Origin of the sequence: Pseudomonas duriflava, from assembly GCF_007830155.1 — a bacterium.
Classification (GTDB): Bacteria; Pseudomonadota; Gammaproteobacteria; order Pseudomonadales; family Pseudomonadaceae; genus Chryseomonas; species Chryseomonas duriflava.
The window spans coordinates 1-84,124 of sequence record NZ_VLKY01000015.1 but is presented as its reverse complement, the minus strand read 5'-3'; the positions used below and the strand labels follow the sequence as shown (position 1 = coordinate 84,124).

Genomic DNA, 84,124 nt, shown 5'->3' with positions numbered 1-84,124 from the left:
TCCACGGCACCACCTGATCCATCTCGATCAGGAAAAGCTCCTTACGCGTCTGCTTGCGTTTAACAGCGTACTCGGCCTCGGCGAAGGTCATCTGCTTCATGGGGATCTCGGCGGGTGAATCCAGCCAGTCTGCCAGAGTCAGGCGACCTTCTTCAGAATTTCCTTAGTGCCTGGATGATGCCCTTTATAGTGCTGTTGACAGACGACGCTATCAAGTTTCAATAAATACCTCCCAAGGCACTGGTTAGTGCACGGGTACGTGCCGCAAACAGGAAGGTTTTTCAGCGAACAACTTTTGATAGGCCAAGGTAAAATAGCTGGAGTGCTCGAAGCCCCACCGAGCGGCGATCTCGCTGATTTTCTGTTGGGGCGAGCGGAGCAGGGCGCGTCGTGCTTCGTTCAGTCGTATCGAGCGCAGGTAATGGACGGGGGTCACGCCTGCTACTGCCTGGAAGCTATATTGCAAGGTTCGCCTGGATACCTTCAGGCGTTGGCACAAATCGCTTACGGTCAGCGGTGTCATGGGGTCGTCCATGAGAAGTTCGTGACTACGGCGTACGATGTACTGACGTGTACTTGGCGTAGGGCGGTAACGGTTATCGCTATCCAACTCTTCCAGCAGGCTGGCTACCGTGTCGATCGCACGTTGTTTGAAGAGGCTTTTCCAGTCTCCCGAGGAATCGTCCCGTTGGGCCATGCTCAATAAGCCCAGCAGTTCGTGTCGAGCAAAAGATAGCTTGGACGGAAATACAAGATGCCGGTCTGCCAGGGCGGAGCGGCAGCGGTTGTACACTTCCTCGCTCAACAAATGAACAAACTCCTGGCAGGGGACGGACAAGCAGATGACGTCCATGTCGGCCGGCGTAACGACATAGAAATCGTCTTGTGCCGGGATCAGGGTGAGGTCGTTGTCAGGAGCATCTTCCGCATAAATGTTCTGCGGCCACGCCAAGCGGAGCAGTACGGTGAAATTATCCTTTGGCAGGCGAATATGCTGCACGACGGACTGGTTCAGGGTCTCCCTAAACAAGCGAAGCCCATCCAGTTCGGTCAGCCATAGTTGGCCTTTGACATTGCCGCAGCTGAGCTGATCGTAACGTTGTTGCCAGTCAGGTAAGAAGCTGGCCTGCTCTATGACATTGCATGAATGAAAGTAATGCTGCATCGCGGTGCATATCGTCATCAATACGTGAATAGGACCGGGCCTGTGCCTGGCTTTTCAGGCATTGAGCAATTTGCATGCCTCGCTGGGCTTCTTGCAGGGAAGGGCTGCCCGGAAAGGGCCGCCCGAGGCGGAAGGAACGTAGCGGAAATCAAAGGAAGGGTCAGCGCCGCCAGCGGTGTGCCTTATCAAGCTGCATTAAAGAAAGGGAGCGTTTCGCTCTGGCAAGGCATGCCTAAGCCTGTAGCGTGAAGTGGAACGTCGAGGCGGTAGATGGGTATGTTCTTGTTGCCAGGCCTCCTCTCGGCCAAGGCTCGCGCATAGCGCAGACTGGATCTGGGAGGAGGCCTAGGGCAGGGCCTTACTGATCGCCGCTCAAACTCAAGGTCGGCGTCTCGTCGAAGAAGTTCCACGGCTTGAGCAGCGCATGCACCCATTCGGTCGGCATGATCGGCCATTCTTCCGCACGCGCGACGTGCGTCGTGCCTGTCGTGAGCCAGACCACATTATCGCTGTTCTGGATGGACTGATCGTCGCCGGTAAACTGGCCCAGGCCGGTATCCGTGTTGGAGCGATTGGGGTATTTGCCTTCTGGATACTTCTCTTCAGGGTTGTAGCGCGTCACCCAGAGCTGCTTGTCCATAAAGCTGAGGCGGTTGTAGAGCCACTCGTCCTTCGCGAAGTTGGCACCCTTGGCAATGGGGTGTGTGCCGCCCGCATAAGGGATCAGCTGGTAGGAAACCGGATTGCCAACCTTGTTCTCTTTGCCAAGGTTAGTCAGCAGCCGAATGGTTGAAGGATCGAATTTCTGTGCGGCCTGCTGCTCGGTATCGATCACGTTTTCTGTCGTCTGCATGGTACTGGTGCGTGGGCCGTTCCGGTCGTTGGCGGCGATGACCGGATCCACTTCCACGAACGAGTTTTTCTCGCCATCCACGTCCAGATCCAGGCGGAAGTTATAGATGTGCTGGTGCGTGGTACCCACAATATTATGGTCCAGCAGAGTGCCATAGCGGGTATCTTCCTTGGCGGTCGCATCATGCATGCTGCGTGACTTCACGCCTTTGACCGCTTCGATCCCTGTCGCGCCGGCGTCGATCCCGATCGTACCGTTCTGCTGGAAGACCCAATCGAAGATGTAATCGTAATTGCCAACGGTACTGATCCAGCGGATGACCAGCTCGCGTCGCTCGGTACTGACGTTGGGCCTGCCCATTTCCTGGTGTTTGTACTCCGGCCCGGCATAGCGCTCGAAGATGGCCATAGCGCGGGGAATGGTCGTTGGGGTACCGGTGTAATCGGCAATGATCGCATCCAGCAGTACCGCATTCTGAGGCGCATCCTTGCCGCGCTCGATAGAGGAGGTCAGCGTGCCCATCCCGTATTCACCGGAGTCCAGATAGGCCTTGAAGTACCAGCCAACATCCGGGTCACCGTAAGGCACGATCATGCCGCCCAGGGAGCCTTCATACATGATCTTGCGTTTGCGGCCCTTGTCGCTGTAAGTGACCGTAGACAGGATCGGCCCTACGCGCGAATCCAGGCGCACATGCAGATCCCAGTTTTGCCAGTGAATGCTGTTGCCCGTAATCGTATAGTTTTTGCCTTCCGGCTCGATGATCTCGAGCGGTTTGACCGCCGCCGCCTTGAGGCCACGTCCTTCGGACGGGGTTGGTTTGAGCGGAACGGGAATCACACCGGCATCTTCGATCCTGAGGATTTTTTTCTGCTCTAGATCGGCAATGGCCACTAGGTTTTCGATTGGGTGCGCCCAGTAATTGCCATCGCCTACGTCCAGGTAGCTCACGATCTTGAGCAGGCGCTTGTCCTGAACCAGGCCATCCTTGCCGTCGAAATAGCCTACCGTCAAGGGCGTCGCCACTACCTTGGATACATCCGTAATACCACGTTTGGCCAGGGCTTCAGCATATTCGGAACTGTTGTGCACGATGTTTTGCACAGAGACAAAGTCGTCCAGCAAGACCATGCCATGGGCGCCTTCGATGGGCGTCCAGGCCAGCAGTCGCTGTGTTTTCAGGTCGACTCGACCTTCGATAACATGCTTGCCATCAAGTACCGTAATATTGGCTTGGCGAGGTGCGTCTACCGGCTTGCCGGTATAGACAAAATTCCAGACCTGAGCTTTCTCCGGCTCATGCAGGGAAACTTCGGTAAAGCGCAGGTTGGGCTTGTAATGGCTGGAGGCCTTGATTACATCCACGGCCGTCTTGATCTCGTCTTCGCTTAGCGGGTTGAGCGGATGCGGGCGCTTTTCTATCTGAAAGGTCTTGTCCAGTCCCGATTGGAACACTTCATTGATGAAGTCCTTGGACATGTAAGCCGTCTGGCCTTTGAAAACTACCGGTGCGTCCAGCTCGAAACGCTTGCCGTTGAGCAGGGCTACCGGGTTGTTTGGCTTGACCTTGACGAAGGCACCGTCCTTGGCAATCACGAACACATCGGCGTAATCGTCCCACTTAACCGTGGCGCCAAAGGCTTCAAGGGTTGATTGCAGCGGCACCATTTCCGCATGTCCGCCATGGGCGCTGGCCTGCGGCAGCCAGCCAAGGCCGGTGATCCCTAGCGATATGGCCAGGGCCAAGGGAGTGAAGACGTTTTTTATGGTTAAGGCGTTGCCTGTTTGCATGGTTCACTGCTCCTATCAAATGAGCCAGGGAAAGTGCTTCCCGCGGATGCTCGGACTGTAGGGCAGGTGTTGAAACAGGCAGTAACACAAATCGGCAATTGATGAGGCGTTAAGTCATACCAAGGCAGCTTTGCCGGGTGGCTGAGATGTCCCGTTTCGCCAGACTAGTACAACTGCAACTAACGCCTCTGTATTCAATCAGGCTTTCTTAGGCTCTCCCGTGTATCTTCTTTGGTTAATCATCCTTAACCAAACCCGTCTGAGGTGATTTTTGATAGGTTTATAAGCGTGGCGTCTGTTTGCTTGTGATGCATAACGGCAATACACAGATCAACCGCACCTATCATCTGTTCGGCTTAGGCTGCGATTTCTGTCCAGATAGCAGAGCAGAAAAGACTTCTCAGGTTCAGGGGGCGATCTTCTGTCATTTGCAGTTACCTGCTTTTCGGTATCCCGCTGCCTGCGCCTCAGCTTCTGAGCTGAAGGACACCTGATTTTTAGCTGCGACCGTGTCGTAGCTTGGGCAGCCTTGCGGAAGGTGATAAGCATGACTGTTTTTGTTACCAATAATGGTACCGGAAGAGACGGAACTGCTCGTAGCCGGAGCTTTAACCGGCATGGAAGAGCGGGCCGGAATCGAACTCACGAGGCCATCACCTACAGGCTTGTAGCCAACGGTCCACTTGCGATCGCCAGTGACAAAGGGATTGTGATGCCCCATAACTGTTGCGATGCGTTTATCACGTTCTTTTTCCCAGGACGTGACGGGATATTGTTTGTCCCAGGCCATGAGTAGTTGCTGCTGCTGACGGGACATGGACAGGTTGTATCGGTCGTACATATAAAAGGTTGTTCGGGCCGTCAGGCCTTTAACCTCATCCCGTGGCTCAGCCGTACGGCTGGCAAAGTCCACCTTGGTTTTGCACTGTCCATATTGCGGTGCAATACCTGTCACCATGCCGTACTGGTAGTTGCTCCGATCACCATTGACTTCGCCTACAGACGGATAAAGGTTATAGAGGTCAGCTTCCATGGCACGAAAGACGGGATCGTCCGCTACGCAGTTCTTGCGCCCGCCGTTCTGCCAGCACTGACGCTGATGACCAAAGATCCACGCTGGCACGATGTGTTCCCACTCGATGCGTTCGGCTCGTTTTTGTTGGGTGCGTGTTTGATAACCACAGGAGGAAAAATCGATCCGACCGCCTGATTTGCCCGCCCAGGTCCAGTGACAGCCGCAATACAGCTCGCCCTGGGCGCTGCTGCTCTGGTCGAAATAGACTTTTTGCTTGGCCATAACCTTGGCCGCAGTAAACGTACTGGGTGGAGCAGCCTGAGCAGCAAAGGGCAGAGACAAAACAAGGGAGAGCAGAGCTTTTTTCATTACAACACGCAGGATAAACGAAACGGGCACGTATTGTAGACGGTACGAGCGAATGCAAGCCCTTGGCTGCCATTCATTTCCGGCGGAGTCAGCAAATCAACAAGAAATAACGTTTTCTTTTGAGTAACACACCTGCCAGAGCAGGTGTGTGTCGAGTACGCTCAGCCTTCTGCTAGATGGCCCGGTACAAGGGTTAGTAATACTTCTTGAGTAACACAGTTTTATTGCTGCGTGATACTTGCACTGTTGGCAAGGCCATTTTGAGTGACACTGGCTTCGTTGTAGATACCGTTCTGCTGAACTGTAGCAACGTCAAGCAGGCCGCGCTGTAAAACCTCAAGGTTGCTGCTGTTTGTACTATCCTGACTGGCGATGACGCTAAGCTCATCACCACGCTGGATAATGCTCATTGTACTTGAGAGACTAAGTGGATCGCTGGACTGAGAGGCATCAATACTATTATTTGAGCCGACGACGTCCGTAAACATTCTAGATACCTGAGCATTGTTCTGGCTCTCCTGCCGGACATGCAAGCTGTTCAAATTACCGTCCTGATAGGCTTCCAGCCGTGACCCGCTACTTTGGTCGATATTGATGCTGTTATCATCGCCGTACTGGAAGATGGTGGTATTTGCCGACAGATTGTCACCGTCACTTGGTTTGAGGACTGCTGCTACGGTATTGCCAGTGCCTTCCTGTCTTGCGCTTATGTATGTGGCAGCAGCTTGCTCTACAGCTATAGTGTTGGCGTTACCGACTTGGATAGCTTTAGCAGTACTCTCTGCTGAAAGACTGCCCTGAAGAGGTACCACCGAGATCATATTGTTATCACCGTATGAAGCTACGTCTACATATTGTATAAAGCCCTGCTGTATAACGGTATGCTCATTGTTATTTCCTACTTGCACGCTCTTGGCATAGTTAGAAATTCCCTCTTGGATCACGCTAGACAGGTTTCCAGTACCTTCCTGACTTATAGAGGCACCATTTACGGCAGTGTAACCGTCAAATCCCGGCTGCTGTTGAACACTAGCGTGGTTCGCCGTACCGCTCTGGTCGATCCTTATGGATTCCTCTCCGAAGCCTGTCTGAATCGCAGTGGCCCGATTATCGGTACCCACCTGAGTCGTATCGATGGTGTCGTATCGCCCGCCTTCCTGACGCTGCAAGGAATAGTTGCCCGACCCGGTCTGAATAAGCGACGACTGCAGACCAGTGCCATTCTGGTACTGCTCTGCAGTATTGTTGTCTGCATGGGTTGCCAGGGAGGTCAACAGCAATGATATTCCTGCCAGAAGTGCTGAATTTTTCATAGAAAACTCCATAAATGCTCAAACAAGAACCGATTTGTTCGACCAAGAGAAGCACCGGCACTCACGCAGCCTGACCTCGCTTTTGTAAACGTCTACCGGTACCGTCATCCAGACATGACGGTACGTTGAAGCATAGTGAGTGTTTTAGAAATCATCCCTGTTCCAAGCAAACTTTTTCTTCAATGACAAGAGCTGATATGCCAGCTCAGAAAAGTATGTTGAGCCTACTGATGTACATAAAAATAATAAGACATTTGTACTTTCCCCTTGCATCCTCTATCAGGCTGAAATAACCGCTCCGTACCGATCACGGGAATCAACATGAAGATTTTCTTTGCGGTATTGCTCGGCATTGCAAGCGGGGGCGCGGGCCTTGCTGGAGCCACGCTAATCTGCGCAGCGCTCGCCTGCACTGCCGTGGCGCTCGCCGTATGGGGAGGCTCTTGCTGTAGGGGTAGATATTTCCATTGAAATAGCAAAACAACGTAACCTTCGAAAACCAGACAGGCAGGTTCCAGACGAGAATACAGAGTGTATAGTCCGCCTATTCAAGCTCTGACAAAGGGCTTAAGGAAGTAATGAAAATTGCGGCCGCCCTGTAGTTGCTGGGGTATACCCCAACGACTACAGTATTTTTAACAGCAGCTATCGGCCAAGAAGCATTCTTGTAATGCCGATCCGACTTGCAGGAACTTGCAACCATCATCGTGGCTCTTTTACTCCTATGAGACATACCTTCTGCTATCTCGCTCATGGGCGCAAAAAATGACCGGTGAAACGCAGCCATCTCAACGCTGGCGTGCGTTTGTGGCTGATACCTTGGCATTACTAGTGTTTTTCACTATTACTGGAATGATCAACGAACGATTCATTGCTGGAATGAGCTGGGATCAAGTACTACATGCACGGCTGCTTGGTGCTCTTCTGATGGTTCCGGTAGCGCGCCCGTATGGCGCTTGGCGTGATTGGCTCATGCAACGTGCAAAGCCCACCCACATGTCAGAATTGATCTGGGACAGCATCGCATTAGTGAGCTTCCAGGTTCCGATTTATGTAGCGATTATCGCTATAAACGGAGCATCAGGAAGTGGCCTTCTATTTGGTGCACTAGGCGCGCTTGTCATGATGCTGGCATTAGGTCGTCCATACGGCGCGTTCTTGAACTGGGTTCGAGGGTTGTTTGGATTACCCCCAGGAGGTGAGCGACCTATGAGTCTTAACAGCTGATACTAAAGTGATGCTCAGCTGCACCTAGCTACGATACTGAGGCGTTCTATTGAGCGTCCAATAAAAACAGCCATCTGCTTACCCAAAATAGTTACTAAAAAGGATAGATAAAGGGAAGGGCAGCAAACGATCTTATTTATATAGCTGTTGACATATATATGAATGGATGCTGCCTAATCAACTAAGGGCGCGCTTTAAACCACATTCCGAACTCCTTAAGTACCTCGACTACTTTTTTTAAACGCTGACCATCTTCAGTCAAGCGATATTCAACCTTGACCGGTACCTCCGGATAAACTGTACGTGACACCAAACCGGCCTCTTCAAGGGCGCGTAAGTCAAGTGTCAGCATACGCTGGGATATATTAGGCATATCTCGACGTAAATCATTAAAGCGTTTCGGACCATCGAGCAAGTACGAGACTAGCAACATCCGCCACCGCCCTCCAAGTAATCTCATCGCTTCTTCAACTGAGCAGCCAGATACATTCTTTTCCATAAGTTTGGAAAATTGGCCTTCGGTGGCTAGCTTTATGAGGCGTATTGAACAGCGGCAGTCAGTTAAGGCTGCGATTGAGTCAGAAACAGCATGTGATGTAAAAAACGTCTCAGTTTGCTCCGCTTAACATTATTAAGCTAACTGATTATATGAGGATGGCTATGCTGACCCTACCCAATACTTCGTTCATTGAGGGAAACGCGGTTAGATGGGGAAATATGGAAGTGGTCTACCTCTGGTTGCAATCCATGGCACGCCTTTCTCATCGCAGGTCTGGCGCAGGATCGTACCGCACTTAGTTGATTATAGGACGGTCTACATCTTTGACTTGGTGGGATATGGGCAGTCCGAAATGCGGGAAGGGCAGGATGTCTCCTTAGCCGTTCAGAATAAGGTTCTCGCTGCTCTTTTCGAGGAATGGAATCTACATCGTCCTGACGTTCTCGCGCATGACTTTGGTGGAGCTACGGCTCTCCGCGCCTACTACCTCAACGGACTTCGTTACGCTTCATTAACTATCTTCGATGCGGTTGCATTGGCCCCATGGGGCTCACCTTTCGTTCAGCACGTGCGGCAGCACGAGGCGGCATTTACTGGAATGCCAGACTACATGCATCGAGCGCTGCTGAAGTCCTATTTACAGACTGCAGCATTCAATCCTTTTTCTGAAGAAACAATGAACATCTATTGCGCGCCGTGGTTAGGCGAGGTGGGCCAGGCCGCGTTCTATAGACAGATTGCGCAGATGGATCAGAAGTACACTGACGAGGTTCAAGGCATTTACAACAAATTAGACTGTCCAGTTACCGTTCTCTGGGGAGCAGAAGACGCATGGATACCGTGCGAGAAAGGTGAAACCCTGGCGTCATTAATATCAAACCGCTCTTGCATTTTTGTACCAAAATCGGGACACCTCATGCAGGAGGATCGGCCTGAAGCTATTGTGGCGGCTATTCTAAAACAAGTATTGAAGTGAGAGGCACAAGAGGAGCGGTTCCAGGAAAGAGATTGAGTGTTGGTAGTAACAGCTAATGGTGTGATAGAAAATGGTCTTTTTATCTCATCCTGCGCTGGAAGTTATTATTAACTGCTTGGTAGTACACGCTATATTCATTAACCAAATAAACGACTTGGGCATGAAAATAAATGCTTGCCTTCGAGGTATTTATAAATTTCTCTAGAAGAGAGCCCCATGGCTCTTAATGACTGTAAGATAGGCAAGCTAGCCCTGGCAACTTTAGTTGTCTAGGGCTGCTCTTGGTTTGGTATCGTGGCTTAAGTCAGTTATTTACTAGCAGCTAACATGCCTGTACTCAGGAATCTTGCTATTACTAAGGCACCTTGGGCGTTACTGTGGCTGGCTTAAGTTTAGAGTTGCTACGGTTGTAAAAACAGAAACTCTCTGACAGCATTTTACGGATGGCTCTATATTGCGGTTTAGCCATGTCGCTGGCCTCCAAGCCGTGCCTTAATGCTTTTTATAAGCAATCTTCGCAAGGGTTTTATGGAAATCATATTAATGCGGCATGGAAAGCCATTACTCAAAAAGCATAGTGTAATTGCTTCGCAAGAAATGGTTCAGTGGGTTAAGGACTACAATTTGTCTGAGATAGGGAATGATGTAGTCCCTCCTGAAACGATAAGTCTTGTCAGTAAAGCTGGTTTGATAGCCACAAGCACATCACCTAGAGCGCTAACCTCCCTAAAAACACTTGGTGTTGTTCCTTTTATAAAGGACTCAGTGTTCTGCGAGGCAGAACTGCCAGTACTAATTTTTCCGCTTTTGCGTTTATCCCCTTTTACGTGGGCTTTCGTTTTTCGCATCCTTTGGCTTTGTGGACATTTCGAAAAATGTAGAGTCATTTAAGGAGGCACAGCAACGTTCGATTCAGGCAGTGGACAAGCTAGTCTCTCTCTCTGAAGAGGCATCTGGTACTGTATTGCTGCTTGGGCATGGAATCATGAATCGTCTGATTGCAAAGCAATTAAAGCGTCGAGGGTGGGAGCAAAACGTAAAGCAAGGCAGTGATTATTGGAGTTATGCCATCTTTGAAAAGCAAAATTACGTTTAGGGATAGTTGGTTGGCGCAAACATCCTTTCTGCTTCAACAACAGCCCTTTTTCAGTAGGCCACTTTTTATAATTTTATGTAGCCATTAGGGTATCCCTAGTGACTACAGACCTAAAGAAACATAATTATTCTATAGGTCTACGGGCTAACTTTAGCGCCTCGCTTTACCATGGCGATGATTAGTTCTAGCAACTCGTTTTTTGCCTCATCGGCAGTAATTTCACCGCTTGTCGCTGCGTTTGAGAGCGCTTCGGCTGAGCCAAGCATCGCTCGTAAGCTGGCAGGACTCAGGTATCCTGCACCTAAGAAGGGTTGAAATAGCTTACGGCACTTGTTCAGGAACAGTGCCTCGTATTCTCGTTTGGTTTTTTCTAGCTCAGGGGAGCTGGCCAAGGCCGCTATCACACCAGGAATTTCCCGGCCTTGGGTCAGTACGCAATCAATATATGAGCTGGCAATTACACTTGCCTTGCTGTGGAGTGTTGGCTCGCTGGCCTCTAGCGCAGCATCCATAAGCATTGTCTGGCGTTTATCGAAATCCTTGTACAGCGCTGCGAGGAGGCCAGAGCGGGTAGAAAAGTGGTCGTAGACTACAGGTTTGGTTACTCCAGATTGTTCGGCCAGTCTTCCAAGCGTCAGCGCTTCTGTACCTTCATCACGTACTAATTGCCATGCTACCTCCAGTAGCTGTCGATACCTTTCATCCCTGGTAAGCCTGCGTCGTGGCTGGTGATCTTCAGGCATAGCGTTCTCAGCACTTGACATTCTTATATACCATTAGTAACTTACTATCAGTAACCTACTAAAAGTATATAAATTTTACGGCATGTTCTCAACCTATCTAGAGAGCTATCACCATGCACATCCTGATAGTTGTTGCTCACCCTGACTCCACATCGCTTACTCATGCTTTTGCCACGCAGGTATCTGAAAGTATTGTAAGAGCTGCTCCTTTATATACCGTTGAGATTGCTGATCTTGCTAAAGAAGGCTTCGACCCCAGGTTTACACTAGATGACCTAGCAGTGCATCGGCGCAAGGGCCAACCACCTAGCGATATTGTTGCAGAGCAGGCCAGGATAGACCGTGCCGATGTGCTTGTACTGGTATATCCCGTCTACTGGTGGTCCATGCCTGCCCTGATGAAGGGATGGATAGATCGAGTATTCGCGAATGGATGGGCATTCGACTTTAGCTTGGAAGGGCCTTTAATCAAAAAGTTAGATCATCTGCGCGTTCATTTGATAGGTGTCGGTGGTGCTGATGAGGCGACCTATGATCGGCATGGCTATGTACAAGCCATGAAGACACCAATAGACCATGGCATCTTTGACTACTGTGGGCGAAAGTAGTGACTTCGCAGCTGCTTTTCGATTCAGAGACAGAGGGTGCCTCTGCTGCTATTGAGGCTGCGAAAAAGCTAGGTAGTAGCTTTCTCGTTGCGACAGAAAAGAAAGAAATGGCCTAGCAGAGTGTTTCGGGGAAAGACCGTCTTGGCATGCTTAACATGAGCTGTTCCCAGGCTAGAGTGTGCTTCCTCGCCTCAGTGTCGAGGAAACTCAAGAGAAAAACAGGTCGTTCCCTTCTGAGACGTACACTCGATCTGCCCGTTGTGTGCTTCAACAATCGAGCGGGTAAGGGCTAGCCCCAGGCCGACGTTGCTGGCGGTGCCTTCGCGGCGTGCGCTGTCTGCCCGATAGAACCGGTCAAAGAGCCTGCTGAGATGTTCAGGCGGAATATCCTGGCCTGGGTTTTCAACGGTCAGGCGTACACTTTTAGCGCTTTCCTCAAGCGACACGACGATGGTCCCGTTCTTGGGGGTATAGCGCAATGCATTAGTTAGCAGGTTTGTCAGAGCGCGTTCCAGCATCAGCGGGTCACCCTGCAGGGTAGCCTGGCCGGATCGCTTCAAATGGACGCCGTGTTCTTCGCTCAATAGCCGATAGTATTCAAAAAGCCGCTCCACCAGCTCATCGAGTCTTACTGGCTCGCGGGCTGGAACGATCAAGCCGTTATCGGCTTTGGCCAGGAACAGCATGTCGTCGATCATACGTGACATGCGTTGCAGCTCTTCCAGGTTCGAGTGCAGGTTATCTTCATATTCATTGAGCGTACGCTTGCGAGACAGCGCCACTTCGGTATGCGTCATGAGGTTACTGACCGGCGTTCTTAACTCATGCGCAATGTCGGCAGAAAAATTGGAAAGCCGCATGAAGGCATCATCGAGCCGGGCGAGCATGGCGTTAAAGGAAAACACCAGTTGTTGCAGCTCCTGTGGAATGGGCTCGGTCGGAATACGCTCCTTGAGTGATTTAGCCGACACGGAGGCGGCAACCTCGGTTACGTGTTGAATCGGCCGTAGTCCCCGCCGCACGACCACCCAACCGAGGAGCGCACTGGCCAGGGCGCTAAAGACGAGACCGGCCCAAAACCAATGCTGTAGCAACTCGAAAAAATGTTCGTGCATGGTGACATTGGCAATCACCATTACTGTCAAAGGGTTGGGGTCGGCGGCCAGCGAGACAGTACGCGTCAGGCCGCGATACAGGGCATCAGTCGTGTGCCAGTCCCACATCGCGGGCGCGGCCGGGGTGGCTTGTGGGGCAGGCACCGGCAAAGGTGCCGGTTCGGCGATCAGCCGCTGGCCTTGGCTATCCTCGATAAGAAGCGTCAGGCCAGGGTTGGTGGCCAGCAGGGTTTTCAATGGCGACTGAAGCCTATCGAGCTGTTCGCGATGACGTATCTGGCCAAGGATGGATTGGGTAGCCTCCAGTTTTTCAACCAGCATCTGCTCATCGAGTGACATAAAGTGCATATGGGTCAGGTGGCTAAACAGCAACCCAGCCACGGTAAGAACGGTCGAGACGGCCGCCATGAACAGCAGGCTCAGGCGTGCAGTAAGCGAGCGTTGTCGGCTCATGTTGTCTCCGGTGCGTCCAGCATATAGCCCATGCCCCGGACCGTATGGATGAGCTTTACCTCGAAGCCATCGTCGATCTTGGCACGCAGCCGCCGCACCGCAACCTCGATGATGTTTGTGTCACTGTCGAAATGAATATTCCAGACCTGCGCTGCGATCAGGGTTTTTGGCAATACTTCGCCCCGGCGGCGTATGAGCAATTCCAGCAAGGCGAATTCCTTGGTGGTCAGGTCGATGCGTTGGCCACCTCGCAAGGCCTTGCGGCTGATCAGGTCGATCTCCAGGTCGGCCAGGGTCAGTACCGTTTGAAGAGGAGCCGCTACTCGTCGACGCAGCAGTGTTCTGACTCGCGCCAGCAGTTCGGAAAAGGCAAAGGGTTTGACGAGGTAGTCATCTGCACCCAGTTCCAGCCCTTTAACGCGATCTTCTACCTGGTCGCGAGCGGTCAGAAAGAGTACAGGCATATCCTTATCGGCTGCCCGCAGAGCGCTCAGCACAGCCCAGCCATCCAGACCAGGCATCATCACATCAAGAATGAGCAGCTCATACGCTCCGCTTAAAGCCTTCTCTAATGCTTCTGTGCCCGACATGACCCGGTCGACTGTAAATCCCGCTTCGCTTAGGCCTTGCTGTAGGTATAAACCTGTCTTCGGTTCGTCTTCGGCGATCAGTAAGTTCATGGCTGCGCTCATGGTCGGAAGGTCCTGGCATTGTGCGGGTCAGGTTCAGCGCTGACCAGAACCTGACAGAAATGTAATCACGCGGCTTCACCGAATATGGCATTTTCAGCGCATGGTTGTGTCCTATAAAGGGCATAGATCGGAGCCGTGCAGCTCCGTCGATTGGACTCAAGACATGCATTCCAGAACTTCAAGGCGTACCTTCGTAAAAGGGGTGGCCGCCGGGGGCGTACTCGGTGGTCTGGGCTTATGGCGTGCGCCTGTCTGGGCCGCGACGCCCACAGGCGTGCCCCAGGCCCTTAGTGGAACTGAATTCGATCTGTTTATTGGCGAAAGCTCCGTCAACCTTACCGGCACGCCGCGTACTGCCATGACCATCAATGGCAGTCTGCCCGGGCCGCTGCTGCGTTGGCGTGAGGGCGATACCGTGACGATTCGGGTTAGAAACCGGCTGGATGAAACAACCTCTATCCACTGGCACGGCATTATTCTGCCTGCCAACATGGATGGCGTGCCGGGAATCAGCTTTCATGGCATCGAACCGGGCGGGATGTATGTTTACTCGTTCAAGCTCAAGCAGAACGGCACCTATTGGTATCACAGCCATTCAGGTTTCCAGGAGCAGGCCGGGGTCTATGGCCCGCTGGTGATTGAAGCGCGCGAGCCAGAGCCATTCACTTATGACCGCGATTACGTGGTGATGCTGACCGACTGGACCGACGAAGACTCGGTACAGGTCATGAAAAAGCTCAAAAAACAGTCGGACTACTACAACTTTCATAAGCGCACTGTGGGTGATTTTATCCATGATGTGAGCGAGAAGGGGTGGTCCGCTACGCTGGCTGACCGGAAGATGTGGGCGGAAATGAAGATGAGCCCCACCGATATCGCAGATGTCAGCGGTTCGACCTATACCTACCTGCTGAACGGTCTGGCGCCAAACGGCAACTGGACGGGCCTGTTCCGGCCAGGCGAGCGTATTCGCCTGCGCTTTATCAACGGCTCGTCCATGAGCTATTTCGATGTTCGTATTCCCGGCCTCAAGATGACTGTTGTGGCCTCGGACGGGCTTTACGTCAAGCCTGTGACGGTCGACGAATTTCGCATTGCCGTGGCAGAAACTTTCGACGTTATCGTTGAGCCTGACCAAGAAGCCTATACGATTTTCGCCCAGTCCATGGATCGCACCGGCTATGCCCGGGGCACCCTGGCGGTACGTGAAGGCCTGACCGCTCCCGTTCCGCCTCTCGATCCCAGGCCGGAGCTGTCGATGAGTGACATGGGTATGGATCACGGCAGTCATGGCGGTCATGCCGGACACGGCAATCCAGAAGGCCAGGGCAGTGACTCGGCCATGATGTCTATGGCGGGTGGTTCTATGTCAGCCATGGGCTCAATGGCGAGCATGGAGGGTGGCCTGATGCAGGGCATGGATCATAGCCAAATGCATACTATGGATCATGCTCAGATGCAGGGCATGGATCATAGCCAAATGCATACTATGGATCATGCTCAGATGCAGAGTATGGATCATGGCCAAATGCACGGCATGCATCACGAAGCCATGGGGCAAGAGGCGGGCACGAGTGAGATGCAGGCTCATCCTGCTTCCGAGCAGGGTAACCCTTTGGTTGATATGCAAACCATGACGCCCACGCCCAAGCTGAGTGATCCTGGACTTGGGTTGCGCGACAACGGCCGGCGTGTACTGACCTATGCGGACCTTAGAAGCACGTTTCCCGACCCGGACGGTCGTACGCCCAGCCGGACGATCGAACTGCACCTGACGGGGCATATGGAAAAATTTGCCTGGTCCTTTGATGGCGTGAAGTTTTCCGATTCGGAGCCTGTGCGGCTGAAATATGGCGAGCGAGTCCGCATTGTATTGGTGAACGACACCATGATGACCCATCCCATTCACTTACACGGCATGTGGAGTGACCTGGAAGACGAAAACGGCCAATTCATGGTGCGCAAGCACACCATCGATATGCCGCCCGGCTCACGGCGCAGTTACCGGGTGACAGCCGATGCGCTGGGACGCTGGGCTTACCACTGTCACCTGCTGTTCCATATGGAAATGGGCATGTTCCGTGAAGTGCGTGTAGAAGAATGAGGAGACTGCCATGACACCCTTACGCGTCACCCCTACCTTGTTCGCGGCTGTGACAGCGATGGGGTTGTACCTGATTCCCGCGGCAGCCGCTGCGGCCGAGGCCGATCCTCATCAAGGGCATGGCTCACATTCCGCTCACGGTACGGATGAACCGCCTATGCAGACCATGGATCAGGCGCATACGCCCCAAGGGCATGAGCATGCTGCTCATGCCGGGCATGGCCAAGAGCCGCATTTGCCTGTCTCGCCATTGACCGATGCTGATCGTTCGGCCGTGTTTCTGGACTCGGATGGCCATACCGTTCATGACAAGACCATCAACTCGTTTATCCTGTTCGATAAGCTGGAATGGCAAGATGCTGAGGAGGGGAGCGCCCTGAGCTGGGACATGGACGGCTGGATTGGTGGCGATATCGACCGGTTATGGCTGCGCTCTGAAGGTGAGCGAACAAACGGAGTAACCGAGGGCGCCGAGATTCAGGCCTTATGGGGGCACGCTTTTAGTCCCTGGTGGGATTTTGTTGGCGGCATTCGGCAAGATTTCAAACCCGGCTCGTCGCAAACCTGGGCTGCATTCGGTATTCAGGGTATGGCGCTTTATGATCTCGAGCTTGAAGCCACGGCGTTTATTGGCGAGAACGGCCAGACGGCAGCACGTCTGGAGGGCGATTATGACATCCTGCTCACGAACCGGTTGATTCTCCAGCCGACGGCTGAGGTCAATCTGTACGGTAAGAACGATTCGGCACGAGGCATCGGCTCGGGGCTGTCCGAGACGGAAGTAGGATTGCGTCTTCGCTATGAGATCCGCCGGGAATTTGCACCGTATATTGGGGTGACCTGGAACCGAACCTACGGTAACACAGCTGATTATGCGCACGAGGAAGGTGAAGATCGCAGCGAGACACGCCTTGTAGCAGGTGTGCGTCTCTGGTTCTAAAGCGAGACCTTTTCTATTACAAAACTGATCCGTAGGAGCCTTGCATGCAATCCTTTCGTACCTTTATAGCGGTGACGGCTATGACCGCCGGCCTTTTCCTGACCGCACTGGCTCAAGCTCACCCCAAGCTTGTATCCTCCCAGCCGGCAGCCGAGGCTTCCGTGGCTGCTCCGGCCACAATCGAGCTGCATTTTTCCGAAAACCTTGTCACTCAATTCTCGGGTGCTCGTTTGATGATGACCGGCATGCAGGGTATGAGCCACGAGCCTATGGCCATTCCAGCCAAGATTTCGGCTGGCAGCGATCCCAAGACCATGCTTATCACGCCCGTTAAGCCGCTCGTACCCGGTACATATCGCGTTGAGTGGCGTGCCGTGTCGTCCGATACGCATCCCATCACGGGCAATTACTCCTTTACCGTGAAGTAAGCAGGCGATGAGCGACTGGGTCACCTTGGCGGTCCGTTTTGCGCTCTATATAGATCTGATGCTGTTGTTCGGCCTACCGCTGTTTGGGTTGTATGCCTTACGCGGTAAGGAGCGAATAAGCGGTGCGATACCTTTTCGCTTACTGTTGACAAGCGCGGCATGGGCTGGCGTCGCTCTGTCACTACTGGCTATGGTGGTCCTGGCCAAGACCATGAGTGGTGTCGATGATGTCTGGGCGCTAGAGCGCTCTGTCTTTGGCATGATCATAACGGGTACAGACGTAGGCCAAGCATGGGTCGTCAGGCTAGGGGCGCTTCTGTTGGCATCGGGAGGGGCTTTATTGATAAAGCACCGGCCTGCAGCAGGGTTAGCCGTAGTATCTGCGCTTGGTGCTGTGGCACTGGCAACCCTGGCCTGGAGCGGGCACGGTGCAATGGATGAGGGGCTGCGCCGGTATGTCCATTTGTCTTGCGACATCGTTCATTTGTGGGCCGCCGGCGCCTGGTTGGGCGCTCTGGCGGCGTTCATCCTGCTGTTGCCGGTTCGCGGTTCAAGCGAGGCCTGGCAGCAACGCCTGCTCAGTCGAACCCTGACAGGCTTTGCCAGGGCAGGAACCCTGGTTGTGGCCTTGCTTATCGTCACGGGCCTTATCAATTATGGATTGACCGTAGGGCCTACTGTGAAAGGCATCTTGGACTCCCAGTACGGGCAATTGCTTCTGCTCAAAATAGCACTGTTCCTTTTGATGCTAACCCTTGCCGCAGGGCATCGTTACCGTCTGGCGCCTCGCCTGGCTCTGGCGATTGAGGCCGGAGGGGCGCCAGCGGCCATCGCTCTACTGCGCCGCAGCCTATGGCTCGAAGCGTTAGCCGCCATAGTGATCCTGGCGCTGGTAGCCTGGTTGGGCACGCTTAGTCCTGAGTTGGGAGCCTAGCCTGTTACTGCTGGTGGGCAAGCGGTCAGGGTTTGATCGTTCCTCTCAAAATTAATTTGCCGTTCGCTACTTGAAGACGTAAGGCATTGGCGGCGCGGCGATTTAAAACAGCTAATGATTGACCGTAATGGAGGCGAGATATTCTGCGGTTTCCCCCTAGTGGGAATAAGCGCTTTATCTGCCCGCTCGGCGTGTGCATGATGCGGATTGTTTATTGTCTGTCACGAGAAGGACTTGCCATGACCACCACTTCAACCGGCGTTACGCCTGCTGGCCTTGACATTGACGCACGTTATTCAGCGGCCAAGAGCATTGCTCAGGAGGCGGCCCGCCTGGGCATGGAGTATTACATTCGCCGGGAAGACCTTGAGGTTATGCATAAGGGCGGTAATCGCCAGGACGTGGTCAGCATCGCCGACAAGAACCTTGAAGACTATATTCGTGCCCAACTGACGGAGCGCTTTCCCGAGGACGGTTTTATTGGCGAGGAGGGCGGCACGGCCGACCTGGGTGCGCGGTGTATCTGGGTAATCGACCCCATCGACGGTACGGCCTGTTTCGTCAATGGCTTGCACAACTGGTGCGTCTCAATTGGCCTGATGATAGAGGGTGAACCCTATCTGGGGGCCATTGCAGATCCCAACCATAATGAACTCTTCCATGCCTGCCTGGGCCGTGGCGCTTTTGTCAACGAAACGCCTCTCAAGGCACACCCCGCTCAGCATGTTCGTGAGGGCGTAACCGGCGTAGGGACTACACACCGGCGCGGTAAGGAAAACTTTATTCCCTTCCTGACCGGGCTCCTGAACGAAGGGGGCATGTTCATGCGCAATGGCTCGGGCGCCCTAATGACAGCTTATGTGGCAGCAGGCCGGCTCATTGGTTATTACGAGAGCCTGATTAATAGTTGGGACTGCCTGGCAGGCCTTGTAATGGTGAAGGAAGCTGGCGGTCGTCATAACGATTTTTTCCGGGGGGAAGGCCTGCTGGAAGGCAACCCCTTGCTGGTTGCTGCACCCGGTGTTTACGAACAGCTTGCAGGTTTGGTCGGTCCGTCGTTAGATAGTGATTAAGCACAGGTCAGCTACACGGATCTGTGTGGACGAGGCGGTAGCGAGTCCTGGTGCCGCCTTCTGTCTTGGGCCGACGATCAGGGCTTGTGCGAAGCGCACAAGGTCATGCGAACCTGACGAGGCTACTTACAGTGAGGATCAGATCATGAGCACTTTGCACTGCACGTATCGCGATCACACCATCACGGCTGAAGTCATGGAGCACCCTGGCAGCCCTATGCCATGGGCTGGCGGATGCCGCATAACCGACCCGAACGGCCAGACTACCCGTCGCTTGCCATTACCGGTCAGCCATGCCTTCATGGCCGAACTGGATCAGGCGCAGCGGGCATCCATTGCTCACGGCAAATGGCTGGTCGATCAATGTCTGGATCAAGGAAGAGCACTTTTCCAGGAAACCAGAGCCGCCTGATGGATTAGTCACTCACGCCAACCGTGGAGGCCGTAGCCGGCCTCCACATCGGCATAACAGGTCATCGTAGATATCACGGTAAGGTCAACGAGACGTCATCGTACTGAGACATAACCCCGCAAGAATTGGCAGAGGTACACATTCCTTCATCTCTTCCTGACAGAGCGAATGACCTCCATGCCCTCACTGACGCGTAGAACCCTGCTTCAGGCCGCTGCCATTGGTTCAACCCTCTCGCTATTACCCGCCTCGATTCAGAAAGCCCTTGCCATTCCGGCCTATAACCGTACGCGCAGCATTCAGGATGTTGAACATGTAGTCATCCTCATGCAGGAAAACCGTTCCTTCGATCATTATTTCGGTACGTTGCCGGGCGTACGCGGATTCAGTGACCGCTTCACCATTCCGTTGCCTGAAGGGCGTTCGGTCTGGGAGCAGCAGGGCGCTGAGCGTCTCGTCTTGCCGTATTACCTGAACAGTCAAACAGGCAATGCCCAACGGGTGAACGGTACGCCTCATTCCTGGCTGGATGAGCAATCCGCCTGGGACAGTGGGCGTATGACGGCCTGGCCAACCTTCAAGACGACCACCTCGATGGGGTATTACCGAGAGAAGGAAGTGCCATTCCAGTTCGCTCTGGCTAATACCTTCACGGTATGTGACGCCTACCATTGCTCCATCCATGCAGGTACTAACCCGAATCGGTTATTTCTCTGGACAGGTACTAATGGCCCTGGCGCAGCGCGCGTCGCGGCTGTTGTGAACGAGTGGGACGGCCCCGGCCCGGCAGAAACAGGGTATGACTGGACAACTTATCCAGAGCGCTTGGAAGCGCAAGGTATTCGCTGGAAGGTTTATCAATACCTTCCAGATAACTTTGGCGATAATTCTCTGGCAGGCTTTAAGCAGTACCGCGCTGCCAGCATCAAAGTAGGTAACCCTGCCCAGCCCACGGAAGACTTCCGAGACTTTGTTGTTTACCGTGAAGCATTGGATGCCATTGCACCCTTATACAAGGGCAACGGCAATACCTTACCCGCGGCGGATAACAGTGACCTCGCCACGATGCTGGCAGGGTTTCGCCAGGACGTTGCCCAAGGCAAGCTGCCTCAGGTTAGTTGGATCGTAGCGCCGGCTACCTACTCGGAGCATCCCGGGCCATCGAGCCCAGTACAGGGTGGATGGTTCACCCAGGAAATCCTGAATGCGCTCACAGACAATCCAGAGGTCTGGAGCAAGACCGTCTTGTTCGTAAATTACGATGAGAATGATGGCTTCTTTGATCACATGCCATCGCCGTCAGCACCCTCGCAGCGTGAAGATGGCAGTTTTGCTGGCAAGTCCACCGTGCCGTTCGAGGATGAGCTGTTCATACATCCGGCACCGAGCGGTAGCCAGGAACAGCCTCTGCCAGACGGCCGTACCTATGGCCCCGGACCGCGTGTGCCGATGCTGGTGATTTCGCCCTGGAGCCGAGGGGGATGGGTCAACTCCCAGGTATTCGACCATACCTCTGTGATTCAATTTTTGGAAAAGCGCTTCCAGATTTCCGAGCCGAATATCACCGCGTGGCGGCGAGCCGTTTGTGGCGATCTGACGTCAGCCTTTAATTTCATCGATCCCAATAACGAGATGCTGCCTAGTCTGCATACCACAACCCGTGAGGAGGCCGACCGGCTGCGTCAGCAGCAGGAGCAGCTGCCGCAGGTTCTGTTGCCTGTCTTAGAGCAGCAGAAGGTTCCGGTGCAGGGCCGCATGGCACGTCCCTCACGTGCGTTGCCTTATCAGTGTGAGGTGACAGCTACTGCCCAGCCCGACCACGCACGCGTGACGCTGACGTTTTCGAATACAGGCCAACAAGGCGCAGTGTTTCATGTTTACGACAGGCTTCATCTCGATGCCATTCCGCGGCGTTACACCGTATCGGCAGGGCAGTCGTTAGATGACGTATGGGTACCGGCGCAGGCAGATGAAGGCTTTTACGATCTTTGGGTCTTGGGACCGAACGGCTTTCACCGATCTTTTCAAGGCTCACTGCAACAAACCCAGCCGGAAGTGCGTCTGGCTTTAACTAACAAGGGCAGAAGCGGCAAGCTGACGTTAGTGCTTGAAAATCAGGCATTGCAGGCTACGACGGTCCACCTAGACCGATGTCCCTATACCCGTCAGGGCCCTTGGGCCTTCCGGCTCGGAGCAGGCGGTCGTCATCAGCATGTAGTTACAACCCATGCGAGTGGCGGGTGGTATGAAATCATTGTACGGGCAGAGAACTGGCAACGTCGGCTGGCAGGACGTATAGAGACAGGGCGTCATAGCATCAGCGATCCGCTGATGGGGTTATAAAGGTGGTCACGCTTTCCGAAAGGCATCCCGCCCGCATAAGCGGGCAGGGTGCTGATAGTCGTGTCACGGTAACTCAGTGTGTCGCGGCATGGATGCCCAGGCTGACTGAGGTATCCTTTTTATCGCGCTTGGCGGCTCGTTTTTCCTGAGCCGATTTAAGAGGTTTTTTCTTGGCGTTCTTTTTTGCGTCCATTCCTTTACTCATGATCTTCACCTGTGGTGTGTCTGATTGAAGGCATCCATGCCAGTAGGGCGAGATACGTTTCGCGCTGAGTGGGCGAAAGAATCAGTGTCTCGTGAAAGTGAGCGCCACCTGCTGATCTTATCTGGCAGTGCAGTCGCTCCGATGACAACAAGCAATCTTCCTCCAAGCCAAATCCAAGCGGCTTTGCAAGCCAACAAGCGTGATGGCATAGGAAGTTTTCTCAGTATGGCACTATTGGTGCCATAACGGCGGATTACTTGCAGAAAGTGATAAAGCTCGGGAAATAAAGAATAGACATAACAACTGTCTGAGTCATTGCTGACGCTAGAGCAGGCCTGATCCAGCGTCAGAGTAACCGATTATTCAGTGCGGTTTTTGAGCAAGTCGCCCAGGCCAGCAAGCCCTTTGAAGGTTGTCTGCGGACCTTTGTCGCTACCCGGTGTAGCCTCAGCAAAATACTGATTATCGGTATAGCGTGAGTGCTCGTTATCGTGGCAATACAGACAGAGCAGCTCCCAGTTGGAACCGTCTTCCGGATTGTTGTCGTGGTTGTGGTCTTTATGGTGAACCGTCAGCTCGCTCAACCGTTTGCCGGAAAACTCCCGCGCACAACGGCCGCACACCCAAGGAAATAGCTTCAAGGCTTTTTCCCGGTAACCTTGCTCGCGCTGGCTGTAGGGGATTTTTGATTTTTCCGTGCCCATTAGGAGTTCTCCGGCAAAAAGGTTCTGGTTGTTTAGCCAGCCAGTCCGACATAGACGTTCTGCACATCATCATGCGCATCGAGAGCTTCCAGGAAGGCTTCGACTTCTTCCATTTCGGCCTCGGTCAAGGTAACTGGGTTCTTGGGCCGGTAGCCCAGGTTGGCGGATTGCACTGTAAAGCCCTGATCCGGTAGCGCTTTGCAGACGGCGTCCATGTCTGTAGCGTCGCTCAGAAAGAGTGTAGCGCCGTCTTCGGCAGGTTCGAAATCCTGAGCACCGGCCTCAATAGCTGCAAGCTCCGGGTCCGCCTCGGCAGACGTAGGCGTCGCCTCAACCATGCCCACATAATCAAAGTCCCAACTGACCGAACCGGACGCACCCAATTGGCCTTTGCGGAACAGCACTCGAATTTCCGCCACGGTGCGGTTCACATTATCGGTCAGGCATTCCACGATTACGGGCACGCGATGCGGCGTGAAGCCTTCATAGGTGGTGCGCTCGTAGTTCACCGCTTCACCCAGGAGACCGGCCCCTTTCTTGATGGCGCGCTCAAGGGTTTCGCGGGGCATGGATGCCTTTTTCGCCTGCTCAACTACCAGGCGCAGGCGCGGGTTCATGTCCGGGTCCGGGCCTGAACGCGCAGCAATCATGATTTCCTTGGACAGTTTGCCGAATGCCTTGCCCTTGGCATTTGCCGCCGCTTCTTTATGTTTGGCTTTCCACTGTGCGCCCATGCGTAATCTCGTGATCGAAAAAGAGAGAGGACAAATTCTAGTCCATACAAGGGCATTGGGCGGAGCGAAATCATGCATGGTCGCGCAGTAGAGAGTCTTAGACAGGTCGTCTCGTTACCAAGCGGCAATAGCTATGGATTTTTCAGCATAATGATTATGGGGCACTAAAGCTGCCCGTGTATGGGCAAGCATGATGGAAGGCCTCAAGAGGTACGAGGCGGCGCAAGACTACCGTGCCGCCTCGCAAGTAGCGGAAAAAGAAAGGAGACGCTTAAGCGCCGCCAATTCCTTCAATGACTTTTCCTGTTCCACCACAGGTGTCACAGGCTTGGCCCGCACGCGTACCGCTGCCATGACAGTCCGGGCAGATATTTTCGCCGGTACTGGGTGTGCCAGGCGGTGCATCGTCACCCGGATTCATCGGAGCAGACGTTTCGTTCTCATGCATAGCGAACCTCCCGCGGACAAGGAAAAGCCGAGCTGTAACAGGTGTCGTCTATACAGGACTATCTAGACCGCGCCAAAATTCCAGACCGGGCATCATTCGCCGCGAATGTACTGCTCCAGTTGCTGAATCAGCCCGTCTTTCTCAGCCAGCGTGTCTTTTACGATGTCCCCAATGGACAACAACCCGACCAGGTTTCCATTCTCGATCACGGGCAAATGGCGCAAGTGCCGGTCAGTCATCAGCGTCATGCATTCCAGTACGCTTTGTGCTGGCGTTACGGTAATGACCTCTGTTGTCATAATCTCGCGCACCTGTGTGCCAATAGAAGAGCGCCCTTGCAATACACCTTTACGCGCATAATCCCGCTCGCTCACGATGCCAGCCAGTTGACCCTCTTCTGTAATCAAAAGGGCACCAACATTCTTGTCTGCCATTACACGCAAGGCATCAAGCACAGTGACATCTGGCGTGATGGTATAAACGTCCTGGGTCCGCTTGGAACGCAAAATATCCGCTACTGTTTTCATATTCTCCCTCGTGTTGTTATTAAGTCATTCAACAGGACGTAAAGGGTAATTCAGCTCAAGTAAAGACGACTAAACAGGTTATTTCATCAATCTGATTGAAAACGTGTTATTGCAATCCGGTCAAGTGCATATCTCCCGCTTTATCTGGGTTTAAGGCGGTCCTTAATCGGGCGATGCCTGGGCGAATACTTCTTCGCCTGTCATTGTTTTTGTCTGGTTGGAGAAGCAGTAAAAGGCAGGTTTTTCCTCGATGAATACTTGCAGGTCGAACGTCCAATCATCGTCCTGCAGCAGCCCGACCGGCACGGCATAAAAGCTGCCATCTTTAAGGCGATAAAACAGATGGCTTCCACAAACCGTGCAAAATCCGCGCTCGGCCCAATCGGATGTGCCATACACCTTTACCGAGGTTAAAGCGAGGCGGCATATCGCTATGCACGACTAGCAGCGGCCCGCCACCCCAGGTGCGGCACATGCGGCAATGACAGGCACTGACGCAACGTTCTTGAAGGCTAATCGTCAACTCAACGGCGCCGCAGAGGCACCGACCCTGTTTTTCGAGGCGAGAAGGCATTTTGGGTTTCCTATCGTTAGAGCCAATCAAGACCTTTCAAGCATAGGCGACTCTGATGAAATGTCGTCGCGAGGCCAGAAGGATCAAAAGGGTCTATCAATCCCTCAATGTGGAATCCATGTCTCAGAAAAACACGGTGTGTATCGTCAACTTGCGCTAAACATAAGTGTTGGGACGACATCACCGTACGAATAAGCCAAACGGAAATACTGTAGCGTGAACGGTTGTTCAGCATAGAGGTGCCGCTTGAAGCGTAATTCTCGAGCCGAGCGACGACGTGTTTCCAGTAGGGCTCGCCCCGCGATGCGGCTTTAGTACCACACCTCAATGCTCAATGACGATGCTGTTAATAATCCTGGGAAATCGATTTTCAACTTCGCTTGGTTACTGAAGTCTCAAGCGGCCCATTTTTGCCTATTACGGCACTCGTAGCGGCCAGCTAGGCACGTGTTTCGGCCTTATTCCAACACTGGCGAGCGTAGCATCTTGAACAGATAGACAGTTGCAGGAAGAAGGTGGAGATTTAATGACTCATGTAAGAAAAAACACAGTCTCTTATGCATTGTTAGTAGCAATTTGTATTTTTCAATTTGGCGTATTCGAGCAAAGCAACACCAATCCAATCGGGATCAGATATACCGGTGAGCTGTATCTGGCGATATGCCTGGGGTTTACAACGTTATTCATGCTCAGCACGCCCGGCTTTCGCAGGAATGATTACAATATTGGCCTGGCTTTTTGTTTTTTCTCGGCGTTTACCTTTGTTCTGCTTCCAGCGCTTTTTGCTGAGTTGTTCTACCGCCAGCCACTCTTTTTTGGCCTTATTGAAGAGCGGCGAGTCTTGTACTGTTTCTCCTTTGTGCTGCTGTTGTATTTCAGTAAGCGGGTATCCGCTGCGCAATTTGAAAGCATCGTTCTGGCGGTAGGGCTGCTATCCGTCATCCTGTCCTGGATGTTCTACTTCAAAATGCTGCCGGATCTGCGCGATGAGGTGCTTGATCTCAGCCGTCCGGGACGAGCCTCTCCCGGTGCTGGAGCCATCATCTTTTCCTATTGCTTTTGTGTGTATTTTGCAGGCAAGGGACGATCGCCTATTAACGGCGCACTCAAGTCCAAGCTGCTGTATGCATTCCTCGCATTCGTCTTCCTGGCCACCATCGTGTTCGTGATGCAGACGCGGCAGGTAATTGTGGTATGTGCCGTATTCACCCTGCTGGTCTTGAAGAGCCAATCCATCAAGCCCATCGTATTTGGTAGCCTGATCCTGTTTCCGCTCATGGCAAATCCGCATCTTCTAGAGGCGTTGGGGCTCAACATCGACTTTTACATGAATTCCGTTGAAGAAGGGCCAACGGATGATGTGCGCGGAAATACCATTACTGCCATCATGAATCATCTGGATGAGTACAACTGGGTGCCTAGCGGCAGCCTTAGCCTTATGTGGAATGGTGGTTTCAGGCAGTATTTCAGCAATTACTTTTTTCTTTCGGATGTCGGTGTAATAGGTACCATCTTCCGTTTTGGCTTTTTGGCGTTTGCCATTATTCCTATCGCCTTGTTCATTCATTACAAGGCGGCTATCAAACTTAACTCGAACCTGGATTTCACCCTGGCCGTTTTCCTGGCTTTTCTAACCATATGGCCTTTGCAGGGTATTTTCGAATATCAGGGAACTACTGCGTTTCTGCTGGTGGTTCAGGCCCTGAAAACGCATCACCAAAGAGTTGTGTCCAGCAGGCTGGAAGAGGCGCCTATGATCGGGAGCAGCCGTTACCGGTACGGGTACGTTAAACCATCCTTAGGCTGACATTTTCCATAAGGCGCTTCTTTCTTCGAAGCGCCTGCGGCTTTGCCTGAGCGGTATGCGTAGGACCAACATCAGAAGCGAGTAAAGGTAACTAGCCGAGGAGTCTTATCACTGAGTGCGTGTTGTCGAAGCCATGCATGAGGCGTAAAATTTTACTGCTCAGGCCGTTCCCCTTCTATAAAAACGCTCTTCACTGTCGTCTAACGCCATGATCGTTAAGATCATCGGCGGCGTTTGCCGTGCAAGAGCTTCGCTAGCATGAATTTCTCATCCGCCTATTTTGTCAGAGGTGTCGTTGCATGCTGGCTGTTGTTTCAAGAGCTGCCTTTCTTATCGACACTATCACTTGAGTAATAGACCTGACTTCATGAACACACCTGTTGATGCTCGACCTTCGAGTTGGCTCAGTGTTATTGCATTGGCCTTCGGCGCTTTTATTTTTAATACCACCGAGTTCGTACCGGTCGCGCTGTTGAGCGACATTGGCAAAAGCTTTGACATGCTGCCGTCCCAGGTGGGGTTGATGCTGACCATCTATGCCTGGGTAGTGGCCCTGATGTCGCTGCCAATGATGCTGGTCACACGTAATATCGAGCGCCGTCGGTTGCTTATCATTGTCTTCATTGTGTTCATTGCTAGCCACATCGTGTCAGGGATGGCCTCGAATTTCACGGTGCTGGTGGTCAGCCGAATCGGTATTGCGTTTGCCCATGCCGTGTTTTGGTCCATTACGGCATCCTTGGCTGTTCGTGTGGCCCCAGAGGGCAAACAGACCCAGGCCCTCAGCCTGCTTGCGACGGGCACCTGTCTTGCCATGGTATTGGGCATTCCGCTGGGGCGTGTACTAGGTGAGACGCTAGGTTGGCGAACTACCTTCATGACTATCGCAGGTCTTGCCGTAATCACGGCGATTTGGCTGGCAAAGGCGCTACCTCTACTGCCTAGTCACAATTCAGGCTCTTTGAGCAGCCTGCCTGTGCTGTTCAAGCGTCCTGCGCTGATATGTATCTACGTGCTGACGGTCGTGGTAGTAACCGCTCACTTTACCGGTTATAGCTACATCGAGCCGTTTGCCCAGCAAGTCGCTCACCTGAGCGGCAACATGACCACCGTCCTGCTGCTCCTATTCGGTGGGGCAGGCGTTATAGGCTCCTTCCTGTTCAGCCGGTACAGCATCGAGTACCCCAATGGATTCCTGATTACAGCTATTGCTTGGCTGACGCTCTGCCTGCTGGTACTGCTGCCTTTCGCGCAGCATGTTTATCTCCTGGGAGGGCTGAGCATTCTGTGGGGCGTCGCCATCATGTGCTTTGGGCTTGCCTTGCAGGCTAAGGTTCTGGCTCTTGCCAAGGATGCAACCGACGTGGCCATGGCCTTATTCTCAGGCATCTACAACATCGGTATTGGGGGCGGGGCCTTGCTAGGCAGTGTGGTCGGCACCCATATAGGCTTGTCTTACATTGGGGTAGTAGGCGGTATATTGGCCTTTGCTGGCTTGGCTTTCTGCTATTTCATGACCCTGCGTTTTGCTCAGGCACTCAAAGCCAATCCGCTTTGATATTCCTTTTTGCTGGGGCTCTATTGAGCCCTGGCAATGCGTTTAGCCAGCTCTAATGCATAACTCATGGCCTGCCCTAAAGGCCCTTAGCGTAACCTTGTGCGCTTTAAATATTGAGGCATATACCCAAATTTCATGAGAAATTCATCACGGAATATGATGTTAGGGTGCCATCGTCCTGAACACGAGGGGAGTCCAAAACCTCAAAGCGTTAACACTTACCACTGCTTTGCTTTTTCACCAGGGCTAATAATAAAGAAGGGTATAAGCATGTACGCACAATCAAAGCGCCTTTTGCTTTTTGCTTTTCTGTTATTAGGCTGTGTTGCCTGCCAGGACAAGAAGCCTGAAAGCCCGGCCGCAGACGCTGTCAGCACCGCTAAGAAAGAAACAAAAGCAAAGAAGACGTTCGAGCAAAAGGGTAAGGCTTCGTATTACTCACAGAAATTTCATGGCAGAGAAACCGCCAGCGGCGAGACGTTTAATAACAACATGCTTGTAGCGGCGCACAAAACGCTTCCGCTCGGCTCCAAGGTGCGCGTCACGAACCTTGAGAACAATAAGCAGGTTGTCGTTCGCATCAACGATCGAGGCCCCTTTGTACGTGGGCGCATCATCGACCTCTCACGCGCCGCTGCCAAGCGAGTCGATCTGGTAGAGGATGGCACAGGCCCGGTGAAGATCGAGCGGATCGACTGACAAATAGAGCAAAGCGATACCTGTTGCACTCTGCTCATTAAGCGTACGCATGGAGAGGTATCCCCTCCATGCAATGCCGCATCCAACATCAGAGCGGCAAGGGCCGATATCGTCAGGCAAATACGAAATACTTACGCACCGTCTCGATCACTTCCCAAGTGCCAGTCATGCCGGGCTCGACCACAAAAATATCGCCGGCCTTAAGATGGATCGGCTCCATTCCGTCTGGCGTGATCACGCAATAACCTTCCTGGAAGTGGCAATACTCCCACTTCACGTATTCAACGCGCCATTTCCCAGGTGTGCAAATCCAAGTCCCCATGATCTTGCTACCGTCTTCGGAGGTATAGGCGTTGAGGTTGACAGTATGTGGATCGCCTTCGATGCGCTCCCACTTGCAGGCATCGACCACGGGCATGGGTTGGGTGTTGCGTAGGACGGTGATAGGTTGATTGGCCATGATGACGCTCCGGTTAGAGGGGGTGCCAATCTTGGTGCCGACCCATCTAGCAAGAATGTCCAGAGCCGACATGGAGGTGTTCGTTTGCGCTACGGCAGCCACTGTCGGAAGGTATGTGACGGTAGCGTACCAGAGCAGGCCATGCGGGTTACGCAGTCTGCCAGTTAGGTAACAGGCGAGGGGCAAGGCTAGGAAGGCCACTAGATTCTTCCGGCTTGCCGAAATACCGATGAGAATGTGGCGAGCAATAAACGCCTGGCATGCCTCCGGCGTTGGGTGCAGGAGATGCAGGATGATATACCGAGGATGTATGGTGCCTGGATCTATAAATCTACCTGCTATTGTTAGGGCCGATATCTAGATCGGGTCGCTTGCATAGAGACGTGACATTGAACAGTACGTACGATTATTACCAACAGCATGCTGCACAGTTTTTCGCTGAAACTGCCGAAGTTGATATGCATGAACTACACATGCAATTTCTCGCCAGAATCCCGGCTGGTGGTTACATACTTGATGCTGGCTGTGGCTCTGGGCGAGATGCCAAAGCCTTTCTTCAGCTGGGTTACCAAGTCTCGGCTTTTGATGCTTCGCCGGCGTTAGCGGACCTTGCCAGCGATTATCTAGGGCAACCGGTACAGGTACTTCGTTTCTCTCAGTTTAGTGAAGTCCACGTTTACGATGGAATCTGGGCTTGCGCCAGCTTATTGCATGTTCCACAGATAAAGATGCCCAAAGTGCTAGCCAGTCTCTGGCGGGGACTGAAACCGGGCGGAACCTTCTACTGTAGTTTCAAACTTGGACGGGGCGAGCGGGAGCAGGGTGGACGACGCTTTACAGATGCTGACGAGGAACAACTACGTGAGTGGCTGGCTACTGTGGACGATGTTGCTGACATCAAGATCTGGCATACCCGCGATCAGCGCCCTGGTCGTGATGAGCAATGGATAAACCTGTTGGCTTGCCGCGCTGAGGCACCTAGGCAGCGCCTAGTAACAGGCGGCCAAGATCATTTTCTGCCGCACTTGCTCGCCGCTATCAATAGTGCAAGAAAGATCGATATGGCCGTTGCGTTCGTCATGACGGGCGGGCTGGATCTGCTGATCGATGACCTGCACGTCAAGCTTCAACCCGCAGGTGAGCACGAGGCGGCGTTTATGCCTGCGCGTGTACGTATCCTTACCAGTGATTACTTCGATGTAACGGATGTGGAGGCCCTGCGTCGATTGATGCTGCTGCAGGACGCTGGTGCCGAAGTGCGCGTTTATGAATGCAAAGGACCGCACAGCTTCCATTTGAAGGCATACCTATTCGTGACGCAGGACGACCCGAATAACGTGCACGGTCAGGCTTTTATTGGCTCTAGCAACATCAGCCGTAAGGCATTACGTAATGGCCTAGAGTGGAACTATCGCATCGACTATCCTGGCGATAATGGATTTCTCGAAGCCTGTGACCGCTTCGAAACGTTATTCGCTGATCCACGTTCTAAGCCGCTAACGCACGCCTGGATTGATGCTTATGAGGCGCGGCGCAAGAAGCCGCCTACTCTAGCGCCCATCGGCGTCGAAGAGGAGATCAAGCCACCTCCTACCCCAACATCAATACAAAATGAGGCGTTGGCCGCGCTCGATAAAACCCGTGCAGAAGGCTATCAGCGCGGATTAGTCGTTCTTGCGACCGGTTTAGGCAAAACCTGGCTTGCTGCGTTCGACGCCAGGCAGTTCGGCGCTAAACGTGTGTTGTTTGTGGCGCACCGAGAGGAAATTCTGCACCAAGCAGCCGAAACCTTCGTACGTATTCGTCCCGGTTTACGTGTGGGTTACTACATGGGCCGGCAGCGGGATGTGGAAGTCGAGGTGCTTTGCGCATCGATCCAGACGCTAGGACGTAACGAGCACCTGCAGCGCTTCTCGCCGCGCCATTTCGATTACATCGTAGTGGATGAATTTCACCACGCTGCCGCGCCTACTTACCGGCATTTGCTCAACCATTTCTTACCGGCCTTTTTGCTCGGCCTCACCGCCACTCCAGATCGCACCGATTGTTCAGACATACTCTCGTTATGCGATGACAACTTGGTTTTCCAGACGGATTTATTCCATGGTATCCAGGCGCGTTTGCTCGTGCCGTTCCGCTACTACGGTATCTTCGATGAAGACGTGGACTATCAGTCCATACCTTGGCGCAATGGGCGTTTCGATCCTGAACAACTGGCTAGCCGGCTCGCTACGCTCGGACGGGCCCGTCACGCTTTACGCACGTGGCGTCAGTATGCACAGAAGCGCACATTGGCATTCTGCATCTCCATTCGCCATGCTGAGTTTATGGCCAAGCAGTTTCGCAAGGCGGGCATTCAAGCTGCTGCTATATACGCTGGCTCAGAGCTCGCCCGAGGAGAGGCCCTAGAGCAACTAAGCGATGGTCGCTTGGCGGCAATCTTTTCAGTTGATCTCTTCAACGAAGGCGTCGACTTGCCTGCTATCGACACTGTCATGATGCTAAGGCCAACCGAGTCTAAGATTCTCTTTCTCCAGCAACTAGGTCGAGGATTGCGTCGGGCCGAAGGTAAAGACCATTTGGTGGTGCTGGACTTCATCGGCAACCACCAGAGCTTTTTACACAAACCACAGGCGCTCATGGGGCGGAGTATGACCCATCGGCAGTTAGCCGATTATGCTCGTGCGGCCCAGTCGCAACAGCTGGAACTGCCCGAAGGCTGCTTAGTAAACTATGACTTGCAGCTGATCGACTTCCTCAAGTCGCTGGATGGTGACGGTATTCAAGGTCACTACCTGGCCTTGCGCGAAAGCCTCAATCGCCGACCAACGCTTACTGAGTTCTATCGCGCGGGTGCCAGTCTGCAACAGATGCGCAAGCAGTACGGCAATTGGTTTGCACTAGTAGCAGCCCAAGGCGACCTAGACAGCAAGCAACTTGTAATGGTCGAGACGCATAAGGTCTTCCTGCGTGAGCTGGAAACCACGCCGATGACTAAAAGCTTCAAGATGATCCTGTTGGAAGCTTTCCAAGAGCTGGATGGCTGGCAGCTACCGCCTACCGAAGCGGAGCTGGCCGAACGTTCCTGGACGGTACTGCAGCGCCGCCGCACGTTCTTAAGCGACTTGCCTGGGCTTGTTAACGGTAGCGATCTCGCATGGCTGCGCTATTGGCAAGCCAACCCGATTAATGCCTGGATCGGTGGTAATAAAAGTAAAGCTGATGCTTTCTTTAAAGTAGATGAAGGCCGCTTTCAGCCACGTTTCAGCGTTGTGCCTGATAATCGAGAAACCTTTACCGATCTAGTGCAGGAAGTGCTCGACTGTCGCTTGGCACAATACACGGCTCGTCAGTCTGAAACGTTGGTACCTGTCATCCCAATGCGGAAGGAAGAGCCAGCCGGTACTGAGTTGCCATTCTTCCCTAATCTGAAAATTGCCTGCGGTCACTTCAAAACGGGTCATGCTGATAGCGAGGAGTATCGTCGTATTGGCGAGAGCTTCGGCCGTCTAGACCCGACCCGGCACTTCATCGCTCGCGCGTCCGGTAATTCCATGAATGGAGGTAAACGGCCCATCCTAGATGGAGACTACTTGTTGTTGGAACACATGGACTCAAAGTCAGCAGGCAGTATCACCGGCTCGACCCTCGCTATCGAGCGCCAGGATGGGGCCGGAGATAACCAGTACCTCCTGCGTGTCATCCTCAAGGAAAAGGACGGCAGCTATACATTACGCGCTAACAACCCGGATTATGCTGATATATCGGTAACGGAGGAACTACGCGAACAGCTGCGTACCTTCGCTCGGCTTAAAGCAGTGCTAGATCCGTTGGAAATGGCGATAGGTCAGCGTTTTTTGCGCGAGGATATTCCTGCGCTGTTCAATGTCACGTTTAATCCAGGCAACTGGAATGTTGGTCACGTCGTACTGCCCGAACAGAAGGCTCACGTACTGCTCGTAACGCTGAATAAGCAGGGCAAAGCCGAGGAGCATAAATACCTGGATCATTGGGGCAATCAGCACACTTTTCATTGGCAAAGCCAGAACGCGACCACGCCTCAAAGCAAGAAAGGCAAGGAGCTAATTGAGCACGAACGGCTGGGAATCGCTATTCATCTATTTGTACGGGAGCACAAGCTAGAGGCTGGCAAGGCGGCACCTTTTATTTATTACGGGAAGGTGAAGTACCTGCGGCATGAGGGGAGTGGGCCGATGAGTATGGTGTTTAGCGTAACCAAATAAGCGAAATTTTATACAAAAAATAAAGATGTTTTCCGGTTAACTGTAGCTCAAATAAGCTAGTCCCGTATAGATAAACTAACTACAAACTAGTTAGTTTATCGTTTAAAGTAATGCAGTGTTTTTCGCATGCAGCGTTTCAGTATTTTTTAATCTTTTTGTCTAGTGATCTTGTTTGGAGAGGCTATGTTTAAAAAGATATTCGATAGCGCTGTTTTTCTTGCTTTGACTACGGCATTTTTTTATTGCGTGGGCACAGCCAGCAATCGAGGATACTACTCAGTATTTAGGCTAGACCCGGATGTCTTGGATATAGGGTTCCATAATGTTTTATACACAGGTCTTTTAAATTCATTTGGTATTGTTTTTAAATTTATTACTGTGGTTTCGCTAATTTCCTTCGTTTGGTCGCATGGAGTTTTGCCTAGCTATATAGATCATTTGCGTAAAGGGTATAAATCTCGTCGTAGGTATGTTTTCTGGAAAAGAAAGATACTTGGAAAAAGAGAGGATGTGGCGATAGAGCAAAAGTCAAAAAAGATAACAGGGAAATTTTTTTTTGCTGTGATCGCTATGATCGTGTTTATATCCTTTTTGGCGGCTGTTGAAAGAAACGGAGAAGAAAAGGCTAGAAATATACTCAGTGAAGGACAAAAAGATTCGAGACGTCTCATTACGTTAACGGGTGAATCTGGAAAGTTAATATTTTTGGCTTGCGGTTCTCGTAACTGCGCTGCACTAGATGAAAATACTAAGACAGTCCGGTACTTTAGTCAGGGAAAAGGTTTTTCTTATCCCCTTTAAATTTCTCTATTAAAAATCTTGGATATTAGCTGTCGGCTCATTGAGAAACATTGCTTTATTGTAGAAAGATATCGATTCGTAGGGAGGCGAGCGTTATAGCCTATACAATGAGATGCTCGAATGTTGCTGTCCCGGCCATTTCTAAATGGCCTCTGTTAAACGAAAAATTAATATTTTAAACAGCGGAAAAGAGCTTAATGATTAGTTTTCATAAAAAAGCCCCGCAATAGGCGGGGCTTTTTATTAGTTTGCTTCTAACACCCATAGCGGTGTAAGACCAAATTTACTGGAGCAAGAGGTTGTCAATCCCAGCTCAAAGCCCCACCAGTCTGATACTCAATTACCCGCGTCTCAAAGAAGTTCTTCTCTTTCTTCAAGTCCATGATTTCGCTCATCCACGGGAAGGGGTTAGTAGTACCTGGATACTCTTCCTTCAGGCCGATCTGGGTCAGGCGGCGGTTGGCGATGAACTTTAGATAATCTTCCATCATGGCCGCGTTCATGCCCAGTACGCCGCGGGGCATGGTGTCGCGCGCGTATTCGATTTCGAGCTGAGTGCCCTGGAGAATCATCTGGGTGGCTTCGTCCTTCATTTGGGCATCCCACAGGTGCGGGTTCTCGATCTTGATCTGGTTGATCATGTCGATGCCAAAGTTCAGGTGCATGGACTCGTCACGCAGAATGTATTGGAACTGCTCGGCAGTACCGGTCATCTTGTTACGACGGCCCATGGAAAGGATCTGGGTGAAACCGCAGTAGAAGAAGATACCTTCCAGTACGCAGTAGTACGCGATCAGGTTCTTGAGGAACTGACGATCCGTCTCGGGTGTGCCGGTCTTGAATTCTGGGTCGGAGATGGAGCGGGTGTACTTGAGGCCCCAGGACGCTTTCTTCGCGACTGACGGAATCTCGTGGTACATGTTGAAGATTTCGCCTTCGTCCATGCCCAGGGATTCGATGCAGTACTGGTACGCGTGGGTGTGGATCGCCTCTTCGAATGCCTGGCGCAGGATGTACTGGCGGCACTCGGGGTTGGTGATCAGGCGGTACACGGCCAGCACAAGGTTGTTGGCAACCAGGGAGTCGGCCGTGGAGAAGAAGCCCAGATTACGCTTAACGATACGGCGCTCGTCTTCAGAAAGGCCGTCAGCGCTCTTCCACAGGGCGATGTCCCCAGTCATGTTGACTTCCTGCGGCATCCAGTGGTTGGCGCAGCCATCCAGGTACTTCTGCCAGGCCCAGTCGTACTTGAAGGGTACAAGTTGGTTCAGGTCGGCGCGGGCGTTGATCATCTGCTTGTCGCCAACTTGTACGCGGGCAGCGGAGCCTTCCAGATCATCCAGGCCTTCCTGAATATCAAGCTCGTTCAACGCAGCCTTGGCGCGAGCAACGGCATCGGAGTCGCCAGCTTCCACGGCACGGGCTTCATGGGCAGCAGCACCGCCTACGCTGTCCAGCTTTTCTAAAGGCATGTCGTTGCCTTGCTGCGCAGCGGAAGGTGTGGTGGTTACTTCGTCGTCTTTCTCGAATTCGTCCCAGCTCAGCATGGTGTGTTCTCCTGCATGAGGACCGGCTACTTGGCCGATCAGTAAATCTATATGTTCTTTGAGTGCACAAAGGGCACAGTGTTTGATTGGGCGTTACCTGCCGGGCCAGCCGTTTGTGGTTTTGCCCGAATCACGCCGGATCTGCCAAGAGGAGCCCCTGAAATCATGCTCAAGGCAGCGCCAGGCCAATCGGTCTTTGAAGCCGATCTTTCAGTACTTGTTGTGTTGGGTATAGCGCTCGGGGAGGGCGGTAAACCCGTCCCCGAGCCCTCTCCGAAGAGAGGGCTTATGGCTTATTACTGGCAGGCTTCGCAGTCGGGGTCGTCGATGCTGCATGCCTTGGGTACCGGAGCCGGCGCAGGTGCCGCTTGAGCTTTCTGGGCTGGTGCTGGAGCCGCACTGGCCTGTACGCCGGTAATCGGGTCTGCGCTCACGGCATTCAGCTTGCCGGTGTTAATGGTGGACTTCTCGGTACTGGTAGCGGCCAGGGCACGGAGGTAGTAGGTAGTCTTCAGACCACGGAACCACGCCATGCGGTAGGTCACGTCCAGCTTCTTGCCCGAGGCGCCAGCGATGTAGAGGTTCAGGGACTGCGCCTGATCGATCCACTTCTGGCGGCGACTTGCTGCTTCCACGATCCACTTGGTTTCAACTTCGAATGCGGTCGCGTACAGGTCCTTCAGGTCTTGCGGGATACGCTCGATCTGCTGGACGGAACCGTCGTAGTACTTCAGGTCGTTGACCATGACTGGGTCCCACAGGCCGCGGGCTTTGAGGTCGCGAACCAGGTAGGGGTTGATCACGGTGAACTCGCCCGACAGGTTCGACTTCACGTACAGGTTCTGGTACGTCGGCTCGATGGACTGCGATACGCCGGTAATGTTGGCAATAGTTGCAGTTGGCGCGATGGCCATGATGTTCGAGTTACGAATACCTTTCTTTACGCGCTCGCGGATCGGAGCCCAGTCCAGTGTCTCGGACAGGTCAACTTCGATGTACTTGGAGCCACGCTCTTCGATCAGCATCTTTTCAGAGTCAATCGGCAGGATGCCTTTGGACCACAGCGAGCCTTCGAATGTCTCGTAGCTGCCACGCTCGTCCGCCAAGTCACAGGAAGCCTGGATAGCGAAGTAGCTGATCGCTTCCATGGACTTGTCGGCGAACTCAACGGCTGCATCCGAACCATAGGCAATGTGCTGGAGGTACAGCGCATCTTGGAAGCCCATGATGCCCATGCCTACCGGACGATGCTTCAGGTTAGAGTTACGTGCCTGCGGTACCGAGTAGTAGTTGATGTCGATAACGTTATCGAGCATGCGCACAGCGGTCTTCACAGTGCGGCCAATCTTCTCGATGTTCAGCTTGCCGTCAACAATATGGTTCACCAGGTTGATCGAACCCAGGTTACATACAGCGATTTCGTCCTTGTTGGTATTCAAGGTGATCTCGGTGCACAGGTTGGAGCTATGAACCACGCCTACGTGCTGCTGCGGGCTACGCAGGTTGCATGGGTCCTTGAAGGTCAACCACGGATGGCCGGTTTCGAACAGCATGGACAGCATCTTGCGCCATAGATCTTTGGCCTTGATGGTCTTGTGCAGCTTGATCTTGCCGTATTCGATCAGGGCCTCGTAGTACTCATAACGCTCTTCGAAGGCCTTGCCATACAGGTCGTGCAGATCCGGTACGTCGGACGGGGAGAACAGGGTCCAGTTGCCATCGTCGAATACGCGCTTCATGAACAGGTCCGGAATCCAGTTCGCTGTATTCATGTCATGCGTACGGCGACGGTCGTCACCGGTGTTCTTGCGCAGCTCAAGGAATTCTTCGATATCCAGGTGCCAGGTTTCCAGGTAGGCACAGACGGCGCCCTTACGCTTGCCACCCTGGTTTACGGCCACAGCAGTGTCGTTGACTACTTTTAGGAAAGGTACGACGCCCTGGGACTTGCCATTGGTGCCCTTGATATAGGAGCCCAGTGCACGCACTGGTGTCCAGTCGTTACCCAGACCGCCTGCGAACTTGGACAGCATGGCGTTATCGTGAATAGCGCCGTAGATGCCTGACAGGTCATCCGGAACGGTGGTCAGGTAGCAGCTGGAAAGCTGTGGACGCAGGGTGCCGGCGTTGAACAGGGTCGGGGTAGATGCCATGTAGTCAAAGCTGGACAGCAGATTGTAGAACTCGATAGCACGGGCTTCTTTGTCTGCTTCCATGTGAGACAGGCCCATGGCGACGCGCATGAAGAACAGCTGCGGCAGCTCAAATCGGGTGCCGTTGCTGTGCAGAAAGTAGCGGTCGTACAGGGTCTGCAGGCCTAGATAAGTGAACTGGCCGTCACGCTCGTGGTTGATCGCCTTGCCCAGCTTTTCCAGGTCGAAGGTCGCCAGTTTCGGGTCCAGCAGCTCCAGCTCTATGCCTTTGGCCACGTAAGCGGGTAGGGCCTTGGCGTATAGGTCGGCCATCTCATGGTGAGTGGCGCTTTCTGCAACGTTCAGGAAGGACAGGCCTTCAGCACGCAGGCTGTCGAGCAACAGGCGGGCTGTAACGAAGGAGTAGTTCGGCTCACGCTCAACCAGAGTACGCGCCGTCATGACCAGAGCGGTATTAACGTCCTTTTCGGCTACGCCGTCGTACAGGTTCTTGAGTGTTTCGCGCTGGATCAGCTCGCCGTTAACTTCGGCCAAGCCTTCACAGGCTTCGGAGATGATGGTGTTCAGACGCCCCATGTCCAGCGGCAACAGAGTACCGTCGGCCTTGGTGACGCGAATGCTTGGATGCGGCTCGGCAACTTCAGCAGTTGCACGCTTGCGCTCCTGGCTACGAGCTTCGCGATAGATCACATAGTCACGGGCAACCTTTTGCTCTCCCGCGCGCATCAGCGCCAATTCGACCTGATCTTGAATCTCTTCGATGTGAATAGTGCCGCCAGACGGCATACGGCGCTTGAACGTTGCAGTAACCTGCTCGGTCAGGCGCTTTACGGTGTTGTGGATACGTGAAGAGGCCGCAGCAGTACCGCCTTCGACGGCCAGGAAGGCCTTGGTGATCGCAACAGTGATCTTATCGTCGGTGTATGGAACGACAGTGCCGTTACGTTTGATAACACGCAGTTGGCCAGGGGCAGTGGCCTTGACGTCCAGGTTATTGTCGTCGGCTGGGAAGCCGTCGGTCGTTGCTTTCTCGCGGGACAGATCAGTCTGCATGCGGGTTCGTCTCCTAACGTTATCAGTCTGATGGACCTGTACTTCTGGTCCTATCTAAGCGTTTTGCAAAACGGCAGCCGGATGGGCTTTGCAAAACGCTCATGGTTGTGCCCAGCGGGTGGCTTGGCACGGTAAAGAGCAAAGAGCCTGGAAGCCTTATGAGCAGGCCCAAATAGTGAGTGACATTAGCAGGAGGCCTACCACAGTATGTTGTGGTTAGAGATAGGCTTGACTTCGGAAGGGAAATACAGTGTGGCAGGATTCCGAAGCTGCGTTAATCGTCACTGAAAAAGAGCTTCGACCAACCGGTGCCTTACGGCATTAAGACTTGACAATACGACGGTTCTCTTGTGTCCGGTTGTTCGATGAACCCCAACATATAGGGATATTCATTGAGGCGGGGTACAAGATAATGCGCTATCTGCCACTTTGCAAGGTGATAAGACACTGGAGCCTGTGGATAAAAAGGTGGGTAATTTTGGGATATGTTGACGCAAGTCGCACAGGCTCTGAGGTTTGCCATCAGTCGCGTTTTTGGCATCTTTTTTTAAGAGCAGATGAAAGGAATTTTGTTTACACCATAACACTATATGTAGTGGTCGCTTTATGACGGGATGCGATAGCAGTAGAGCAACCAAAGCGCAATAGTTGATAGGAATATAATTGCTATGGGTGCATGGTAAGCGGCTCTATGAGGGCTGGTTTTCTCTGTGAGTCGAGTTGCTCGCTAGCTTAAAGCGAACTTGGAAGATTACGTATCGTAAAGCCTAAAATCGCCGCTATGGTTGGGAGCGGGTTTTTTGCTTGAGGATGTAGATGCTTACGCATAGGGAGCAAATCACCATGAGCAGGCGCGCCCAGAAGTACGGAATCAGCCAGCAGGAAATACCAATACTGATCCACATGCTAGTAATAGCGTAGATTTTTCCTTGAAGCGGTATGCCTTCGCCTTCCAGGTAATCTTTGATCAAGGGGCCAAGGCGAGGATGATTGACCAGCCAGTTATAAAACCGCCTCGAACTACGCATAAAGCAAGCAGCCGCTAGCAATAGAAAAGGCGTAGTCGGCAAGATTGGTAAAAAGATGCCGATTACGCCAAGTGCAATGCTAAGCCATCCCAGCGCCAGCAAGCTGTAGCGAACCCAGGGTCGCCTGCTGACGCGTATGTCCTGTTCGGGCATGCGGTGTTGAAGGTCTTAGTGACGAGGCTTTAGCAGCGCAGGCTTTTCTTCCGGAGCATGACAGAGGAGGAACAGTTGGGTCAGCACTTCGGGAATCTGAGAAATCATGCTGTCTACCAAGTCAGGGTCAGCGGCGATATCGCTAAACTCTGGCTGCTCTTCGAAGAGGCCAGAGCCCACCATAATCGGCAGGAGTAATTCGCTGACTTCTTCCTCGGCCTGCTCGAACCAGATCGATTCGCGTAGAAAAACACCTTCCATGAAGCCAATGCACCAGCCGCGCAGGTCGGAGTCATCGGGCTCCTCACCTAGATCCAGATCGCACGGGAGCTCAAGTTCTTCATCGCTACCGAGTACACGAAGAATATGCATCTTGAGCTGGATAAGCGTGGACTCGATTTCCTCACGCTGGGCATCATTCTGGTAATGCGGTGGTTCGGCAAAAAGGGCATCGATCCACTCGCGCTCGGGCACGTTTACCGGGCAAATGGCCAGTGCAGTCAGATAACCATGCGCTGCGATGTAGTCGAGCGCTTCTTCATGCAGATCGTCCGCATCTAGAAACACACGCAGGCGGGACAGTTGTTCAGCGAAGGACATCGGCTACTACCTCGGAAAACGGGCTGGATATACGATAAAGGCAGTCGCATGACGATGATGTTCCCGCAAACACTGAATTCTGAGCTATTCACTTTGTGAATTTCTCGTGCGTTTGCCAGATGTCACGTTCTGCAACTGCCTCAACGCAACGGATTGTAGACGAGCTGTCGCCTCGCGGCAAAAGCGATCTCATCAATAATGCAGTTCTCACTGATTTAATCGAACGATTGCGAAGGTTGCATGACGGATAACCGGGCGTTTCTTGTTAGTGCCCGTATAATGCGCCCATTAGTGGGAGGCCTCATGATCGATCAAGCATTACGTATCCTTAAAGACGTCTTTGGTTATGACGCGTTTCGTGGCAATCAGGCCCGAATCATCGAGCGCGTCGCCAGCGGTGGGGATGCGCTCGTGCTTATGCCTACGGGTGGTGGCAAATCTTTGTGTTATCAGGTGCCAGCGTTGCTTCGCGAGGGACTGACGGTGGTGGTATCGCCCCTGATTGCCTTGATGGAGGATCAGGTTGCCACTTTGGAAGAATTAGGTGTCCCCGCCGCGGCCCTGAATTCGACGATATCGCCCGAGGCGCAGCGCGATATCGCCTATCGCCTCGAACAAGGCGAGATCAGGTTGCTGTATTTAGCGCCGGAGCGTCTTGTGCAGCCGCGCATGTTGTCTTTTCTGCAACGTTTGAACAAAGTAGCGCTGTTTGCTATCGACGAAGCCCATTGCGTATCTCAATGGGGGCATGATTTTCGGCCTGAATATCTTCAGCTTGGCCAGTTGGCTGAATTGTTTCCCGAGGTGCCGCGAATCGCCCTGACGGCCACGGCGGACATGCGCACTCGTGAGGAGATTGTTCAACGGCTATATCTGCAGGATGCAGAGCAATTTCTCTCCAGTTTCGACCGGCCCAATATCTTTTATCGCATCGTACCTAAGGAGCAGCCACGCAAGCAGCTGCTGGCCTTCCTGGCACAGCATCGTGGTGATGCAGGCATTGTGTATTGCATGTCGCGTAAGAAAGTGGAGGAGGTTGCTGATTACTTAAGTAGTCAAGGCTTTCCTGCATTGCCTTATCACGCTGGGCTGTCCAATGAGTTGCGTGCCTTCAATCAGAAGCGCTTTCTCAATGAGGAAGGCTTGATTATGGTCGCCACGATTGCGTTCGGTATGGGCATTGATAAACCTAACGTACGCTTCGTTGCACACTTGGACTTGCCCAAAAGCCTGGAAGCCTATTACCAGGAGACCGGGCGTGCTGGGCGTGACGGGTTGCCATCAGACGCGTGGATGGCGTATGGGTTGCAGGATGTATTGCTGCTGCGCCAGATGATGCAGAGCTCTGAAGGTGATGAGCGCCACAAGCGGGTCGAGCGGCATAAGCTGGAAGCTATGCTGGCTTTGTGTGAAGAAATCCGCTGCCGTCGTCAGGTTCTATTGGCTTATTTTGATGAGGAACTGCCTGAGCCCTGCGGCCATTGTGATAACTGTGTTGATGGTGTCGAAACGTGGGACGCAACCGAGCCAGCCCGCCAAGCCCTTTCAGCAATCTATCGGAGTGGCCAGCGTTATGGGGTAGGCCATCTGATAGACATCCTGTTGGGCCGGGAGAACGATAAGATCCGTAGCCTTGGGCATCAGCGTTTGGCTGTGTTCGGGCTAGGAAAGGCGCGGACTGAAGACGAGTGGCGCACGCTGTTTCGCCAGTTGGTGGCGCGTGGCTTGGCCGATGTGGATCTAGATGGCTTTGGCGGTCTGCGTTTGACTGAGGCCTGCCGGCCTTTACTTAGAGGTGAAGTGCGTATAGAACTACGGCGCGATGCCAAGCCTCAGCGGGCCCGAGGAAGCAGCGCCGGGCCTAGTGCGGCCAGTCAACTGGTGCGAGCCGAGGAGCGCCAGCAGTGGGAGTCTTTGCGGGCCTTGCGCCGTCAATTGGCGGAAGAGCATGGGGTGCCGCCTTATGTGATTTTTCCCGATGCAACATTACTGGAGATGCTTCGGGGGCAGCCGCGTACGTTGCAAGAGATGTCGCGTATCAGCGGCATAGGCGCTCGTAAGCTAGAGCGTTACGGACAGGCCTTCTTGGATGTGTTGAATGATGCACCGACTGCACCGGAGCCTGTTGCCGATATGCGTCATGAGGTCGTTACTCTAGTGCGAGCTGGTATGACGCCTGCACAAATCGCTCGTCAGCTATCGTGCTCTGAAAAAAATGTTTACAGCATGTTGGCGGAAGCTATAGGTAAACAACAAGTTTCCTTGGAGCAGGCTCTGGAGCTTCCAGAGGACTTGTTGGGCGAGATTCAAGACGCTTTTCTAGAAGAAGACGGAGCATTACCGCCCGCTGCAGCATTAAGTGGCCGATTTTCCGGTCAGGTGCCTGAGGGCGTTTTGTATTGTGTGCGTGCTGCACTGATGGCAGAGCTTGCGGAGTAGCGAATCTTGAGCGACGCAAGCGGTCCTTTCTAGTACTGTTGACAGGTCACTGTCGTATCTGGATTGATGGCAGTTGAATGGCTACACAACAATAACTGTCAAAATCATAAGGTCATGTTCCATGGCACAAACCGATCCTCATCTTTTTGGTCGACAGATTCTGCACATATCCCGTGCTTGGCGGGCTGAGCTGGATCGTCGATTGAGTCATCTTGGTCTTTCACAGGCCCGTTGGCAGGTTCTGCTAACGTTGGCTCGTATGGGCGAGCAGCATCCTACTCAGCGAGAGCTGGCACAAAGCGTTAGCGTAGAAGGACCTACCTTGGCCCGTCTGTTGGATGGGCTGGAGGCCCAGAAGCTGGTAAAGCGTGTTGCCGTAAGTGAGGATCGGCGTGCCAAGCGCATTATGCTAACGCCTGCAGCGGGGCCGTTAATTGAAAAGATCCAGACGATTGCCGATGCGCTACGTGAAGAGCTGCTTTCAGGTATTGATGAATCAGCTATCGATATCTGCCAGCAGGTTCACCAGCAAGTGCTGGTTAATCTGGAAAAGCGCAGCCATTGATCGGATGAAAAGCGGCTCTGTTAGGAGTCGCTTCGATTTGTTTGTTCCTCTTGGTTTTCAGTGCTACTTTTTGTCTGAAATGCGAGATTTGTCTCTTTAATGATGGGATTTTGCCATCATTGCTTGAAAAGCGAATCGCATTTTCCAGTCACTGTAGTTAGGGCGCTTAATGGCCAGGAAAAACAGCAATCGTTACCGCTTTGTAATTGCCTTTCTGGCGCTTCTCTTAGGTGTAGGTACTGAGACAGCCTATGCTGTGGCGCTGGGTGATATTTCTCTTCAGTCAGCGTTGAACCAACCTTTAAATGCCAAGATCGAGCTGATCAATGCCGGGCCGCTTGAAGAAAGTGATTTTCGTGTCGGCCTGGCCTCGAATGATGAGTTTGCCCAAGCTGGAGTTGATCGCACTCAATTTCTTAGTGACTTGTCCTTTACGCCTGTTATTCAGTCGGGTGGTAAAAGCTATATCCGTGTAACGTCTCGGCGTCCGGTCAACGAGCCTTATCTAAGCTTTCTTGTTCGCTTTGAAATGCCTACCGGACGGCAATTGCGTGAATTTACCGTTCTTGTCGACCCGCCGGGTTATCGTGACCCAGGCATGGCAAACGCCACAAGCCCAGCCGTTGCTGCTTTTTCAGAACCGGCTCGCTCAACTATGTCGGGAGACCCAGTGCGGACCAGGCCAGCAGTCGCTGCGCCAGTTCCTCGTCCCGATCTCCAAGCTGGCTCGGACGTATACCGTACCGTAGCTAATGACAACCTTTGGGCGATTGCTCAGGAACTGACAAGGCAATCTCCCAACCTGAGCTCCGTTCGGCAAACAATGGAGGATTTGTTTGCACTTAATCCTACTGCATTTGTTGGTGGAGACATGGAGCGACTGAAGGCCGGGCAAGTACTGCGCTTACCTGCCGAATTCTCTCGTTTGTCTGTGCCTGTGGTGTCTGAAGACCATGCCCAAGACACCGGTACGGTAGTGGGGGCGCCAAGTTCGCTTGGCGTGGAAGGTTCGCCTGAAACCGTTTCGGCCGCACCTGCTTCAGCGGCTCCAGATGCAGATGTGGCAGGAGAGAGGGAATCTGCTTCGTTGGTTAATAACCAGTCTCTTCTGCGTATGGCAGAAATGCAGACCCAGTTAGAGCAGTTGCAGGCGCGCCTGGATCAGACGATTCGGGAAAAGGATGCGCAAATAGCTGCCCTGCAAAGCGAAGTGGCCCAGCTACAGCGGGGAGGGGGGGCTGGAGATGCCGATCCGCTTTCAGGCTCGAGTGATGCCCTAGAGTCTTCAGGTGTAGCGAGTGGGAGGCAAGCGCCGTCGGTTGAAAGCTCGACAGCAGTTGTCTCGCCCGTAGCTCAAGACTCGGTTCAGGCCTCTAAGCCGGCTGAGCAGGTGGATATAGCGCCTACACAATCGATTTCATCTGCTCCAGTTACCGAGGAATCGCAAACACGTAAAGAAGAAAATATCAGTACCTCATTCCCGTGGCTGTGGTTGATTCCAGTAGCAGCTTTGCTGGTAGCTATAGTGATCGCCTGGAAGCGGCGTCTAGAGGAGCAGGCGCGTGAATTAAAAGAGGATATTGGCGGGACCGAGTATCCTACGCTAGCAGAAAGGCAGCCTGTAGCGTTTGATGAGCCTACGCTGGCTCGCCCGGTTCCTTTGGCTGAGCCGGCCGTAGCGGCGACCCAGCCGCCTACTACCTCTGCATCCGTACCGATATCGTTAGCTGCACAGGCTGCGGATGAATACTTGGGACGTGCTGAAATTTATATCGCCTATGGTCGTTATAACCAAGCGCGTGAAGTGCTGGAAGAAGGAGTTCTCGAGCAGCCCGGCCGTTTGGATATACGCATGGCCTTGCTTCAAGTTCTGGCTGCGCTAGGTGAGCGTAAATTATTTGCCGTTCAAGAGGCTGCCATACTAGAAATGGGTGGCGATGCCCATGCTATTGATCAACTCAAAGCTTTGCTGCCCGCTATGGCTCAAGAGCTACCGGAGGAAAAGCATGAAGAGGCCTTGTTGGATGACTCTTTTGAGCTGCCTGACGAATTGAGCGAGTGGACGCCAAAGCTCGATTTGGGTGCTGATGAATTAACCCCCACAATAGCGGATATTGAGAATTTTGATCTTGATCTCCAGGATCTTAGCTTTGATGACGCTATTGCCTTAACCGAGTTGCTTGATGCTGAACAAGGTCATGAAAAAGCGAAGCCTGCTCAGGCAACTATAGAGGATGAGCTTCCTTATACCCTGGGCGAATTACCTTCCGTAGATGAATTGGATATGACCTTGGATGAACATTTTGCCAGCCAATCACTGGCCGATTCCATCCATGATGGCTTTGCTGACTATAAAGATCATCCTTTGCTAGACCAAGCCAAGACATGCATGGAGCAGGGTAATATGCGAGCGGCCAGTGCCATTCTGCAGCGTATTCTTAATGAGGGAGACGAAAGCCAGCGCCATCAGGCCGAGGTATTACTTGCTCGCATCGCCTGAGTACTGCTATTGAGAAAAAGCCGACCACTGGTCGGCTTTTTAATGGGGTGGTAAAAACTTTATCGTTTCGCTAGAAGTTATTTCCAAGGTTCAAATAAAGCGCTTTTTGACGGTCGTCATTGAGGCCGTAACTAAAATTAAGTGGTCCCAAAGGCGTGTCGAAGGAAACGAATACGCTTCCAGCCGTAATGGATCCGCTATCGTAGTGGTCTCCGTTGTTATTCCAGACCCTTCCTTGCTCAAGGCTGGCGCCGAGATAAATAGGGAAGTCCAGTGGCAGGAACGAACGCTCTGTCATTCGACGATAATAGACAAGTCGGCCCAAGCTATAATTTTGCCCGGATAAAGCATCCTCTCTATATCCAGACAAGTGACGAGCGCCACCCAATAAATAACTGCTGGTTACGGTGTCGACATCGTTATAGGTTCGTCCGTAACTGCCGCCTAATACGAACGTGTCGGGACCAAAGGTCAATGCCTTGTCAATTTTGAATTCGAATTGCTGGTAGCGATCGTCCGAGCCTAAGCTTGGATCGAATTGCCTGAAAGAAAGTTGAATATCTTCACCTTCATGAGGGAAGTCGACATTGTCCAGCGTGTCATACGAGTACTTCAATTCATAGAAGCCCTCATTAAAGGAGTCGGTAGGAAGACTAGGGTCGCCTACGCGTACTTCTGTCTTACCCCAGCGCTGACCGATGCCAAAGCGGATCTCACCACTGTTGTTAATTTGTCGGCCTAGGTTGATCCCATATCCATAACGCTCGCGCCGATACTCGGCAACCGGGTCGTTGTCTACCAGGGTCTCGATGTTTTGTGAGTCAATGGTGAAATAAGGGGCCACAAAATAGCGTGACCCTATATCCAAGGGTTGATAAAACTCAGAATACAGCTCTTGATGATCACCGACTTGTCCACGGGTTAGCCATTCAGCACCAAGTGCATTAATGCCATTGACACGGTAGCTGGCGCCGAGATTGAAGGCGCTATCACCCCGCATATCGTCAGATAAATTAATGCCAAAACGTAAAAAGTCTGTACCACTAAGCTTGTCGATAGCGTGGATTACCAATGTATTGCTTTTGGTGTTTTCTTTGCTTCTCGTAATGCTGTACTCGACACGATCAAAATAATTCAATCCGTACAAAGTGCTCATGTCATCTTGTAGTCGCTCTAGGTCGAGTGGCTCATTTAGCGGCTGCCGGATATAACGGCGTATGACATCGTCGCTGATCTTTGAGTCGTTTTGAATTGTAATGTTTGTAATCAGAGGGGTACGCTGCCCAGGCAGGCGCGCCTCGGTAAGCGTTGTGGCGCTGGGATTGGTATAAGAAGTGCCCAGCTCTGCCAATCTGGACTGTAGTGCTTGGGTTGCCCGATAGCCAGCGTCGATCAACTCCGTAGCATTGCCAAAAGCCGTACTATCGTAAGCGGCTAGAGGTGGCTGAATGAGGATGTCGTCGACTTGTAAAGTGGCGAGCTGTGCTTCCGAATTATTGCGTGTCATTAAGGTCGTCGATTGGTTGAGTATATCAACTACCGTGACTAGTTGTTTTCGCTTTAACAGCGGAGTGCCAATATCGATGACAATGACCCTGTCGACGCCCATACTGCGTGCAACATCGATCGGGATGTTGTCGACCATTCCACCGTCAACTAATAAGCGGCCGTTGATTTCGACCGGAGCAAACACAGCGGGTATAGCCATGCTGGCCCGAATGGCACGAGGTAGATGGCCTTTACTGAAAACAATTTTTTCCCCTGTAGCAATATCCGTAGCGACTGCCCGAAAAGGAATGGCTAATTTATCGAAGTTGCGTGTATTGCTGGTATGAACAAGCAGGCGCTCCAAGAGCATTGAAAGGTTCTGTCCTTGGATAACTCCGATTGGTAGACCAATAGTGCCGTCATCACGAATGCTCAAAGGCTGTTTGATTAGATAATCGCGGTCATCTTGCTTGCGGCGAAACGGAATATCTTTACGGGGAGGCTGATCTGAGAGTACCTGCTGCCAGTCCATGTCAAGAGCGATACGTTCGATTTCATCAGCCTTGTAGCCAGCTGCATACAGGCCGCCAATCACTGCACCCATGCTGGTGCCGGCAATAGCGTCGATATGAACGCCTTGTTCTTCAAGGCCTTTTAAAACGCCAATATGAGCAAGGCCACGTGCGGCACCTCCAGACAATACCAGCCCTACCTTAGGATGAGTATTTTCTCCTAGAGACGCAGTTGAAATTAATATAAGTAAACAGAAAATGATGCAACGCATGAGCTAGTCCGCAGACGCTGGTAAGGCGAGGGCGTATTATAGGCTGATATGACAGCTGGAGTATGGGATGAGCGAGCGCAAGCCAGAAATCACCATTACGTATTGTACGCAATGCCAATGGCTCCTGCGCGCGGCCTGGATGGCGCAAGAGTTGTTAAATACGTTTGGTGTGGAGTTGGGCAAGGTAAGCCTTGAACCAGGACTGGGTGGCGTGTTTCGAATTACATGCGAAGGGGTGCAAATCTGGGAAAGAAAGGAAGACGGTGGTTTTCCTGAAGCCAAGGTCTTGAAACAGCGTGTACGTGACCATATTAATCCTGGTAAGGATTTAGGCCATAGTGACAGGTAGTGAAAACGTCTTGTACCCGAACCCGTTAAGCTCGAGTACAAGACTGTTCGTTTTATACCTCGGATGTGACCCTTGCGTTAGCAGGCTCGTTGACTCTTTCAGGTTGTGCGGGCGCGGTCGTTTCCAAGGATCGAATATTGACCGCGTGCAGACCTTTCGGGCCTTGAATGATTTCGAAATTTACGGCTTGGCCTGCCTTCAACGTTCGGTAGCCGTCCATCTGGATAGCTGAATAATGAGCGAACAGGTCTTCATCGCGTCCTTCCGCCACTATAAAGCCATATCCCTTGGCATTGTTAAACCATTTGACTTTGCCGCTGAGCATGCTGGCATCCCTCTGCAAAGGACTCCACAGGTGGAGTATTATCCCACTACAGTCCCGTTCAGATAGTTTTGAACGCACTAAAACACGGAACCCCGACTACCCTTATGGGTATCCAATGTTTGTAACACTGTTTTATGGTTAGTCAAGGCGATGCGCTGCTCGCCTGAGAAATAGATCATGGTCTTTGCAGGCCTTCTTTTCATTCACCAGAAAAATTTCTTCAGCATGCATCCAATGAGTCATATTCGACTAACATCAGAACAAGACCCTTCACATAACGAGGATGACAGTGCAGGTTTGGCGGTACAGGAAGCGAAACCTGCTTTAAAGGCTCCATCGCTGTATAAGGTGCTCATGTTTAATGATGACTACACGCCGATGGAGTTTGTCGTCGAGGTGCTTGAAAAGTTCTTTAGCATGAATCGTGAAAAGGCTACGCAGGTCATGCTAGTCGTTCACACCCAAGGTAAGGCGGTGTGCGGTGTATTTACTCGTGACATTGCTGAAACCAAGGCCATGCAAGTGAATCAATATGCTAGGGAGAGCCAGCATCCGCTCCTTTGTGAGATTGAAATAGAAAGTTGATCTGTGCCTGGCTATGAGGTGAAGCTATGTTGAATCGTGAGCTCGAAGTCACCCTCAATCTTGCCTTTAAAGAGGCAAGAACGAAGCGTCATGAATTCATGACTGTCGAACACCTCCTCCTCGCATTGCTGGACAACGAGGCGGCTGCCACAGTGCTTCGTGCGTGTGGTGCCAATATGGACAAGTTGCGGCGGGATCTCCATGAGTTCATCGACTCTACAACACCGTTGATTCCGCAGCAGGATGAAGAACGAGAAACTCAGCCGACGCTTGGTTTTCAGCGTGTTCTCCAGCGTGCCGTATTCCACGTGCAGAGTTCTGGTAAGCGAGAGGTGACCGGAGCTAATGTGCTTGTTGCAATATTTTCGGAGCAGGAAAGCCAGGCGGTTTTCCTGCTTAAGCAGCAGAGCGTAGCTCGTATAGATGTGGTCAATTTTATCGCCCATGGTATTTCCAAGGTACCTGGTGCGAGTGAACGTGACCAAGAGCAAGAGCCGCAAGATGAGGAAAGTGCTGAGTCTTCATCAAGTAACCATCCGCTGGAAGCCTATGCAAGCAACTTGAATGAGTTGGCTCGTCAGGGGCGTATCGATCCGTTAGTTGGGCGTGAAAATGAAGTGGAGCGTGTGGCGCAGATTCTGGCGCGTCGCCGTAAAAACAATCCGTTGCTAGTTGGCGAGGCCGGTGTTGGTAAAACGGCTATTGCCGAAGGTCTGGCTAAACGCATAGTTGATGGGCAGGTTCCTGATCTGCTGGCGGATAGTGTTGTTTATTCGCTAGACCTAGGGGCTCTCTTGGCTGGTACCAAGTACCGGGGCGATTTTGAGAAGCGCTTCAAAGCTCTTTTGCATGAGCTCCGTAAGCGGCCTCATGCTGTACTGTTCATCGATGAGATTCACACCATTATTGGCGCAGGTGCCGCTTCAGGCGGTGTCATGGATGCTTCCAATCTGCTCAAGCCTTTGTTGTCATCTGGTGAGATTCGTTGCATTGGTTCTACAACGTTCCAAGAATTCCGAGGAATCTTTGAAAAGGACCGTGCGCTTGCTCGTCGCTTTCAAAAAGTCGATGTAGTAGAGCCTTCGGTTGAAGATACGTTTGGGATTTTGCGCGGTCTAAAGGCGCGTTTTGAGCAGCATCATGGTATTGAGTACAGTGACGAGGCGTTGAGAGCCGCTGCCGATTTGGCGGCGCGCTATATAAATGATCGCCACATGCCTGATAAGGCTATCGATGTGATTGACGAGGCTGGAGCTTATCAGCGCTTACAGCCTGAGTCCAAGCGCGTTCAGCGTATCGATGTTCCCCAGGTTGAAGATATCGTGGCGAAGATCGCCCGTATTCCCCCCAAGACGGTTAACAGCTCAGATAAGGAGCTGCTACGAAATCTTGAGCGTGACCTTAAGTTAACAGTATTTGGTCAGGATGCAGCAATCGACTCGCTTTCAACAGCAATTAAACTATCGCGCGCAGGTCTTAAGTCGCCTGACAAGCCGGTTGGCTCTTTCCTGTTTGCGGGGCCTACCGGGGTAGGTAAGACTGAGGTGGCTCGCCAGTTGTCCAAGGCGCTAGGCATCGAGCTTATTCGCTTCGATATGTCAGAGTATATGGAGCGACATACAGTTTCGCGTCTAATTGGTGCTCCTCCTGGCTATGTTGGCTTTGATCAGGGCGGGCTGCTGACCGAGGCAATTACCAAAACGCCGCATTGTGTGCTTTTGCTAGATGAAATCGAGAAAGCGCACCCGGAGGTGTTTAATCTACTCTTGCAAGTAATGGATCACGGGACGTTGACGGATAACAATGGCCGTAAAGCAGATTTCCGTAATGTGATCTTGATCCTGACCACTAACGCAGGAGCGGAAACAGCTTCTCGTGCTTCTATAGGCTTCACGCAGCAAGACCATTCGAGCGATGCGATGGAAGTGATCAAGAGGAGCTTTACACCGGAGTTCCGTAATCGTCTGGATACTATTATTCAGTTTGGGCGGCTCAGCCATGAAACTATCAAGAGTATTGTCGATAAGTTTCTTACTGAGCTTCAGGCGCAGCTTGAGGATAAGCGTGTACAGCTTGAGGTTTCGGATGCTGCTCGTGGTTGGCTGGCTACGAATGGATATGATGCGCAAATGGGGGCTCGCCCCATGGCTCGTCTGATCCAAGACAAGATCAAGCGGCCTCTAGCTGAAGAAATTCTCTTCGGCGAGCTGGCTGAGCATGGCGGAGTGGTGCATATCGACCTCAAGGGCGATGAGTTGGCCTTTGAGTTTGAAACTACAGCAGAGCCTGCATAGGGCTCTGCTTATAAAAAAGCCCGGCAATTGCCGGGCTTTTTTATGGAAAAGTATTAACGGGCGCGATAGGTAATTCGGCCCTTGCTCAGATCATAGGGCGTCAGTTCCACGCGCACCTTGTCTCCGGTAAGGATACGAATATAGTTTTTGCGCATCTTTCCAGAAATATGCGCCGTAACGACGTGCCCATTTTCCAACTCCACACGAAACATGGTGTTGGGCAGGGTGTCGACGACAGTACCTTCCATTTCGAAGCTGTCTTCTTTCGACATAGAGTATGAAGCCCTCGGTAATATAGACATGCCCGGAGCACGGCCGGACGGAAAATCGGCAGGTATTATGCCTGAAAAAGAGTTTTTATGCCACGTCTGCTGTTAGCTGAGGCTAACCCAGCGCTGATTGACAAAAAGTTCTATAGGCCGATATTGAGTTTTATAGGACATTTTTCTACATCCTTTGATCCAATAGCCTAGGTAAACCGCTTCAAGCTTTAGGCGTACGGCTTCAGATATTTGCCAAAGGATACCAAACGCGCCAAGGCTTCTCCGCTCTTCATCGGGATCGTAGAAGGTATATACCGCTGATAGTCCGTTGGGTAAGACATCCGTTACGGCTACCCCGAGCAATTGTTCTCCCAGGCGCATCTCATAAAAAAAGGCGTATGGAAGATCACGGATCAAAAATGTAGTGAATTGTTCGCGACTAGGAGGATACATGTCACCATCAGCATGACGCTCCGTAATGTAGCGTGAGTAAAGCCGATAATGCTCCTCTGTAAAACGGGGGCGACGACGTTCAACAGTAATATCGGCATTGCGCTTCAAAATACGTTTCTGTCGTCGATCGGGCGCGAAATCTGCAGCACGAATACGGGCCGGTACGCAGGCTTTGCATTGCTGACAATGCGGGCGATAAAGATGGTCACCGCTTCGTCTGAAGCCCAGCTCTGAGAGTTCGGCATATAGCTGACCGTTCATTGGTTGGGCAGGGTCGAGAAACAGGGTGGTCGCCTGCTGATCAGGCAGGTAACTGCAGGTATGGGGCTGAGTGGCATAGAACTTCAATCTGGCCAGCTCACTCATAATCACCTCTAAAAAGCCTGAGGAAACGATTTACTCTTGTAGTATCGGCCATGTTGGCCAATCTGCTTTAGATGTTTCGTCCAGGTACTGTGTTAAATAGTTCGAAAAAACAGTACGTGAAATATTGATTGCGCCAAAACTATTTAAATGCTGGGTTGGCATTTGGCAATCAATCAAGGCAAATTCCCACTCAGTCAGCTTTTTTACAAGTGTTGCAAAGCCTACTTTCGAGGCGTTGTTGGTGCGGCTGAACATTGACTCTCCAAAGAATAGTTTACCAATGGCCAATCCATACAGTCCCCCGACGAGCGAGTCGCCTTCCCAAACCTCGACCGAATGGGCGATACCCCGATAATGCAGTTCCTTATAGGCTTGGCTCATCTCCGGAGTGATCCAGGTATCTTGTGTATAGTCACGAGGTTCTGAGCATCCTTTGATGACACCGCTAAAGTCTCGATCAAAGCTAACCTGAAAGCGTTGTTGGCGCATTAGTTTGACCAGGCTGCGTGAAATGTGTATGTCCTTGGGGACGAGCACTGTACGAGGGTCAGGTGACCACCAGAGTATAGGCTGCCCAGCTTGGAACCATGGAAAGCATCCATGTCGATAAGCAGCAATCAGGCGATTCGCGCTAAGGTCACCGCCAGCAGCAAGAAGGCCGTTAGGCTCCCTAAGTGCATTATCAATCGATGGAAAGTCTGTCGAGTCGCGCTTTAGCCAAGTTAGCATGGAAGGGGAGGGGGTTGGTTGAATGAAAATTCAGGCTAACGCTGAATCTGAGTGAACGCTAGCTTTTAGGTCGACTTGATGTTTGTTGAGGATTACAGCATAACTCTTTGTCAGCGCAGCAAAAGAATGTTCCAATGGAGGTTTCACGGCTAAAGTCGTGTATATAGACAGGTCATTGTGGTTGCGACTCGGTTTTCGTATGGAACGAGCTGTGTGGGTCGTAGAATGCTGCCTTGTTTCTTTTCATCTTCACGTTGTCAGTGCAGGAAAAGCCGCGTTTGAAACAAACTACTTCTGCAACACCTGTAACCCAGTGGCGAGAGCACCTTCATTATCGTTTGAAGGAAGTACTGCTAATCGCGTTGGGTGCCCTGTGTCTTTATACTTTGATGGCTCTGTTGACATATGATCCGTCCGATCCTGGATGGACGCATACTAGCCGTATCGATCAGATTCATAATGCTGCTGGCCGTGCAGGTGCCTGGCTGGCTGATGTTCTATTCATGGCCCTTGGCTATTTTGCTTTTGTTTTCCCCTTGCTTCTAGGAATTAAGACTTGGCAGGTCTTTAAGCATCGCTACATGCCATGGGAGTGGAGTGGCTGGTTGTTCTCGTGGCGTCTGACCGGGTTAGTCTTTTTGATTCTGGCAGGGTCAGCGCTGGCCTATATTCATTTTCATGCGGATACAAATTTGCCTGCTTCTGCAGGCGGCGCATTAGGTGAAAGTTTAGGGCAATTAGCTTTGAATGCCCTGAATGTACAGGGCAGCACATTACTTTTTCTGGCTATTTTTCTTCTAGGCATTACCGTTTTTACAGACCTATCCTGGTTCAAGGTTATGGATCTGACCGGTAAAATTACGCTGGATCTTTTTGAGCTGATTCAGGGTGGATTGAGCCGTTGGTTTAGTGGTCGATTCCGGGTTAAGGAGCTTTCGGAGCAGCTTGATCAAGACGACGAAATCGAGTTTGAAGACGAAGCGATACCCGAGGCAGTCGCCAAGCGTGAACCCAGGAAAGTACGCGACCACATTATAGATAGTAATGAGTCTGCTGCTGTTGAGGATGTAATGCCGGAGGCTAGACAGGCTCCGGCAAGGCCTGTTGCTACTCCAGTTATAGCCAAAGAAATAAAGCCTGCCCCGCAAATTAGTATGCCACAGCCAGCAGCTGCTCCTGCGCCTGTCGAGCCGAAGCGTGTTCTGCGGCCTGCAACGCAGGTTATTGATGTTGCGGTCGAAGGTGCTATTCCTCCGCTAGCATTACTTGATCGGGCAGAAAAGAAGCAACAAAGTTTTTCACCTGAATCGCTTGAATCAATGTCGCGTCTGCTTGAAATCAAGCTCAAGGAGTTCGGTGTTGAGGTTCTGGTAGAGTCTGTTCATCCCGGTCCAGTTATTACCCGCTTCGAGATTCAGCCAGCAGCTGGCGTAAAGGTCAGTCGTATTTCAAATCTGGCTAAGGACTTGGCTCGTTCACTTGCTGTCTTCAGCGTGCGGGTCGTTGAGGTAATTCCGGGTAAGACGACTGTAGGAATCGAGGTTCCTAATGAAGACCGGCAGATGGTGCGGTTTTCTGAGGTGTTGGAGTCTCCTGAATATGAAGCCTCCAAGTCTCCGGTAACCCTTGCGCTTGGTCATGACATTGGCGGCAGGCCTATTATTGCCGATTTGGCGAAAATGCCGCACTTGCTGGTGGCAGGTACAACCGGTTCGGGTAAGTCTGTCGGCGTTAATGCCATGTTGTTGTCCATCCTGTTTAAGTCGACGCCCGAAGAGGCGCGCCTAATCATGATTGACCCTAAGATGCTGGAGCTCTCTATTTACGAAGGAATTCCTCATCTTCTTTGTCCTGTCGTAACTGATATGAAGGAAGCGGCCAATGCGCTACGGTGGAGCGTGGCCGAAATGGAACGGCGTTATAAGCTGATGGCTGCTATGGGTGTCCGTAATCTGGCAGGTTTTAATCGTAAGATTAAGGATGCGGAAGAGGCCGGTACTCCACTGACGGACCCACTTTATCGACGGGAAAGCATGGACGACGAGGCACCATTACTTAATCCGCTTCCCACCATTGTGGTCGTGGTCGATGAGTTTGCCGACATGATGATGATTGTCGGCAAGAAAGTTGAGGAGTTGATTGCTCGTATCGCCCAGAAGGCGCGAGCAGCTGGTATTCATCTTATCCTAGCCACGCAACGTCCTTCAGTTGATGTGATTACGGGTCTTATCAAGGCCAATATTCCAACGCGTATGGCTTTTCAAGTCTCGAGTAAGATCGACTCCAGAACGATTCTGGATCAAGGCGGCGCTGAGCAGCTCTTGGGCCATGGTGATATGTTGTATTTGCCGCCTGGAACTGGTTTGCCTATTCGTGTCCATGGGGCTTTCGTTTCAGATGATGAAGTTCATCGTGTTGTAGAGGCCTGGAAGCAACGAGGCGCACCAGATTACATCGAAGATATTTTGTCTGGTGCTGATGAGGGTGGTGGCTCGTTCGAAGGTGGAGGTAGCAGTGACGGTAGTGAAGGTGAAGAGGATGATCCTCTTTACGACGAAGCTGTTCGCTTTGTGACCGAAAGTCGACGCGCTTCGATTTCTGCGGTTCAGCGCAAGCTGAAGATCGGCTATAACCGTGCAGCGCGGATGATTGAGTCCATGGAAATGGCTGGAGTCGTCACGCCTATGAATACTAACGGTTCTAGAGAAGTAATCGCGCCGCCGCCTGTGCGGGATTAGTCTTGTTCTGAGAGGATTTTCATGCGATTGATTCGCTTGTGTACTTTTGTTGCTGCTGCCTTTATCAGCGTTGCTGCGCATGCAGCTTCGGATGCGGCTGATAGGCTATCGGAGTTGTTGGGAAAAGCACAAACAATAACGGCCCGCTTTTCTCAATTGACGTTAGATGGCTCTGGAACACGTTTGCAGGAAACTGCGGGAAACCTAAGCCTGAAGCGTCCTGGTTTGTTTCGTTGGCATACCGACTCGCCCATGGAGCAATTGTTGGTGTCGGACGGCAAACAGGTTTGGCTTTATGATCCTGATCTTGAGCAAGTCACGATTCAAAAATTAGACCAGCGCTTGACCCAAACGCCAGCCTTGCTCCTATCAGGCGACGTATCTAAGATCGAGGACAGTTTCACGATTAGCTACAAGCAGAGTGGCAATGTCACCGACTTTATGTTGAAGCCGAAGACGAACGATACGCTTTTTGACAGTCTTCGGTTGTCGTTTCGCGGAAGCGTTATCAATGATATGCAACTGATTGACAGTGTAGGTCAGCGTACCAATATCCTATTTTTTAACGTTAAGATGAATGAGCCAGTAAAGGCGTCTGAGTTCGTCTTTGACGCTCCGAAAGGGGTCGACGTTATTCAAGAGTGATCCGCCGTCATGGATCTGTTCCGCTCAATGCCAGTGGCTCAGCCACTGGCAGCACGTATGCGTGCTGCTTCTCTGGATGAGTATGTTGGCCAGCAACATCTGCTAGCTCGTGGAAAGCCTCTGCGTGAAGCCTTGGAGCAGGGTGCCCTGCATTCCATGATCTTTTGGGGGCCTCCAGGAGTAGGCAAGACAACGCTGGCGAGGCTGTTGGCCGATGTTACCGAAGCCCACTTTGAAACAATTTCCGCTGTTTTATCGGGCGTAAAAGAAATTCGGCAGGCAGTTGAGGTAGCTAGGCAACAAGCTGCGCAGTATGGTCGGCGCACTATATTGTTTGTGGATGAAGTGCATCGCTTCAACAAGTCCCAGCAGGACGCTTTTTTGCCGTACGTTGAAGATGGAACGTTAATCTTTATCGGCGCTACTACAGAAAATCCCTCATTTGAGCTTAACAATGCGTTACTGTCCCGCGCTCGTGTTTATGTTTTACGCAGCCTAGATGATCAGGCATTGATGCAATTGGTGCAGCGCGCATTGAATGAAGAAAAAGGCTTGGGTAAGCGTCGTTTAAGCATATCCAAAGCCGGTCTCGATATTCTTCTGGCCGTTTCAGATGGCGACGGACGTCGATTACTTAACCTGTTGGAAAATGCTGCCGACCTGGTTGAGGACGGCGATGAAATTGATTCTGATCTTCTTCAGAGTCTTTTGGGAGACCAGCAGCGCCGATTCGATAAGGGCGGGGAAGCATTTTATGACCAGATCTCTGCCTTGCATAAGTCGGTACGTGGCTCAGATCCCGACGCTACGTTGTATTGGTTCGCTCGCATGATCGACGGCGGATGCGACCCGCTGTATATCGCTCGACGCGTTGTACGTATGGCAAGTGAGGATATCGGCAATGCGGATCCGCGCGCTTTATCGATCTGCCTGTCGGCCTGGGATGTTCAAGAGCGTCTAGGCAGTCCTGAGGGTGAGCTGGCCGTTGCGCAAGCCCTGGTTTATTTGGCTTGTGCACCTAAAAGTAATGCCGTTTACAAGGCATTCAAGGCAGCTCTGGCAGATGTAAAGCAGGAGGGCTCTTATGAGGTTCCCCTGCATCTGCGTAATGCGCCAACTAAACTTATGAAAACCCTCGGCTATGGTGAGGAATACCGATACGCCCATGATGAGCCGGACGCCTACGCTGCTGGTGAAGATTATTTTCCGGAAAACAAGCCCCCAGTGCAGTATTACCAACCCGTTCCGCGTGGTTTAGAGTTAAAGATCCGAGACAAGCTTGATCGTTTGGCCATTTTAGACAAGGCGAGTCCGTGGCAGCGGAGAAAGGGCCTCTAATTCTATGTCAGTCATATGCTGCCTATTATGATTAAGTCTCATAAGGATAAAGTGCTGAAAAAGCTTTAAGCCTACCTGTACCCCTTGGGCTATAAACTCCTCTCCTCTATATAGCGCGTATCGTGTAAAAATAAAGCGATATGACGGCGCTAGTTGAAAAACAGCCATGACCTCATAGTGATTATCCTGTACGGATAGACATGTATTAATCTAACTTGATACGAGAAACTTTATGCTTGATGCAAAACTGGTACGTACGCAGCCTCATGATGTGGCACAACGCCTTTCTACACGTGGCTTTACATTAGATGTGGCGCGTATCGAGTCATTAGAGTCTGCACGTAAGTCAGTGCAGACGCGTACCGAGGAGCTTCAGGCAGAACGAAACAGTCGCTCCAAGGCTATTGGTCAGGCTAAGGCGCGTGGTGAAGATATTGCTCCCTTGTTGGCTGATGTAGATCGTATGGGAGGAGAGTTGGACTCGGCTAAGCGCGAGTTAGACATTATCCAGTCCGAACTGGATGCCTTGTTACTTGGCCTGCCCAATCTTCCCGATGAATCGGTACCCGTAGGCAGTAGCGAAGATGAAAATATGGAAGTTCGTCGCTGGGGGGCTCCACGCAGCTTCGATTTTGACATTAAGGATCATGTTACGTTAGGGGAAGCTCATGGCTGGCTGGACTTTGAAACAGCGTCCCGCTTCTCAGGTGCACGTTTTGCATTGATGCGTGGGCCGATTGCGCGTCTTCATCGTGCGTTGGCTCAGTTTATGATCAATCTACATACGGGTGAGCATGGCTATGAGGAGGCTTATACTCCTTATCTGGTTCAAGGCGATACATTGCAGGGGACTGGGCAACTACCCAAGTTTGAAGAAGATCTTTTTAAGATCCCGCGTGAAGGAGAAAGCCCCCTGTATTTAATTCCTACTGCTGAGGTTACTTTAACTAATATAGCAGCCGGGAAAATTCTTGACTCTAAGTCGCTACCCATGAAACTGGTTGCGCACACGCCGTGCTTCCGTAGTGAGGCAGGTGCCTCAGGGCGTGATACACGGGGAATGATTCGTCAGCATCAATTCGATAAGGTTGAGATGGTTCACGTCGTTGAGCCGGGCAAATCTTTTGACGCGTTGGAAGAGCTAACTGGCCATGCCGAGAAGGTGTTGCAGTTGCTGGAGTTGCCTTATCGGGTGCTTGCGCTTTGTACAGGCGATATGGGCTTTAGCGCTGTTAAGACATACGACCTTGAGGTGTGGATCCCTAGTCAGGATAAGTACCGAGAAATTTCCTCTTGCTCTAATTGTGGTGATTTTCAGGCTCGTCGTATGCAGGCTCGGTGGCGCAATCCGGAAACCGGCAAGCCTGAGCTGGTGCATACACTCAATGGATCTGGTCTTGCAGTAGGGCGTACTCTGGTAGCAGTACTTGAGAACTATCAGCAGGCTGACGGAAGTATTCGCGTTCCAGAGGTACTCAAGCCTTATATGGCAGGTCTGGAGGTTATCGGTTAATGGAGTTTCTGCCGCTTTTCCATAGCTTGGATGGTCGTCAGGTGTTGGTTGTTGGCGGAGGCGATATCGCCTTGCGCAAGGCTCGCCTGCTTAACGAGGCTGGCGCTTGTCTCAAGGTCGTAGCACCTCATGTGCATCCATCCTTGCGTGAGTTGATCGAGAAAAGCGGCGGGAGGCTAGAAGAGCGCAAGTACACTGCCGGTGACTGTGCCGGCTGTGTATTAATCGTGGCGGCCACTGACATCGAGTCGGTCAATATCCAGGTTTCTCAGGAGGCCAAGATGCTCGGCTTGCCAGTTAATGTGGTTGATTCGCCTGCATTATGTACCGTTATTTTCCCTGCTATCATTGACCGATCCCCTTTGATCATTGCTGTGTCAAGCGGTGGTGATGCTCCGGTTTTGGCTCGGCTGGTCCGCGCTAAGTTGGAAAGCTGGATTCCTGCGGCCTACGGCCAGCTAGCAGGATTGGCGAAAAAATTCCGCTCCCAGGTCAAGCGTCGTTTCGATGATGTACAAGCGCGTCGCGTCTTTTGGGAAGAAGTTTTTCAAGGCGAGATAGGCGAAAAAGTCTTGTCGGGACAAGCATTACAGGCAGAACATTTGCTTACTAAAAAGCTTGAGGGTGAAGTCTCCGCTGTAAGGGGGGAAGTATATCTAGTTGGCGCTGGTCCAGGCGATCCCGACCTTTTGACCTTCCGGGCTTTGCGTTTGATGCAACAGGCCGATGTTGTTTTGTATGATCGTCTCGTAGCGCCTGCCATTCTTGACATGTGCCGACGTGACGCTGATCGTATCTATGTTGGCAAAAAGCGATCCGAGCATGTTGTTCCGCAGGATCAGATTAATCAGCTCTTGGTTGATCTGGCGCGTCAGGGCAAGCGTGTGTTGCGCTTGAAGGGGGGGGATCCTTTTATTTTTGGGCGTGGCGGTGAGGAAATTGAGGAATTAGCGGCGCAGGGTATAGCCTTTCAAGTAGTGCCAGGCATTACTGCTGCAAGCGGCTGCGCGGCCTACGCCGGTATACCGTTAACGCATAGAGATTATGCTCAATCTGTTCGGTTCATAACGGGGCATCTCAAGGACGATACCTGTGATTTGCCATGGCAAGATTTAACGGCGCTTGGGCAAACATTAGTCTTCTACATGGGATTGGTTGGCTTGCCAATAATTTGCGAGCAGTTGATCCGTCATGGGCGTGCTGCTGATACACCGGCTGCTTTGATCCAGCAGGGAACGACAGCGCAGCAGCGGGTTTTTACAGGAACGCTCAAAACCCTTCCTCAGCTTGTTGCGCTTCATGAGGTGCACGCTCCCACATTGATCGTAGTAGGAGAGGTGGTTACGCTTCGCGAAAAGCTCGCTTGGTTCGAAGGCGGTCAGCCAGCGTTTAACCTTGATCGTTAGTCCAGCCTACTGCATCAATAGGGCAGTAATAACAAGCAGATTTATATATCTCGTTTTGATGACTACGTGGCTATCCTAAAATAATACTGCATAGAAGCTTAGAGAGTTGACGATGCGTAGAACAGTCCATAACGGTTAGCGCCCACGTGAACAACCGTTATGGTGTTATTGTTTAGCCCCAGTTGCGGTTCAGCTCGATGCGACATTGAAGTTAACTCAGCGAGCGCTCCTTCTGGACCTAATTAGAGACTCATTGTCATCTTATTCACTATTGCATCTAGGGCTCATAATCAAAGTAAAGGCAGTTTTATTGGGGTGATTAACGTTTATCCCAGTATCGCCGAGCTGTAGAAAAAGCGCTGTCTCGTTTATAGCCAAGCCCTCTGAGTGCAAGCGCCATGGTTGAAAGAACGGCCATTTCACCGTACTCATTCTGAGCTTCTTTTTTCCATACAGCGTTAAGGTGAGTTGGGTCGAGGTATTCAGGTTTTACGTGACGCCGCTCGGATAAAGCGGGCCAGGTCTCATCCCACGCCACGCCATCTTGAGTCCCATAGAGATGAGCATCGCTGTCCGGGTTGAGTTCAACCTCGCCGCCTTCGCCTTTAATGACAATAACTTTATCCTGTAACAGCCGGCTAGCCTCTCGGTGAACAGGTTGATAGCCTGGGTGAAAGATGCTTTGTAAAACACAGTCTGCATTTAGAGGGTTTAGCAGCCTCACTAAAGAGTGAATTGGGGAACGAAGGCCCAAAGTATTACGCAAGTTGATCATGCGTTGAAGCGCCGGCATCCATTGTTCTAGAGAAATGAAGGCCACGTTTTCACGACCGAGTACCGTTGCAACGGCTTGCCAGTCCTGGCAGCGAGAAATGCCGATAGTCTCAAGCAGCTCCTCACTATAAAGACGTCCGGCTGTATGGGCTCCGCCCCCATGTATAAGGATTTTGATGCCGTTACTAGCAAGACATTTAACTGCTAAAAGATACCAGGGGAGATGGCGTTTCTTGCCTGCGTAGCTGGGCCAGTCTATGTCTACCTTTATAGTAGAAGAGGGCAGGCGCGAGCGCACTGCCTCGGTAAATCCAGCAAGCTCCTCGGGGCTTTCCTCCTTATGTCTTAACAGCATCAAGAAGGCGCCAAGCTGAGTGTCCTCGCACTTGCCATCTAGGATCATTTGCATAGCAATTTTAGCTTCCTCACGCGTTAGGCTGCGTGCGCCGCGTTTTCCTTTGCCAAGGATGCGGATAAAAGGAGCGAATGCATGTTCTTCAGGCGTACTGATTATAGGCAATTTGTCGGCCTCGGTAGGCCTGCCAGTTTAGCAGCAAGCTTGGCAGGGGTGCCTTTGAATAAGCGGTTCAGGTGCAGGCTGTTGCCTTTTTCCGGACCGATTCTCTGAGCGATGTACTTAATCAATGGCCGGTTGGTTGGAGAAAGCTGAAACTCATCATAAAAAGCGCGTAGTGCCTGTAGTACTTCCCAGTGTTCATCTGTCAGGATGATGTCTTCTCGACGCGCAAGCTCTTCGGCAACTTCTTCTGACCAGTCTTCTAAATGAACCAGATAGCCATCCTTATCAACCTGTAGGGTGGTCATGTCCAGCTTAATACCTTGTCATGTTCAGTGCATAAGCGTACGAAATCTGCATAGTCGACTTCTGTGAATCGCTCGCAAGGTCTAAGTCCTCGTGCTGCCACGTCTTCAGTTAAGACATAACAGGATATAGAGGTAGATAGATCCTTAAGTAGGATGTATGGCTGGGTGCCCGCTTGCAAGGCGTAAACCGCATCACCTGTTAACAACAGGCTATCCTGCTCCGCTAGCAGTGCCATTCTTTCTTTAAGAGAGGTATCACGAAACGGGGAGGCTGAAAAGATATGCAAAGTTTTCACAGGGTAACCACCAGATCGTATGTTCTTAGCAGGCTGCGTATCTCTTCGCTTGTTAAAACCTTGACAGGTAAATGGAGTGCATGTGTTTCCATGCCGCGTTCAATAAGGCTCACTTTTGAAGCATAGAGATGTTCAATTCCAAAAAGAGACAGAGCTTGTAGGTTCGCGCTGGTGTCTTTTTGTTCTAAACGGGAGGGCTGTTGGGATGAGGTGAGTTGAAATACTCCGTCCTCCATGAAAAGCAAGGCGATTGGGAGATCAAATGCTCCGCCAGCCAATGCAGCATCCAGTGCTTCGCGTGCGCTCATCCCTGCCCATGGGGCCTGGCGACTGATTATTAGCATCGATTTAGCCATCAGGAGTCTCCAAAGCAGACAAGGCGGTCAGACTGCTGAACAGCTTCATGTAATTGCCCAAGACCTGAAAGCTGCCAAGGAGCCTTTACGGTAATTGTCTCTCGGCTATAGCGTTGGGATTCATTGCAATCTAGCAGTCCACGGCGAAGGGCTGCAGAGATACAAACTACTGCGTCCAGATCATGCTGCTTAACAAAAGTCGTCCATGCCTCTGCTATGTCAAGCTCATCTTGTGGAAACACAGTCGCATGAGAAGCGTTATATACCCCTTCTCGATAAAAAAAGATTCGCTCAATTGAGTGAGCATTTGCCAATACGGCCTCTGCGAAGCGCAAAGCTCGGCGCGAGGCAGGTGAATGAGCGGGAGAAAATAAAGCGATAGTAAATTTCATAAGCAAAAAGGCCCGCCGAAGCGGGCCTGTTCAGTTCTCGTGTCGTTTAGTCGTCACTGCTGGCAAGGCCGAGCAATTGAAGCAGGCTCACGAACAAATTGTATATCGAGATGTATAGGCTGATGGTGGCCATAATGTAATTGTCTTCGCCGCCATGAATAATTGCGCTGGTTTGAAAAAGGATTGCTGCTGAAGAAAACAATACGAATCCTGCGCTAATAGCTAACTGAAGGCCGCTAATGTTGACAAAAAGCGATAGCAGGATAGCTCCTAGCAATACCCAGAAACCAGCCATCAAAAAGCCTGACAAAAAGCTCATGTCCTTGCGAGTAATCAGGACATAAGCTGAAAGGCCAAAGAAGACCAAAGCAGTCATGCCTAGCGCAGAAGAAATAATTCCTGCGCCATTAGGGAGGCCTAGGTACATGTTCAGGATTGGACCTAAGGTGTATCCCATAAAGCCAGTAAGGGCAAAGGTGCTGACAAGGCCCCAACCACTATTACGCAATTTGGCAGTTAAGAAAAACAGGCCATAGAAACCAATCAGAACGACAAATATATTGGGATAGGGGACTCGCATTTGCTGAGAAATGTAGGCAACGAGGCCGCTGAAAGCCAGCGTCATTCCCAGCAGTGCATAAGTGTTGCGAAGCGTGCGACTTACATCACGATGCTCCGTAACTGCAGGATTGAAAGCGTATTGACGCTCGTTCATAGCGAAACTCCTAATGAGGTTTCAGACATCTTACTAGGACAGCATAATAACAAGTCTTTGATAAAAAATAGATTTAAGTGTTTGACAACGTATTACATTGAGTTACTATGACGGCCCGCAATTGCGGAGGTGTGGCCGAGTGGTTTAAGGCAACGGTCTTGAAAACCGTCGAAGGGGAGACTCTTCCGTGAGTTCGAATCTCACCGCCTCCGCCATCTTTATTCCTTCCAGTATCGTTTCTTCACCTTCGACTTGTGTATAGTCTCAACAAGTTTCCTTTGCATTGAGCCTGTAAGGTCCTCTTAGGCTTGTAATTGGCTTTTGCATCAAGTGTTACGAGGTGCGCGGTGATTAAAGTACTAGTGGTCGATGATCATGATCTAGTGCGTGCTGGGATTATCCGTATGTTGGCGGATGTTCAGGGCATTCAGGTTGTTGGTCAGGCGGATTCCGGTGAAAACGGTATCAAACTCGTTAGGGAGTTGAAGCCGGACGTTGTTCTAATGGACGTCAAGATGCCGGGAATCGGTGGGCTTGAGGCAACGCGCAAGCTGCTTCGAAGCTATCCGGACATTAAGATCATTGCAGTTACGGCTTGTGAAGAGGATCCTTTTCCCACTCGTCTGCTTCAGGCTGGCGCTGCTGGCTATTTGACGAAAGGGGCGGGGATTGACGAGATGATTACGGCAATTCGTCAGGCGTTTTCCGGTCAGCGTTATATAAGTGCTCAAATTGCTCAGCAGTTAGCGCTTAAGTCTTTTCAGCCGCACAATAGCGGATCGCCCTTTGATCTTCTTTCCGAGCGTGAAATTCAAATTGCGCTGATGATTGCAAATTGTCACAAGGTGCAGTTCATTTCGGACAAGCTGTGCCTTTCTCCTAAAACAGTTAATACTTATAGATATCGTATCTATGAGAAGCTATCAATCAGTAGTGATGTAGAGCTAGCGCTGTTGGCTGTTCGTCATGGAATGGTTGACGCAACGAGTTGAGATGACCGAAAAGTTTGATCCTTCTGCCTTTCTAGCAGGTGCAAGCTCTCGTCCAGGTGTGTACCGCATGCTGGATGAAGACGGTAAGGTTCTTTATGTTGGCAAGGCAAAGAACCTCAAGAAGCGCCTCTCCAGCTACTTTCGTAAAGTAGGTCTTGCTCCTAAGACAGCTGCCTTGGTTGCGCGTATCGCTCAGGTTGAAACTACTATTACGGGAAACGAAACCGAAGCCTTGCTGCTTGAACAAAATTTAATCAAGCAGTTGCGTCCTCCTTACAACATTTTACTGCGCGACGATAAGTCATACCCTTATGTCTATCTTTCAGCTCAGGATGAATATCCCAGGTTGGCTATCCATAGGGGCGCAAAAAAGGAGCGCGGCCGTTATTTTGGGCCTTACCCAAGTGCCGGAGCTATTCGAGAAAGTCTTAATTTGCTGCAAAAGGCATTCATGGTGCGCCAGTGTGAGGATGGCTTTTTTAAGAATCGCACTAGGCCTTGTCTGCAGTACCAGATAAAGCGCTGTAAAGGGCCTTGTACCGGGCTTGTTTCCCAAGAAGAATACGCCGAGGACGTTCGCCACTCCGCCATGTTTTTAGAAGGGCGGAGTAATGCGCTAGCTGAAGAGCTCAATACTGTTATGGAAAAGGCTGCCTTGTCTTTGGACTTTGAGCGGGCTGCAGAGGTGCGAGACCAGATTGCGCTGGTGCGGCGTGTTCAGGATCAGCAGAGTATTGAGGGTGGTAGTGGTGATGTAGATATAGTGGCCGGCTTGGTCAACCCGGGCGGCGCTTGTGTACATCTAGTTACTGTTCGTGGCGGGCGTGTTTTGGGTAGTAAAAACTTTTTTCCGCAAGTAGGCGTTGAGGAGGAGGTGAGCGAGGTATTGCTAGCGTTTTTGGGGCAGTATTACTTAGCTCATATGGAGCGTGACCTTCCTAGTGAGGTTATAGTCAACACTACTCATGACGATTTTCCTACACTTGTTGCTGCTTATCATGAGCTGCACGGGCGAACATTAGATATTTCTCATCGAGTTCGTGGTACGCGAGCTCGTTGGCAGCAATTGGCTGTTACGAATGCTGAGCAGGCTCTTAATACTCGGCTCGCTAATCGGCAGCATATGGCTGCGCGTTTCGAAGCATTAACCGAAGTGCTGGATTTGAGCGAAACTCCGCAGCGCTTGGAATGCTTTGATATTAGTCATTCCAGCGGAGAGGCAACGGTCGCATCGTGTGTAGTATTCGGTCCTGAGGGGCCCATTAAGTCAGATTATCGGCGTTATAACATAGAGGGTGTTGTAGCGGGTGACGACTATGCAGCCATGCATCAAGCGTTAACGCGGCGTTTTAGTAAGCTTAAGGAAGGTGAGGGTAAGTTGCCGGATATCTTATTGGTAGACGGTGGCAAAGGGCAATTGGCAATGGCGCGTGATGTACTACAGGAACTAGCTGTTCCCGATCTTATTTTATTGGGGGTTGCCAAGGGAGTAACGCGTAAGCCAGGTCTGGAGACGCTTTTCCTGAATGACCCGTCGAATGAATTTTCATTGCCGGGAAATTCGCCTGCTTTGCATCTCATTCAACAGATACGCGACGAAGCGCATCGTTTCGCAATTACCGGGCATCGAGCAAAAAGAGCTAAAGCTCGCCGTACATCAAGTTTGGAGGATGTGCAAGGGGTGGGTCCTAAGCGTAGGCGAGATTTGCTCAAATATTTTGGCGGTTTACAGGAGCTTGGTAGAGCTAGTGTTGATGAGATTGCAAAGGCGCCAGGTATCAGTAAAAAACTGGCTGAGCAGATTTATGCTTCTCTGCACAGTGAGTAGAATGCCAATACATTCCATATTTTAGCCGTGCTGATGAACATTCCAAATTTGCTTACCGTTCTGCGCGTTCTGCTTATTCCTTGCTTTATTGCCTTGTTCTATTTGCCTGTTTATTGGAGCTACTGGGCAGCCAGCGGGGTGTTTGCGTTAGCTAGTATCACAGATTGGCTGGACGGTTATCTGGCTCGTCGCCTTGGGCAGAGTACGCCTTTTGGGGCGTTCTTGGATCCGGTGGCGGATAAGCTCATGGTGGCGGTAGCGCTGGTTCTTCTTGTTCAGGAGCATGCGACTATTTGGCTTACGTTGCCGGCGACAATCATTATTGGGCGAGAAATTGTAGTGTCGGCGCTTCGTGAGTGGATGGCTGAGCTTGGAGCTAGGGCGCAGGTGGCTGTTTCTAATCTAGGGAAATGGAAGACGGCTGCTCAAATGGTTGCATTGATCATTCTGCTGGCTAATCCGCCGCAATTGACTTTTTGGGTTTTTGCGGGATATGTGCTCTTGATAGTAGCTGCTGCGCTTACACTATGGTCCATGTGTAATTATCTGTTGGCCGCATGGCCGCATCTCAGTCTCGCTAAGAAAAAATAACTTTTTTGAATCAATGAGTTGACAGCGTCTCAGGATTGTATAAAATGGCGCCCGTCACCAAGACGCGGGAATAGCTCAGTTGGTAGAGCACGACCTTGCCAAGGTCGGGGTCGCGAGTTCGAGTCTCGTTTCCCGCTCCAGTTAGTTAGTAAGTGTCGTGATAGCGATGGTTACTTTGAGGCCGGGTGGCAGAGTGGTCATGCAGCGGATTGCAAATCCGTCTACGCCGGTTCGATTCCGACCTCGGCCTCCACTATAAAGCCCTGCAGATCATGAGTCTGTAGGGCTTTTATTTTAACGAGTAATGAGCGGCAAAGCAGTAGTCTTGTGCTGTTGCTAGTAGGTATTTATAGTGCCTCGTCGTTCAAGGGTATGTGTTGCTACCCTAATCGCGCTACCGCCCGGATGGCGAAATCGGTAGACGCAAGGGACTTAAAATTACTGCGCTCTGGCTGCTGACGAGCTATGAAGACGTTGTAATCCCGCCCTGCTGCGGCGGGCGGAAAAGAGGTAAACGGGCTGCAAAGCCCCGTAAATGCAGGCCTGGGTGGTGAAATGGTATACACAGCGGACTTAAACTCCGCCGCCGCTAAAACGGCATACGGGTTCGAGTCCCGTCCCAGGCACCATCAAAAAACCGTCCAGCGAACCGTCTGGGCAGTCGCTCCGCTCCTATGAATATCGACGAAGCCGACAAGGAAATCGATAGCCAAGCCATAGCCGAGGCTGAGCAAGCGGCGCTCAACGAGTGGAACAAGCGGCCTACCGCTGAGCGTGAAGCACTCCTACAGCTTGCCCGCACTGTCTGGCAAAGCACCGTCGAGCTGGAAACTGCAACCGCAATAGCCTCGCCCATCGTGTCTGAACTCAAAAGGTTCCGGGAACGCTACATCAGCCTGGTGGAATCGCTATCGGATGAAGCGCGGGGTTCTCTTGACTTCACCGCTCTCTACACGTCGAATCTTCCGATGGCTAAACCAGTTCCTCCTGACGAAGTGATGGGCGTGCACCAGCCCATCTCATTCCTGCACACGATAGACGAGACTATCGAGGTTCTTCCATCAGCACAGCGCGGCCCGAAGCCTACGGCAAGGGACTCGGGCGTCAGTACTGCCGCCATTCGCGCAGTTGCGGAACAGCTGGAGCTTCGTAGTTACGGCACAGGCAGCAGCCGGACAATGGCGCCGGATGAAAGGTTGCTTTTCTCTATCTGCAAGCAGATTGACGTTCGGGTCACCGCACCAAACGTGCGCCATGCACTCAAGAATCTTACCTCCCGTAAACTCTCCCCAAAATAGCTCGAATTAACGGGGACGATCGCCGTTCTTGGTTTTGTAATCATGCGCTCCACCAGGCCGCAATGAGGTGGCCTCGGTTCAAAGGGGAGCACAGCATGGGTATCCACAGCCGCATAGCAGACATTGAGCAAGGCTTTGGCCGCGCAATGGGCATGATGAAGGAAGCGCTTGAAGACCAGATCATCACTGCCGAGCAACAGGTCATGCGCTCGCTTAGCGATGTGAAGTTACTTCTCGCCGAAAAAGATCGCGTTTTGCAGCTTGGCACTTGGAGCGATTGGAGCGCCGACGATATTCGACACTTACTCGAAGAACTGCGGGTCGGGCATTCAGTTGACACCACTGGCACGGTTCCGGGAGGTGCGCTTGCCACTGTCTCGCTGGGTCTGGCATTGGAGCTGGACTTTGCCCAGCGGGAGCAGGAGGAAATCGCGATCGGCGGCATTCGTTCGCTGGCGGATACCCTGAGCTGTTCAACGGAAACGGAAGCATCCCGCGACCTCTGCGAGCAGATCATTGCGCTGGTCGATACCTACCGTACAGACCAGAAAGCACCGCACTAACCCACAGTTACCACTCCGGCCCGGTCTGGCAGGTGCTGCACCTGCTGGGCTGGCCTGCGAGCCGTGAGACAGTCCGTGCACCATCTCAGGAACGGGGTGCAGGTGTCAGGAGTAACGCGCCGCCCGTTGCTGTTGGGAGCGCAGATACCGGAGAATTGTTTTTTGTCGGCAGTTAAGGAGCTTCGGCGGCTCCTTCCCATGAAGGGATGCCAGACAGCAACGCCTCAGATTGTCGGGTCGAAGGGGCGACGCGGGGCCAGAGCGTGAGATGGCTGCGCCGAATCTCGACGCCAATCCGGAGTAAAACCATGTCGAACAGTAATGTTCGTGGTTCCGGGGGCGTGACCGAGTCCGCCCCGAACCACAAATCCCCAGTAGAAATCGTAAGCCCCAAGCGGTGGCTCCGTGCCAAGGAGGGTGCCGAGTACCTGGGCCTCTCCGTCCCGCATCTCGCCCGCTTGCGTGAAGTGAAGAAAGGCCCGCCGTATCGCAAGCACGGGGTTGTTGTCCTCTACGACGTTTGCGAGCTGGATGCCTTCGTAGAAACTCTGCCTCGCGTTGAGACAAAAGGGGGAGGCCTGTGAACAGCATCCTCAATGAAAGAAGCCCCCGCCAGGGAGAAGACCTGGCAGGGGCCGCTAACGAAGTGACTCGACTAGTACGAGGCGAATCTTCCCCTACGGGAGCAGCCCAGCCAACCACCGACACTGCTGCTGCTGTCAGTTTCTTGCAGTGGCTCCGCCCCGAAGGACCGTGGCTGCTGGTCGTCAAACACCCCGAACGGAACGGGTTCCGACCCAAGCTGTTCTCGCCTGGGCAAGAGGCCGACCTCGTCCAGTGGCTGGCGGGCCTGTCCTCGCAGAACGTCTATTATCACCTGAACACCACTCGCGACGGGCTGGAAAAGAAAGCCGCTAAGTCGGACGTTACCGCCGTCCGCTTCCTGCACGTGGATATCGACCCGCGTGCCGGGGAGGACGTGGGCGAGGAGCGCCAGCGCATCCTGAACCTTCTCACTTACAAGCTGCCGGCAGGGGTGCCGCTGCCCACCACAATCATCAATTCGGGTGGGGGCTATCAGGCACTCTGGGCGCTGCGCGAGCCGATCCCGTTGGACGGTTCCGAGACCCAGACGGCAGAGGCCGAGCGTTACACTCGCTGGCTGGAGGGCGTGTTCGGCGCCGACAACTGCCACAACGTGGATCGCGTCCTGCGCCTACCGGGAAGTATCAATAACCCGGACGCCAAGAAGCGGGCGAAGGGCCGCATTGCCGCCCTAGCCACCATCGTGGAGTTTCACCCTGAGCGCCTCTACGGCCTGGAGAGCTTCCAGCAGGCTCCGGCCCAAGGTGCCGCCGCGCCCGCTGCAGTGCGAGCTCCTAGCGCGGCTCTCACCGCTGTCTCGCTGGGCGATGTGGAACGCTTGGACTCGGTAGATGACTTGGACAAGTAGAAGGTGCCCGACTGGTTGAAGGTGCTCATTGTCCAGGGCAAGGACCCAGACGAGCCCCACAAGTACGCCAGCCGCTCCGAGGCGCTGTTTGCCGTGGCTTGTGGGTTGGTGCGCCAGGGTGTGCCGGGTGAGGTGATTTTTTCGGTTCTCACCGACGGATCGTTCGGCATTGCCGAATCGGTGGTCGAGAACAAGAGTCCAGAGAAGTACGCCCACCGTCAGATTGAGAAGGCCCATGAGGCGGTGGCCCAAGACGTTACCTGGAACCCGATCAACGCGAAAACAGGAATGCCGCTGAAGAGCCTGCATAACACCATCACAGCCCTCCGGCTGATTGGTCTGGAGTGCAGCTATGACCTGTTCCGCCGCCGGAACATGGTCGGCCATCATCAGATGCAGGAGCTCTCAGGCGAGTTCTCTGACATGGCCGAGGTGCTGATTCGGCGCGAAATCCGCTGCCGCTTCGGCTTCGATCCGGGCAAGGAGTACGTCCGCGACGCGGTGCTGGAGCTGTGCGCCCTGGGCAGCTTCGACCCGCTTCTAGATCATCTGCGCGGCTTGCCAACCTGGGACGGGATGCCCAGGTTGGACTCCTGGCTCGTTCGCTATCTGGGCGCAGAGAATTCGCCCTACATCCGGGCGGCTGGCGCTACCTGGCTGGTGGCAGCGATGGCCCGAGCCTTCGAGCCGGGCACCAAGTTCGACCACATGCTGGTGCTCGTCGGTGCCCAAGGACGTGGAAAGTCGTCAGCTCTCAATATCCTCGCCAGGGATTTCTTCAGCGACGCAAATTTCCTAGGCGCGAAGGACACCCGCGAGGTCTTGGAAGCAACCGAAGGCGCATGGATCGTCGAATGTGCCGAGCTGGCAGGAATGCGCCAGAAAGACGTGGAGACGCTGAAGCACGAAATCACCAAGGAGGAAGACCGAGGCCGCCCCGCCTATGCGCGGACTGTCGTGTCTGTGAAGCGTCGCTTCGTTCTGGCGGGCACCACCAACAGTCCGCGCTTCCTGCACGACGAGACGGGCAACCGTCGCTTCTGGCCGGTCGAGGTTGGCGAGATCGACCTAACTGGACTGCTAGCTGACCGCGACCAGCTCATGGCCGAGGCGCTGGCTCGCTACCGCAGCGGCGACTTCCAGTTGTTCTTGGCAGACGAGGCGCTGGAGGGCGCCCAGGAGGCCCAGGAGGCCCGCCGCACCGTGGAGGAGGGCTTACTGGACTTCGCTGAGAGTCTGCAGCCGGAAGGTCTCTACGAAGGCAAGGCAGCCATCCGCACAAGTACAGTGTATGAATCCATGAACATTCCGGTGGAGCGCCGGGGCGGGCGACTCCTCTCTGATGTGCGCCGGGCGATGGAGGAAGCTGGGTGGAGGGCGACGTCTAGTTCTGTGCGCTGGCAGGGCAAGAAGCAGCGCCTGTACCTGTGGGCGAAGAATGAACCGCCACCGCCGCTTGTTTCGGCACAACCATTCTAACCATGCGGGGGCTTCGGCCCCCGTTTTTGTGCGCGCCCGCTGGGGCGTTCCGCCCGCGTTCCGGGCAGCGTTCCGAGCTGTGAGCCTGTAGAGACGCGCGTTCTAGGCCCGGAACGCTCGGAACGCTGGTATATGGAAGCTAGCCTCCTGCCTACTGCCCAGGCATCACACTGCTGTGGTGCTCTCTGCTCTGCTCCTACCTTTTACCTGTTTTTTTACGTTCCGAGCGTTCCGGGGGGCTAGGAGCCTGTATCTACGCGGGATTGGGCCGGAACGCTGGACCTGCTGCTGGCGTTCCGGCCCGCGTTCCGGCGTTCCGCTCTAGGCCGCCCCGGCTGTATCTTCTGCGTTATCCATTTCAACTGACACATCGCGCCCGTGCACGGGAGCCGCCCCGCCAGTGCGTTCCCGCCTTCTGGGCCGCCCTCGCAGCCAGCACCGCGCCCAGCCGGCTACCCCGCCTGGGCCGCGCCACTGCTCCTAGACCCGCCTAGGACAGTGAAGCGGAATACCACTGGCAAGTTCGAGTTACCGCGCCCTGCCCGCCAGCTAAGGGGTGCAACCACATTTCCGTGGACGAACCGTGGGAGCGAACCGTCTAACGCGTTAAAACTGATATCGCCGCTTCCGCCTTGCCGAGATGATTCCTTGAGATGCAAAGGCCGGAGGACCGCATGACATTCACGGCACGCGCCCGAAGCGGCACCGAAACTCACTACCAGATCGAGAGAGACGAAGACGAGTTGCCGCAAAGCTCTGAGCAGGGGCTAGCAGCTGCCGTTTTGCTCCAAGCGTGGAGCGACGCCAGCGCAACGCCGCTGACGGTGAAGTATGGCAAGGGCTTCGGTTCGCCCGAACGGATAGTCCGCTCAGCGCGTCGCTTCCTGACCGCTCAGCTTCCGTGTCCCTGGGCTCGCTATTTACCGGCCCGCTATCAGTTGAAGACGAGACCATCCGCTTGCGTGCGGTGGCCGTATTCGGAGAGGGATATTGAAATGAGTATCAAACCTAAGACCGGAGGCGGCGCGCGTCCCGGCGCCCCTGTGGGCCGTAAGCCGGGCATGCCAGTGGCGAACGCTGCGATGACGGACGAAAGGAAAGCCGTGTTCTTGTCGGAGCTAGGTAAGCACGGGATCGTGACTGCCGCCGCTCGTGCCGCTAGCCCACACGCCCAAGGCACTTGCGCCCCTTCCTTCTACATCCTGCGCCGCAACGACCCAGAATTTGCGGCAGCCTGGGACGATGCCATCGAACAAGCAACGGGCAGCGTGGAACTGGAGCTTCATCGCCGCGCCGTGGATGGCTACGAAGAGCCCGTATACCAGAAAGGCGAATTGGTCGGCACCGTCACCAAGTACAGCGACCGCCTGTTGGAAATCCGGGCCAAGGCGCTGATGCCAAACAAGTACATCGAGCGGCGAGCCGTCGAACTCAGCGCAAATCTTAACGTTACCCAGGAGCTGTATGGAGGCCACGCGCTGACCTTGAAGCCTGAGGACGTTCTTCTTCTGGATGAAGGTGAACGAAGCCACTTGCTGATGCTGCTGGGCAAGATCGCCCGGGCTCGTGGCGAGTTTGTGGAAGGTGAGCTTGTACAGTCCGGGCCAGCGGGCTACCTGGGGACTTGCGAATGATCCGATCGTTTCTGACCTATGCGCGGGGGCTGGTCGAATACGAGGCCGAAAACGGCGTACCGGCACGGGCGACGCCGTTTGGCTTCTTGATGCCGGACTATCAGCAGAACGACGCGGGCATGGACCTGTGGGAAAAGCAGTTCGGCGAAAAGGCGAAGGGAACAACCCGAGTGCCAATCCCAGGGCCTTAGAAAGTCCGCGTCTCGCTCGGACGAACCGGCTAACACGCCGCAGCTCTCGTCTCGCCCGGCCACTTGGGTAACTAGACATTACTCGGCCTGTTCTGGCCGCCAAAACTGACAGCGCCTCCTGGATGCCTGGGGAATGATTCTCTTGCAGGTGCTGGGAGTGGTTCCCGGTGCCGCCTTATCCAAGGTGGAGAAGCCGCATGTCCAAACTCAAAATCAAACGTGTACTCAATCGAGGCCACGTCCAAGAACTCCGCGCCTCGCTGAAGAACCATGAAGCGACCTTGCGCGAACTACGCGAAGCCGTAGTGAATGCTCCCGCTGTTGCCTTCAAACGCGCCCTGGAAGAGGTAGGTCGAATCGACATGCCCAAGTCCGAGCGCGAGCTGTTCGCCCGTCGCAAGGCCGATACTCAAGTGAAAGACGTTCGCAAAGCTGCCCGTGAGCGGGCCGACGCAATCAAGAAAGACTTGGCTGGTGCTCGCGAGCTGCTGGCCCTGTCGAAAGACGCGCTATCGAACCCGTTCGCTGTGCTGGATTCGCAGACCCTGGGCGATACCCGCCGTGCGACCTACATGGCGAATCTCGTGGGCGCTGGCCCGCTGGCGCTGAAACACGCCGCCGAGCAGGCAGCCGCCACCAACGACGCGGCCCTTGCCGCAGCTGTCATTAGCGTACTGGAGCGGATGCCGACCGCTGACCGCCCGTTCTTCCCGCAGGCGGTGTTAGGTATCTTCCCGGACGATCATGAAGTGTTCCAGCCCATGCGCGAATACCTCGACGCCGAACGCGCTTTACAGGATTCGGTGTCCCTGTTCAGCGAAGTGATTAACGGCTCCGCGACCACTACCGGCAAGATCAGCCGGGGCTTGCGTACTCAGGACGCGCCGGAAGCCGAAAGGGGGGAGGCATGAGCGATTTAGCGAGCCTTTCCAATGATGAACTGGCACAGCGAATCTTTGACACGCTAACCGATACCGAGGCAGCCGCTCTTGGTTCTGCCTGCATGATCGCCAACGCACTGGGCCACGACCGACCCGACGTGAAGACGGCCCGCACCTGCTGCGAGCTGGTAGGCGAAAAGCCCGACCGCCTGATGGCCTTCCTTGGATACGTTCCGCTGAAGGGCCACCCGAACGGCTGGGTCAACGTCGAGAAGGGCTCGAACGGCCCTGGCCTAGTCGGCAGCGAGCAGAGCCTGGGCCTGTTTGTCTTCCGCCAGCTTGGAGGCGTCTTCCGCGCCAATCTGCGCAGCAACCAATCTTCCAAGGAGCAATGACAATGCCGCAATTCATTTTGTACGCCGACCAGCCCCAAACCCGCCGCGCCGACGGCGTCAACACTGTCGTAGTGGTCGCCGCTGACGCCGCATCCGCCCCGGCTGCGGCCCGCGCCCTTGTGCGTGGTGTTGCCCCGGACGCCTTCAATGACTTCCGAACCGTAGCCCTGGGCGCCGCAACCGAATTTGCTGTCGAGGGCTCGCCGCTTGTTGGTCGCCCGGACAATGCTGAAGGCTTCCCCACCCTTGGCCGCGGCGGCCAGCGGACGCTGATGCCTGCCTAGACCGAACTCCTGTGGCGCCCCTTGCCCGGAACCGAAAGAACCGGGCTTTTTACCTTTAGGCAGTGCGTTTAGACGGTCCGCCATGCCAGTAACTACCGGCCACCCTGAGCAGACCAGCAGTAGACAGTAACTACGACTTACTGGGCCGCTTCTGGCAGCGCGAAGGTTCCGCGCCCGACACAGGCGATGGTGTGGCCTACACGGCGGGCAGTGTCGATGGTCGAGCGTGCCTTCTTCTGATCCATACCCAGCATCTCGGCCAGCTCGGCGACGGTACGCGGGCCGCTAGCGAGCGCTGCCAGGAGTTCATTGACGCGCGCCTTGAGTCCGGCGGGCTGGGCCTTGGCCTGGGCGGTGGTTGCGCCATCTACGGGCTCCTCGGCAGTGCTAGGCGCGGTGACGGGAGCTGCCCCAACTGCGGCTGGGGTGACGGGATCCTGCACGCTCTCGGCCTGCTCCGGCGCAACCTCGACGGGCTCTTCCTGGGCAGCCTCTTCGAATTGGATGAGCTGCGGCTCGATCAAGGCCCAGACCTGCTGCATGCCCTTGGCGCGTTTTAGGAATTGCTTGGTGTTCTTGCCGGTGACGCTGTTGTAGTAGGCCAGCAGGTCAGCGGTGGAGACTCTATTCAGGTCGGCGAAGCAGGTTATAGCGGTGTCAGCAATGGACACGGTGGTCATGGCGGTTCTCGTTTTCTGGCTGGCCAGGTGGCCCCGGTCGGTAATGGGAATCCTGTCCAGCTTGCTGAAGGTCGACAACAAGAAGAGTTGCAATCGCTGACGTAAGGCCGTCGAATGTAGGCATGATATTCGGAGGAGCCCATGGGCGACGGCGCAGACGAAGAAAGGCAAGAGCATCAACGTTGGGTGGCCAATTACTTCAGGGGGAAGATTGACGAATTCAGCTATCGGCTGGAGGAAATCGTCTCCGCGTGCGATACCTCGTTGGCGTGCGCCATGGCGGATCAGAACCACCCAGGAGGGACTGGGAAGGCCGTAACCTACGGATTCTCGGCTTTCTCCAACCTTGTCCAAACTCTTAAGGATTCGGCCTCTTCTTTTCTCAACAGCGAAATCACGTGGCGACCAATCAAGGCGTTGCGCCACGGCCAATTTTTCTACATGAGCCGGAACGCTGCTACGCACGATGGAAACCCGATCATCAGCTGCTGGGTGGACGGATACTTCTACATCCCTTCAGACATTAGAAGACTGGATAACAACGGGAAGCTCATAGTAATCCCAGCTCCGGCGGCAGATGTTCGCACTGTTTGTCTGGAATTCAGTGCGGACTTCGCGCACTTGCTGACCGAACGCTTATCCGGCATGGAACGCACGTCGTTCCTCCTTGGGACTTCATATGACCCCGACGAGGTGGCGGCCTTTATGGATTCGGACCGTGTGCCGCAGTTTGCTAAGGAGCTCTTTGCTCAGAGTGCGGAGCAGTTCGAGGCGGTCGTAAGCGCTTGCAAGTTTGATCCCGTAGAGGACTCTGTCGCCAAACTGGCCACCCTGGGTCGTTGGTGCGAAGCGCGGCTACAGCCGTAAACGGTCCGTCCAGGCGAGCGGCGGACCGCGCAACGCGTGCCATGCCTGGGAGATAGGGCGATTCCCAAGGACTAGAGGTTACTGGTGGCAACTGGACATGATGACCGGTCGGCGTTAGGCTCATGCATTTGCGCGGGGGCGAAATGCAGACTAGAGATGTTCTTCGACTTGGTGCTCAGCACCTTCAAAGTATGGCCGGGCACGACTTTGATGTTTTGACAGTAACTCGACCAGTTAGCCCGGAGGCCGCAGTTAACCTGTCAAAGATTGTCTCCAAACTTTCTCCAATGGTTGGGAACCTGATCGAGTTTAACTCGGTAGAATTTCTGAACGAGCAGTCGGAATTCGCTGGCTACGGTGAATGGCATCGCCAAGACCCAGGGTTTCCGGACACTATTTTCCAGGGGAATGTTTTTCCCACGCCTGGTTTCGAAATTAAGGCGTGGTTTCCCTTGGCAACGGAAATTACGGCTCGCTTCAAAGATAGTCAAAGGCATTTTGCCGACGATCAGACGTATGTGGCCATGCTTGCGTGGTTGCCCGAAATGGTCATCTACGGAAAGCCAAAGATTATCGGCGTTTGTGTTGTCTCTGGGCTTTCCGTCGCCCAGGCCCGTGACAACCATTACCACAACCCGCCGGATTACCTAGTTCTTGAGCCAGAAGATACGAGTTTGCGCACTGTCAATCTGCAGCAAACGAATACCAATGGCTTCAAGTTCCAAGGCACACCCGAGCAGTTCGCAGAAGCCAAACGGCTTGTTGCCAGTTGGGGACTAAATGGCCACCTTTATCAGCCAACTCCTGAATACCACGCCCTTCTGCGCCAATTGCTGCAGCGGTATCCCTACCGATTAGATACCAACTACGCCAAGATGGATCGAATCGTCCACCCAGAAATTGAAGCCTTCAAGACCTGGGTGTATCAGCAGACGATTCACGGCATGACGGTTCTCCAGTGGAATCGCCTTCTGAGCAAGGGCGCTGACTGGCAAATCCGCCAAGCATTGGAAACCCACCTCGGCATCAGAGAAGAAGATGCTGAAGACCTTCTGATCTGAGACGCTCAAGCCCAAAATGGAAATAGGTCGGGTCAATTTCAGCTGAATAGGCCCGCCTACCCAAGCGATGGGCTGCTACGCATGCGGAGAACAAGCCTCCAAACGGCTCCCATACGACATCACCGGTATCCGTGGTCGCTTCGATGATTTGTGACATCAGGTCTAGCGGCTTCTGATTAAGGTGCACCGCCTTTCCGCCTGGAACCGAGAAGCGTTCACTGCCACGGAGTGCTGGGCGTTCCCAGACGTTGGTGACCCCGTACGGGCATTTGAACTTCGAACGCATCTTCGCCCAATCGTCCGCCATCCCTGGGCTCACCCCGTCCAGCGAAAAATAGGGCCTGCCTGCTGGATTGCCGTGTTCATTCGCGTACGCCTGGAGCTTCTCGAACATTTCAGGTGGGGGGAAATACCAAAGGTGCCCTTTATCCAAATACTTTCTGGCCGCAGCGTCTTTAACACCGCAGGCAGTGTTTGCTGCCCGCCTGGGCAGGCCGGAGCGAGCCCATTCGCCGATTAACCATTCCCGGAGCGGTGCACCTTGGACGCGGGCTTCCATTACATACTGGACGCAAACTTCAGTTGTAACCGGAAAACGTCTGATTTTGCTGGTGTTGACGTTTCCCGCAATATGACCTTTGCCCTTGTTCCAAATGTTCGCGTTTACATACCGCCAGCCATATTTCTCAAGGATAGGGTGCGCCGCAGCCCAGCCAATCTCGCTGTTCCAGAACCACAGAGTTGTTTGTGCCGTTGCCCGGCTTGACCATGCAGCAATGTGAGGCTCATACCACTCTGGAATTCCGGTATGGTCCGAGGTATCACCTTCGAAGCCCAATACGCCATATGCGCCATCACTCACGATACAGGTTGGGGTTTCCCACTTTTCGTAATGCTGCAGGCTGTCGCCGAACGAAACGGTGACTAGATCGTTCTGCCAGTGTTCATCATCCAGGGGGGCGGCTCTTGTAATGGCCTTGCCTCGCCCCACAGTGCTAGTCCTATCCCGCTTGGCGGGCTTCGTAATATCATCCATCGTGTCATCCAAAATGTGGTGCCGCGGTGCGTCTCGCGGTTCGCATCAAAGTAGGCAGCTCGAACTGCTGGTCTCGATGTGGCGAACCAGCAATCAGTACTCCCTTGTGACTATCGAAGGTACCGAGCGCAAAGCCCACCATGATACCTGCTGTGGGTCGGCCGGGCGAACGTCACGCTACAGCCCGCCTAGCAAGCGGCAGGACGTTACCGTGAATCTGGCCCAGCAAGTAGGCCGATACGCGACCCTGCGCCTCTCTGAGCGTTGCTCCAAGCGCCGAGCCGTGGATGTAACCGCCCGTCACCCCAGGCAGTTGATGGTTGAGCAGGAGCTTGATGGTAAACGGGTCCATGCCCACAGCAGCGGCGGCGGTTGCGTATGAGTGGCGCAGAGCATGCGGGTTGACGAGACCTTCGCCAGTCACATGGGCCTGGGTGATGTGCCCCTTGTTGGAGAAGTGCGACGGAAAGAGCCAAGGGTAGTCCTTGCCAAACACGTCGGCATTTTCCTTGATTCGCTGGCGCAGCATCTCAACCAGAAACGCAGAGAGCGGCAGGTCAAAGGCCCGCTTTGGCCCTCCCTTCGGATTGGGCACATGCAGGAAGCCATTCTCCAAGTCTAAATGCTCAACGCGGGCCTCGCTGGCGGCTCCCCGACGCATGCCCGTAAACGCGAGGAAGATGTACCAGTCTCGCGTTACCGGGTTGCGAAGCCCTTGAACCGCCGCCCAGAAGGCAGGCCAGTCGGTAACGATGACGCTCCGGCGCTTTTCGTCGTTGAAGTCCACCGCGTCGGTGGGCGGCGGGGGGAGGTCGCGCAGCTTGCGGCGAGCGTGACGGTAGACCGCTCGGACGAGGCGCATGGTCTGGTTGGCCGCCACTGGGCCGTTGTTCTTGGTGATGGTGCGGTGACGCTCATCGACGCCCAAGGTGTCATCGCCAATATCTCGCAGCGGACGGTCGGTCCAATCCTTTAGGTAACGCTCAAAGAGATTGTGGTAACCCTGCACAGTGCTTGCGCGGCGTGCCTTGCGCTCGCAGCGGTCGATATATGAGTCCAGCGCCTGGCCGAAGGTAAACTCCTTCTTCGGCACAGGGATGGCTTTGGGCTCTGCTGGCTTGTTAGGGTCGATGCCCGCCCGGAGCTGTGCGGTCACTTCCTGGGCCTTTGCTCGGACAGCCTCGATGGAAAGAAACTGCTTGGCATTACCTAACCGAACACGGCGGGTGCCAAGCTTTACCCGGCGCCCCTGGGCATCACGATCTTCAGAATACAAGTCGCGCTGAACTGCGAACGACTTGGAGTTGGCATTTACGACGACCATCAACCCCGGCGTGAGGGTATCGCGGACAGAGTACGACAGAACTCTGCCGAGCTCGTCGCGCTCGGCTGGCGGCAGGTTATCGACAAAGCGAATGGTTAGCTTGGTGGGGGCGAATGTTGCCATGTGATTGCTCCTTGGTTGGCCCAAGAGGCAGCGCACCGTCCGCGAACCGTGCAGGTTGCGGACCGGGGATGCCTCTTGATGCTGAACTCTTGAGCAAACGCCCTACGCAGCCAATCAGTTTGTTGAGAGGCGGTGCCTAGATGCTTCAGAATGCCGCTAGCGGATGTGAGGGCATGAACTTAAAATCCCTCGGAGGAAACTCCGTGCCGGTTCGATTCCGGCTCCGGGCACCAACAACCATGCGGGTTCGAGAGTTTCGAGCCCTGAAAAACCGGTCCGCAAAATCAGAGGCCGGTCCGCAATTATCGGGTAGGAGTGATTTTCTTACCCTTTCGCTCTCTGATGTAGGCCTCGGTCATGACGACCGTGGTGTGTCCCAACTGGTCACGGTCCTGAAGGATATCACCACTCAGTTCAGCTTTGTCAGTACCTGCTTTAGCGCGTAGATCGCGAAGCTGGAATGAAGCTTTCGATACACCTGCCGCTTCCCTGGCTTCATCAAATCGACTTCTAAGCATGCTGGCCGTCATTGGCGTTCCGTCTTCTGTGACAATCAGCTTTGTCGACCTGACTTTGTGCCCTGTCTTCCTGGCCATGATTCGGTCAACCAATACTGCTAACTGCCCGCTGATCTCAATCCGGCGCTTTGCTTTGGTCTTGGATTGCGTTACCCAGATATGACCCTCTCTGATATCGCGCTCATCCATCCTGAGCGTATCACCCACTCGCTGGCCAGTTAGGTAGGCGAGATCCATCGCATCCCTCAGGCCTGCATCGGCCGCATCGTGTACTGCCTTGTACACCGAGTCCTCGATGTATACGTCCCTTCCTGTCTCTTTATTACCCTTTACCCCTGAACATGGGTTCGCCAGTGCTGTATAGCCTGTCTCCCTGGCGAAGTTCCAGATTGCTGAAAGTAGGGCCTTTTCCCGATTTGCTCGAACCTTGGCATCCTTCCGATAATGCAGGTACTGCCTGACATGCTGAGGCTGGATAGCATCGAGCGGCGCCGGTGGATCACCAAAGAACGTAAGCAGTTGCTTTAGCTCCCGGGCATTGTCTTTCTGTGTGGCGGGTGACTTGGTTGGAACCACTTCCTCAAAGTAGCGGCTTGCCACATAGGGGAAGGTAATCGTGTTTTGCTTGATAGCATCTGCCGTTCTATCTCGCTCAAGCTCGGCGTATTTCATGATCGCCAGGCCGTAATCGCTGCCTAGTGGAATCTCTTTCCGGGGCTTGCCGCCTGCATCGTAGTAGTAATAAACGGTCCTACTTGGTTTCTTACGTTCTCTCAGTCGAGCGATTGAGCCCGGCTTACTTGGCCTTCTTCCCATATCAGCCTGCCTTTCGTGGCGTCCATGTTGGTTTCTCTTCAGGTGCTTGTACGCCGCCAAGGACTGCTGAGGCAGTAACGGCCGGCCAGCCATTGGCTTTGATCGTGTGCCGTATACCATTTTTCTTGAGATTGGCAATCTGACCAGCTTTGTTTTTTGCCCCGGTCAGCTCGCACACCTCAGCGTGAGTAAGAAATAAAGCGCTCATAGATGCCTCCTGCAGGGCAGGTATATATTGAACAAGCCCCCTGAAACACCGGACACCGTTTTCCCCTTACCATAAGGGATAGGCAAACGGTCGTGTTTATGACTACCAACAAAGACAGACATATTGAAGTGCTCGGCCAAGAGCGGCGTCGCCGTTGGAGCGTCGAGGAAAAGCTCATCATGGTTCGCGAGAGCCTGGAGCCGGGGCAAAGCGTTTCCGTCGTGGCTCGGCGCAACGGCATCAACCCCAACCAGTTATTCCATTGGCGCAAGCTTTATCAGGACGGCAGCCTCTCAGCGGTCAGTACCGGTGAGGCTGTG

At 53.1% G+C, this 84,124-nt stretch carries 77 protein-coding genes, 5 tRNA genes and 3 pseudogenes; 49 read left to right on the top strand and 36 right to left on the bottom strand.

Annotation, left to right across the window (positions count from 1 at the left end; all coding sequences use genetic code 11):
• The 5 genes and pseudogenes from IQ22_RS18975 to IQ22_RS18955 form a co-directional block, all read right to left on the bottom strand.
• Positions 1-100 (bottom strand): annotated as a pseudogene (locus IQ22_RS18975) (IS5/IS1182 family transposase); the annotation flags it as partial.
• 144 nt (positions 101-244) lie between these two features.
• Positions 245-1,165 (bottom strand): helix-turn-helix domain-containing protein, encoded by a 921-nt coding sequence (locus IQ22_RS18970; protein WP_158635456.1) that lies wholly within the window; start codon positions 1,163-1,165, stop codon positions 245-247.
• 358 nt (positions 1,166-1,523) lie between these two features.
• Positions 1,524-3,809, bottom strand: a complete 2,286-nt coding sequence (tynA, locus tag IQ22_RS18965; protein ID WP_145144896.1) for a primary-amine oxidase — start codon at positions 3,807-3,809, stop codon at positions 1,524-1,526.
• A gap of 424 nt (positions 3,810-4,233) precedes the next feature.
• Positions 4,234-5,193, bottom strand: coding sequence for an endonuclease (locus IQ22_RS18960; RefSeq protein ID WP_145144894.1), 960 nt, complete (start codon positions 5,191-5,193; stop codon positions 4,234-4,236).
• A gap of 221 nt (positions 5,194-5,414) precedes the next feature.
• Positions 5,415-6,506 (bottom strand): hypothetical protein, encoded by a 1,092-nt coding sequence (locus IQ22_RS18955; protein WP_145144892.1) that lies wholly within the window; start codon positions 6,504-6,506, stop codon positions 5,415-5,417.
• A 765-nt stretch (positions 6,507-7,271) separates the two neighbouring features.
• On the opposite strand from IQ22_RS18955, the gene alaE reads away from it, so the two are divergent.
• Positions 7,272-7,733 carry an L-alanine exporter AlaE gene (gene alaE, locus IQ22_RS18950; RefSeq protein WP_145144890.1) on the top strand — a complete coding sequence of 154 codons (462 nt, stop codon included), beginning with the start codon at positions 7,272-7,274 and terminating at the stop codon, positions 7,731-7,733.
• A 181-nt stretch (positions 7,734-7,914) separates the two neighbouring features.
• Here alaE and IQ22_RS18945 read toward each other — a convergent pair whose 3' ends face one another.
• Positions 7,915-8,232: a winged helix-turn-helix transcriptional regulator gene (locus IQ22_RS18945; protein ID WP_145144888.1), complete on the bottom strand. Its 318-nt coding sequence runs from the start codon at positions 8,230-8,232 to the stop codon at positions 7,915-7,917.
• Positions 8,233-8,440: 208 nt separating this feature from the next.
• On the opposite strand from IQ22_RS18945, the gene IQ22_RS18940 reads away from it, so the two are divergent.
• Positions 8,441-9,208 carry an alpha/beta fold hydrolase gene (locus IQ22_RS18940; RefSeq protein WP_342212461.1) on the top strand — a complete coding sequence of 256 codons (768 nt, stop codon included), beginning with the start codon at positions 8,441-8,443 and terminating at the stop codon, positions 9,206-9,208.
• Positions 9,209-10,067: 859 nt separating this feature from the next.
• Positions 10,068-10,304, top strand: a complete 237-nt coding sequence (locus tag IQ22_RS23635) for a histidine phosphatase family protein (RefSeq protein ID WP_342212460.1) — start codon at positions 10,068-10,070, stop codon at positions 10,302-10,304.
• A 137-nt stretch (positions 10,305-10,441) separates the two neighbouring features.
• Here IQ22_RS23635 and IQ22_RS18930 read toward each other — a convergent pair whose 3' ends face one another.
• Complete coding sequence (locus IQ22_RS18930; RefSeq protein ID WP_208733671.1) at positions 10,442-11,047, bottom strand: TetR/AcrR family transcriptional regulator; 606 nt, start codon at positions 11,045-11,047, stop codon at positions 10,442-10,444.
• Between the two features lie 113 nt (positions 11,048-11,160).
• On the opposite strand from IQ22_RS18930, the pseudogene IQ22_RS18925 reads away from it, so the two are divergent.
• A pseudogene (locus tag IQ22_RS18925) lies at positions 11,161-11,771 on the top strand (NAD(P)H-dependent oxidoreductase).
• Between the two features lie 75 nt (positions 11,772-11,846).
• Here IQ22_RS18925 and IQ22_RS18920 read toward each other — a convergent pair.
• Positions 11,847-13,223 (bottom strand): heavy metal sensor histidine kinase, encoded by a 1,377-nt coding sequence (locus IQ22_RS18920; protein ID WP_145144884.1) that lies wholly within the window; start codon positions 13,221-13,223, stop codon positions 11,847-11,849.
• A complete protein-coding gene (locus IQ22_RS18915; protein ID WP_145144883.1) occupies positions 13,220-13,903 on the bottom strand; it encodes a heavy metal response regulator transcription factor in 684 nt (227 codons plus the stop codon). Before IQ22_RS18915 ends, IQ22_RS18920 begins: the two co-directional genes overlap by 4 nt.
• 175 nt (positions 13,904-14,078) lie before the next feature.
• Between IQ22_RS18915 and IQ22_RS18910 the strand changes: the two genes are divergently transcribed.
• The 7 genes from IQ22_RS18910 to IQ22_RS18880 all read left to right on the top strand — a co-directional run bounded on the left by IQ22_RS18910 (position 14,079) and on the right by IQ22_RS18880 (position 22,149).
• Positions 14,079-16,019: a copper resistance system multicopper oxidase gene (locus IQ22_RS18910; protein ID WP_145144881.1), complete on the top strand. Its 1,941-nt coding sequence runs from the start codon at positions 14,079-14,081 to the stop codon at positions 16,017-16,019.
• A 10-nt stretch (positions 16,020-16,029) separates the two neighbouring features.
• Positions 16,030-16,959 (top strand): copper resistance protein B, encoded by a 930-nt coding sequence (locus IQ22_RS18905; RefSeq protein WP_145144879.1) that lies wholly within the window; start codon positions 16,030-16,032, stop codon positions 16,957-16,959.
• A 44-nt stretch (positions 16,960-17,003) separates the two neighbouring features.
• Positions 17,004-17,387 carry a copper homeostasis periplasmic binding protein CopC gene (gene copC, locus IQ22_RS18900; RefSeq protein WP_145144877.1) on the top strand — a complete coding sequence of 128 codons (384 nt, stop codon included), beginning with the start codon at positions 17,004-17,006 and terminating at the stop codon, positions 17,385-17,387.
• Positions 17,388-17,394: 7 nt separating this feature from the next.
• Positions 17,395-18,321, top strand: coding sequence for a copper homeostasis membrane protein CopD (copD, locus tag IQ22_RS18895; RefSeq protein WP_145144875.1), 927 nt, complete (start codon positions 17,395-17,397; stop codon positions 18,319-18,321).
• 239 nt (positions 18,322-18,560) lie between these two features.
• On the top strand, positions 18,561-19,394 hold the full coding sequence (locus IQ22_RS18890) for an inositol monophosphatase family protein (RefSeq protein ID WP_145144873.1): 834 nt from the start codon (positions 18,561-18,563) through the stop codon (positions 19,392-19,394).
• Positions 19,395-19,539: 145 nt separating this feature from the next.
• On the top strand, positions 19,540-19,806 hold the full coding sequence (locus IQ22_RS18885) for a hypothetical protein (protein ID WP_145144871.1): 267 nt from the start codon (positions 19,540-19,542) through the stop codon (positions 19,804-19,806).
• Positions 19,807-19,983: 177 nt separating this feature from the next.
• Positions 19,984-22,149 carry a phosphocholine-specific phospholipase C gene (locus tag IQ22_RS18880; RefSeq protein WP_145144869.1) on the top strand — a complete coding sequence of 722 codons (2,166 nt, stop codon included), beginning with the start codon at positions 19,984-19,986 and terminating at the stop codon, positions 22,147-22,149.
• Between the two features lie 73 nt (positions 22,150-22,222).
• Here IQ22_RS18880 and IQ22_RS23865 read toward each other — a convergent pair whose 3' ends face one another.
• From IQ22_RS23865 to IQ22_RS18860, 6 genes and pseudogenes are all read right to left on the bottom strand, one after another.
• Positions 22,223-22,354, bottom strand: coding sequence for a hypothetical protein (locus tag IQ22_RS23865; RefSeq protein WP_280177101.1), 132 nt, complete (start codon positions 22,352-22,354; stop codon positions 22,223-22,225).
• A gap of 359 nt (positions 22,355-22,713) precedes the next feature.
• Positions 22,714-23,058, bottom strand: coding sequence for a YajD family HNH nuclease (locus IQ22_RS18875; protein ID WP_145144867.1), 345 nt, complete (start codon positions 23,056-23,058; stop codon positions 22,714-22,716).
• 32 nt (positions 23,059-23,090) lie between these two features.
• Positions 23,091-23,792: a YebC/PmpR family DNA-binding transcriptional regulator gene (locus IQ22_RS18870; RefSeq protein ID WP_145144865.1), complete on the bottom strand. Its 702-nt coding sequence runs from the start codon at positions 23,790-23,792 to the stop codon at positions 23,091-23,093.
• A 271-nt stretch (positions 23,793-24,063) separates the two neighbouring features.
• Positions 24,064-24,240: a hypothetical protein gene (locus IQ22_RS23365; protein WP_167654187.1), complete on the bottom strand. Its 177-nt coding sequence runs from the start codon at positions 24,238-24,240 to the stop codon at positions 24,064-24,066.
• A gap of 92 nt (positions 24,241-24,332) precedes the next feature.
• Positions 24,333-24,767 (bottom strand): CBS domain-containing protein, encoded by a 435-nt coding sequence (locus IQ22_RS18865; RefSeq protein ID WP_145144863.1) that lies wholly within the window; start codon positions 24,765-24,767, stop codon positions 24,333-24,335.
• Positions 24,768-24,929: 162 nt separating this feature from the next.
• A pseudogene (locus tag IQ22_RS18860) lies at positions 24,930-25,341 on the bottom strand (GFA family protein).
• A gap of 526 nt (positions 25,342-25,867) precedes the next feature.
• Between IQ22_RS18860 and IQ22_RS18855 the strand changes: the two are divergent.
• The 3 genes from IQ22_RS18855 to IQ22_RS18845 all read left to right on the top strand — a co-directional run bounded on the left by IQ22_RS18855 (position 25,868) and on the right by IQ22_RS18845 (position 29,405).
• Positions 25,868-27,148 (top strand): hypothetical protein, encoded by a 1,281-nt coding sequence (locus IQ22_RS18855; RefSeq protein WP_145144861.1) that lies wholly within the window; start codon positions 25,868-25,870, stop codon positions 27,146-27,148.
• Positions 27,149-27,515: 367 nt separating this feature from the next.
• Positions 27,516-28,706 (top strand): sugar transporter, encoded by a 1,191-nt coding sequence (locus tag IQ22_RS18850; protein WP_145144858.1) that lies wholly within the window; start codon positions 27,516-27,518, stop codon positions 28,704-28,706.
• A 270-nt stretch (positions 28,707-28,976) separates the two neighbouring features.
• Complete coding sequence (locus tag IQ22_RS18845; RefSeq protein ID WP_145144856.1) at positions 28,977-29,405, top strand: septal ring lytic transglycosylase RlpA family protein; 429 nt, start codon at positions 28,977-28,979, stop codon at positions 29,403-29,405.
• Positions 29,406-29,517: 112 nt separating this feature from the next.
• On the opposite strand, the gene IQ22_RS18840 is transcribed toward IQ22_RS18845, so the two are convergent.
• Positions 29,518-29,865 carry a cupin domain-containing protein gene (locus IQ22_RS18840; protein WP_145144854.1) on the bottom strand — a complete coding sequence of 116 codons (348 nt, stop codon included), beginning with the start codon at positions 29,863-29,865 and terminating at the stop codon, positions 29,518-29,520.
• Between the two features lie 383 nt (positions 29,866-30,248).
• On the opposite strand from IQ22_RS18840, the gene IQ22_RS18835 reads away from it, so the two are divergent.
• Positions 30,249-34,109, top strand: a complete 3,861-nt coding sequence (locus IQ22_RS18835) for a DUF3427 domain-containing protein (RefSeq protein ID WP_208733670.1) — start codon at positions 30,249-30,251, stop codon at positions 34,107-34,109.
• Between the two features lie 183 nt (positions 34,110-34,292).
• Positions 34,293-34,910 carry a hypothetical protein gene (locus tag IQ22_RS18830; protein ID WP_145144851.1) on the top strand — a complete coding sequence of 206 codons (618 nt, stop codon included), beginning with the start codon at positions 34,293-34,295 and terminating at the stop codon, positions 34,908-34,910.
• Between the two features lie 302 nt (positions 34,911-35,212).
• Here IQ22_RS18830 and IQ22_RS18825 read toward each other — a convergent pair whose 3' ends face one another.
• The 4 genes from IQ22_RS18825 to IQ22_RS18810 all read right to left on the bottom strand — a co-directional run bounded on the left by IQ22_RS18825 (position 35,213) and on the right by IQ22_RS18810 (position 41,444).
• Positions 35,213-36,457 (bottom strand): ribonucleotide-diphosphate reductase subunit beta, encoded by a 1,245-nt coding sequence (locus IQ22_RS18825; RefSeq protein WP_145144849.1) that lies wholly within the window; start codon positions 36,455-36,457, stop codon positions 35,213-35,215.
• 296 nt (positions 36,458-36,753) lie between these two features.
• A complete protein-coding gene (locus IQ22_RS18820) occupies positions 36,754-39,663 on the bottom strand; it encodes a ribonucleoside-diphosphate reductase subunit alpha (protein WP_145144847.1) in 2,910 nt (969 codons plus the stop codon).
• A gap of 779 nt (positions 39,664-40,442) precedes the next feature.
• Positions 40,443-40,844 (bottom strand): YbaN family protein, encoded by a 402-nt coding sequence (locus IQ22_RS18815; RefSeq protein WP_145144845.1) that lies wholly within the window; start codon positions 40,842-40,844, stop codon positions 40,443-40,445.
• A 15-nt stretch (positions 40,845-40,859) separates the two neighbouring features.
• The gene (locus IQ22_RS18810) at positions 40,860-41,444 is read right to left on the bottom strand and encodes a UPF0149 family protein (protein ID WP_145144843.1); all 585 of its coding nucleotides are present in this window, start codon (positions 41,442-41,444) and stop codon (positions 40,860-40,862) included.
• A 303-nt stretch (positions 41,445-41,747) separates the two neighbouring features.
• Here IQ22_RS18810 and recQ point away from each other — a divergent pair, with 303 nt between their 5' ends.
• From recQ to IQ22_RS18795, 3 genes are all read left to right on the top strand, one after another.
• A complete protein-coding gene (recQ, locus tag IQ22_RS18805; protein WP_145144841.1) occupies positions 41,748-43,883 on the top strand; it encodes a DNA helicase RecQ in 2,136 nt (711 codons plus the stop codon).
• 121 nt (positions 43,884-44,004) lie between these two features.
• Positions 44,005-44,448, top strand: coding sequence for a MarR family transcriptional regulator (locus IQ22_RS18800; protein ID WP_145144840.1), 444 nt, complete (start codon positions 44,005-44,007; stop codon positions 44,446-44,448).
• A 169-nt stretch (positions 44,449-44,617) separates the two neighbouring features.
• Complete coding sequence (locus IQ22_RS18795; protein ID WP_145144838.1) at positions 44,618-46,948, top strand: FimV/HubP family polar landmark protein; 2,331 nt, start codon at positions 44,618-44,620, stop codon at positions 46,946-46,948.
• 70 nt (positions 46,949-47,018) lie between these two features.
• On the opposite strand, the gene IQ22_RS18790 is transcribed toward IQ22_RS18795, so the two are convergent.
• Positions 47,019-49,220 (bottom strand): patatin-like phospholipase family protein, encoded by a 2,202-nt coding sequence (locus IQ22_RS18790; protein WP_145144836.1) that lies wholly within the window; start codon positions 49,218-49,220, stop codon positions 47,019-47,021.
• Positions 49,221-49,287: 67 nt separating this feature from the next.
• On the opposite strand from IQ22_RS18790, the gene IQ22_RS18785 reads away from it, so the two are divergent.
• A complete protein-coding gene (locus IQ22_RS18785; protein ID WP_145144834.1) occupies positions 49,288-49,569 on the top strand; it encodes an Rdx family protein in 282 nt (93 codons plus the stop codon).
• A gap of 52 nt (positions 49,570-49,621) precedes the next feature.
• Here IQ22_RS18785 and cspD read toward each other — a convergent pair whose 3' ends face one another.
• Positions 49,622-49,894 (bottom strand): cold shock domain-containing protein CspD, encoded by a 273-nt coding sequence (cspD, locus tag IQ22_RS18780; RefSeq protein WP_145144832.1) that lies wholly within the window; start codon positions 49,892-49,894, stop codon positions 49,622-49,624.
• Positions 49,895-50,119: 225 nt separating this feature from the next.
• Between cspD and clpS the strand changes: the two genes are divergently transcribed.
• Together clpS and clpA are read left to right on the top strand one after the other, a co-directional pair.
• On the top strand, positions 50,120-50,479 hold the full coding sequence (gene clpS, locus IQ22_RS18775) for an ATP-dependent Clp protease adapter ClpS (RefSeq protein WP_145144906.1): 360 nt from the start codon (positions 50,120-50,122) through the stop codon (positions 50,477-50,479).
• 26 nt (positions 50,480-50,505) lie between these two features.
• Positions 50,506-52,773, top strand: coding sequence for an ATP-dependent Clp protease ATP-binding subunit ClpA (gene clpA / locus IQ22_RS18770; RefSeq protein WP_145144830.1), 2,268 nt, complete (start codon positions 50,506-50,508; stop codon positions 52,771-52,773).
• 53 nt (positions 52,774-52,826) lie between these two features.
• On the opposite strand, the gene infA is transcribed toward clpA, so the two are convergent.
• The 3 genes from infA to aat all read right to left on the bottom strand — a co-directional run bounded on the left by infA (position 52,827) and on the right by aat (position 54,584).
• Positions 52,827-53,045, bottom strand: a complete 219-nt coding sequence (gene infA, locus IQ22_RS18765) for a translation initiation factor IF-1 (protein ID WP_002553999.1) — start codon at positions 53,043-53,045, stop codon at positions 52,827-52,829.
• Positions 53,046-53,147: 102 nt separating this feature from the next.
• Positions 53,148-53,855 carry an arginyltransferase gene (locus tag IQ22_RS18760; protein WP_145144828.1) on the bottom strand — a complete coding sequence of 236 codons (708 nt, stop codon included), beginning with the start codon at positions 53,853-53,855 and terminating at the stop codon, positions 53,148-53,150.
• Between the two features lie 30 nt (positions 53,856-53,885).
• A complete protein-coding gene (gene aat, locus IQ22_RS18755) occupies positions 53,886-54,584 on the bottom strand; it encodes a leucyl/phenylalanyl-tRNA--protein transferase (protein WP_145144826.1) in 699 nt (232 codons plus the stop codon).
• 278 nt (positions 54,585-54,862) lie between these two features.
• On the opposite strand from aat, the gene IQ22_RS18750 reads away from it, so the two are divergent.
• The 5 genes from IQ22_RS18750 (at position 54,863) to cysG (ending at position 62,224) form a co-directional block, all read left to right on the top strand.
• Positions 54,863-57,322 (top strand): DNA translocase FtsK, encoded by a 2,460-nt coding sequence (locus IQ22_RS18750; RefSeq protein WP_145144824.1) that lies wholly within the window; start codon positions 54,863-54,865, stop codon positions 57,320-57,322.
• A 21-nt stretch (positions 57,323-57,343) separates the two neighbouring features.
• On the top strand, positions 57,344-57,967 hold the full coding sequence (gene lolA, locus IQ22_RS18745; RefSeq protein ID WP_145144822.1) for an outer membrane lipoprotein periplasmic chaperone LolA: 624 nt from the start codon (positions 57,344-57,346) through the stop codon (positions 57,965-57,967).
• Between the two features lie 9 nt (positions 57,968-57,976).
• Positions 57,977-59,305 (top strand): replication-associated recombination protein A, encoded by a 1,329-nt coding sequence (locus tag IQ22_RS18740; protein WP_145144820.1) that lies wholly within the window; start codon positions 57,977-57,979, stop codon positions 59,303-59,305.
• A gap of 232 nt (positions 59,306-59,537) precedes the next feature.
• Positions 59,538-60,818, top strand: a complete 1,281-nt coding sequence (gene serS, locus IQ22_RS18735) for a serine--tRNA ligase (RefSeq protein ID WP_145144818.1) — start codon at positions 59,538-59,540, stop codon at positions 60,816-60,818.
• A complete protein-coding gene (cysG, locus tag IQ22_RS18730; protein WP_145144816.1) occupies positions 60,818-62,224 on the top strand; it encodes a siroheme synthase CysG in 1,407 nt (468 codons plus the stop codon). Before serS ends, cysG begins: the two co-directional genes overlap by 1 nt.
• 319 nt (positions 62,225-62,543) lie before the next feature.
• Here the strand turns inward: cysG and IQ22_RS18725 are convergent, their stop codons facing one another.
• From IQ22_RS18725 to IQ22_RS18700, 6 genes are read right to left on the bottom strand one after another with little or no spacing between them, the layout of a single operon-like run.
• Complete coding sequence (locus tag IQ22_RS18725) at positions 62,544-63,512, bottom strand: glycosyl transferase family protein (RefSeq protein WP_145144904.1); 969 nt, start codon at positions 63,510-63,512, stop codon at positions 62,544-62,546.
• Positions 63,509-63,823, bottom strand: a complete 315-nt coding sequence (locus IQ22_RS18720; protein WP_145144814.1) for a TusE/DsrC/DsvC family sulfur relay protein — start codon at positions 63,821-63,823, stop codon at positions 63,509-63,511. The genes IQ22_RS18725 and IQ22_RS18720 overlap by 4 nt, the downstream gene beginning before the upstream one ends.
• Positions 63,820-64,119 (bottom strand): sulfurtransferase complex subunit TusB, encoded by a 300-nt coding sequence (gene tusB / locus IQ22_RS18715; RefSeq protein ID WP_145144812.1) that lies wholly within the window; start codon positions 64,117-64,119, stop codon positions 63,820-63,822. Before tusB ends, IQ22_RS18720 begins: the two co-directional genes overlap by 4 nt.
• A complete protein-coding gene (gene tusC, locus IQ22_RS18710; RefSeq protein WP_145144810.1) occupies positions 64,116-64,475 on the bottom strand; it encodes a sulfurtransferase complex subunit TusC in 360 nt (119 codons plus the stop codon). Before tusC ends, tusB begins: the two co-directional genes overlap by 4 nt.
• Positions 64,475-64,867, bottom strand: coding sequence for a sulfurtransferase complex subunit TusD (tusD, locus tag IQ22_RS18705; protein WP_145144808.1), 393 nt, complete (start codon positions 64,865-64,867; stop codon positions 64,475-64,477). The genes tusC and tusD overlap by 1 nt, the downstream gene beginning before the upstream one ends.
• 46 nt (positions 64,868-64,913) lie before the next feature.
• Positions 64,914-65,582 (bottom strand): Bax inhibitor-1/YccA family protein, encoded by a 669-nt coding sequence (locus IQ22_RS18700; protein WP_145144806.1) that lies wholly within the window; start codon positions 65,580-65,582, stop codon positions 64,914-64,916.
• A 125-nt stretch (positions 65,583-65,707) separates the two neighbouring features.
• Here IQ22_RS18700 and IQ22_RS18695 point away from each other — a divergent pair.
• From IQ22_RS18695 to IQ22_RS18615, 17 genes are all read left to right on the top strand, one after another.
• Positions 65,708-65,797, top strand: a tRNA-Ser gene (locus IQ22_RS18695).
• Between the two features lie 132 nt (positions 65,798-65,929).
• Entirely contained in the window at positions 65,930-66,574 is a 645-nt protein-coding gene (gacA, locus tag IQ22_RS18690; RefSeq protein WP_145144804.1) for a response regulator transcription factor GacA, read from the top strand.
• A gap of 1 nt (position 66,575) precedes the next feature.
• On the top strand, positions 66,576-68,402 hold the full coding sequence (gene uvrC, locus IQ22_RS18685) for an excinuclease ABC subunit UvrC (protein ID WP_145144802.1): 1,827 nt from the start codon (positions 66,576-66,578) through the stop codon (positions 68,400-68,402).
• Between the two features lie 33 nt (positions 68,403-68,435).
• Positions 68,436-68,993 carry a CDP-diacylglycerol--glycerol-3-phosphate 3-phosphatidyltransferase gene (gene pgsA, locus IQ22_RS18680; protein ID WP_145144800.1) on the top strand — a complete coding sequence of 186 codons (558 nt, stop codon included), beginning with the start codon at positions 68,436-68,438 and terminating at the stop codon, positions 68,991-68,993.
• Between the two features lie 64 nt (positions 68,994-69,057).
• Positions 69,058-69,133: transfer RNA gene (locus tag IQ22_RS18675), tRNA-Gly, on the top strand.
• A gap of 39 nt (positions 69,134-69,172) precedes the next feature.
• Positions 69,173-69,246: transfer RNA gene (locus tag IQ22_RS18670), tRNA-Cys, on the top strand.
• A 288-nt stretch (positions 69,247-69,534) separates the two neighbouring features.
• A tRNA-Leu gene (locus IQ22_RS18665) sits at positions 69,535-69,622 on the top strand.
• A gap of 45 nt (positions 69,623-69,667) precedes the next feature.
• Positions 69,668-70,291: a hypothetical protein gene (locus IQ22_RS18660; RefSeq protein ID WP_145144797.1), complete on the top strand. Its 624-nt coding sequence runs from the start codon at positions 69,668-69,670 to the stop codon at positions 70,289-70,291.
• A gap of 95 nt (positions 70,292-70,386) precedes the next feature.
• Positions 70,387-70,854: a hypothetical protein gene (locus IQ22_RS18655; RefSeq protein ID WP_145144795.1), complete on the top strand. Its 468-nt coding sequence runs from the start codon at positions 70,387-70,389 to the stop codon at positions 70,852-70,854.
• Positions 70,855-71,162: 308 nt separating this feature from the next.
• A complete protein-coding gene (locus IQ22_RS18650) occupies positions 71,163-71,438 on the top strand; it encodes a helix-turn-helix transcriptional regulator (RefSeq protein ID WP_158635455.1) in 276 nt (91 codons plus the stop codon).
• Positions 71,435-72,307, top strand: a complete 873-nt coding sequence (locus tag IQ22_RS18645) for a hypothetical protein (protein ID WP_145144791.1) — start codon at positions 71,435-71,437, stop codon at positions 72,305-72,307. The genes IQ22_RS18650 and IQ22_RS18645 overlap by 4 nt, the downstream gene beginning before the upstream one ends.
• Positions 72,308-72,310: 3 nt before the next feature.
• Entirely contained in the window at positions 72,311-73,786 is a 1,476-nt protein-coding gene (locus tag IQ22_RS18640; protein WP_145144789.1) for a virulence-associated E family protein, read from the top strand.
• A 674-nt stretch (positions 73,787-74,460) separates the two neighbouring features.
• Positions 74,461-75,420 carry a hypothetical protein gene (locus IQ22_RS18635; RefSeq protein ID WP_145144786.1) on the top strand — a complete coding sequence of 320 codons (960 nt, stop codon included), beginning with the start codon at positions 74,461-74,463 and terminating at the stop codon, positions 75,418-75,420.
• The gene (locus tag IQ22_RS18630; RefSeq protein ID WP_145144784.1) at positions 75,417-75,611 is read left to right on the top strand and encodes a hypothetical protein; all 195 of its coding nucleotides are present in this window, start codon (positions 75,417-75,419) and stop codon (positions 75,609-75,611) included. The genes IQ22_RS18635 and IQ22_RS18630 overlap by 4 nt, the downstream gene beginning before the upstream one ends.
• A gap of 197 nt (positions 75,612-75,808) precedes the next feature.
• A complete protein-coding gene (locus IQ22_RS18625; RefSeq protein WP_145144782.1) occupies positions 75,809-76,522 on the top strand; it encodes a hypothetical protein in 714 nt (237 codons plus the stop codon).
• The gene (locus IQ22_RS18620) at positions 76,519-76,887 is read left to right on the top strand and encodes a hypothetical protein (RefSeq protein WP_145144780.1); all 369 of its coding nucleotides are present in this window, start codon (positions 76,519-76,521) and stop codon (positions 76,885-76,887) included. The genes IQ22_RS18625 and IQ22_RS18620 overlap by 4 nt, the downstream gene beginning before the upstream one ends.
• Before the next feature lie 71 nt (positions 76,888-76,958).
• Positions 76,959-77,171 (top strand): hypothetical protein, encoded by a 213-nt coding sequence (locus tag IQ22_RS18615; RefSeq protein WP_145144778.1) that lies wholly within the window; start codon positions 76,959-76,961, stop codon positions 77,169-77,171.
• A 137-nt stretch (positions 77,172-77,308) separates the two neighbouring features.
• Here the strand turns inward: IQ22_RS18615 and IQ22_RS18610 are convergent, their stop codons facing one another.
• Positions 77,309-77,713 (bottom strand): hypothetical protein, encoded by a 405-nt coding sequence (locus IQ22_RS18610; RefSeq protein WP_145144776.1) that lies wholly within the window; start codon positions 77,711-77,713, stop codon positions 77,309-77,311.
• 21 nt (positions 77,714-77,734) lie between these two features.
• Here IQ22_RS18610 and IQ22_RS18605 point away from each other — a divergent pair, with 21 nt between their 5' ends.
• The 3 genes from IQ22_RS18605 (at position 77,735) to IQ22_RS18595 (ending at position 79,779) form a co-directional block, all read left to right on the top strand.
• Positions 77,735-77,956 carry a hypothetical protein gene (locus tag IQ22_RS18605; protein WP_145144774.1) on the top strand — a complete coding sequence of 74 codons (222 nt, stop codon included), beginning with the start codon at positions 77,735-77,737 and terminating at the stop codon, positions 77,954-77,956.
• Between the two features lie 36 nt (positions 77,957-77,992).
• Positions 77,993-78,718 (top strand): hypothetical protein, encoded by a 726-nt coding sequence (locus IQ22_RS18600; protein ID WP_145144772.1) that lies wholly within the window; start codon positions 77,993-77,995, stop codon positions 78,716-78,718.
• Positions 78,719-78,840: 122 nt separating this feature from the next.
• Entirely contained in the window at positions 78,841-79,779 is a 939-nt protein-coding gene (locus tag IQ22_RS18595; RefSeq protein WP_208733669.1) for a hypothetical protein, read from the top strand.
• Here IQ22_RS18595 and IQ22_RS18590 read toward each other — a convergent pair.
• Both IQ22_RS18590 and IQ22_RS18585 read right to left on the bottom strand, forming a co-directional pair.
• A complete protein-coding gene (locus tag IQ22_RS18590) occupies positions 79,745-80,815 on the bottom strand; it encodes a DNA methyltransferase (protein WP_145144770.1) in 1,071 nt (356 codons plus the stop codon). The two genes, IQ22_RS18595 and IQ22_RS18590, sit on opposite strands and share 35 nt — an antisense overlap.
• 172 nt (positions 80,816-80,987) lie before the next feature.
• Positions 80,988-82,286, bottom strand: coding sequence for a tyrosine-type recombinase/integrase (locus IQ22_RS18585; protein WP_145144768.1), 1,299 nt, complete (start codon positions 82,284-82,286; stop codon positions 80,988-80,990).
• Between the two features lie 110 nt (positions 82,287-82,396).
• On the opposite strand from IQ22_RS18585, the gene IQ22_RS23215 reads away from it, so the two are divergent.
• Positions 82,397-82,495 (top strand) — tRNA-OTHER (locus tag IQ22_RS23215).
• Positions 82,496-82,564: 69 nt separating this feature from the next.
• On the opposite strand, the gene IQ22_RS18580 is transcribed toward IQ22_RS23215, so the two are convergent.
• Both IQ22_RS18580 and IQ22_RS18575 read right to left on the bottom strand, forming a co-directional pair.
• The gene (locus tag IQ22_RS18580) at positions 82,565-83,596 is read right to left on the bottom strand and encodes a tyrosine-type recombinase/integrase (RefSeq protein ID WP_145144766.1); all 1,032 of its coding nucleotides are present in this window, start codon (positions 83,594-83,596) and stop codon (positions 82,565-82,567) included.
• 1 nt (position 83,597) lies between these two features.
• The gene (locus IQ22_RS18575; RefSeq protein WP_145144764.1) at positions 83,598-83,804 is read right to left on the bottom strand and encodes a DUF4224 domain-containing protein; all 207 of its coding nucleotides are present in this window, start codon (positions 83,802-83,804) and stop codon (positions 83,598-83,600) included.
• 122 nt (positions 83,805-83,926) lie between these two features.
• Here IQ22_RS18575 and IQ22_RS18570 point away from each other — a divergent pair.
• Positions 83,927-84,124, top strand: a 198-nt coding sequence (locus tag IQ22_RS18570; protein ID WP_145144900.1) for a transposase, incomplete at its 3' end; no start/stop codon positions are given.

What these genes read in the sequence shown, in the direction of transcription:
- IQ22_RS18970 (WP_158635456.1), bottom strand. Translation starts at nt 1,165, where the DNA reads ATGCAGCATTACTTTCATTCATGCAATGTCATAGAGCAGGCCAGCTTC.
- tynA (WP_145144896.1), bottom strand. Translation starts at nt 3,809, where the DNA reads ATGCAAACAGGCAACGCCTTAACCATAAAAAACGTCTTCACTCCCTTG.
- IQ22_RS18960 (WP_145144894.1), bottom strand. Translation starts at nt 5,193, where the DNA reads ATGAAAAAAGCTCTGCTCTCCCTTGTTTTGTCTCTGCCCTTTGCTGCT.
- IQ22_RS18955 (WP_145144892.1), bottom strand. Translation starts at nt 6,506, where the DNA reads ATGAAAAATTCAGCACTTCTGGCAGGAATATCATTGCTGTTGACCTCC.
- alaE (WP_145144890.1), top strand. Translation starts at nt 7,272, where the DNA reads ATGACCGGTGAAACGCAGCCATCTCAACGCTGGCGTGCGTTTGTGGCT.
- IQ22_RS18945 (WP_145144888.1), bottom strand. Translation starts at nt 8,232, where the DNA reads ATGGAAAAGAATGTATCTGGCTGCTCAGTTGAAGAAGCGATGAGATTA.
- IQ22_RS18940 (WP_342212461.1), top strand. Translation starts at nt 8,441, where the DNA reads ATGGGGAAATATGGAAGTGGTCTACCTCTGGTTGCAATCCATGGCACG.
- IQ22_RS18930 (WP_208733671.1), bottom strand. Translation starts at nt 11,047, where the DNA reads ATGCCTGAAGATCACCAGCCACGACGCAGGCTTACCAGGGATGAAAGG.
- IQ22_RS18920 (WP_145144884.1), bottom strand. Translation starts at nt 13,223, where the DNA reads ATGAGCCGACAACGCTCGCTTACTGCACGCCTGAGCCTGCTGTTCATG.
- IQ22_RS18915 (WP_145144883.1), bottom strand. Translation starts at nt 13,903, where the DNA reads ATGAACTTACTGATCGCCGAAGACGAACCGAAGACAGGTTTATACCTA.
- IQ22_RS18910 (WP_145144881.1), top strand. Translation starts at nt 14,079, where the DNA reads ATGCATTCCAGAACTTCAAGGCGTACCTTCGTAAAAGGGGTGGCCGCC.
- IQ22_RS18905 (WP_145144879.1), top strand. Translation starts at nt 16,030, where the DNA reads ATGACACCCTTACGCGTCACCCCTACCTTGTTCGCGGCTGTGACAGCG.
- copC (WP_145144877.1), top strand. Translation starts at nt 17,004, where the DNA reads ATGCAATCCTTTCGTACCTTTATAGCGGTGACGGCTATGACCGCCGGC.
- copD (WP_145144875.1), top strand. Translation starts at nt 17,395, where the DNA reads ATGAGCGACTGGGTCACCTTGGCGGTCCGTTTTGCGCTCTATATAGAT.
- IQ22_RS18890 (WP_145144873.1), top strand. Translation starts at nt 18,561, where the DNA reads ATGACCACCACTTCAACCGGCGTTACGCCTGCTGGCCTTGACATTGAC.
- IQ22_RS18885 (WP_145144871.1), top strand. Translation starts at nt 19,540, where the DNA reads ATGAGCACTTTGCACTGCACGTATCGCGATCACACCATCACGGCTGAA.
- IQ22_RS18880 (WP_145144869.1), top strand. Translation starts at nt 19,984, where the DNA reads ATGCCCTCACTGACGCGTAGAACCCTGCTTCAGGCCGCTGCCATTGGT.
- IQ22_RS23865 (WP_280177101.1), bottom strand. Translation starts at nt 22,354, where the DNA reads ATGAGTAAAGGAATGGACGCAAAAAAGAACGCCAAGAAAAAACCTCTT.
- IQ22_RS18875 (WP_145144867.1), bottom strand. Translation starts at nt 23,058, where the DNA reads ATGGGCACGGAAAAATCAAAAATCCCCTACAGCCAGCGCGAGCAAGGT.
- IQ22_RS18870 (WP_145144865.1), bottom strand. Translation starts at nt 23,792, where the DNA reads ATGGGCGCACAGTGGAAAGCCAAACATAAAGAAGCGGCGGCAAATGCC.
- IQ22_RS23365 (WP_167654187.1), bottom strand. Translation starts at nt 24,240, where the DNA reads ATGCATGAGAACGAAACGTCTGCTCCGATGAATCCGGGTGACGATGCA.
- IQ22_RS18865 (WP_145144863.1), bottom strand. Translation starts at nt 24,767, where the DNA reads ATGAAAACAGTAGCGGATATTTTGCGTTCCAAGCGGACCCAGGACGTT.
- IQ22_RS18855 (WP_145144861.1), top strand. Translation starts at nt 25,868, where the DNA reads ATGACTCATGTAAGAAAAAACACAGTCTCTTATGCATTGTTAGTAGCA.
- IQ22_RS18850 (WP_145144858.1), top strand. Translation starts at nt 27,516, where the DNA reads ATGAACACACCTGTTGATGCTCGACCTTCGAGTTGGCTCAGTGTTATT.
- IQ22_RS18845 (WP_145144856.1), top strand. Translation starts at nt 28,977, where the DNA reads ATGTACGCACAATCAAAGCGCCTTTTGCTTTTTGCTTTTCTGTTATTA.
- IQ22_RS18840 (WP_145144854.1), bottom strand. Translation starts at nt 29,865, where the DNA reads ATGGCCAATCAACCTATCACCGTCCTACGCAACACCCAACCCATGCCC.
- IQ22_RS18830 (WP_145144851.1), top strand. Translation starts at nt 34,293, where the DNA reads ATGTTTAAAAAGATATTCGATAGCGCTGTTTTTCTTGCTTTGACTACG.
- IQ22_RS18825 (WP_145144849.1), bottom strand. Translation starts at nt 36,457, where the DNA reads ATGCTGAGCTGGGACGAATTCGAGAAAGACGACGAAGTAACCACCACA.
- IQ22_RS18820 (WP_145144847.1), bottom strand. Translation starts at nt 39,663, where the DNA reads ATGCAGACTGATCTGTCCCGCGAGAAAGCAACGACCGACGGCTTCCCA.
- IQ22_RS18815 (WP_145144845.1), bottom strand. Translation starts at nt 40,844, where the DNA reads ATGCCCGAACAGGACATACGCGTCAGCAGGCGACCCTGGGTTCGCTAC.
- IQ22_RS18810 (WP_145144843.1), bottom strand. Translation starts at nt 41,444, where the DNA reads ATGTCCTTCGCTGAACAACTGTCCCGCCTGCGTGTGTTTCTAGATGCG.
- recQ (WP_145144841.1), top strand. Translation starts at nt 41,748, where the DNA reads ATGATCGATCAAGCATTACGTATCCTTAAAGACGTCTTTGGTTATGAC.
- IQ22_RS18800 (WP_145144840.1), top strand. Translation starts at nt 44,005, where the DNA reads ATGGCACAAACCGATCCTCATCTTTTTGGTCGACAGATTCTGCACATA.
- IQ22_RS18795 (WP_145144838.1), top strand. Translation starts at nt 44,618, where the DNA reads ATGGCCAGGAAAAACAGCAATCGTTACCGCTTTGTAATTGCCTTTCTG.
- IQ22_RS18790 (WP_145144836.1), bottom strand. Translation starts at nt 49,220, where the DNA reads ATGCGTTGCATCATTTTCTGTTTACTTATATTAATTTCAACTGCGTCT.
- IQ22_RS18785 (WP_145144834.1), top strand. Translation starts at nt 49,288, where the DNA reads ATGAGCGAGCGCAAGCCAGAAATCACCATTACGTATTGTACGCAATGC.
- cspD (WP_145144832.1), bottom strand. Translation starts at nt 49,894, where the DNA reads ATGCTCAGCGGCAAAGTCAAATGGTTTAACAATGCCAAGGGATATGGC.
- clpS (WP_145144906.1), top strand. Translation starts at nt 50,120, where the DNA reads ATGCATCCAATGAGTCATATTCGACTAACATCAGAACAAGACCCTTCA.
- clpA (WP_145144830.1), top strand. Translation starts at nt 50,506, where the DNA reads ATGTTGAATCGTGAGCTCGAAGTCACCCTCAATCTTGCCTTTAAAGAG.
- infA (WP_002553999.1), bottom strand. Translation starts at nt 53,045, where the DNA reads ATGTCGAAAGAAGACAGCTTCGAAATGGAAGGTACTGTCGTCGACACC.
- IQ22_RS18760 (WP_145144828.1), bottom strand. Translation starts at nt 53,855, where the DNA reads ATGAGTGAGCTGGCCAGATTGAAGTTCTATGCCACTCAGCCCCATACC.
- aat (WP_145144826.1), bottom strand. Translation starts at nt 54,584, where the DNA reads ATGCTAACTTGGCTAAAGCGCGACTCGACAGACTTTCCATCGATTGAT.
- lolA (WP_145144822.1), top strand. Translation starts at nt 57,344, where the DNA reads ATGCGATTGATTCGCTTGTGTACTTTTGTTGCTGCTGCCTTTATCAGC.
- IQ22_RS18740 (WP_145144820.1), top strand. Translation starts at nt 57,977, where the DNA reads ATGGATCTGTTCCGCTCAATGCCAGTGGCTCAGCCACTGGCAGCACGT.
- serS (WP_145144818.1), top strand. Translation starts at nt 59,538, where the DNA reads ATGCTTGATGCAAAACTGGTACGTACGCAGCCTCATGATGTGGCACAA.
- cysG (WP_145144816.1), top strand. Translation starts at nt 60,818, where the DNA reads ATGGAGTTTCTGCCGCTTTTCCATAGCTTGGATGGTCGTCAGGTGTTG.
- IQ22_RS18720 (WP_145144814.1), bottom strand. Translation starts at nt 63,823, where the DNA reads ATGACCACCCTACAGGTTGATAAGGATGGCTATCTGGTTCATTTAGAA.
- tusC (WP_145144810.1), bottom strand. Translation starts at nt 64,475, where the DNA reads ATGGCTAAATCGATGCTAATAATCAGTCGCCAGGCCCCATGGGCAGGG.
- tusD (WP_145144808.1), bottom strand. Translation starts at nt 64,867, where the DNA reads ATGAAATTTACTATCGCTTTATTTTCTCCCGCTCATTCACCTGCCTCG.
- IQ22_RS18700 (WP_145144806.1), bottom strand. Translation starts at nt 65,582, where the DNA reads ATGAACGAGCGTCAATACGCTTTCAATCCTGCAGTTACGGAGCATCGT.
- uvrC (WP_145144802.1), top strand. Translation starts at nt 66,576, where the DNA reads ATGACCGAAAAGTTTGATCCTTCTGCCTTTCTAGCAGGTGCAAGCTCT.
- pgsA (WP_145144800.1), top strand. Translation starts at nt 68,436, where the DNA reads ATGAACATTCCAAATTTGCTTACCGTTCTGCGCGTTCTGCTTATTCCT.
- IQ22_RS18660 (WP_145144797.1), top strand. Translation starts at nt 69,668, where the DNA reads ATGAATATCGACGAAGCCGACAAGGAAATCGATAGCCAAGCCATAGCC.
- IQ22_RS18655 (WP_145144795.1), top strand. Translation starts at nt 70,387, where the DNA reads ATGGGTATCCACAGCCGCATAGCAGACATTGAGCAAGGCTTTGGCCGC.
- IQ22_RS18650 (WP_158635455.1), top strand. Translation starts at nt 71,163, where the DNA reads ATGTCGAACAGTAATGTTCGTGGTTCCGGGGGCGTGACCGAGTCCGCC.
- IQ22_RS18635 (WP_145144786.1), top strand. Translation starts at nt 74,461, where the DNA reads ATGACATTCACGGCACGCGCCCGAAGCGGCACCGAAACTCACTACCAG.
- IQ22_RS18630 (WP_145144784.1), top strand. Translation starts at nt 75,417, where the DNA reads ATGATCCGATCGTTTCTGACCTATGCGCGGGGGCTGGTCGAATACGAG.
- IQ22_RS18625 (WP_145144782.1), top strand. Translation starts at nt 75,809, where the DNA reads ATGTCCAAACTCAAAATCAAACGTGTACTCAATCGAGGCCACGTCCAA.
- IQ22_RS18620 (WP_145144780.1), top strand. Translation starts at nt 76,519, where the DNA reads ATGAGCGATTTAGCGAGCCTTTCCAATGATGAACTGGCACAGCGAATC.
- IQ22_RS18610 (WP_145144776.1), bottom strand. Translation starts at nt 77,713, where the DNA reads ATGCAGCAGGTCTGGGCCTTGATCGAGCCGCAGCTCATCCAATTCGAA.
- IQ22_RS18600 (WP_145144772.1), top strand. Translation starts at nt 77,993, where the DNA reads ATGGGCGACGGCGCAGACGAAGAAAGGCAAGAGCATCAACGTTGGGTG.
- IQ22_RS18595 (WP_208733669.1), top strand. Translation starts at nt 78,841, where the DNA reads ATGCATTTGCGCGGGGGCGAAATGCAGACTAGAGATGTTCTTCGACTT.
- IQ22_RS18590 (WP_145144770.1), bottom strand. Translation starts at nt 80,815, where the DNA reads ATGGATGATATTACGAAGCCCGCCAAGCGGGATAGGACTAGCACTGTG.
- IQ22_RS18580 (WP_145144766.1), bottom strand. Translation starts at nt 83,596, where the DNA reads ATGGGAAGAAGGCCAAGTAAGCCGGGCTCAATCGCTCGACTGAGAGAA.
- IQ22_RS18575 (WP_145144764.1), bottom strand. Translation starts at nt 83,804, where the DNA reads ATGAGCGCTTTATTTCTTACTCACGCTGAGGTGTGCGAGCTGACCGGG.